Genomic DNA, 81,999 nt, shown 5'->3' on the forward strand with positions numbered 1-81,999 from the left:
AGATCGGAGATTCACCGCGCGTTATTCTTCATGGAAAAGGAAACAAAGCCCGTGTCATCCCCCTGCGCGATGACGTCGTAAAACATCTGGAACAGTATCTCTTAAAATTTCATGCCGATGAATCGCAATTTTCGGAAGATCATTTGTTTTTCACGGTTCGCGGCAACGCAAAGAAGCGTATGACTGAGGCTAATGTTAGAAGCATTGTGCGGAAATATGGGAAAATGGCCCGTGAGGTCTGTAGCGAAGTGCCCGAAAACGTCCATCCACATTTGTTCCGCCATTCATGGGCAATGGCATTATACCAGAACGGGGTGGAACTGACACTCATTTCCCAGTGGCTTGGACATGCACAGTTCGAAACAACACTGATTTACGCACACGCCGACACAGAAATCAAACGAAAGGCAATAGAAAAAGCCATCCCTGAAAGTGATCCGCTGAAAGAATTACTTAACCCGGAGCGCTACACTGTTAATGATGAAACACTGCTGAAGCAACTCTGTGGCTTACGGTAGCAGGCAAGAGTTATCGTAAAAGTTTGTCAGAAAAAAGTCTTTCCATAGACTGTCCATACAGTTCTTTTACGATAACTCTATATTTACGATAACCTCGATAATCTATAATTCAACATTATCAAGGGAAATCCACCCAGCTCCAGATTTCAATCTACCCCATCCAGCATCAGAGCCTTTTCCGCTCTTCACCTCCATAATGGTAAATACTCCAACTCCTGTGCAAATGCCTGTCTTAGCTGTATTAGTTCCGCTACCCTTCCTGATATTCAAATCTGGAATACTCACCTTCACCATAAACGGACAATCCGCATTGCTCATCCCACCTGCAGCACCTTCCACCACCTCAGGATAAACCTGCTTGCCGTTCCAGTCATAAACCTCATATCCCGGATGCTTATCAGCCATAGCCTTTGCATTGGCAAGAATCGTATAAGCACCAAGCTGAGATTTTACATCATCCCAACTCTTCCTTACTCTGTAATACTTCACCACATCAGAAGCCTCACCTACCACATCGTACTGAGTCAGTTTCCATCTCTCAATAATGCTACAGAGCTTGTCCACATAAGTAAGACTCGTAGCATAGCCGCCATTCTTGATGATCTGTGCTGCCTTCTTATAATCGATGCATCCCTTAAGTCCTTCATATCTGAGTTTGCTGCCATTCTTGGCTCCAAGCAGATAAGCACTATGGTCTGCAATGGAATCTTCCACACAGCTGTATCTTCTGAAATCAGCAGTAATAGTCACGTAACTTCCGTCAGCATTCTGCTCCTGAGTCTTCTTGGTATAAACAGAACTGCCATCCCAAGTAGAACCGCCCCAGGTGTTTCCGCTAAGACTCTTCTTCATTCCAAAGCAGTTATTAGCCCCCTGCGCAAGCTCGCTCTTACCATAACCACTCTCCAAGATAAACTGAGCCATAGATACGGATGCAAGGATACCGCTCTTCTTCTGATCAGCCGTAAAAAGTGCACCCACCTTTGCAATCACCTGAGCCTCTGTGAAATTCTGAAACTCTCTTGCCTGCATACCGGAAGGAATCACTTCTGCACTTCCACCACCAAGCTGAGCCGTAACCTTTGCAGCTAGATCTCCAAGTCTTGCATAAAGCCAGTTTCCCGGACAGCTCTTATTGGCAAACCACCTGTGAACCGTGATGAGCATCTCATCCTCCTTCGGTTGATAGTTCAAAGACTTCTTCTTATCTCCAAACCAAAGCAGCTTCTTCTTTCCATTTCTCTGGCAGATATCCACGCACAAATCAATCAGCCTGTCATAGACCACCTCATTCATAACATAAGGCTCTACCTTGCCGGAAGCGCACTCGATCGTGATCGCCCTCTGGTCATTGGCATTGCTGGAAGTACACCAGGAACGATTCTTCTCTTCCACATACATTCCAACCCTGCCATCCTTATCAATGCCATAATTAGAAGAGGCCTGGGTGGATGGTCTGTAAAACCAATCCCCCAAGCCTTCTGCGCTGCACTGTCCTACAACACAGTGCGGTGATATTCTGTCAATCTTGTGGGTACGCTGTCCAGAATGATTCGGACTAAGCTTCGTATAAGCCACAAGTGAACTGTTTTTATATCCCATTCTTACTCACCATCCTTATCCTCTTCACTGCGATCATGCAGCTGCTCCAACACCTTCTTAAGCTTCTCCGGTATCGGCAATCCCAAATGTCCTGCATTCTCAAGCAAAGAAATTCCCTCATTGCTGAGATAAAAAAACATTACTGCCGTTCTCAAAATGGAACCATTTCCGATGACCTGCACATCCAAAACATTTGCAATTCCTACCAGCATAAAAATCAGTACCTTTCTGCAAATCCCCTTGAAACCGACTTCCGAAGAAAGCTTCTTGTCAGCAATCGCACACATAATTCCCGTGATGTAATCCGCCACCACAAATAAAAGCAATGCAATTATCAAACCATCACACCCTCCAAGGAAGTAGCCAAGCCAGCCACCGATTCCCGTAAACACCAACTGCACCATACTCCAAAACTCTTTCATATCCTCTCATCCTCCTTAAAAAATTGTATAGAAAAAGCAGCTGCCCATCTTAGAGCAACTGCCTAATCCCAAAATGCTATCCCTATCAGCTGGCCTCTTCCGTCAGCTCATAAGTAATCTTCATCGTTTTATCCGTAGTCTTCACAACGGCAGTACTTAAGTTATTGATACTTGCCAGATACGGTGTCAGCAGAAAGCACATTCTGTAATCCGAACCATAGTTACCGCCCCAGCCAAAGCAAAACTCCTTGTACTGGAACACAGGAGTACCCAGATTCAGAAGTCTTGTACTTCCCACAGTTTGCACCACTGTATCATCCGGCTTAATCTGATAATCCCATCCGATGATCAGGTCATTCACCATAAACAGATAATTGGCACAGGTTCCGGAACCGGTCTGCGATTTTCCCTCTGACGTAAATCCAAAGGGAATTAAAGTCACATCCGTGGAATTACTGAGATTGATTTTATAAATGCCTGCATCGTCATAAGCCGTCAGATACAGATAGCCATTACGGATAACACCTCTCACAGATCTCTGGGCATAGGTATCCACCTTGAAGCTTCCAATCGCCTTAAGGCAGGCATTGGACAGTGTCCATACACCTTCTGTCATGGTGTAATCATCCTTTTTAATCTTCACCCAGTACATCTTGGCATCTCCAGAAGAATTCGCCTGATTGGCAAACCCATACCAGTACCCGTCATGCCCGTCCAGAAAATCCCCATAAGGCGTATAGCTTCCAAGGAACTTAAAGGTACTGCAGGTAATGACCTTCTCTTCCAGCAAGTCATTCGTCGTATCATTCAGCCTGTCATTCAGCCCCAGTGTAAACACCGGAAGCCTTCTCTTATGGATGATCACGGAACTATCCTGGAATCGAATATTGATCAGGATATTGTTCTCAAAATCCACCTCCACCGCACTGAACAGCTCCGCAAGCTCTTCCACGGTCTGCGTTTCCAGTCTGGTCTCCATGATCTGGTAAAAAGCAGCCTTGGAATTCTCCATACTGCCATAAGCTGCCACACCGCCCTGCTTGGAAGTCAGTGCCACCGCAGCAATGGTTCCATTCCCCTGGCTGGGTGTAAACTCCCAGACAAAACGATACCCATTTTCAAGTGGCTTACTCTCCGTCAGATTCATGCTTCCCCTTGCCACATCCGCAGTAGCATTGACATCGTTGGATGCATATGCCACCGGGAGTTTTGCCGTGGACGGATAAATATTGTCCGCATCCTCTGTCAAAGCTTCCGAATAGAGCAGTATGCCCCCAATCATGTTAGGACAGATAGGAAGCATGTTATCATTCCAGAGAAGATGGGTATCATACTCCCCGGCCACAGAATAAAAAATACCCATAGGATTCAATCCCAGGATATGATTTACCGCATTTGTCACCATATTTTCTTCTTGTACTCTCTCCACCACTTCCCCAGTGGCATCGTCAATCATCTCGATGACCATATTACCTTTCAGCTTCATCCTTACCTACCTTTCCACCGGCATTGCAAATGCGCCGATTCCAAATCTTCCAGGAACCACATCACTGTAGGTTCTCTTCACAAGCTCATCAATCTTCCAGGTGATATTCTCATCAACAGCGGTCATCTGAAGCACACCACCGACTTTTACTTTCATAATGGTTTCCTCTATCTTAATCTCACCATCCCAGGCTTCCCCGGCACCCATAGACTGACCCATAATCGCAGCAAGACAGTCACCGGTATCCACCGTAACCGTTCCCCCCGTTGCCCTGGCATACACATTGAAAATGTTTCTGTAATTGGCAACCAGATTTTCAATCGGATAATACAGCATGATGGAATGCTTTCCGGAATGCCAGGTTTCTTCCGGCTGATGAATCTCAATGATGCTGTCATTGAACTCAAAGGTAAAATGAACCACCACCTGCCCATCTTCCTTCCAGACCACAGGCAGTTCCACAGATAATGTCTGTTCTTTTGTCTTGCCAATCACAACAGGCTCCTCTGCTGCAACAGCACTATCCGAACTTCCACCGGTTTCATCCACAACATCAGTCCCCGCAGCATCGCTATCAGTTGTTCCGCTATCCGTAGTTTCCTCATTACCTGCAGTACCCTCTGCCAAAACTTCTTCCACTTCCACCGAAGGAATCATCACATCCCCTCTTGCAACCACAGACCTTTCCACCTGGTCTGCATTCACTCCCACAATCACAGATCCAAAGAACTGCGCCATAACCGCTTCATTCGGTGCAAATTCGATGGAAATAATCTTCACATCACTCTCGCCAACCGTAAAAGTGCTGGCATTGGTAAAGGTATGAATACCAATCTTGCCCGCCTCTTTATTATCTATAATCTGGTTCAGCAACCCGCTTATGTTCTTATCATTCTTTGACTTTGCATGTGCCAGTCTCGGATTCTTACCAATCCCTTTCAGCGTATGCTTTCCACCAATCTTACACTGCATGGAAGTAATGGCGGATATCCTGTTTTCATCCGCCTGTCCGCCCCTAAACCGGATCACATCTCCTAAATCCAGAGCAGGATTTCCTATGGTATCCGAATCAAAAGGCACATAATCCACAACCGCCAGGTCATTCAGAATATTCATACACAACTGCTCTCTGGTTTCTTTCAGACCAAACTGCAACAGCGGATTCACACCGAGATTCAGTGTCAGCCCATCATCCGGATCCAGATGATAATACTCTGCCGTTTCCGTTTTCATGTTGGTAGAAGAAACCGCCGTGTATCTTGTGACAAAATCGGAAAAGCTGCTGGTAAAACGGTGCTTTGTCTCCAGCTCCATCACCGGTTCATTGGCATACTTCCTTAGTTCCAGCTTCCCCTCTCGGTTGATACAGAAAAACCCACCAAGAACCTGCCCCACATAGTAGAGCACATCCCGATAGGTCTCAATATCATTCTCCGTATAAATGGAAAGCAGCTCCGTACCATTCGGCATCGCCTCATAATCTGCCTGGCTCTGTGCCATCTCCACCTTACAGGCCTTGCAGCACAGATTCACAAAATCATACACCGTACCTATGGTTTCAAAGCCATTGAAGCTCTTATCAAACCGGAGCATGTAATCATAGGCTTTCAGTTCCAGGCACTTCACCGTCCTGTTCGCTTCTGATACCTCAAAGATTCCCATTGGCACAGTTTCATAGGACTCATCAGCCAATCTCAAATGATAAAACAGTTCAACCGTGGCATCTTCTAAAGTATATCTGTCAATATCAGATAAGAGCGTTATCCCCATCTCCGCTGCATACACCGTACCAAATTCAATCTCAGTAGACCCACAGCACTGACTGGAAATATAACCACTTCCTTTTACAATATCATCAGCACCAAACTCATACGTGGCACCTTTCGTTGTCGTTATCCTTCCTGTCCAATAATACCTTCTTGTGTTCTCCTGCACCGCCTGCAGGAATGCTTCACTCACCGGATACAAAAGACCACCTTCCTTCCATAAGAAAAACACCAGCCATAGCTGATGTCCTTCATACCTAAAAACAACAAATTATTATTGTTATAATTTTAAACAATCTAACAATATTAACTTAGCAAAGTCGATAGTGTACCTGTAAATTTACTTAAATCTTCGTAATCAAATATGTCATCGCACAGATACATTACAAAGCGATCTTCATCAATGCCCGATTTATAAAGATTGGAAGACAACACCTTATACAAATTTTTTCCATCATTATCCGTGTTATTTTTTGTCCGAGGATCATTTTTATAATCAAGCAAAATATTCTGCAATGATCTCTGCGTAAAATACTTGTCTCCAATCATTTTAATAAATTTCAAATCAGGTGTATCTATAAGCTTTGCCTTCAAATATTTCTCTATGCTCGGAATTGGCAAAAAGCATTTAGGAAGGCTTTTGTATTCATCTTTTTTTGAAATCTCTTGCTTAACATCTCCGTCATAAATACTAATAATTCTCTTTCCAACACCAAGTGTGTTATAAGTAATCATATCATGATGAAGTTGCAACATCTGATTACAACCGCCTGCTGGCAAGACACAAATAAGCTTACTTTTGCCAAGATTGTTGGTTCTTATTATCTTTTCAACAAGAGCCTTAGCCAATGGATCTTCTACTAGCAACAGAAAATCAAATCCATTTGGAACATATAAGTTTCTTATTGCATAATTAGGGTAGCAGGGATTAGTACAAATAACATTTCCGTCATAATTTTCAAGCAAAAATATATTTTTACTTGAAATACGATGGAGCAATTCAGCGGAATGCGTTGAAAAATAAACAATTAGTTCAGTCGATGATTCTTTTATAAGTCCATTAAGTACTTCAACAAGTCTGTCAATTGCACTTGGATGCAATGCAAGCTCAACTTCGTCAATCAAAAATAGAAGCTTATCTGTTCCCGAATTTCTCACAACAAGATTATTAATGAAATCAATCAGTGAAATCAGCATACTTTCACCACTACTCATTCGATACTGACTAATATACCTGTCTCCTATTTTTCTAAAATATGGCATACCTCTAAAATTGTATTGTTTTGCTAGCGTTCGATTTTTAACCTTCAATAAAGATGAATAATATGATTTATTGTTATGCAAAATATACCCTAATGTCTCTTTGACAAAATCGTCCGCTTCAATGAGTGTTTCATCCAAATCAGCATTTCTCATAAAATTATCGACTAAACTATAATCGTTAAATCTAGTGCCAAAGAAAATACTTCCCTCATAAAATCCCTGAATTGTAATATTCGTTCCCATAACAGAATGCCCTTTATACATTTCAGTTACATCTGTAACTAATCTATTATCCTTAAAACGCCAGAGATCTGATGATTGTTCAATTTCCAAAGAGACCGAGCTATCTCTTGACAAATCATTTTCAGATAATAACTTATTAGATGATTTTTTAATCATCAAAGACAATGCGAGCATAATAGTACTTTTGCCGCATCCATTTTCACCAACTATCGCATACATTCCTTTTTCTGATGGCAGAGATAAATCAGCGTGCTCAATATTCTTAAGCTTATTTATTATTAAATGAATACTCATATGTGATGCCTCCATACATGTATAACTTTAGTCACTAAACCAATGACGGTTCACCAACTTCTGAATGCTTTCAGTAGGCTTTTATTTTATCACGAACGACCATATCAGTCATCTGTTATTTGCATCAATATTCCTTCAAAGTAACGTTCACAATCCATAATCCCTTATAACTTGTATCCTTCTTAAGCTTCGCCTTGAATCCTTCCACATACATTTCCGTCTGCCTCAAACTTGCAGTCTCCGGATCAAAGAATCTCACTCCTATCTTCTCCTGCTGTTTATACCCGGTCAGTAGTCTCAGCCACTTTTGGGTAACAGAAAAGGAAACAGAAATGGTCACCACACCGGTACGAACCACATCCCTCTGTACGGTTCCTGCCTCTGTTTCCCCACCACTGTCTGCTTCCTTATCTGTCATATCTACTTCATAACTATCCGGCAGAGGAAGATCCACGCCGTCAAAATTCAAATACTGAAAAAATGCCATTGTTACCTTCCTCCACTTCTTAGATTAGCTCTTTGCTGTGCATTTACAATTACTTCATCCAGTATCGTACCACCAAGGTACACAGGAATCACAATATCCCCGCTTCCACCATTAACAGAAGTAACCGCATCCTTAATCGCCGACACAAAACTACTCATATCTGCACTTGTCACAGAACCACCGCCAGCCATAGCCATCTGACCTGCATTCACCTGAGGATTCACCACCATATCAGTTGCAAGACCGCTCACTGCATCCTTTACCATTCCCTTGCTCTTCTCAATACCCTTTGCCAATCCGGACATAAAGTCTGGCATCCAGCTCTCGTACTCCGTAAGAGGTCCTTCATCCGGCACAGAGAAATGCAGGAAGGACTTGATGGTGTCAGCTACGCTGCAAACCGCATCCTTCACCTTACCGATGCAGGACTTGATACCATTCACAATTCCATTGATGATATCCGCTCCCCAGCTGAAAGCCGAAGAAGCCAGATTCTTAATGAAATTCACTGCATTGTTAAATCCATTTTTGATGGTATTGTAGATACCGCTGACTGTACTCTTTATGCCATTCCACATGGAACTGAAAGCAGTAGACACCGCCGTCTTAATGGCATTCACAACGGTAGTCACCGTGTTCTTAATGCCGTTCCAAACCGTCGTGATGGTATTCTTGATGCCATTTACCACTGTGGTAACCACATTTTTGATGGAATTCCATACTGTAGAAAATACTGTCTTGATAGCATTCAGCACTGTTGTAATTACTGTCTTAATAGTATTCCAGGCTGTAGTAAGAAAGGTACTGATCGCCGTAACCACCGTGGTCACCACGGTCTTGATTCCATTCCAAATAGTGGTAAAGAAAGTGGAAATTGCATTCCAGATAGTCTCTGCAACGGACTTGATGGTATTCCACATAGTCGATAAAAAAGTGCTGATTGCATTCACAACGGTAGTAAAGGTATTCTTGATTCCTTCCCAAAGTCCGGTAAAGAAAGAAGCCAAAGCATTCCAAACCGTTTCCGCTGTAGTCTTGATAAACTCCCAAGCAGCCACAAAGAATTCCTTCAAGGCTTCCCAAACTGCAACCGCAATCTCCTTGATACTTTCCCACAAATCTATCCAGAACTGCCGGAACTCATCACAGTTATTCCAAAGATAGATAAACGCTGCCACCAAGGCCGCAATGGCTGCAATAATCAGCACAATCGGATTGGCAAGCATAGTCGCATTCAGTGCCAAAAATGCTGTCTTTACTGCCTTAATCACACCCACAACCTTTGGCACAATGGTCATAATCGTACCCACTGCCGTAATGATTTTTCCAATGATAATCAGTACCGGCCCAAGTGCCGCAGCAATCAGTGCAACCGTCACAATGGTTTCTTTTACGCCGTCCGGCAGACTGTTCAGCACATTAATAAATCCCTGCACCCAACCAACAATCTTTTTCACCGCTGGTAACAGAATCTCACCAAAAGAAATGGCCAGCTCCTGTAACTGAGATTTCAGTATGGTGAGCTGACCTTCCAGGTTATTATTCATAGTGTCTGCCATACTCTGCGCAGCACCGTTACAGTTATCTATCGCTCCTGAGAGCTTCGCAATATCTCCTTCTCCTGCATTCATAAGTGCAAGGAACCCTGACATGGCATTCTTTCCTACCAGTGATTCCGCCGCAGCTGCTTTCTCCGATTCTGACAAACCACTAAAGGCAGTTCTACAGTCAGCCAGAATATCTGACAAATCCCTCATGGAACCGTCTGCATTGGTGGTGGCAACTGTCACCTCACCAATGTTTTCCCCACAAATCTTAACCTCTCCGGAAAGATTTGTCATAATGGTTCGAAGGGACGTACCAGCTTGGGTGGACTTTATACCTGCATTCGCCATAAGTCCAATGGCTTCTGCAGTATCTTCGACAGAGAAGCCCAAAGCACCTGCAATCGGTGCACAGTACTTAAAAGTCTCACCCATCATAGATACATTTGTATTCGCATTAGAACTTGCCGCCGCCAGCACATCAGCAAAGTGCCCGGAATCCTGAGCCGACAATCCAAAGGCAGTCAGTGCATCTGTCACGATATCAGATGTGGTCGCCAAATCTTCTCCGGAAGCAGCCGCCAGATTCATAACGCCTTCAATACCGGAAAGCATATCCTCTGTCTTCCAGCCAGCCATTGCCATGTAATTCATAGCCTCAGCCGCCTCGGATGCAGAAAACTTAGTCTTACTTCCCATCTCCCTGGCCTTAGCAGTCAGGTCTTCCAACTCTTTTCCGCTTGCACCGGATACTGCCGCCACCTTACTCATGGCAATTTCAAAATCAGCCGCAGTCTTCACAGAAGCAGTACCAAGAGCAGTCACGGTAGCCGTAACCGGAAGAAGCTTTTTTCCTGCTTCCTCAATGTTACTGCCTACATCCTTTAACTTCTCACCGGTAGCAGAAATTTTCTGTAATGCCGTGGCAGACTGATTCGCCTGCTCTTCCAATCTCTTTAACTCATTCTCAGTTTCAATAATCTCTCTTTGCAGAGCATCATACTGATCCTTGGAAATGGTTCCATCATTTAATGCTTTCTCTGCCTGCTCCGCCGCAGTCTTTAAGGTCTCCAGTTTCTCCTTCGTTTCCTTAACCGCATTTCCAAGCAGCTTATGCTTCTGAGCCAAAAGCTCTGTATTACCAGGATCCAACTTAAGAAGCTTTTCCACATCCTTAAGCTGTGCCTGTGTATTTCTGATTTCGGTATTAACACCCTTTAATGCTGTCTGAAGTTTCGTGGTATCGCCGCCGATTTCAATAGTGATACCTTTAATTCTCGATGCAGCCATACCGAACCTCCCTTCTAAAACCGGTCAAAATCAGCCTGTGTAGCAATCACACTGTACTTCTTGTCCGCATCCTGGTCATTTCCGCTCTCCACATACATGTCATTCACCATTCCGATGGTCAAAAGATCCAAATCCCGAATCGAGATTCCCAGCTGAACGCATCGGAGCAGAAACAGCGGTGTTGTCATCTGGCGGTCTGTTGCACGATGTTTTTTTTAGCCTCAGCATCCGATCTGACATTTAATCCCCAAAGCTCAATAATCTTTGGAAGCACCTGATAAATACTGAACGTATTAAAAGCATCAAGCCACTCTTCCGGTGTATCGGGAATATTCGGATCCGCATGCTTCGCCATAACATAGGCAATGTTTTCAAACATCTCCAGAGAGAACAAATCCAGGTTGCTCACCTCTTCGCTGTTGCTGTCAATCGCCTTCTCCAAAGAAGCCAGATCCTTGTAGATATCTCGTTGGAACTTCATCCTGTATATTCTCGGAATCGCAGCACTTGCTCTGAAAGGCACCTGCTTTCCGTCAATTTCGATATTCTTAATCATGCTCATAAAATAAGCCCTCTCTTTCCACATTAAGCAAAAGAGCCAGGACATTTCTGCCCCAGCTCACCACTTCTTATTCTTCACTTGTGTTCACACCGGTAATGGTCGGCATATAAACCGCATTGTACCAATCGGTATAAACTGTACTGTCTGTCTCATTACCGGTCTTAGCCTTAACCACACCGGAAGGAAGAGGTGTAGCCTTGATAGTAAGAGTTTCCGTCTGAATCTCTCTGCTCTCTTCGTTAGTCTTACCCTCGATACCGGGCCTACTTGCAGAGCAGTTATAAAGCACATGACGGATGTGCTTCACATCTCCATCAAACTCAAAAAGAAGTGCAAATCTGTTCAACTCAGAATTCGCATCCTCGATCAGGACCTTGTTATCATCCAGTGTTTCATTCAAAGCAGACACCCTGAAATCTTCAGGAATCATCGCAAGCTCCAAATCTCCATCATAACCCATGTTGTTATTGATAACATAATATGCAGTACCATCCGCGTAGAAATTCTCCGGTTCTCCATTGGCATCCAGAGAAATCGAAACTGCACCTGGCAATGCCACAGGCTTATCGAAGGAAACCACACCCTCTTCATCCAACTTAAGCATTGCGTAGTGTGCATTCTTAAGATTGTATTTGACCTTATTCTTAGCCATAATCAAAATCCTCCTTAATCTGTAAAAGGAACCTCGAATGAATAAAGCACCTCATAAAGCTTCTCACTCTGGATCCAAACTTCACTCTTGTTATAAAAAATACCGGACTCATCCATTACCATTTCCACTTTTCGCTCCACAGCCAAGTCCTTACTGTCCGTGTAAAGCTCAATCCTCACCTGATTAATCTTGAAATACACCTTCCCATCTGCAGCAAAGTTATTACTGCCCGGCAGGAGATAACAGATAAATGGTGGCTTAGGGCTCTCTCCCTCTGCGAAATGGTCATAGGCAAAAGGGATGCCAGTCTTCTGCAGCATCTCCACTAAGTTTTCTATTGTCATTTCAATGCCGCCTCCACTTCTCTTTCCAAAAGTTCAGCTGCAGCTGCTTCTGCCGGAGCGATATGCGGAAAGGCTCTCGTTCTGCCACCACCACGCTTGGCATGTCCAAATTCAAGCAGGTGAGCCAGCTGATATCTGTTCTTGGAATGCACTGTAACTTCCATCGCATTTGCATTTTCCTTGGTCGTTTTTACAGCCCAACTCTTTTTATACTTACCGGTCTTAACCGGAGCACCTGCCTGTACATCACTTTTGGCTTTATTGCCTGCTTTCTTCACAGCGGCCTTCATATCCTCTGTCGCAAGATCAGCGTATTCCTGCAAACCTTCCATAATGACATGAGCCATTTGGTCAATCCTGCATCTGTCCGTTGCCATGCTTACCGCCTCACTTTCCTGCAGCTGAATTTCAAGCACTTCTTCTTGAAATTCATATGATCCACGTTCGTGATATCATAAATCTCATCCCTGAAAATAAGTCTGTGAGTAGTGGAACCAATCTCGCATGCTTTCTGACAGTACCTGATTGTCACCGTCATTCCGACATCCTCAACAATGGTTCCGGCTTCTTCCTTTTCCTTGGAGCTTGCCATACCCTCACCGCCAATCGTGGCGTGACAGGTATAGAAATCTTCCCAGCCATTCTTATGATTTCCGATAGAATCTGTAATCACAGTATTCTTCTGAAAAGTAACCTTCTCATTTAATAATCCAATGTCCATCGGCTACCTCCCATCAAAATTCAGGCTCTCTGATTCCAAAAAGCAAAGCCCTGAGTCCAACAGTAAGTGCTCTGTGGTCTGCATCCTCACGGTGTTCATACAGATAAGCCACCGCATACATCACCGCAATCTTACTCACAGGCTGTTTCTCAAAATCTTCAAAGTCTGAAAACCTTGCCACATCCATACAAATCTGCTGGCTCTGAACAATGATGCCTTCAAGCAGTGCATCATCGTCATCAAAGTCCACCCGCAGATAATTCTTCATCTCTTCCAATGAAACTACTGCCATCAAACATCACCTCTCTTAAACCTTGCCTTTCTCACACTCTCGCAAAGAGTAAGCTTTCATGGGCATCCGAAGATTTCCAGGGGCTCAGTTATTTTCCGTTCCTTATGATCCGGAACCAGTCTTCTGCTGAAGGACCTTGATTGCTTCAGGAAGGATAAGCTTACCATCGACTCTCTGAGTTCCCATGAATCCGACCTGGCCATTCGCTGCATAAAGCTCGGACAGCTTCTTGAAGGTTCTGCCCTGACGGTCTGCAATCCAGTAATACTTGAAATCACCGAAGGCGATAGTCTTTGCACCGGCAGCCGCAGTAGGCATGAATGCAGAGGTCTTCACAGGTCTTCCAAGGATCGTGTCCGGAGTACCTGCAACCAGAGAAGGCTGCCATAAATACTGACCAGTAGTATCCTTAAGCTTACGGATCTGCTTCACAGTCGCATCATTCAGTAACCAAACCGCATTCTTACGGTAAGGCGCCTTCAGGCTGTAGAAAAGGTCAATCACCTCATCTGCAGTAATGGCAGTTGCAGAAGCAGCTGTCACACCGACTTCAGCACCACCGGCTGCTGCAAGAATACCAAGCGGCTTGCCCTTGCCATCGCCATTGAAGAAGGAATCTTCCTCTCTTGCACCGATACGTCTTGCAAACTCCTTGGAAATATATGCTTCAAGGTCAAACACGCTGTCAGCAAGAAGCTCCTCGGAAACCTTAATCATGGTACCAAGCTTGTAAGCACCGATAGATACCTGGCTGAATGCATCATCAGATTCGGTGTAAGCACCTTCCTCATCAACCCAGCTTGCAGTACCCTTAGAAGCAACAACCGGAATCTTACGGTCACCGCTGGAAGTCTTGATCACATGTGCAAGAGTACGGAATACGTTCTCTTCCTCAAGTGCTTCCACAAGTGTTCTCTCGAATTCATCAGGCACTAAGTAGCCACCCTCTGAATCGGTACCTTCCTGAAGTGCATTAAGCACAGAAGGCATAGGAGCCTTAACTCTCATCGCATTCCAGAAGGAACCCTTATACTCATCAGAAGCACGTCCTGTCTTTTCAACCTCATCTTTTCCCATCTTTGCACCCGGCTTTCCGGTAAGTGGAGTACTTGTAGCCTTAGAAAGCTCCGCATCAATCGCAGCCTGTCTCTCAAGTCTCTCGATTTCCTTACCTAAATTCATAACATCCTGTTCCATCTTGTCGTAGGTTGCAGTGTCTTCCTCGGAGAGCATACCGTCTGCACCTCTCTTGGCATCAAGAAACTGCTTTGCAGCATCCCATGCCTTTGCTCTTTTTTCTCTAAGTTCTAAAATCTTGCTCATCTTGAAAATCCTCCATTTTCTGTACTAAAAAAGCCTGCTATCAATGCGATAACAAGCTAAGTCTCTTCTCCAGCTGATCTACCGGAGTACGCTTCTCCACTGGCTTCTTTGGTGGAATCAGTTTGGAAAGCATGGAATTCATAACCGCCTGTCTTGAAAACATCACAGGAGCACTCATCTCATCGCTGAGCGCAATTCCCTCACCAGCATCATTAGTTACATCACCCTGTCCATCGCTGAACAGGATCTTATCTGCAAAGCCAAGCTCAACCGCCTTTTTCGCATTGAACCAGCTCTCAGCATCCATAAGCTTTGAAATCTTGTCTCTTGCAAGACCAGTCTTGATCTCATAAGCATTCATAATGGATTCCTTCACTTCGTCCAGCATCCTTACCGCCTTCTTCATTTCCTCAGAATCTCCGATTGCGATAGTCGCAGGATTGTGAATCATCATCATTGCAACAGGACTCATTTCCACCGTAGTTCCAGCCATTGCTATAACTGAAGCCGCCGAAGCCGCAAGTCCGTCAATCTTGACCGCCACATCGTAGGGATAATCCATCAGCATGTTGTAAATCTGAGCTGCAGCAAACACATCACCGCCGGGGCTGTTGATCCAGACTGAAATCGGACCCTTACCCATGTTCAGCTCATCTTTGAAAAGCTTTGGAGTAACCTCATCCCCGTACCAGGTTTCATCTGAAATTTCTCCATTCAAAAAGAGCGTCCTCGATTCGAGTTCGCCCTCATCCTGGTTCTGTATCCAGTTCCAAAATTTCCTCTTCATTAACTGTATCCTCTCTTTCTCTGCTCAGGTGGCTTATCCCTGCTTTGAGTCTCTTCTAGCTCTGAAGCAGTAGATTCAGATGCACCTGCAGCAAATATTCCTGCATCCGCAAGCTTCGTCATATTTCCATTGATGAGATACAAATCACCACCGGCCTCTTCCGGAATGCGGTTAAGGTTTTCAAGCTCACGGATATCATTCGCTGACATCCAGCCGTTCTGCCTTGCTGTTGCATAGCCATTCATTCGGCTTTGGTAATCTCCCCTTAACAAACCGTCCACATTAAACTTAAAGAAGTAAGTCTTCTTCTCTTCCTGCGTAAGAAGGGCTCTGACCATAGCCTGCTCCCATCTTGCCACCCAGGGATCCAAAGTGTACTTCACAAATTCAAGCGACTGCTGCTCAATATTAGAAAAGCTCGACTTCTCCAAGTCACCGACCATGTGAGGCGGTACCCTAAAGATTCGAGCTATCTCATCAATCTGAAATTTTCTTGTTTCCAAAAACTGTGCTTCATTCGGGCTGATGGAAATCGGTGTGTATTTCATACCTTCTTCCAATACTGCAACCTTATTGGCATTGGCAGAACCACCAAAGGTTGACTGCCAGCTCTCACGAACCCTTGAAGGATCCTTGATAGTTCCCGGATGCTCCAACACGCCGGACGGAGCTGCACCATTGGCAAAGAACTTTGCTCCATACTCTTCACAGGCAATCGCCATACCAATAGCATTCTTCGCCATCGCAATTGGACTATAACCCACAAGCCCATCAAATCCTAATCCCGGAATATGAAGAACATCATGTGGCTGCAGACTCACCGTAGAACCCTTCAAAGTATGAGCATCATCCGTGCTCATGTTGTACTCGTAATAGATCTGTCCATCCCCGTCACGATTCACTGTCATCCTGTCCGGCATCAGCGGATAAAGTGCAATAATCTCGCCCCTCGCATTTCGAATAATCTGACTGTACGCATTCCCCCAGAGGAGCAAATGCGTCATCAAGGTCTCACGGAATACAAAGCTTGTCATCTCCGGATTTGGCTCATCATGGAGCAAAAAATAAAGTGGATGATCCACCGCCTTTTCCTTGCCTCCTTCTGCTGTATATCTGTAAAACTGTAATGGAAGTCCAGCCACCGCCTCTGACAATATTCTCACACAGGAGTAGACCGCCGTCATCTGCATCGCTGTTCTTTCATTTACTCTTTTTCCAGAAGTACTTCCACCCATAAAAAATGAATACGCACTACCGGAAGTTCTATCAGTGGGAGCATCCCTTCCACGAAACAATTTGCTAAACACGCTCATCATTTACCTCCATACAAAAAGGCACTTACATTTCTGCAAGTGCCCTCTTCAATAAAACTTTATTTAAAAACTTCTTATTTCTTTTGCCAAGCTAAAAGGAATAATCTCTCCCGCATTCGTCTCCTTATATGCCTTTTCTTCATGCATATAATCTACAATATCCTTCGCCTTATAATTTTTGAATTTCTCAATCACCTTATCCAGAATAGCCTTTTCTCTATCATTTAATATAGAATAATCCATTCCAACAGTGGGATAAACATGAAGCATCGTATCATAGTTATAGCTCATCTCTTCTTTAATGTTGAGATTTTCAAGATTCATCAAACTATAATGTCCTATAGGCAAGGCTCCCATTGGTTCATGTCTATATACCATACCAGTCATAGCAAAGCCATTCTCAATGAATGACAGAACATCCGAATACCACAACATTTTCATCAATTTTACCTTAAATAAGTTTGATACTTTCTCCGCAATGTAGGAAATCATTGCCTCTATCTTATCAATATTCAAAACCGTAAAACCATTTGAATCAGACGGTTCTTCAAAATTAGCATACTCACCTTCAAAAGTTTGGCGTGTCAGATATTCCTTTCCATATGAATCAAGCTTTTCAACGATTTTTGACTTTATTTCCATTCTCTTCAGTGGAGTAAATTTATCCGCATTCTTTTTTAAGAATTCTAATGCTTGAAGTGGATTATCCTTAATTAGACGAAGCATGGTATCATAAGCCTCATCTTGAATCGCTTTACTCTCGTAACGAGAAATAGTAGCCTCTCCCCATCCCAGAAGTTTTGCCAAATCAACCTGGGATAGCCCATAGCTTTCTCTTATCTCTACTATCTCATAAGATGTAAGCAAGCCTTTCTTAATACGGTATGCGTTTCTAGCATTTAAGAGATTCTCATTGGTCATAGTTCCCGTTTCAAATTCATTCTCATCTTCGTCCGCATTGGCACAAAAATAAAACCTCTCCTCGTAGGTTACTTCTTCTCCCTTTAATACAATTGATGTAACACGTTTTCTTTCTTCAACTTCATGTGTCTTGTCGCATAAAGGACAATTCATATGAACCTTTCTTAATAATGTGTTGGCCTCCATTTTTCTTACCTCCTTTGCAATTCCATTATGCGTAAGGAAATGTCATTTTCTCCTTCGCGTAGTGGAACGACACGCATAATACATGTCTCTGCTGATCTCCTTTAATCTTTAACTTCACATATACAAGCTTACTATTTATATCCTTCCCAAAAACAAACAATAATGGCGGATTCAAATCGTCTTTATCTATTTTGGTCTCAGAATATTCTGCTACGGTAAGTTCTTTCAGCCGCTCTACTACATCTTCCGTATCGTAATCAAGATCCAATAAAGTATATGGTGTTGAATATTTTTGATCTTGACCCTGTTTCTTTTTGCTAATCAAAGTAAGATCTGTATCTATATCAAAATCTGCATTCTCCAGTATCGACTTTAATTCATCCAGAAATGCAATGACTTCTCTCTTTTTCGATTGTGTACTAAGGAAAATTATAACCACCTCCGAACATTTCTACTATCAATTGATAGTATACTAGTCAATTGATAGTTTGTCAAGTAGATTACAAGATTAACAATCCTCTCTCATCGTAAACACTTCCCTGCGGCTCACCCTGGTTTCTCAGGCATCTGTCCAGAGCCATAATGGAAGCAACAATTCCATCAATCTTCTCTTTTGACTTTGCCTTGGTAACCTTAATATTTTCCGCAGCATCCGTCTCAATCACCACATTTCCAGCCATCCATCGAAGTACCGGATGTCCTGCATGAACAATCTGACCTTCCATCAGAAGTCTGTAGAACTCCTTGGTTGGCGTGCTCATACTTGCGAAGCCCTGTCCAAAGGGCACCATTGTAAATCCGGCATCTTCCAGATTCTGAATCATATGAGTCGCATTCCATCTGTCCACTGCAATTTCCAGGATGTGATATTTCTCACCCAGATCACAAACAAATTTTTCAATAAAATCATAGTGAATCACATTTCCTTCTGTAGCCATCAAATGCCCCTGTTTCTCCCATACATCATACGGAACTGAATTCGCCTTCACCCTTTGTGGAATCGTTTCTTCCGGCACCCAGAAGTACGGCACCAGAATATATTTATCATCTGAATTTCTCGGTGGAAATATAAGTACCAGAGCTGTAATATCTCCAGTACTGGATAAGTCCAGTCCTGCATAACAATCTCTTCCCTCCAGCAATCTCATATCAATAGGCTCATTGCCTTTCATAAAGATTGCATCAGGTATCCAGGATGTTGTGGAGCTAACCCACATATTCATACGAAGCCACTTGAATGTGACTTCATCAGCCGGATTTTGCTTTGCCTCACGGTAAGCATCTCTCAGTCTCTCAATATCAACCGTATATCCAAGAGAAGGATTTACCTTGTACCAGTTTGCTTCATCTTCCCAGTCCTCATCATCCTTCAGTCCATAGACCACCGGATAAAATGTCGGATCCACACGTCTGCCTTCCAAAATATCAATCGCCTTAGTGTGTAACTCAAAAGCAATTGAATGTCTGTCATTACCGGCGGTGGTAATAATAAAATGAAGCGGATTCTGTCTCGCATCGGAACTGTATTTTGTGAGCACATCGTATAACTGGCGATTCGGCTGTGTATGAATTTCATCGAACACAAGTCCCGAAATCGAAAATCCATGCTTACTTCCAACCTCAGCTGAAAGCACCTGGTAAAACCCGGCATTACCATAATTGACGATACGTTTTGTGGCTGACATCAGCTTGCTTCTCTTCATAAGAGCCGGTGACATCTCAACCATCTGACGGGCAACATCAAATACGATTGATGCCTGCTGCCTATCTGCTGCTGCACCATATACTTCAGCACTTGGTTCATTGTCTGCATACAATAAATAAAGAGCGATAGCTGCTGCCAGTTCGCTCTTACCTACCTTCTTACAAATCTCAACAAAGGCTGTTCTAAATTGTCTGTTTCCATCAGCTTTAACAATGCCGAAGATATCTCTGATCAGCTGCTCCTGCCAAGGTAATAACCAGAACCTTGTACCAGCCCACTTGCCTTTTGTGTGACATAGATTTTCAATAAAGGTTACTGCTCTATCCGCTTTCTTCTTATCATAATGAGAAGTCGGAAGCATAAATCTTGTCGGCTTATAATTTTTCAGCTTTGGGTAATCCTTAGGCCTTGTTTCCTTTGCCATTAAGAATCACCCCCAAGTAAAGCCTCCATCTCATCTTCTGGCTCCTGCCCTTTACTATTACCTGCAATAATTCTGCTTCGTGAAGATGGCGTAAGACCAAACTCTGATGCCGCCTGCAGCATCAACTTCTGATTGGTATTTGCAATTCCAACCCAAGGTGTCTGCTGTTGATATCCTTTATCAGTCTCAAAAGTAGAACCACCGGAGGTAATATGCTCCTGCGCTTCCTTCCATCTTGCATAAGACTGACAATATGCAGCAAACGCTGCCATATCCACTTCTGTAAGAACACCCATCTGATTCATCAGTTCAGCCAAACGCTCCCATTCCTTCTTTGCTTCTGGCATTAACCAGTCAGGACAAGCAGGTATTCCCTTTGCCGGAACCGGTTCTTTGCTATTCAGTTTTCTTTTGCCCGGATTGCCTTCCAATTTCTTTACTGCCGTAGGCTTTGGCTTTCTTCCAGCCATCGGAATCCCTCCTTCCTCTTTTTTTGAATAATAAAAGGACCATACATTTCTGCACGATCCCTATTACTAATTTTATGTAATTACATCCAGCTTTTTGTTTCTTTACTCCATGTATGCTCAAAGGAATTATCGTTATGAATTGAATCCACGATGGGCAGCAATAATTCTTTTAGCAGTTGCATAGTTTCTTCAAATTCTACTTTCACCAGTGCTTTCTTCTTTTTGATAAAGGCTCTCCATCTTCTCTGCCTTGTCTCATCCTTGGTAAAATCATCATCAAAAGCTGCAATATCATCAAAACCGGTCCCTCGATGGGTAAAGGTCTCTACAATCGCATTCTTTAATTCCACACCATTAAGATTATATCTGTCAGCCAAAACATAGATATCATAGAAATCCTTATATCTACCATTTGCAAGGCCCAGAGAAACAAAAGCCTCAAACTTTTCTGCTATGACGGAGTAAATAGAATAGGCATATACTTGCGGAACCTCCATATCCAGCAGAACCGGGAACTCCATTTTCACTCTTTCTGGATACACCACATCACCAAAACCAATATCTATTGATACCGGGACCTTGGTTCTATCCAGATATCCCATAATAGATACATTTACTCCGTGATACTCCTTGAATTCGGTTATATTGATAACCTCAAGCGTATTCAAATCAAATCTCAACGCATCATCGCACTCTATAGAAAAAATATCATTAAATACTTTCTTCATTTCTTCAGCATCATTTGGAATACGCTGTGCCAAAAGATCAATATCCATTGTTGCACGAGCATACTCTCCATTAAATAATGCATACAAAAAAATACCGCCCTTTAGTGTAAATCTCTCCACATAATTTGAAACAGATAATCTATATATTGTTCTCTCCAAACCATATGTGACCAGCTTATCCTGCATAGTCTTTCCATCTTCTATCGCCTGTTTCTTTAATCTGTCCTTTACGGATATAGCGTTTGTCATACCAGCACCTCCAGATACATTTTCATTACATCCCCACATTTGAGCATCTCCGCATATCTGATTAGCCTATTCAGATTACGGTCACTCCGATGCAGATAGGTTGTAAGAACTTCTTTCGTTTCTTCAATTCCGATTTTTTCCCTATAGAAAACGATATCAACAACAGTTTTCTCAATATCATATATACGAAATCTGTTATTTCCATCCTCTACGGTCTCGATACCAACATCAAATCGGTCATCTGTAAAATAGCATACATTCAGTTCCGGCCAATCCGGTAGAGTTGATACCTTTGCTTTTCTCGGAATTGCTACATCAATAGCATCCGGTCGATAAGTAGACAGATTATAATACACAGCTGCACTCAGCAGACAAACTACTCCGTCTGGTACAAATGCATAGGCATAGTAGAAATCCGATCCCTCACCATCAAAATTTGCATTTTCATAATACTTTTTATTCAGTTTTATCAGGATCCCCTGGTCAACCATCTGATTGATTTTATAATAGGAAAACCCTTTATCTTTCAGCTCTTGAACTGAAAAAATCATTTGGTCATTGGAAATCTGTGCAGTCTTTGTCATCTTTCTCACCTCAATCCCAGTATATCCAAATTCGTGATAATTATTTAAATATTTTTCGGCATTTTGTTATTTTGCCGAATTTCATTTAAATTATAATAATCATTTAACGATTTGTCAATGGATTTTCAGTGAGCTACCCCCATATTCCATTTCGCGACTGCACACGCAACACCCACCCGCCGTTCTATAGAAGACAGGCCTGTAGAGATTTCGATACCCCCTACCTTAGCCCCATCGATCCCCACGTTTCGCATGAATCTGTGAATGACACGACTTGCACAACGCAATCAGATTACTCCGATCATGTGTGCCACCTTCACTCAACGGCTTCTTGTGGTGAATCTCTTCCACCGGAACTGCAAGTCCACGTTCAAAACACAGCTCACAGAACGGATGCTCAGAAGCATACTTATCACGTATCCTCTTCCACGCACGTCCATAACGGCGTTTGGTCTGCTTATCTCTGCTGAATTTCTCATAGTCACTGTTTACCTTTCTTGCATGCTCCTCACAGTACCGTCCGGTTACTAATGCAGGACAGCCCGGATAAGCACACGGTTTCTTCGGTTTGCTTGGCACTGTTACACCTCCATGCATAGCCAGAGCCCTGAAGAATTTCTTCCCCAAGGCTCTTCTATATTCTGCTTTCCGCATTATAACAATATCATATTTACAGACTCTCATTCTATCACATCAGCTCTCCACTTTCAGAAATCCATCAATTTCTTTCAAAGCCTTTTCATGAAGCCTAAAGGTATGCTGGATACTGTAACCCATATCCACGGATATCTGCTCCCATGTATCAAAACACAAATATCTCTTCTCAAGAATTGTTCTCTCTGCTCTGTTTGCTACCCGCTTTATCATATGTGTAATGTCAGCCTTCAGAGAAATCAGTTCATGAATATCGGAATTAATTTCATCCTCCAGTGCAATGATCTTCACAATGGCATCCTCCATCTTATGGATATTTCTGTTTGGACTTCCGGGCATATCTGACATGGTACTTGTTGCTTTGGTTGCCAAATCACGAAGAGAAGCTACCTGCTCCAGCTTGCTGTTGATATCGTTATCAATCTTGTAAGCCTGACTCAAATATTCTTTTGCTGTCATAAGCACCTCCGAAAAATGTTTTCCCTCGGATTGACTCGGATTGACTCTGATTGCCGTTTATTTACTCTGATTTTCTTCTACCTGCCGAACGCCTGATCTCAGCCTTTACCGCATTGATCAAAGCTGACTGTGTACGATCCTTTGATTCCAAGACCTTCATAACCTGCTCATCAATAGTACCTGCAGTAATGATATGCTGTACCACAACAGTCTCTGCAGACTGTCCCTGTCTCCATAATCTCGCTACCGTCTGCTGATATAGCTCAAGACTCCAGGTAAGCCCGAACCAGATAAGCATATTTCCACCTGCCTGAAGATTAAGCCCATGACCTGCAGATGCAGGATGAATAAGTGCTACAGGAAGCTCTCCCCGATTCCATTTGCGGATACTCTCCTCTGAATCAAGCTTTTCAAAAGGAATCTTCCTCTCAGATAACCTTCTCATAATTCTGGCCAAATCATGTTTGAACCAATACGCAACCATTACCGGTTTCCCATTCGCAGCCTCAATCAAATCCTCCAAAGCATCCAGCTTCTGATCATGTATCTGAATCTCATCTCCATCATCGGAATACACTGCACCATTTGCCATCTGCATCAGCTTACCGGATAGTGCCGCCGCATTTGCCGCTGTCACTTCTCCGCCCTTCAAAGGCAAGAACAAATCCTCTGCCATATTCGAATACAGTTCTTCCTCAGCCTCACTCATATAAACCGGATATTCATTACTGATAAGCTCCGGCATCTTCAAATGATCCAAGGCCTTCATGGAAATCGTAATATCCGATATCTTGTCATAAATCTGTTCCTCTGCACCTTTTCTCAATCTGTAGGAATAAACAATCTGACCATTCATCTGATCCGGCACAAAATAATTCACCCTATACTGACTGATAAATCTTCCAAGCCTCTCTCCCATATCAAGGCATTTGAATTCTGCAAAAAGATCCATCAAACCATTGGAAGAAGGTGTACCGGTCAAACCGATTACTCTCTTCACCTTTGGTCTTACCTTCATGAAAGCCTTAAATCGTTTACTGTTCCAGTTTTTAAAGGATGAAAGCTCATCCAGAACCACCATATCGAAGTCAAAGGGAACTCCACTCTGTTCTACAAGCCATTGCAGATTTTCTCTGTTAATCACATAGATATCTGCATCTGCTACCAGTGCCTTCTTTCTATCTGCCGCTGTCCCAAGAACAATCGAATATCTCAGGTGTTTCAGATGCTCCCATTTATGGATCTCATCACTCCAGGTATTTCTTGCTACTCGAAGTGGAGCCACCACCAGAACCTTACTTACCTCAAATCGGTCATACATAAGCTGCTCGATGGCTGTCAACGTAATACTGGTCTTGCCAAGTCCCATTCCAAGTATTACGGCTGCTATCGGATGTCCCAATATATAATTGATTGCATACTGCTGATAATCATGCGGTTTGTATTGCATCTATAATTCCTCCAATCTGTCCCAGGTCATCTAGGACGAATACTTTATATCCAAGAGCACGAAGCTGATTATGTCTGTGAACCTGAAGCTTTCTTGGTTTCTCTCCGGGAGCCTTCACCTCCACGAACCCGATTTTCCCATCAGGTAATAAAACAATTCGGTCGGGCCAGCCTGAAGAACCGGAATTCCATTTCTCACACAAGCCACCTCGCTTCTTTACCTCTCGAACTAATTTCTGTTCCATATATTTCTCACGCATTGCACGCCTCCATCATTCATAAAAGGTGTGCAGGTCGAGTACCTCGTTCCGTAAAACTCCCTTTAGCAGATTTTTATTAAATTTCTCTCTATAGAGACTTTTATGTAGAGAAGTTAACGACCTACACAAAAAGGATTAAAAGTGTATGTCGTGTAGCCATATTCCAGATTACAAATGCGAATACAGCCACAGCGACCTTCACAATCACCCCAGAAAATCCTGACCTTCCTTAAGCTTAAGTCCCACGACCTGCACTCCGGTATTCTTGCGAATTCGGTTATAGCCAGCCTTGTCCATTGCAGAATAGAAATCTGTGGTGCTGCGGATATATTCGCCGTTTTGCATGCAATGGGCTCGATAAGCCTGGTACAGCTCGCCTGATTTTTCTTTATATGACGGATCAATCTCACAGCATTCCTCTAAGAACTGGCCTAGCCAATCATTATCCTCACGGTATGCCTGAATCGCTGCTTCCACTACATCCGGAAGATCTGTATGGAATTCCTTATCAATAGCCTTCTTCGCGCCTTCGATAATCCAACTCATAATGGCAGGACCAGCATGCTCGAAAAGGTAATCTGCATAATTCTTGATATCGCTCTTACCGGTAATCTTTGCGTTAAATGGAATAACAATCAGCCTGCGCCAGATACCATCATCATTAGCTCCCACCTTCGGAAGATGATTTGTATAAAGCACCAGCGTATGTGACGGAACAAAGGAAAAGGGATCCTTGTACTTCTTTTCAGCCTGGATTTCATCCGTAGAGCAAAGCTGCTTCACCACAGCCGTATTAAGCCTCATACCCTCTTCCATTTCAGAAGAAATAATGAGCCTTTTTCCTTTAAGCTCAGCCATCTCCGGTTTCACATTTCTCTTACAGTTCATGGTGAGTGCTTCCGCTGAAAGCTTACCTGCATAATTACCAAGGACTCTGAAAATGGTATTCCAGAAAGTACTCTTACCATTGGCACCACCGCCGTATGCAATAATCATATGCTCCTGATACACCTTACCGATTGCAGCCATACCAACTGTCTCCTGCACATAATCGATGAGTTTCTGATCCTTACAAAAGAAAAGATTCAAGGCATCCAGCCATATCTGCTTTCCGTCTTCTCCCGGTGAACAGGCTGTAATCTTCGTAATTAAATCCTCAGGATTGTGAGGCTGTTCTCCCGCAAGCCCTTTCCTCAAATCAAAGGTTGCATAAGGTGTATTGATGAGATTCTCATCCTTATCCAGATCACTGACTGAAATCGCAATCATCGGCTTTGCGGTATTGGCAGCGGATACGATGTACTTATAATCACGTCTCTTCTGCACAAACTTCAGATATGTCTGTGCACCCATGAGCATATAAACCAGCAGTAACAGCTGCCCGTCCACTTCCTTAAGAAGCTCCTTCGGACCTGCTTGTATAGAAACCTTTGGAACACCAGCATCCTCTAGTGCCTTCTCTACTCTGGCAACCTCATCCATAGCATCCTGAAGCTGCAGATCTAAGAATTCCTCAACTGCACCAATCGCCAACTGCTTATCCTCTCTCCAGCAGTCCCCGTCAAATCTGAGGAAATCTGTTGCACTTGTGTACTTCAGTTCATCGCCATACTCACGCACAAGAACCTTCGCCTGGCCAATATCTGAATAATCCTCTGGCTTTAAAGTGGCACCTTCGAAATCGGCATTATATTCATCAGGCGGTACATATCCGTCCTGCGTAACAATGCTCTTCCTGAAAAACTTCACTGCACTGTTCCAGATAGTCTTAAGCTCAGCATCCGGAAGCGGTGGATCACATTTTCTCGCGTGCTCCAGAAAAGCTTCATGTGCTTTTTCCGTATCTCCGTACCGCTTCAAAACACGACCGGCAAATCGGCTCATCGTGTTATTGCGGCTTCCTTCTAAAATAGGACCGGAACTCTTCCCATCTGGCATCTCCGAATCAAAGTCTTCCTCTTCGATATCAGAGACCTCCACCTCTTCGTCCACCGTCATCCAGCCTTCGTGGAAAATCACCTCTTCACATTCAGCACCAAATATGAATCTTGCTGCATCCAAAGCATTTCCATCAAAAAAGGCATAAGCACTCTGAATTGCTTTCTTCAAATTGGCGTACCTAGAAGCATCCGTTATTTCCGAAATAGGAAAATACATGTGATACCTTGGTCTCGCCGACTTACCTTCCTTATCTAAAAGATGATGGCGGCTCGGTGCCAGCAAGTACTCCACATTCGGAAACAGCTCTTCCAGCTTTTCAGCAGTAATCCAGTCAGCCGGTACTTCTGTGTGGTCATTATCGATATCCATGACAATCACATCTGATCTGATGAAATTCTCAATGCTTCGATAATTCCCTTTGAACTCTGCGCAAACATGATCCTTCTTCACCGCTTCCTGCAGCTGCTCCGGCGTGACCACCGTCACCTTGTTAGGATAGCTACAGTTCCCGGCTTGACCGACGCAGTTTGCTGTACAAATAGTTACCTGCATATTTCAAACCTCGTTTCTATCAAAGTAAGAACTTACAAGTTCTCCTAACTTCCTAAGCGGGTTTGACCTTCACTTTTCCGGTCAGAGTTAAAAATAATTTGCAAAAAATCAGCCAGAGCAGAATCACTTCCTTTTATAAAGCGAAAAATGCCTGGCTATTTACAAAACTTTTTTCAAAAAAATTCTCCCCCGACCGGAAAAACGATTTCCAGATGCGCTTAGGAAGATAGAAAGGCAACAAAGCCATTCGGAAAGTGAGGTGCTGCAGATGCAGACAGAAACGATTGATAATAGCCGGCAGGCCACATCACAGATTGAGGAAGAGCTCATAGATACTCTCATCGCAATCAGCGTAGTAGCCAAGCGACTGGCAGCCAATCTAAGACAACAGAATAAAGAAAACGGAGGAAGCAAAAATGAGCAAAATGAGTGAATTATCTCAGGTGCTGGATGAAATGATTGCCTGCGGTGAAGGAATGATCAAAGCCGCAAATGCAATAAAAGAAATCTTCTCATCTACAGAAGAAGCCCCGGCAAAGACTGCCCCATCCTATACAAAGGAGGATGTTCGCGGAATCCTTGCTGCAAAATCAGCTGCAGGCTTTAAGAAGGAAGTCAAAGAGCTTCTGGAGAAATTCGGCGCACAGCAGTTAAAGCAGGTTGATCCAAAGGATTACGCCGCCCTTCTTAAGGAAGCAGAGGTGATTGGAAATGCCTAAGCACGCATACCTCTCCGCCTCTGCCAGCCACAGATGGTTAGCCTGCCCGCCAAGCGCAAAGCTCTGTGCCAACATCCCGGATCAAGCATCCGAATATGCACAGCAGGGAACCGATTGCCATGAGCTTTGTGCCTATCTGGTAGAAAAGGCTCTTGGCAGAGAGGTAATCGATCCGACTGAGAATCTTACCTACTACGATGCTGAAATGCAGAACTGCGCTGAGGAATACAGGAACTATGTATTAGAGCAGATTGAAGCAGCGAAGGAATTCTGTAAGGATCCGCAGGTCATGATTGAACAGAGACTGGATTTCTCCCGCTGGGTTGAAAACGGCTTCGGAACCGGTGACTGTGTAATCGTTGCTGATGAAGTACTACAGATTATCGATTACAAGCATGGTCTTGGAGTACTCGTAAGCGCCGGTGATGATGAGCATGGTGGCAACAGCCAAATGATGTGCTACGCCTTAGGTGCTTTGGAAGTATTCGGAGACATCTACGATATCAATCAGATTAAGATAACCATCTTCCAGCCGAGACGCGAAAACATCAGCACCTACACCATCAGCAGAGACAACCTTCTGAAATGGGCCAACGAAGTTCTGGCACCGACTGCCCAGCTTGCATATGTAGGAGAAGGCGAATTCAAAGCCGGTGACCACTGCCAATTTTGCAAGGTAAAGGCAACCTGCCGCAAGCGTGCAGAATACAATCTGGATCTTGCAAAATATGATTTCGAAATGCCTGCCACACTGGATGATACAGAAATCGCTGCGATCCTTGAAAAGGTGGATGAAATGATTTCCTGGGGAAATGACATCAAGGAATATGCCCTTCAGCAGGCACAGTCCGGAGTCCACTTCGAAGGCTGGAAGGTCGTGGAAGGAAGGTCCAACAGAAAATATACCGACGAAGAAGCTGTCGCTTTCAAAGTAAAGGACGCAGGTTTTGATCCGTATGAAAAGAAGCTTCTTGGCGTAACCGCCATGAGTACACTGCTCGGAAAGAAGAAATTCGAAGAACTTTTAGGTGGGCTTATCTACAAGCCACCTGGAAAACCCGCATTGGTACCGGAATCTGATAAGAGGCCGGCAATGAATACAGCAATAGAAGACTTTAATGAGTAAAAGGAGGACCAATATTATGGCAAAAATTCAGAACCCTACAAAGGTAATCACAGGAGTAAACACACGTTGGAGCTATGCGAATGTATGGGATGCCAAGAGCATCAATGGAGGCGCACCAAAATACAGCGTTTCCCTCATCATTCCCAAGTCCGACACCGTAACTGTAAACAAGATTAAGGCGGCTATCGAAGCAGCCTATGAGGAAGGTCAGAGCAAGCTCAAGGGTAATGGCAAGACTGTTCCTGCCCTCTCTGTTCTCAAGACACCTCTTCGTGATGGTGATTTGGAGAGACCTGATGACCCTGCTTATGCAAATGCTTACTTCATCAATGCCAACAGTGCTACCGCACCTGGCATCGTAGATGCAGACCGTCAGCCTATCCTTGAGAGATCCGAAGTGTATTCCGGAGTATATGGAAGAGCCAGCATTAATCTCTATGCCTTCAACAGCAATGGTAATAAGGGCATTGCCTGCGGTCTCAACAATCTCCAGAAGATTCGCGACGGTGAGCCTCTCGGTGGTAAATCTCGTGCTGAGGATGATTTCGACACTGAGGAAGATGATGATTTCCTCTCCTAATAACTACATGACAACTAAGGCGGTAGGACAAGCCTGCCGCCAATTCAAAGGAAGGTATGGTGAAAAATTATGAAAACAGCTATGGAACTAATTCTGGCAATCGCACTTCTTATTATTTGGGGAAGCACAGGAATATCCTTACTCCTCTCTACTATCCAGGGAATAATCTATGAAAAGAAGCGTGAAAAGCGCGACCTGGAATATCATGCGAAACGCATGAAAAGCTTGCCTGACAAGCAGAACGACTAACTTTTGAACATTTCTATCTCACTATTTAAGAAAGGGCCAGGTGACAACCTATGACAAAAGAATTATTGAATGAATTTATGAATGCACTTATTGATGGAACTCTTTTCGGCATCTGCTTTTGCTTCTGGATGATGATCGTAATAGCAGTTTGGCGTTGGTTCCTCGGCGTAGTAAAACGCTTCCTCCACTGGCTCTGTCCAAAGTGGTTCAAGCCAAAAACTGAAGAAACTGACAAGAACTAATCACCAGGCGGCGGTACCTACAAAGTGCCGCTGCCGTTTTTGTAAAGGAAAAAGATTATGATAAAAGAATTGTCAATCGATTTAGAGACCTATAGCGATGTTGATATCTCCAAGTGCGGAGCCTACAAATACGCTGAGTCTGATCATTTTGAGATCCTTCTCTTCGGCCTTTCTGTTGATAATGGGCCAGTAGTAGTCTATGACCTTACTGCAGGTGATGAAATACCAACAGAAATCCTGGAAGCACTATCTGATGAAAATATAACAAAATGGGCTTTTAACGCCTCCTTCGAAAGAGTCTGTTTGTCCAACTGGCTTCGGAAGCATCATCCCGAATATTTCAAATCCTACAATTCAGAGGATGATCCTGTACACAACTATCTGAAGCCATCCTCTTGGAAATGCACCATGATTTGGTCAGCCTATATGGGCCTACCGCTCTCACTGGAAGCTGTTGGTGCAGTCCTGAAGCTTCAGGATCAGAAAATGAAGGAAGGCAAGAATTTAGTCAAATACTTCTGCTGCCCTTGCAAACCTACCAAGGCGAACGGTGGCAGAACCAGAAATCTACCGGAACATGCACCGGATAAATGGGAAATTTTCAAATCCTACAATCGCAGAGATGTTGAGGTAGAACTTTCCATCAAACAGAGATTATCTAAATTCCCGGTTCCGGATTCTATATGGAATGAGTATCACATCGATCAGGAAATCAATGACCGGGGAATTATGCTGGATATGGATGTGGTAAAGAATGCAATCGCATTTGATGAAAAATCCAAATCATCTCTTATGGTAGCAATGCAGAATATCACGAACCTTGACAATCCCAACAGTGTCGTCCAGATAAAACAATGGCTCTCTGACAATGGCGTGGAGACAGAATCCCTTGGTAAGAAGGATGTTTCCGGGCTGATAAAAGAAACCGATGGTAATATTGCAGAAGCCCTAAAACTCAGACTTCAGCTTGCCAAATCCTCCGTTAAAAAATACCAGGCAATGCAGAATGCCGTCTGTAAAGATGGTCGTGCTCACGGTATGTTCCAGTTCTATGGAGCCAACCGCTCAGGCAGATGGGCTGGCCGACTCATACAGCTGCAGAATCTGCCGCAGAACCATATGCCCGATCTAGCGGAAGCTCGTGAACTGGTTCATACCGGTGATTATGATACTATGGAAATGCTTTATGATGATATCCCGGATACTTTATCTCAGCTTATTCGTACTGCCTTCATCGCAAGACCAGGATACAAATTCATCGTAAGCGACTACTCTGCTATTGAAGCCAGAGTACTTGCACACCTTGCCGGTGAAGCCTGGCGTTCCAAAGTATTTGCCGAAGGAAAAGATATCTACTGTGCATCAGCCAGCCAGATGTTTGGAGTTCCGGTTGAAAAGCACGGTGTGAATTCCCACCTCAGACAGAAGGGTAAAATCGCAGAACTTGCACTTGGATATGGCGGTTCTGTAGGTGCTCTGAAATCTATGGGAGCCTTGGAGATGGGATTAACAGAGGAAGAATTACAGCCACTGGTAGATTCCTGGCGTAATTCCAATCCTATGATTACAACCTTCTGGTGGAATGTCGATAATGCAGTAAAAACAGCCATCAAGCAACGCATTCCTACTGATGTAAACGGAATCCATTTTTGTTACAGAAGCGGTACGCTCTTCATCAAGCTTCCTTCCGGTCGAATGCTCAGCTATGTTAAGCCTAAAATTGGCGAAAACAGATTCGGTGGTGAGTCCGTCACCTACGAAGGCATTGGCTCCACCAAGAAATGGGAACGCATCGAATCCTATGGTCCGAAATTTGTGGAAAATATCGTGCAGGCAGTTTCCAGAGACCTTCTCTGCTATGCTATGCACAATCTCTCTGACCAGCAGATATGTGGTCATGTCCATGATGAGCTTATTATCGAATGTCCTGAAAATACTGAAGTTAGTAGCATCACTTCTGTCATGGGGCAATCTCCCGACTGGATGCCAGACATCCTGATCAGAGGCGATGGGTATGAGACCAATTTTTATAAAAAAGACTGACATGAAAATAGCGGCCTACCGGAACTCGCTTCTGGTAAGCCGCTTAACACTATCTTTCACTTATATAATATACATTTAAATTACCGCTATCGAATAATGGCTTAACCCCTATTGGCTCTGACGTCATATCTCCAGGAACATTTTTGCTGACTCTGCGAATTACCTCTTCACCATCTGCATTTCGAAGATAGATTTCATCATATTCTTCACGGCTAATATTCACACTAATGATACAGTCATTAATGTGTTTTCCTCTACTCCGATCAAGATATATTCTGTATCCATTAATAACAACGCTAGCAACCAAGCTATATTCGTCCGATTCATAAACTACGCTTATTATACGAAGCGCTAGATCACAAATTACATGGTTATAAAAGGATTTGTAATTCGCTTGTGTCATTCTGTTTGCTTTGATATTGTCTTTCTTTTCCTCATATTGAAAAGATTCTACATCAGGAATTCTATGCTTGGCAGGCATCTCAATATCAATCGCCAATAGCTTTAATTTTGGATCATAGTGCAAATATTTATCATTCCTAAATCCGATATAATAGCCTTGCAAGTATTCACAGTCCTGTCCTATAACCCATGTGAAGAAATCAACAATTTCTTTTTGATTGCCATCACGCATTAACTGATGTCGATTATCAATTTCTTGATTGAATTCGGCACTCTTCTTGTCATATGCTGCTGCATGTTCTTTATATTCTTTCATCCTCTTTTGAAGGACTTCTTCAGCTTTCTTCTCCGCAGCATTACGTTTATTCTTACGTTCATCTGAAAAGAATTCCCAAATATCAATCTTTTTGGGAACCTTTAATTCCTTAGAAATATCTTTGATTGTAGGTGGTGCTTGGATCTGCGAATAGTTCCTTTTTCTTTTTAATCCCTCATAATACCGATAAGGTGCCCACCGTTTTATGTAGGAAAGCATACGATATTTTAGATTGTTCAGCCTCTCCCAGTTTTCTTGATCAATTTCCTGAACATATTGATACTGATTGTTAACATGCTGCTGATGCTCCCACTCTGCCTGCTCTTTTTCCCAGATCTTAACCTGCTTATCTATTTTATTCTGCAGTGCATTTTCAGTAGTAGCCGTTATCTCTGCTATCTCTCCTGTATACGGATTTCGAAGGGTTTCGGAATAAGTGGTTTTACTTGCCATCAAAACACCTCTCTATTTTCCCTGCAAGAACTCTGACATCTTCCCGTACCCGCTGATATAAGCACCCTTTTGAGCTCTTGTCAGCGCCACATATAGCAGACACTTTTCAGCTGTCATTGTTTCCTGTTCACTGACGGCATCCGTATGATCAATCGCTGAAGCTAATGGAATAATCCTGTTGTTAGCCGCTACAACAAACACATACTGGAATTCCAGTCCCTTAACTCTGTGCATCGTGGCAACACGGATCCCATCCAGACCACGATCATCCGCCTTATTTCCCTTGATTTCATAACAGCGGATCCCACTCGAAGTAAAATGAGCGATATAGTCATCCAGCAATCTGTGCGTCCTGGCGACAACACAGATATTTTTTGCCAACACACCGCCATCGATCAATCCTTTGACTTTTGTCAGTATTGCATCAAATTCCTCATTTGCATTCGTTGTAGCAATTATCTCCGGAACTGATCCATGCGTAAGGGACTGACAACGGTCCCCGGTGTCGAAGGAATCGTCAAGGTCATCAAAGGATATTCCATTCAGTAAAGCAAATGCTGCCTTCCGAATCTCTTCCGTTGTTCTGTAATTGATTCTCAGGACACTGCTTCTTCCTCTGATATTGATTCCACACTTTGACAGAGCGGCTTTGTTTTTATAAATCCTCTGGTGCGCATCGCCGACTATAAAGATATCGTTCTCGTGTTCTTCGCCAGCAATCGACCTGAGCAAACGAAACGCATTAGCGCTGAGATCCTGTCCCTCATCGACAATAACGTGCTTATACCGTGTCTCTGAGGATGTTTTTTCTATTAACAGCCTGCACTCATACATAGCTGTATTGATATCACGTACCTGGTTTTCCTTCATCAGATTCTGGTAAGCTTCAAACACCTTCCATATCTGCATTCTCTTTTTTCTATCGAGTCTGGTACCACGACCGGTTCTACTTGCCTTAACATATTTCTCTAACGAGAAAGCCTCCTGTGCTACAACTACGCGATTATATTCTTCTTCATAGAAGCTCACAGGAAACTCCCCGGAAAAGTCCGTTCCTGTCACAGCTTCTTCCCAGAGGTTGTCCGCCTTTTCATCATAGGCAATCTCAGCCGGATATCCATGCTCACGAAGGAACTGAGATACCCACGCATCCAGATTGATCACGTCAATTCTTCTGATCTCATCCAGCGTACAGATCTTTCGCAGATTATCCTTTATGTCTGAAGCAAGATTTGCTGTATAGGTGGTAAAAAGAATTCTTTCCTTGTCCTTCAGCCCTGCTGCCAGATGCTTGGCTCTGTGCATTGCAACAACGGTTTTTCCGGTTCCTGCTCCGCCAAGAACTCTTGCAGAACCGGAATAGTTTTTATTCACGATTTTTCTCTGCGTTGGATGAAGGAACACTCTCCACTTCTCCAGCGGCTCTGCCATGATACGACGGAGTTCTTCTTCCCCTTCAACCACAACAAAGGACTTCAAAGACAACGGGCTTTCCAGAGCATCTGCCAGATTTTCCGCAGGTTTGCTGCCCTCTTTCTCTTCTTTGAAAAGCTCAATCACCTCGTCAACAGGAATACCTTCTACCACCCAGGACAATGCCTCGAATGTATCACTGGCAAAGCTGGCCTTTTTAGCATAGAACTCCTGTGCATCTCCGATGGATCTCACGAAAGGAATCTGTTCTTCCGGAACTCCAAGCTCAATCAGCCCTTCGTCCGTGAGTCCCGCAAACAGTACAAAGTCCTGTGCTGCAGGCTCCACAACCGGTGTTGTCACGATATCAAATACCTGAATAGCACCGGTCTTAGGATTGATCTCGCATTTTTTATTCCGTGCCCAATCATAAGCCTCATCATGATGGTCAACCCACAGAAGCAGATAAACACCTGTCTCAGGCTGTCTTACAGTAATCCCACGGTAGGTATCATCGATCCGTACAGACCAGATTTTTTTATCCATACCGCCATTGATCTTCTCATAGTTGATTCCCGGAGACTGAGGATTATTACGGAACTTATTGATAAACTCCGTAACTTTCCCCTGGATCTGCCTCGGCAATGCTGCAAATGCAGTCAGGAAATCTGCGGATATAGCTACCTTTGCTGCTGCCTCCATCTATCACACCTCCTTAAACGTATCATCTATTTCATCCGATACGGTAAATATCTTCCAACCTGAAGCTTTGGCCTTTTCAATATCTTCTGCCTGATCTTCGGTCATAAATCCTATCTTCTTCTCAATCCACGCTAGCTCTATTTCAGCAATGACTTCTCCGGATGCATCTGCCAGCTCATAACCAGCTTCTTCAGGAGCAGGAATACCACGTGTTTTACATTCATCGGCAATACTCTTGCTGATATCATCAAACAGCATAGACTTAATCTCATCCCAGGCTTCCACAGATACTTCAGTCGGCGCAACATCCTCTGCTGCGGTCTCCACCTTACCTTTAGGTAATGCTGAATACGTCTGATTGTCCAGTCCTGTGTAGCATACAGCAATGAACTGTTCATCAAACTGCATCAGATTGGAAAACTGCCAGAAACCATTCCATTCCTGTTCATACTTATCTGTTCTGGAATCTTTACGATCATCCAGTACAGCACACACTGAAACAGCTGCATTTCTGTCGGCCTTCATCTTAGCTGCCAGAATCCCGGCATACATGTAAAGATGGGTATTATCACTCCGCGGAATCCATGTTCCGAAGAACGTTCCCGGCTGTACAAAATCATCTTCCGTATAATGAGTCTGCCCGTTCACCTTTCCGGTAACATCGTTCCAATTGATGAAATCTATAGAACTTGCTGCCTTAGTCGGTTCTAGAAGCGACAGCGATATGCCGTGCGCATGCGCTGCAAATAACTTATCAGATCCATCCAGTTCCAGATATCTCATCAGAAGTTCCATAGTGGACATTTTATTCGGTCTTAATGCATCTGCTTTAGCCGCACTGATTGTGGGCTGATACATCTTTGCACCGGACGGCATCTTCTCATAAGTTAATGTCGGGGTGAAATAATCTCCCTGCTGCGTAAACACAGATTGTACGTCTCTCCAGCTGAGGCTCCATACACGAAATCTACCACTTCTCCGGATCGCTTCTCGCTTTAAGGTATCGTCTGCAACTTTATCCTTATGATAGATAAACCCATCTGTGAAGATAGCTACCGGAAGCTTGTCTGATTTTCCGACAGGGCTAATAATAAAGTCCGGCTTGCAGCTTACTTTGACACCCTGAGTCGCATCAAGTAATACCTGGGGTTCAATCTCCCATGTCTGATCATTGATCTTTAATATGTATCCTTCCTTGCCTGAAATAAGCGACTTGGAAATATCCACCTTACGGTTCTCATTCCCCATCTGAGCAAGAGCTTCTACAAACCGTCGCTCCAATTCACTGTCAAACAAGGAATTGACGGGAACGCTGGCCAGTTTTTCTATCTTTGTCAGATTGTCTTTTCCACTCAAAATAGAACGCAGGATTCGGATTGCCGTGCTTCGTGATATATTGCCGATATTCTGGCTCTGCCTGTAAGCATACAGGCAGTGATAGCAGCCATCCTTCTGTGGATCTTCCTTGCAGGAACACTGCTCCAGCTTCTGAAGTGCACGTTCAAAGATGTCGATGAGCGAATTCTTTTCGTTCATCAACTGCTTCAAATATCCCGTACCACCAGGAACGGAATCATATATTACAAGGTACTGCTTCCGATAATCAGCATCAGGAACCGGAACCTCACTGACTGTTGCACGCAAGTGATCCACATTGCCGAAGTATTCCTTCATTCCAAGCATGAAAGCGGCTGTAAATGACTCTGTCCGTACATTGGAAGAATCCATTGTTGTGGCCGGAATCAGAATACGCAGCGCCTCTGTTGCAAACTCGCGATAAAGGAATAAACACTCTTCAAAGGGATCATTGCTGAATGCAGGCATCTTCCTTGTCTTGCAGTAGAACGTATGCACTTCCTTCCCGTGATCTGGCTGGATCTTTCCACAGTATTTACAGATTTTGAAGCCCTTTCTTACATCCTCAACACCGGACACAGAAAGTTTTTCTCCCACCATGTCGCTTTCACCGAAGTTGATCTCCCTGAGAGTAGCCTTCTTTACAAACTCATAACCGAATGCAAACTCTTCATTATCCATCTGGTAAGCGCTTGAAATATCATGGTCTTCGTCTACGTCTACCAGCAGCTGCTTACAGTAGAATACGTTTGACCTGTCATCGCTTTCATCCGATATAAGGCTCTTGGTATAATCCATGTTGGAATAGACCATCTGCACTTTCAACATGTTGCGAACCTGTCCGGAATCCGCCCATGCCGGGCTTCCGCACTGCGGACAGCATGCAGTATTCTTTCCAGCCTCTTCAATCTGCGCATGAGAACAGTTCGGACACAATCTCCACTTTGCGGACTGGGAGCTGGTCAGATCAATCTGATCAATAGTCAGCTTTCTTCCATCAACGTAAAAGCTGTTATTCGGCGCGAATTCACTGATAGCTGCAGATGCGCTGCGGCTGTATTCATAAACAGATTTTCTATATTTTTTCTTTGCTTCACCTTCGCCGGTATCTGCCTCGTCCTTACGATACAGGACGGCTTTCAGAATGATTCCGGCCTCCGGGAAGGCATAGTTCGGAAGCAGGCCTTCATCCGACAGGAAATTGAACACATCCTTCTTGTTCAGTTCCTTTAACACGTTGATGAGAGCTGCCTGCTCTGCCTTCAGTTCCTTTATCTCATCCTCATAGGAAGAATCTTTTGGCTTGCTTTCCAGATCCTTCACCATATCCTTCAGTTGCTTAATACTTGCCGACAAAGAATCCCTCTGCTTTTTCATTGCCTCAAAAGCTTCAAGGATGCTCATATGCATCGGACTCTTTTTGAGACGGTCTCCTTGGGCAAATTCTTTCAGTTCCTGCTTTGCCGTATCATCCAGGTACTGAACAAACAGCTGGATGAAGGAATTCAGCAGATGTGTAAGGTTATTCTGCACATAGCTAAGGAAATTAAACGGGAACATATCCATCGGATGGTTCTCTAATTTTCCAAGAATAATTCCTATGTTTTTAGGAATTGACTGTTCCGGCACCCCGCGCTTCACCCAGGAATCCATGCAGTAAGCAACAAACTGACGCTCCAAAACAGCAGACGCCTTCAGGAAGATCTTAGGTGGCTGTACATTGCCCTCCATCATATCCAACGGATCCGCATAAAAGTAAAGATCATGCGGTCTTGCAGCTGCGACCGCCAGCGTCAATGCATTTCCATCTTTACGCCCTGCACGACCGGTACGCTGCAGGAATTGTGCCTGAGCCGGTGGCATACTGCAAAGAATGACGGTGGAAAGGTCACCGATATCGATACCCATTTCAAGTGTCGGTGTACAGGACAGAACATTCGGATCCCAGACCTTCTGTCCATCCTTACTCCGCTTGAAATCTACCTCCAGAGCCTCTCTGTCATCCCTCTCCAGTAGGCCGGTGTGCTCCTTAGCATTTATCCTGGCGATATCACCGGATGTGAAAAGCTTTCCGTAATAATCCAACTCATCATTCTCTGATGTTTCGAAAGAGCCGTTGCAAACGCTTCTTGTGCAAGGCGCTCCTTCCCATAAATCCTTATTCTCTTCAGAAACAGCATGGCCGATTCCACAAGTATCGCACTTAAGCTGAATCACCTTATCAGTGATATATACACGATCCTTATCCAAGCCATAGACCACATAGTCCGGAGCAATCTGAATCGTTACCACCAGACCGGACTTCACCAATTCCTCCAGAATGATCTGGCTGATCATAGTAAAAGTCGATGGCTCGATCATAAATTCATCGCAGCACGAAGAAATCCAATCCGTATATTTTCTCTCTGCTACAGTATCGAAATTGAAGTTCCGTTTTCCTGTGGGATTATTCTGTTTAAATATAAATCGCGGAGTATTTCTTCCAGACTGCCTTCCGGGCATCCAGCTCACCCGATCGTTGGAAAGCAGATAGGTGTTTCCGTTTTCTTTCAAAAACAGATAGAATGCATCATCATCAAATGCACCATTCTGTCGCAGAATATTTACATAGCCCGCAACCATCTGTTCATATCGCTTCGCAGAGGTGTTCGGCAGCGACCCGATTTCATTGGTCACTCGCTCATGTACATTCCCGGCAACCTCAAGTAGTTCTTCTTCCATGAATGACAGGCAGGAGCAGCTGGACTTCTCCAGTGTTCGTCCGATGCGACTTGTAAGTCCATACTCAAGCATGATCTCATAGGAGATTCTTTTTTCTATATCTGACATCAATTTTTTGGCAAGCGCATCCTTACCCAGCTTACGATTCTGGATCATTTCCTCATAGGCACGCATCCAGGTCATATTCGGAGCAATGAAGAAACTGACAAAGCTTTCATCGTCCATCTGATCATGCCAGTAATCGATGAACCCTTTTGTGAAATCGGCAAGCGACTTTCCTGCACCACCGTTCTCTACATAGCGCTGCAGTGCGCTTCTAAAGCCAAATCTCCATGTTCTTGCATTAAAGAATCCAGCACGATGTGCAGCATCCTGGACATTGTCAGAAAATGCCAGTGTCTTTTTGTCATCATTGAATTTTGATGCAAACAGCTGTGAGATGCTCGTACTGATCTCCGTAGCGCTCCGAAGACCCATCAGGGAGATGCCTCGCCTTGATCCGCAGAACGGGCACACAAACTGCTTATGATTTTTAGAACCTGAGGTCTTAACTGGATTCGGGATCAGGACTTTTACCGTATCAGCTCCACAATTGTCGCATGATGCAGATGCGTCCTCGCCAATCTTTACCTGCAAGCACTCAGGGCATAATTGAGCTTCTATAAATCCCCACGGACGATCGCTTTCCTTATGAGGGAACATCATTACAATCTTCTCATCCGCTTTAAAATACAGGTTATAGAATGCCTCCAGGCTTGTTATGGTAGCATTCATACGCTCGCTTAATATCGATGTCCATCCGGTAGCTCCGCAATCACGGCAGTTTACCACGGGTAGATATTGCTTCGCCTGTTGTGTATTCAAATCATGCGCGATTGAGTATGTGACCATTTTCGGGGACACCTTTGCCACCAGACGACGCAGTTCTCTCATCCAAAGCTGAACCTGAACATTTAGGAAAGGCCGCAGGCTTTCCGTGGATCCTGTTCTGGCATAGGAAATAAGCGCCAGAAGCGCGTTTACAGCCTCTGCCGGGTCTTCCATCTCTTTCAGTGCAGGATAATTGACCTGTAACTCATCAACGATTGATGATACTTGATAATAATTCCCCTTTATGAAGGAAATCATCGCCTGCGTAAAGCTGTGATGCATCAACTGTTTTCCTAAAGCGATCTTTCCCTCTGGTGTCGAAATATCGGTATCCGGAAGATTCATCCAAGCCTTTACCGCCTCAACTATATAAGCCTCCTCATCATCCTGCTGAGTTAAAGTGTTGAGTTTCTTGACTTGCTCATCCGATGGAATAGTAAAGTCCGTGATATCAGAATCTGCAAAAAACTCTGCCGGTGAAAGTCTATCTTCCGTGATAACCGCATTCTCCTCGAATGGTTCTCCAAAGATCTCCGATGCATATTCCAGGATTCCTTTACCGTTATCCTTGGAGCCCATAGTTGCAGATGTTCCGATGCAGCAAAGATAGCCTGCCGGTGTCCACAGACGTGATTTCAGACGTCGAAGCAGGCAGGCAAGATCTGTGCCCTGTGCACCATCAAAAGTATGTAACTCATCGACAGCGATATATTTCAGTGTATCCGGTGCGTTATCTTTCCAGAGTCCGGCATCCTTCGGACGAACAAGCAGGTAATCCAGCATCTTATAGTTCGTCATCAGGATATCCGGTGGCGTATTAAGCAATGTCTCATGGTCTGTAATGACATTGTCTTCGCTCATCATGCGGCTCGGAGTATGCTCCCGGCCACCCACATACATACCAACAGTCACGTTGCCCCTAAGCTCTGGGCTTTTGTGAATAAGGCCTGCGATACGCCTGGCCTGATCCGTCGCCAGTGCATTCATCGGATAAATTATGAGGGCTTTAATGCCATTCTCGCCACGATGCTGATAACAGTATTCAAGAATAGGATACAGGAAACACTCCGTCTTACCGGAACCTGTTCCTGTTGCGATCAAAGTGGATTGTCCATCATCTCCGGTCAGTCTCTGAAAAGCTGTATCCTGGTGCACATACGGGAGGTATGCAGGATGGATTGCCTCGAAGCAGCCCGGCATATTCTCTGCCACCCGGAAAGGAAGGCGCACAGATACATAGGGTTCATGGTAAACTGAATCCTTTGTCTCCAGCATATTTCTTACAGAGCCCCTGAAAGGTTCATTTGTCATCGGGAATGTGGTTTCTATATAGTCCCCGATTCCTTTTTCCAACTGCTTGGCAAGTATGGAAGGTAACATACTGCATAGCCTCCTTTGTTATTCCTTTTGTTACATTAAATCCAGGAATAAGATTCATTAATTATCATTATTTGTCTTGCTTGACTCTTCTCTAAGAATGTCTTTTAGTTTTATTCCATCTTTCGTTTTCCACGCCAGATTTCCATTAGTACTATTTCCTGTTACAAATTGTGCCGCTGTAGAGGGACTTCTAAAAACGCAATCCTTTAACACAACGCCGTTTGAATCAACGTATTGTCTATCTTCGAGATAGCTTTTTGCTTTTTTGCCGCCTCTAATATGATCTGCCAACTTAGTATTTACAAGGGAGCCTTTTTTTACGACCATAACTCCATCTTTAAATACTGCATTAGCTCGATATTCCTTACCACGCGTCTTTAAAAACAATTCCAGTTCCATCATTCCCTCCTTACCCTATGGCATCAATCTTGTTTGTAAATGGATGAAAAATAGTTCCATGCCACTTCATAGTCTAATTCTCGATTTCCCCTTGTAAACGGAGCAACATATTCAATAGTTCTTTCCGTCGGTCCTCCCGGAATTGCATCTTCAACATATGAATATTTGAAGGTTTTACCTTCTGAAGCCCCTTTTATACCGCCTTCCCATTCAGGACGAGACATGCCAACTCCGCTCAAGCCACGGTTATTTGTAAACACAATTCGGCCTTTTGAATCGTACCAGGTATCATCTTCATATTGTTGCAGCACCGGAAACTGAATCCTATAAATTGTTTTCAATTGTTGTAATGTCATTCCTAATGCCATGGCTACTAGCACATCAATTTCAACAAGTGCCTGCCGTCTCTGATAATCAATGCGAAGGGGTGTCTCCCATGACCATTCCTTATCCTGAAATACAGTACTATTAAGTCGTGGATCATTGACGCTCCAATTACCACTCACTTTTATTCGCGGTCTTATCTCGTTCCATAATGGAGCATAATCATCATTCAGGCAATTTAACAACAGCCCCCTTATTGAGATCTCATCGGCTACGTTAGATTCTATTATCGGTAATAATCCCGCTGTATCTTCATAGAAATTCGATTTGCCTAACATCTTGATAAAAAAGTCATATGGAACTGAGGCAAAGGCTCCTGCCATAATCCCCAACAATTCATGATCTCTAAATGCGATACCAAGCAAGCCGTTTGTATGTGCTGTTTTGGGAGGTATGAGCGCACTAATTAGCGTTCTTTCACCAGCAGGATCTATCATCTTCCTTGAAACAAGACGGTATTCTTCATCATAACTGGTATCCCAAAATGTACGTGGTACAAGTTTATTGTATTCTGAAATATCACACTCGATTATATAGTTAGTTCTCTGATAATAGTTATCATCTATCAATTCGAGTGGAACACAATCAAAAGCCCTATGTGTATTACATATTCTCTGTGAGGTTTTATAAAATGCATTTGCAACTCCTATATGAGCTCCAGAATATATAACACTTTTTGCATCTTCTGAAAAATGAACATTTCGCTCAATGACATGATCCTTCTGAGCTCCAGTTTCATTCCACATTTGTGTAATATATCTTTTTTCTTTTAAGGACGATATCGTTGCTGATTGTTGGGCAAAGCAATCAAGCACCTGATGAAATTCTCTAGAGTGCAGCATAGGTAAAGGTATACTTTCATTATTATCAGAAGAGCCCAGCACTAATGCTAGCGTTTTTAGAGATTGCTTCGTAATCTTAATTATTCTATTAGGGTGACCTGATATATCCCAAGAGTCATGAATCTTTATACCAGGAACAGGCTTCCCTTTATTAGTGTCCTCATAGCATTCATCAATAGTTGATGGAACAAATAGATTAGATATCATGTCAAATCCATTTGTATCCTTATTGGCATAAATGTTTAGACTGAAGGTTCTTGTATTACCTATATCAAACAGTTTCATTTGGTTAATAAATGAAAAATGTCTTCTTAACCTTCTATAGGCGATTTCTCTAAGTACTCCACCATTCGGATCATCATATATACCATCCGGATGTACATAGCTAATAATCCCCTGATTCGAAGATATCAACCAGCCTTGAGGCAAAAAGCACTTATATAAATTCGTCTGTTGCCCAACCAATTCAGAATAATTCTGGTGAGCGTTCAAGAATGCTTGTTCGCCTGATAACTTCTCATATTCATCGAAATACAATTCTCTAACCCCAAGCATAGAAAATGCTTGATTCCTATACTTGACAGTGTCGCTAGCACTTAGTTTTTTTATTATAAACAGCGGCTGTTTATCAGATAATACAGCCTGCTCATTCCAAGTCACCTTAACCCATGGCGGATTTCCTATAACCAGATCGAATCCCCCTCGTTCTGCAAAGAGATCCGCAAACTCCAATTCCCAATGCATGAAATGATTCTGCTCTGCAATTTCATATGCTAGATTCAACCTTGGATTTTCCTTACGAAGGCGCGGAATATCTACCACAGAACCTTGTCCATAAGTTGCAACTATATCTAGTGCAATCTGCTCCATCTCCGACGGGAACAGAGATAACTGTCCTCCTTTTGCAGCGTTACTTACATTTACAGAGGCCATAGTACCTTCCAGAATCAGCGACATATCAAATAAGAACTCGCTCCTGCTCGGAAGCAAATCCGCTTTATCAATAGGCCAGAACCAGAGTGCACACCAGTAATCCATAGCAAACTTCAATCTTGCATATGGACCGGCGTTTCTCATGTGTTCGGATTTATAAAGTTCACTCAGGATCTGATCCTTCTGTCTGATGGTTGTGTGGGAATCTGTAGCATCATCCTCATATCCATAAACAGACAGAGAATCCTGTGTTTTAGCCTCCACTTCTTTTCGCAGATTGATCTGTGCTTCCCACAATTCATCAATTGCTGTGGACAGACGAAGCAGTGTTACAAGATCATCTTCACTGTACGGTTCAGTAAACTTCTTACTCCACTTCGCCATAGCCTTAATCTTTTCTGGCTCCAGGGATTTGATGACTTTATCTGAATAGCTGCACATGCCGGGATCTCCCAACAGGAAATGGTATACCTGCTTTCGCGGCATTCGTTTTGTTCCGAGCGGTACTCTGTCAGGTGCATTCTCATACCAACGGAGCCCCTTTGATGTAGTGCTGAGGGCTTCAACACGATACACTTGCCTCCTTGCTCCGATCAGTGAATTTCCGTTGATCAGCTGCGTTCCAAACCACGGCACAAAACCGCCTTCATAAATCGTGTTCAGCCAGAGTGATACTTCGGCCAGTTCTACAGCGACAGGATTCAAGTCAATACCATAAACATTCCTGTCCGCCATATACATCTTGACCTTCTGAAGTTCTTTCAAACGGTCATTTGCAGGGATCATTTCCCCTCGCTCTTTCTGTTTTTTATCCAGATATGCTTCCGCAAGCTGCGTGATGGCTTCATTCAAGAATGCTGCAGATCCCATTGCCGGCTCACAGATGGTCAAATGTAGAATCTCATCTGCGGTCTTCCCTTCCAGCAATTCTTTCAAGGCATACTTAACCAAACATTTCGTCAGAACTTCCGGCGTATAGTAAGAGGCAGACTTCTCCCTTTCTCTGCCGGCCAGACGATAAATAAAAGTCCCCTTCTCATATTTGCGGAGCTGACCCTTCTTATACTTTCCATCCGGGTCATTCTTCTCATAGCGAACACGTTCGTCTTCGGTATACTGATCCAACTCGTCTTCGGTAACGAAGTAACCAACATCCAGCTCATTAAAGCTGTCTCCGGCACGCTTTACTTCAAAGAGTGTTGTCTCAGCGATAAACCCACGGTACGAAAGCAGGGCTTCGTATACGGAGCCCATCTGGTTGATTCCCAGATTTGCATAGGAAATACGTCCGCGCCTGTCATTCCGCCGCCCGGTCTCACGCGTAAGACTCATAAGGTCTATGATCCGAAGCATGCAGGAATTGCGAAGCTTCGACTTTGTGATCATCTTTGTATATTCAGGATCAAAGATATGAGCCTTCAGCGGAGCGATCACGAACATATCGTGCAGGCTCTCTTCCTGTGAATACTTCAGCAGGTCTTCCTCAGACTCCGGATATCCGCTGTAGATCAGATCATACAGTTTGGAAAGAGTCTCATGAAGGAAATACCCACTGCCGACCTCAGTCACGTCATCACGGATATCATCAGCAATATCTCTCAGATTATCCAGGGAGTATCCGGACTTATATGTCAGATTCTGAATCGGTGCATACCCAAGCTCTGGTCTTGCTTCAATAAAGAGCACAAAAAGCATACGGTACATATACCGCAGGCATTCTAATGTCAGGTCACCGGCATCTACCGGATCTGTTTCCAGATTTCTTCCCTGACGGGTAGCCATGTCATAAAGAACTTCGTTTCCAAGAATCTCGATGCTCTCACGAAGCGCATACTTCAGATCTTGTGATACGCCTGCAGCATGCTTCTGAGAATTCGCATCCAATTCGTCCAGGAGTGCTGTTCCATCTTCAGGGCACAAACTATTTCTATGCAGAAGAACTGCCATCGCCTGCAGTGTAGATTCCTCGTGACGGCTGAATATATCCTCAAGTTCGAATTGCAGATATCTCTTTTCATTCCATTTATTACGGTCGATTAGAGCTATCTGGTTCATTCCGATCAGCAAAATGAATCGCGGAGGTTCTGCCTGTCCAAAGAGAATCTTGGTAACAAGATCCTCATTCGGAATATTGGTAAGAACATTGGCCGGTACGGAATACAGCCCTTCTTCCGCTACTTCGTCTGCAGCAAAACAATACTTGTCCAAAATAGCTGCTTCCTTATCATCAGAAGTCGCAAGCAGGATCCATAAGGCCGGTGCTCCATTCGCCTTGGTAAGTTCCAAGTAAACAGGTGCCTTCAGCGTATCATCAATCTCAATCCACTCTGGCTTCGCCTCCGGATAGCCAAGAGCTTTTAAGTACATATCCGCAAGCATGCGAATGTTCACCAAAGTCTGGGTATCAAACTTTGAGCGAAGAAAACGGTCATGAACCGGATAATACTGACGTGCAACATCACGCAGAAGCGCCCAAGGCGTCCTGATCTCTTCGCTTTCCTTTGCTTCCGCTCGCCACGCAGAAATCGTCTCAGAAGCATTCTCTTCAAAGATTGATGAGAAATAATGGTTCGTGTAATATTCGTTTTGGTTGGTAATTCCGGTTAAATCCATGCTCATCTCGTTACCCCCTTCATTACCGCCATAATCCGGATATAGGGATTATTCTGTATCGACATGGTGTCTGTAACCCAAGTCGTAAATTTATCAAACAGTTCATCTACCATACGTTCCTGCTCGCTTTTCTTTCTTTCGCTCTCAAACAAAGACAGCTGATAGTATTTATGACGTGTTTCCAGTTCAGCCAGCTTATCCAATTCTTCATCCAGAAGCGGATTGATATGGCTCTGATAGCTCTGATAGTACCCATCCAGATACTTCTTCGCGTGTTCAACGGCATCGGGCAGTAAGCCCTCAGCTTCAGCCACATCAGCCTCCGTCAAGCTTGCACTGTTCGGGATCTTTGTGCTTCGGAACCCTGTATGCGCAAGCAGCTCATTCATGCTCAGACTCTTTACGAATCTTCCATTCTCATACTGAAGCCCAAACCACTCATCTACCAGCGGAGTGGAACGCTTGTTAGGAATGCTTCCGGTAACGATGAAGATGGTCTCTTCCGGTTTTATCTTATCTGGAATGCCAACAAACGGGGCTTCTCCGCGTCCATACAACAATCCACCTTTATCATTTACCCATGTAAACAAAGGATGCTGTTTCCAGAGATACTGAACCTTGGGCCATGCCGTTTCTGCCATGTTATTCTGCATACTTCTCTTCATTTCTTCCATGCAGAATTCCTTATCATCGGATAGCCGTAAATAATCGCCCTGCGGCATAGCCTCATCAGGGAGTAAAGCAGTAAGGCGCTTTCTCATATCAGGCGTTACTGTCACTTCCATGCCGGATACGGACTGAAGTTTTTCAACGGGATGGCTCTCAGACTGGTTAAGATAACTCATCGCCAGGTACAGATAATCGGCATCCGAAAACAGCGTCTCATCATTTTTGACCTTCGCAGGTTCACTTGTATCAGCAGAAGCTGCCATCAGTGCCTCGAAAGGATCAAACTCTGCTTCACCGCTATCCAATGTCTCTGAAAATGCAGCAGCATCTGATCCGTTCTCTATTGCATCGGATACAACTAACTCTTCATCTTCAATGGAGAATTTACCAAGCAACAATGCCGGATCTCCGATATTCTTCAGTGCCTGCTCTTCCTTGGTAATCAGAATCTCAATAATCCTCATATCACCCTTAATACGTGGATTATTGCTTTCAATCATCATATAGCGGATATCCGGACGCTTCTGCTGCCCATAACGGTCGATACGCCCGTTTCTCTGCTGGAACACCATAAGCGACCACGGGATGTCAAAATGGATCATCCTGTGGCTGAGGTAATGCAGATTAAGTCCTTCTGATGCGACATCCGAAGCAACCAGTACTCTGACCGGAGCTTCCTCTCGCCCAAAGTTCTCAACAATTGTCTGCTGCTCTGCGTCGCTCATAGCGCCTGAAATTTCCTGAATCGCATTGGCCGGCATTTTAAGATCCTCGCGGAGTCTTGCCGCCAGATATTTCATGGTCTCAATGCGCTCTGTAAAGATAACAACACGGTCATCTGTTGCTCCGGTCCATCCGTATTCTTTATCTTTCAACAAAGTCAGGAGCTGTTGATACCTTGAAAAGTCCGAAGGAGTAATATTCTCCAACGCGCTCTTCAGTTCTTCTAGTGCGCGGATATCCTTGATCTCGTTGTCTGAGTACTTCTTACGAAGCTTGTTAAGTCTGGCATCAATGCTCTTGATGCAGGCTGCCGGGCTGGAAAAAAGCGACTTCTCCAGACTGGTCTTAAAGAGCTGTCCTTGAGCTCTTGTTTTACTCAAATCCATCTGCAGCTGCATCTCTGCAAAAATATCAAAAGCGATCTCTTCCTTTGCTGATGCTTTGCAACGCTGTAGCTCAATTCTTCTTTCCAGGAACGATCCGCTGACCTGATCCTTCACATCCTTCTTGAAACGACGCACGCACAGGCCTTTAATATCATCCTTGGTATAATCATCCGGATTCGCGATAGCTGTAGGGTCCAGCATATTCATCAACGATGCAAAACTCTTCGCCCGTCCATCATGCGGTGTCGCTGAAAGCATAATCATAGTATCTGAACGATCTGCAAGCAGCTTAGCCAATCTGGAACGCTGCGCCTGATGATCGCCACGCTCTGCAACATTCTGAGCCTCATCGATTACAATAATGTCCCAGTATGCCTTCTCCAGATGTGTTCTGTATTCAACATCTCTCTTCAGCGTATCAATGGACACAATGGTCTTGTCGTAATAGCTGAATGGGTTATAGTTTGATGGAAGCTTCGCCCTGATATCATGGATCTTCTTTGAATCCAGACGCACCAGCGGTATCGTGAAGCGATTCCACATTTCTTTCTGGAACTGCGTCATCATGCTCTTAACCGTAACAACCAGTATCCTCCTGCCTTTTCCTCTGGCAATCAATTCGCTCATCAGGATACCGGCTTCCAGTGTTTTACCAAGGCCAACTGTATCTGCAATCAGGATGCGCTGACGCGGTCTGCGAAGCGAAATCTGCGCAGGTTCAAGCTGATAAGGCATCAGGTCCATAGCCGCCTTATCTCCGATATGTAGATCTGTGTCTGTCGGAATCTGCTGCCTCCACTGACTTTCCAGATACAACTGTGTCCGTCGGAAGAAAGATGAGCCATCAATGACAAGCTTTACATCCTTCGGGTCCACAACTGCAATCTCTTCCAGATCAGTCAGAAATACAGCCTCTTTGTCCTTAACCAACGGCGATACGCCAACACAGTAAAGGGCATTATTCCCCATGTTGTTCTTTTCGACCTTCTTAACCATCCATTCTTCATCTCGAATGATGGTCCTCATCCCCGGTGCGTAATCTACCATAACAATCTATCCTTTCAATCTTCCGCATGCTGTTCAGAAGATATATCCTTTTCTTCCACAGGAACCATCTCCATGATGTCAGAGAAATCGCATTCCAAAGCATTACAGATTTTCACTAAAACATCTGTCGTGATATTGGCGTTTTTTCCAAGCTTCGCGAGTGAAGCTGTGCTGATTTTGCTTTCATTCTTTAGTTTTGTACGATTCCACTTTTTATCAATCAACAGTTTCCAAAGTTTATCATAACTAATGGTCTTTTTCATGGTCTTTCCCTCTTTATTCTCACATGCAATATGCGTTACTCTTCTTCGGGATTTCTTACACTATGCAGGAATCCATATCGTCCCTGTTCTTCATCCATCGTAAAAATAATTCGATTTGCATTCTGATAATTAACCGTCTCCGGAAGTTCATTTTCAGCCACGATCAGCTGATTATTGCCGCAATTATCGATAATGTATTGGATCAACGACTCCCTCATTCCTGCCGTAGCTTTTTCACTCTCTGTGATACTGTATTTCTTTTCCTTTAATGATAGGATAGGCGAATCCAGCACAAGAAAATGTGATGCAAACTTTCCATTACTTTCAAAATATTTCATCAGGTTGAAAAGCATTATCGTATTCAGGAATGCCCGGTATCCTTTTCCCTGATTCTTCTTGTGTCTTCCCCCAACGACAACATCAGCAGTATTAATATTCAGATACGACTCAGGTTTTCCGGTATAAGCACAATCCTTTATCATTTCATTGACAGAATCACTCAGTTTCTTCCAAATATTCTTATCAAAATTCTTCTTTGCATCAAACTTTGTCGCAGTCTCATCCTCTTCGTTTTCCTTCTCGAAGACGTCTGTTCCCAACTCCGTAGACATGTATGCGATGGACTGTAATTGCTGTCTAACCTGCTGAATTCTACGGAATTCTGCGACAGCAGCCCTAAGCTCTGCAGCATGAGGTCTGAGATTTTGGTTCAGCAGTTTCGTAATATTGCTATTTTGAACATTTAACGCCCTCAGCGTTTCTTCAAGTTCTTTTATCTCTTTTCTGGTATCTGTCTCTGTAGCTTCCAAGTCACCCAATTGCAGTCTGATACGTGCCAGTTCGGATCTTGCAGATTCAACATATGAAGTACGATCCTCTTCTTCAACATCCATCTCATGCCCACAAAACGGGCAATTATCCTTGTGATGAATGGTCTTTCCTTTATCGTCACCATCCACAATAAAGTTCAGCCTCTTAATATCAGACATATACTGTGAGTGGAGCGCTCTGTACCGATTACCCAGGAATCTGGCTTCCTGAAGCTTTGCGTTCACTTCATAGATCTGTGCGAGTAGCTTTCGGCTTTCCTCAGATGCATCAACAATCTGTCTCTCAACTTTTTCTATTTCCGCCACAAACTCATCTATCTTGGCATCTATATCTACGACATCATCAGCAGCCAAGGCTTCTTCAAGCCGATCTTTCTGCTTTGACAAATCCGCAATCTTCTGGTTCAGATAGCTTATAACTCCAGCCTTCCGTGTAGCCCTTTTCTCCAACTCCTCAACACTGATTTTAGGAAGAAAACGATTTAGATCATCGGCAGTGATAAGATATATAAGTGAAGTCAGGCTCTTGGTGATCTTCGAATGATCCGGAGTATCAAATGGTGTCCGTTTTTCAAATATGTATTCCTCACTCAGAAAAAAGAAATGAAAGATTGTGCGGATGGTCATCTCTTCATCCGTTGGTGCCTGTGTTGCAATGATTTTTGGACTTTTATCGATTCCGATCAAACTCAGCAGCAAAGCACTGTACTCCCCGGTACTAATCTTATATTCGTCTTTATCCGCTCCCGGAAAATCAGAATAGACTTTTACGACATTCGATCCCTTGTCGCCGCTGCTTCCATCTTCTATCTTTCTCTCAGCCTTAAATGAGTAACCATCATCAGACTCCATCTCCATCATGACGGTGTCATAACCGGTATCGTCTTTTGAAAAAGGCACTTCTTTCCCGGCAAACATAAAGTCAATACAGCTGATGACATACGATTTACCCGTGTTAGAGGGGCCCACAATAAAATTAACGCCATCTTCAAACGATACTGACGAATACTCAACCTTCTCTCCAGAGGCCGCTATCTTTGTTATACGAAATCTGCTCATTGATGTTCCTCCTGTCGAAACGATTTGCCACCAAGCCGAAATATCTCTGCAATCAGTGCTCTCTCAGACATTCCTTTTGTTTCAGCGATTACTGATTTTGCAACTTTTCTATATGCACAGGCATATTCGCTGGTTAGAGCACAACAGTAATCCTCTCCTTCCGGAGTAATGATGTATGAAAGTCCATCCTTGTAATTGACCGCTTCTGCAGTACCATTCAGAACAAGCTCTTTCAAAGCTTCCTTTACAAGATCTCTTTGTGAAGCAAACTCACTAAATTTCAAATCATTATCGCCGTTAAGATTGTAGTCCGATAAGCCAAATGGCTCACTATATATTGTCATAAAATCTACTGCATAGAGCATATCCAGCGTCTGTGGCATATCATATTCATCCAGCAATATCAGCAGGCGCAAAGAGTTTTCAAACGTTGAATTAAACAATCGGTCCATCGTCGTCTCTCACCCACCCTTCTATAGTGCCATCCTTTACAAGGAAGTGACATATCCCTTTTTTCTGTGGTATTCCTATCCAATCTGTGTCTCTCAAAAGCCAGCATCTATTCGAATTAAAATCCCGTACTCTTCCCAAAACTGCCTTAAGTCGAGCCAAGCCACTTTCAGCAGGCTCCTCATAATCATCCTTGATATATTCATACGTTTCGCTTTTCAATAGATTGAACTGATCCTCTTTATCATAAATATCTCTTGTGCCACGCCTAACAGCCTCTGCTGCAAAATAATACTTACGCTGTTCCGAAAGATGCTTCTCGTATTTCGGATAATCACCGATCTTATCCATAGGAAAGGTTATTATGCTCTCCGCCTGAGCATATGCAGCAGTCAGTGCTGCAGTATATTCATGTTCTTCTTTAATTATCGCCTCCGGTATTTCCGCATCCTCCAGCGGATGTCTCTTATATTCCTCTAACTCCGTATCCAGTTTTGCCTTTGCCTCAGGTGTCAGGACATTATCTCTGGTAAGTGAATACAAATAGACTTGCCCTAGGAATTCATCAAAGGTCTCTTTCTTGCCTAATCGAAGCAGCTCATCTCTTTTGCTGTCAGATATTTTGCCGTCTGCCTTTATGTCTCCTCGAAAATGAAAGATGATTTCTTCCTCCATATTCGGCATAAAGTGGCGCGTCACATTCTTTTTGAAAAATTCTCCAATTGATGACTTAACTTCAGGATCTTGTGAATGTCCTCTGATGACCCTAAGCGGATTACCCTGTGGTGCTCTGTTTACAATCTTGCTAGCAGTACCTTTCTGCACTTTGCTTAATTTGATTCCCAACGGCTCAGCAATGCCTCTATAAAGGAGCTCTATGAGTTCAGGAGCACTGATCTCATCAACGAAAGCATTCTTTATTTCCGTTACAACCGTGGCTAAAACCATCTCCTGCAATCAACTCACCTCCCAAAAAGAAACTTTATGGTAATTTCATAGGAACTGCTCTACCCCCGTCAAATAGTGACTTTCCAAGGTGTTTCAAGTATAATGACAGTGTGGGAAAGGAAGACCTCCGAACAGAGCCAATACTTTGAATTATTATAGCACAGTTTGGGTGATAAGAAAATAAATTGTTTGCTTTCGCAGATATTTGTTTCATTCATTTCCCACGACAATTCCCTGCTCCGGGCAGCAAGGACACAACCAAATAACTATTAATGCGTAATGCAGCCTAACCATCGGTGGAAAGGATGCAAACCGAAACGGAAATCCCGTTCGATTTGTATGCTTTTCACCGATTTTTATTTGCGTACAAAATCATAACGTTATCAACAACATATTTCGGAATTCTCCGTTTCGGCCCCTGGGTCGAAGGAGGGCCCGAATTATGGTAAATCTTAGTAAATCAAACACAAGCAAAGTAAATCAGAGTAAGTATGGGAACAAGATTCCATACAACAACATTCAGCCTTCAGTAGATGAAGAACTTGCACCTATCCTGGTCACTGACGGTATTAGGAAAGACCCTGCTCTTATCAAAGACAACATCGAAACCTGGAATATTCATGGTCATAAAATTCCTGTTGCCTTTGCTTCCATCAAGATTGGTACCCTTGATAATTGGATGAAGTTCTTCTGGTCACAGGTTCGTACGTATATCGCAACTGGTGGTACGGATGAGTTTCTTAAAGAAAACGGTCATAACGAAGATTTGTCCTATGACAAGTTTTTAGATGATGCTGAATCAGATGACACCGCTCATGGATTTGATCCTGGCAAAACAGAAGTCCTTGAGGACTCCACACTTATGTACATGATTATTGATGATTTAATCAAAGAGGTAGCCATTGTAAATCCAAAATACGGACGAATCCTTCAGCTCTTGTATGAAGGAAATACCAAGGGAGAAATTCTCAAACTTCTTGGGCTTGGAAAGAGCCAGGGTTATGCTGATATTAACTCCGCTCAGAAAATGGCCAAAGAATTATACAACAAAAACTAATCATTTCTTTCAATAACAAGTAAAGAGGATCACATGCCCGGATGTGCCCCTTTCTTTTACCCTATACGCATTTTCTAACTTCTAACTGATACTTATCATGTTCCCTGATACTTCGCACCGCCTGATTCAGTGTATTTGCTCTTCCATGCTGGTGGTACGGGCACTTGAAGAAATGTTTATGAAATATAATGAGCGACTGCTCTGTCGGATACTCCGTACAATGCAGATACCAGTAGTGACCGGTGTTCCGGCTCCGAATCGTGATATCTCTATCATCCATCAGAATGATATTGAAGTACTCCGAATCGATTTTCTTAAGGCTACTTTCATCAAACATCGGCACCACCCTTCCCATTATGGAACCAAGCTTCCAATGCCAGTTCTACAATACTGTCCACCTTATTGGGATCCATTCCAACAAAGTATTTTTCCACAATTCTTGCAGGCACCTTATAGCATTTCTTCTTTACCGGCTCCGTACTGAGATACCGTCTTACCATTGCATCCGTCAAAGCTCCAGAATGGCTGCGAAGCTTCATTACCATATCAATCGTAACCTTGGTTTTCTTTTCCTTCATCACATTTAACACCATATTCTGTTCTTCCGCCGGAAGGAATGCCAACTGCAGAGCAACCTTTGTGTACAGCGCACCTCTGTCCACCATATCCTTGAATGGTTTGATGAGGTCATTCAGCTTCAGCAATCTGCCAACTGAGCTACCAGACAATTCATACTCTTTACCGATAGAATCTCTGGTAGTCAACTTCTGGTCACCGTGACCAGAAGTTAAATCCCCTTCCTTTCCTTCAAGACGTGCAATCTCACGCATAATATCATTTCTCTTACCCTGGCAGGAACCCTTATCATATCTCGCCTTCAGCACTGCTGCCTTCTCCGATATCAATAAATCCGAAAAAGATCTCTGCATCAGATTTGTCTCAATCACATAAACATACGCCTCTTCCTCGGACAAATCCGTTTTCACAATAGCCGGCACTTCCTTCAATCCGGCAAGCTTTGCTGCATTCATTCTGTTGTGCCCGGAAAGCATTTCATATCCACCATCAATCTTCTGTACAATTACCGGATTTAGAATTCCATGCTCCTTTACACTTGCAATCATATCCTCCAGACGTTCTCCCTCGTACAAATGAAACGGATGGTCATGGAATGGCTGAATGTTCTTAATCTGAATCATCTGAATCCCTCTTGGTACTTCTCTCTCCTCGATTTCATCCATCAATAAATCCACTGCGTCACCAAATACTTTTCTCTTGTTATTAGCCTTCATAAGCAATCAGCTCCTTTGCAAATTTTCTATAAGCGATTCCTGCTGATGCCTTCTTACTGTAAAGAGCAATAGGCAGTCCATAATAGATGCTCTCTCCAACCTTTACTGTAGAAGGAATCTTGTTTTCAAATATCCTGATCTGTCCCTGAAAGCTCCCCGTCACTTCCTCTGTCAGTACCTTGCAAAGCGTGGTTCTGCTCTCGCACATGGTAAGCAGAATACCTGCAACAGTAAGTGTAGGATTGATACGCTTCTTAATCTTGCTGACTGTTCTCAAGAAATCCTGTAAGCCCATCATTGCCAGAAGCTGAGGATTCACCGTGATAATGACTTCATCAGCCGCCGCCAGTGCGTTGATAGTAAGCATTCCCAGCGAAGGACAAGTATCGATAAGCACATAATCGTATCTGTCCTTAATGGGTTCCAAAACCTCTGCCAGCATCCTCTCCGCGCCCATCTCTGTTCTAAGCTTCGCATCCACCACCGACAGATAGATTGATGAAGGAATGAAATCTACACCATCCTTACTCTGAATAAAAGCTTCCAGACTTTCCGGAGCATCCTCTTCAATCTGAGTCATCATCAGATGACCGATTGTATGCTCCAACTCATTGGTGTCCTCTACGCCGTAGCAGGTGGTGAGATTTGCCTGGCTGTCAAAATCGATTGTAAGCACCTTCTTATCCATACTCTGAAGAGAATGTGCCAGGTTCAGAGTGGTCGTGGTTTTACCCACGCCACCTTTCTGTGATCCGATAACGATAACCTTACCCATAATTACTACACCTCTCTTTCTGCAGCATACTCCGCAGGTCTCTCTGCCACAAACTTTGCATGGAGCATTTCCTTTTCCTTCTGGAACTTCTTCTGAAGCTTCTTCATTTCCTTCTCCATGAATTCTGCTTCTGCCTTTGCTATTTCAGCCTTCTCTGCATCCGGTGTAATAATCAGCTTTCCATCCTCACAGCTGACAGTAATGTAATCCCCAATCTCAAAGCCTAGCTCCTGGAGCCAGTTTCCTTTCAGAATGATGGTAGGTGTTGACTTGTAGTTATATCCGCTCTGTGCATGTACCTTCATGCTTCTGTTTCTCTGATTTTTCATTGATTGTCATCCTTTCAAAAAAATAATTTTTACATAGTCTTATGTACCCATCTGTGCTATACTTTTCACAGGCATGTCTATGTCAATACACTTCCGGAGGACTGCTATGAGTGAAGAAAAAGCCGGTTCTTATAAAGGCCTTACTGAGGCTCGCAAAAGAGCTAATAAGAAATACAATGACCGTTTCGTTGAAATAAAAGTTCGTGTAACCCCTGAGAAGCGTTCCATCATTAAGGATCACGCTGATGCAATGGGCGAAAGCGCAACTGCCTTTATCAATCGAGCCATCGACGAAGCTATGGAACGAGATAAAAAATCGAACCCTGAAACGTAAAAAAAACCGGTGACGTATGGATACATTTCCACACATCACCGGACGATTATTTTCTTCATAAACAATCTCCAATGTGCAATTTTCTACGTTAAATAAATATCAGCAAGGCTCCCATTTGATTATTTTTTGTCTTATTTCTTACACATTTCAAATGGTCTAAACTTGGTCTAAATCTGACCTTCCACTTCCCTCGAACCCTTGAAAATCCTAGTAAAATCAGGCACTCTACGCATATTGGCACAGCTACGTAAGTATATTGCCGTGGCATACAAATAATACTTTTATCAAAATGTAAATCCTCCTAAAATGCACTGTCCTGCCCCGATTTGCTCCGATTTATCGTACCTTGTTTTTGGGTGTAACAACCTTTACTCTGTCACAGTTTTCCCGAAACAGGGCAAAATGGAGCAAGTTAGGGCAGGCTGTAGTAGTAAAATGGTAGTAATAATCAGAGTGTTTTACTACCGTAAAATAAGTTCCTATCAATATCCGCAATCGTGTTATTCCTTTCCTGGTCTGTCTTTATGTACTTCATTTGACGGAACATTTTCTTCTGTTTCGCTGTGCTTCATATTATGCCGTTTTTTCTTTGAGATATGCTTCAAACAGAGGAATAAGCACACCTTCGCCAATCAACCAGGGATAAAAAATATACTCCTCATACGCTCTTGCACAATAACTGACATGTCTCATCATACAGGAAAACAATGCAAGAATCTGAATTTTTGACAATGATTCCGCCACAGCCTGCACCTGTTTATAATCTTTTGGCAAATTCTTAGATTTTTCGCCTAATAATCGGTCAACTGATCCATCCCAGAAAAGGATATCAAATATATTCTTCTCTTCGAAATAGTCACCTAATAGATTTAGTACCGGTGCATGAACACTGTCTTTGTGAACATCATATTTATATTTTAATGCAAATTCTCTAAGTTCATCATCTTTATAAATGGCTTTAAGAAGCAGCAATGTCTCTTTCATAAAACTTTGCATACTTCGATCCAGTTCCTCAAAAGGTTTTTTTCCCGGTTCTGAAGCCATAACAAACCATCTGTCATTCAAAATCTTATCCAGAGCTAATCGTCCGTCTTCCACGATTGAATCCTTCAAAGCTGCAAAAACAATCGTAAAATCGTCCATCAGATTCTCTTTCAGAAAATCAACACATGCATTCAAGGCCTGCTCCCATGCGCCATGAATAGGATAACCAAAAATTCCAGATGAAATCAATGGAAACGCAATGGATTTACAACCATTTTTCTTCGCAAGTTTAAGAGAAGACATATAAGCATTGTAAAGCAATTTTGCTTCCCCATTTTCCCCGCCCTTCCATACGGGACCAACTGCATGAATAATAAATTTACTATTCTTATGATTGAATGCAGGCGTGATCACAGCATCTCCCACATCACAGTGAGCGATTGCATTGCATGCCTTTCTCAGTTTTTCAGATCCTGCTGCATAAAAAATGACTCCACAAACTCCACCGCCTTGGGCAAGTTGATTATTGGCTGCATTTACAATGGCATCCGCTCTGATATTTACAATGCTTTCTTTAATGATTTTAATTGTTCCATCAATCACTTTCGGTTTCCTTGTCATATTCCTTGTCCTCCATTACTGCATTAACCAATGCAACTTTTCAATACATGCATTGTAGTTGTCAATTACCTTATTGATGCACAAATCAATATTGTCTGATCTTTTTCGTCATATCCCCGACTTAAAAACATATCCCGGAAGAATTATAAGCAACATTGGAACCAACACCTTCATGGCTTATTGAGCGTTTGTTCAAGTTTTCCGTTTTGTATCCAAGTTTTTAAATAAATATATCATATCTAAACTCATTTTTCTACAGAAAAAACGCCCTGCATCCGCAGAGCGCCTTTCCCATTCTTTATTGTCACACCACCCGGAACATCTTCTGGGTCACAGGCTTCTCGCCTGTGGTATTGTTCAGTTCCGCTCTCGCAGCGTTCAGTTCTTCCATACGAATCATCTCGTCTTTGGCATCCTCCAGCCCTAGGTGCGTGTAGGTGTTCATGGTCACACCGATGTCCGAATGCCCCATAAGGTACTGGAGGGTTTTCGGATTCATTCCGGCTTTCGCCATATTTGAGCAATAGGTGTGGCGGCACACATGGGGCGTGATATTCGGCATCTGCACCCGGTAGATGTCGTTGTACCTCTGCACAGCATGATTGAAACGGTGCTGCCAGTGCATGGCCACCTCCGGCATTCCGTCCTTGTCTAGGTACAGGAATCCGCTATAGCCGTCCACGAACTTCTCCACCTTCGGCGTGGGTCTGTCCTCGATGATCGCCCGGAAGCAGTATGCCACATCCTCTGTAATCGGAAGTTTACGTGTTCCGGCATTGGTCTTTGTGGACTGGATGATGTACTCCATCTTCGATGTCCGAAGAAGCTGATGGTCGATGGTAACGATGTTGTTCTCCAGGTCAATGTCCTTGATGGTAAGTCCACAGAATTCGGAGATTCTCATTCCCGTGTGGAAAAGGATGTAAAATGCCTCGTAATACTTGTAGTACACATTATCGTCCCTGACGAACTTGAGGAACTTCCGCATCTGGTCTTTCGTGATGGCTTCCCTCGTAACGGTGTCATTCACCACCACCCCGGCAAGTTCAAAGCCGAAAGGGTTCTTGATGAGGACATCATCGTCCACCGCCATCTGGAATGCCGGACGGAGGACACCTCGCACGGTTTTGACGGTACTGTACCTTCTGCTATCCTCCTGCAGTTTGATGAGAAATAGCTTTGCATCGGAGGTCTTGACCATACCGATCTTTTTCTCTCCGAAAGGCTCATTCAGCAGAATGTTCCGAACGAAATTGTAGTTCATCTTCGTACTCGGCTTCACACCAGTCTTAGTGGCAAGGTATCGGTCTACAAGTTCTATGACCGATAGATTCTTTCCTGTGGGGTCAAGCTGGTTGTCGAGGTCGTATCCGATCTGCTTCTCCAGTTCCCGGAGGGAAAGGCAGGGCTTTTTGCCCTGGGGAAGCTTATCAGTCGGTTCAAGCCGCCAACTATATACAAACTTCGGTTTTCCGTTTACATAGTATTTGAACTGATATTTCCCGTCTGCCCGGAGGGATTCTCCTCTGCGGAGAACGCGGTTCTTTGCATCACGCCTCCTGGGCGGTCTTCCTGTACGTGCCATTCTTCAACGCCTCCTTTTCATGTGGATGATTTTTAAGCCACAGTTCCAGTTCCGACCGGATGATGAGCCGTCTGCTCCCATACATCGCAAGGAACGGAATCGTGTCCATTCCATTCATCAGTTTCCAGAACTTTCTCCGGCTGAGTCCGAAGAGGCTGATAGCCTCCTCAACCGTCAAGGTTTCCTTTTCTTCTATTCTTGGTCTTCGCATTCACACACCTCCTCCATGCCTCCGTTGTTCAGGCACTCCATGATATATGCCTCAAACAAATGCCGAACGATAAGGTATCGGTTGCCGAAGTAGAGTGCGAACTTGTTGGTATTGTTTTCTGCCAGCCTTCTCATGTTTTTGATACCGATACCGAAGTAATCGGATGCCTCCCGGATGGAAAGCATATACTTCTCATTGATGGGGATGCTGTTGGTCTTGCCCCATGCATTTTTCTTTTCTTCCATCTGCCAATCCTCCTTTCGTAGCGTGACTTCTTGGGTCATCGTATATTCCCGTACTATTCCCAAGAAGTCAACTACTATTGGCAGATAAAACAGAATTATATCTCAGAAGATTGCTCGATAAAACGCTCGAATTTTGTGCGATTTATGAGATAGCGGTTTCCGCTGAACACAGCAAATCCGCCCAGGTTATCCTCTGCCAGTCTACGCATCTTCTTGATGCCGATGTTGAAATATGCTGCGGATTCACGGATGGACAGCAGATATTTCTCGCTGACAGGCAATCTGACTTCCACTTCGGTTTCAATATTATTCATAATGCCTCCTGTCTGAGGGAATCGGTTGTCCCTCCATGTAATGTTTTTCTACAGAGGGTGGGCAAAAACGCCCACCCCCATCTTCAAATTACTCTGCGACCTTCAGAGTCTTAACCGCATCCTTCAGTACCAGTTTGGAATCCACACGCTCCGAGAGCAGGAATCCTACCTGTCCGAACTTGGCATAGGCTTCGTTCAGCCGCTTAATGTTGCGCTTGCCACGGTCACCGATCCAAAAGTAGCTGAAATCACCAAACAGAACAGGTTTGCTGCCAGGAACGATTTCAGACATATAGTTGGACACAAATACACGATGTCCGAACAGCGTATCGTATCCATCGTCCTTAAACTTCGGATTCCAGATATATCTGCCATCAAAGTATCTGGTTTTACGAAGTTCATGATAGGCATCCTCCGACATTACAAAGACAGCCGAATCCGGGTAGCGGTATGCCTGTTTTACGGAATGCACCAGGTCAATCATATCGTCCATGCTGATTTTTCCGCTCTGCTCAGTAGTCGTGCCGACCTCAGCCTGATGTACCAACCCAAGAGGCTTGCCGATACCGTCACCTACAAGGAAGGCTTCTTCCTCCGAGACGGCAATACGCTCTTTGTATTCCTGGGTAATATATGCTTCCAGATCAATGCCGGAATCCGCCAGAAGTTCTTCGGACAAAAGTGTCATTGTTCCCAACTTGTGTGCTTCGAGAACGATCTCGCCAAATTCAATATCTGCATTGCAATAGCGTTCTGTTTCACCGATCCACTGGGCATCTCCGTTTTTCATCACAACCGGAACATGCAAGTCCTGTGTGGTATTCAACACCGTACCGATGCTGCGAAGGAAGTTTGCTTCCCTCAAGGTTTCCACCAGCTTATCTTCATAAGTGTCCGGCACAAGGAATCCCTTTGCCGTGTCACCGCCATCACGGAGTGTATTCGCAGGAATACCGGAATACATATGCTCCCAGAAGGCACTGTTATAGGCCGCTTTTGCCTTCTTCTGTTCCTCAGTGACATCCACAGCAGGCTTCGCCCCGGTGAGGTTGTGTTTCAGTTCTTCCAGATGCGCCATCAGCTCATTCACAGTCTTGATTTCTTTCATTGTAATTTTCCTCCATAATCCTTAAATTCTGTTACCCGAACGTGCACGGAGCAGACGCTCCATCACATCATCCTGCGGAGTCAGTCCATTGAACTCCACAGTGCAGTTCTCCTTCACCACCTGGTAGATCTGGTACCAGGCGGTGTTGGCCTGTTTCATATACTCCCGCCCCATCGTCACATAGGGCGAGGAGATCACGGTTCCCGTAGGTTTCTTGGCAAGGAAGCCATACTCGGACACAGCCTCCTCACACTGAATCCAACGAGCCACAGACATGGCATACTGCTCAATTTGCTGGGTAGGAATCAGCTGGTCGCATTTGCGCTCATGCAGCCACTCCCAGGTCTCCTTGAAAATATCCTCGGCACATGTGACACTACCGTCCTTCTGCTTTGCTTTCAGATAATCCTTGACATGGGGCATTTCGGCACCCTGCAAGTCTGCGGCATCACTTCCAAAGTCCACCGTGGTCAGCTTTCTGCCTCCGGGATTGCCATTGGCCAGTTTTTCAGTTAATGCTTTCGGCTTTCTGCCTGCACCGGGGCGAGAACCGCCACGGTTCGTTCCGTCTTTAGACATCCTGTTGTCCTCCATTTCTGTTTGATTTCTTGGTTTTTTACCTTTGAATACGCTTTGAATTTCTGTGCGATTGCGGCACCGTTAAGCAGGAAGGCATCCGTAGAGATTTAGACCGCCTCTACGGTCGCTCACATTGTAGTAAGTGGAGAATTGATATTGCTTCTTCACTGCAATATATTTTGCTTCCTATATGCTTGATGCCACATAAGTTTGTGCAATCAAAGGCACCATCTCCTCTCTGTGATTGCGTGATGTGACAGTACTCTGAAATCTATCCCCACAGAGGGATGCTCATCACACCGCCGTGCATCGCATACATACATTTTTTGTTTTCCTGTTTCAAAAGTGAAAAGTACTGTCACACTGTCACAAAACCTCGAAAAGCCTTGAAATATCGAGGTTTTTCGTGTGACAGTACTTGATGGGCATCGTCACGTGACTATCACAGCTGTCACATCAGGTAAGAAAATCCGAAGAATCATAGCCGTATGCCTTGCTGTAATGCTCGCGAGCGTTGTGGGACAGGGTGTAATCCAGATAAAAACTTCCGTTCCTCGTATGAGTAATCAGATCGGTATGCTCCTTACCAAGGTGGTCGGCTATAGCGTTTCGGAACTCCCTGGCTGTTTTGGCATAGCCGTTGTTGTTATCCTGACACCAAGCCCTATAGACATCGTAGATTTTCCCGGTAGTGCAATTATCGGTAATCTTCCGATTTTCGCGCTCCACCACGCACTCGTTCCAGAATGCCAGGGCGGTATTCGTTTCTTCCAGATATGCCTTTCTTGCTGCGATGACTTTTTCCGGCTCGGTAAAGCGGTAGCCGTTTGCGATGACTTTTTTCAGAGCCATAACTGCCTTGAATACGATGCCGTCCCGCTCGGCAATCATCTTTTCGAGTAGTTGTGAATCCTGCTCCTCAAGCGGTATTACGTTGGGGCAGTTCAGAACCATGATGCGGTCGAACACCCATCTGCCGTCATCCCCACCGAATTTCGGTAAGCGGTTCATGCAGAACCACAGAAATCCGTCATAACGGTAGGTGAAGAGCGGCATCCCTTTGAACTCAGCCATAACATGATCACCGCCTGTCAGGCTCTTGAAGGTCTTCAGTTCGCCCACAGACATGAAGCTCATGTCCGCACTTCCGGCAAGCCTTGTTCCGTAGACTGCACCTGTTCCGAACCGGGCTTCGATTTCCCGAAGGTCGATACCGATATAGTTCTTGGCACCAAGGATGCACTCTACCAGGCTCTTTAACTGGGATTTGCCTGTGTTCCCGTCACCCACAAAAAATGCGGATTTCTTCATACGGAAACACTTCACATTGGAAATGACTGCTCCGACGATCTCGATGCAGAGATTTATCATCTCCGAGTCACTATCCATAAGCCTTGCGAGGTACCGGTCAAAAACGGGTGTCGGCATCGGGTCTCCGTGCCATTCACAGGGCAGCTGAATGGTGGAATACACATCCGGGCTATGGGGCAGAAGCTTCATATCCTTCAGCCGGAGTAATCCGTTCTGGAAGTTGATGATCCCTTCATCGGCATTCAGTTCATCCTGCTTGACATAATTGAGATCGGTGGTAATAATGCCCGCCGCACCATACACAGCACTCATCTGAAGCAGAGAGAAGTCATATTCCTCGATGTACCCCTTGATAACGGCATGGAGCATATCCGATGCATAAAGGCGGTAGACTCCGTTCTCATATACATAGAGCCGAACAGATTCTTTGCCGTCATTACGGACGAGGATGTAGTGCAAATGCTCTTTGGTGTACTTGGCAAGAAGCGGAATGCTGATATGCGGTACGCCTTTTCCGTCAAAGACGATAAACTCCGGGGCTGGCATCACGCTGCGGTGGAACACACCGTTACAGACTTCGATACCCTTCTCGATAGTGCTTGTCCGATAATCCTCCCGCTCCCACTTGTCACGGTAGAGAGCAGAACCACGGAACAGCCTGTCGATGGTAACCGGGTCGGGTCCGACACGAAAGGCAATCAAAGCACACAGGGCACAGTCCGCACGAGATTGGTCTACTGTGCCGTCTGTATGGAGATATTCGCTCATGTCACCCTTGTCATATAGGGCAATGAACTTTTCACCGTTCTTGGCTTTGCGGAGGTCTGCAATGATATCGAAATCCGCATCCGCCTCGTGTGTGACCGGGGCAGATGTTCTTTTCTTTGATTTCTGGGTTGGCTTCTTCCTCCGCATATCCTTATCCAGGGTGGTGAGAAGAGCCTCCGTACAATCGCAGAGCGGAACAACCCGGATGGCATTCCCTGTGAATACGGCAAAACGGTTTGTAATGCCGCCGTAGTAGAGTTCCACATCGTTGGGGGCCTTCATATAGAACTCCCGACTGAGCCGTGTCTTTCCCTTGCTATCGATATAGGTCGGTATCCTGGATGTGTCGCATTTGCCGTAGATATGGATACCATTTCCACTCACGGAGTATTCCGCATAGGACGAGAACCGCTCAAGCATCATCTGCACAAACGGGTCATCCCTCGCCCGGTTATCGATATCCAAGAAGAAGTATCCAGGGGGCAAAACAAAACCGATGCCGTCATAGTGTTTTTCTTTGGCGGCTTTCTCAGCCTCCGCTTTTGTCACCCATGTACACCTATAAGATTCGTCCGTGCCTGTAGTGCATCCGCTTGCAGCGATTGGAACCTTGGTGCGTTTGCCTTTACGGGTACTGTAGTACCAACATACCCAGATTTTTTCGTTTTCCAGGGTTTTCATGGTGGCGCACCTCCTGTGGTATTCATTTTTCATCACTCCTTTCTGAAGGGCCTTGTTATCTTCCCTTCATCTCTTTACGGACAGCCTGAATCGTGTTTTTCCGTTTTTTCCAGCAGCTATGTAACCGAGAGATGAAGAAATTCCGATTGCCTTGTCCTTCCACCTGCTATGCAGCCCTAACTTCCCAAATTCCGAATTTCGGAGAAAAAAGTTGTAAATGTTTTATTCAAAGGCAATTGCTTTCGGTTGGTATCCGTTCCCTTCTGTCAGCTATGTATTGGAAATCCTCAAAAGTAAGAATTTTTTGGATTTCTTTACAAATCTATTTGAGGGAACCCCTTCCTTCCAACAACTATGTATTGGAAATGGAAGAAACGGACATTTTTCGGTGCTTTCAGAGAAATTTTTTCCTCCGTCTGATAGCCACGGGAGAAGCCGGAATCTTGCTCTCTTCATATCTTCTCTGGACAACTGCTACCCAGAATCACGGAAGAATTTGCAAGTTTGCTCCCCTTCTGACAGCTATATATTTGAAAGAGGAAAAAATCCCAATTTCGAGTTGCTTTTCTGAAAAAATCTTCAAAATATTCAGAAGCACTTTGCAACTTAAGGAATCCATTTCCTTCTGTCAGCTATGTAGCCAAAAACTCTGATTTTCCGAATTTCGCACAAGTTTTTGTAAAAAGAGCAAAAAAATCCCCTCAACCAAGAAATCCCAGGTGAGGGGTTGTGCTGTGTTCGCTATTTACTTTTTATTACGGAATGCGGAATTGCCGTCGAAGTTCTTCAGCAGCACTCTCCGTGTGTCCTATTCATCCCCGATAAATCCCAATCAGAGCAGTAGTTTACCGCGTCGAGCAAATCAAACATGATTGCGCCCCACCCGGTGGATGATTCCAAGGATTTCTTCCTGCTCGGCTTTCGCTACCCCGATGCTGTTAAGTGCTTCCCGCACACCGCAGTCCGGGCATATCAGGGTTTGGTTGTCGACCCGCGAAAGCACTGGGGGCTCGTGATACTCCCTGCCGCACACCGGGCAGGTTCGGTTCATGATTTCCTCTGTCTTCATATCGTCGCCGCCTCCTTGCTTTTCTTGATGGCTTTGATAAGGTAGGTCTCATCAAAGCCAAAATCCTGGTAGCCGATTCTACATACATCGATGTAGTAGGCGCTTGGAATGCCGAAGGGTCTGTCCTCATGCATGATGTACACAAAGGTCTTCCGGCCTTCGGTAATTGGGATCTCCTTCTTGTAGTAGAATACCGGGAACCCCTCATAGCGGTCCAGGGCCTTTTCGTGCTGTTCGCTCACCTGCCAGATTCCCATCGGGACCTTACCGCCCTTCTTCTTCTCGATAGTGAGGTAGGAGCCTGTCTTGCTCCCCTTGAACAGCAACTCGTAGCCTTTCAGAATCATCTTTCCAACCGGAATCGCACCAGGGCAGCGCATCTGCATCTGCTTGATGCTGAGGTTGCTGCCATACACCAAATAATACTTCATATCCTTTTGTCTCCTTTCTAAGGGCACACTTCCTTACCCTTCTACCACCTAAAGGCTCGAACCCGGGCCAGGTAGGAGGATAAGGCACTATGTCCTTATCTTGCGGTTCTGAAGGCTGCGTCGCCGCGCAGTCTCTTGGTCAGAACCTCTCGTGCGGTCTTGAACTCGTCGCCAATGAATCCCAACCGAAGGAGCCAGGTGCGCATCGCGTACTTGGGGTTCTCGTGCTGCTGGGGCTTGGCGCTTGCGAACTTGACTTCCTTCGCCATCTGGCTGAGGGCCAGGCAAAGCTGAATGTAGCTCTTGAGTTGCCCTGCGTGGAGGCCGTTGAGTTTTCCATCGGCTGGTGCATCAAACTGGAACAATCTGAACTCGACCGTCCCCTTGGTAAAGGTCGCGTGGTAATTCAACATTCTGTACCGAGATGAATTGTAGTGATAGCTTCTGCCGTATTCCGCGTCCTGGGTGGTGTACCAGATGTCCGCGAACCCTGCCACGGTGTCGGGCTTCTTCTTGTTGAGGACCTCCAGGAACTTGGGGTCAACCGTTTTGCAGTACCGGTTCATTCTTCCGTGATCCAAATCCAGGGCTTCGGCAATCAGGCTCTCGTGGCTTGCCATGATGTTGGCCAGGTTTCTGAGGGTCTGCGGGGTGTGGCCCTTTGCTCCGATGTGAATATGCACTCCACAACCCCGTGTGGCATCACTTCGAGCTCCGGCTCTGCGGAGGATTCTGACCAGCTCCTGCAAGGTTTCTATGTCCTCGTAGGTGAGGATGGGAGTGACCATCTCGCATTTCTGGGAATCCGGTCCGGCGATTGACACATCCTTCTGGAATTTAAACTCTCTGCCGTCCGCCATCCAGGCGCTCCAGGTGCAGTAGCCGTTCCGTCTGGCGGTGTCCTCGTATCTGCCGGTTCCGAAGAACTCTGCGGCAAGCTTCGCTGCTTCTCTGCGGGTGAGGTTGTTCATCTCAATTTCTACCCCAAAGGTCTGGGTCTTGGCGTTTTCCATGTTCATCATTTTGATTATCTCCTTCGCTTTTGCGCTGTGTATTCCCTTTCGGTGTGTGTATATTCGCTCTTTTCAGGAGATATATCAAGTCATTTCGGTAACATATACTACACAAGATATTGTGCCTGTTCTTGTGTATATCATGGCGTTTCTACTGCATATAGTTTCTTAAAGCCGTCGGAACCGGTCCACCTCGGGGATCAGGGCCAGGCAGCTTCCAGTCTCCCACTTCATGTGAATCTGTCCAGCGTCATCGATGAAATCGACCTCACCTACCGTTCCCATTGGAACACCATGTGGGTCCTCCATGGAAATCAGCTTCAGTCGGGTTCCCTTCGGGTACCGCTCCACCTGTTTCTGCATTACTCCAAACATGCTGCATCCTCCTCGCTGCGATTCTCGTCCTCCTTTTTCCCTTCCTGCTTTGCCCTGTACTTATCGGCGGCTTCCTGAGTGTGGAAGGCGCTGCTCCCCTCAAAGTTTTTTAGGAGCGTCTTGCAGGTCTGCTTGTACTCCGCACCGATGAATCCCAATCGGAGCAGGAAACACCGGAAGGCGTACTTCTCATTCTCCACCGTCCGCTCCTTCGCGGTAATCCGCTTGCTGTTCTTCGCCATCTCCACAAGGGCGGTAATCAGCTGTGTGTAAGCGGTGACTTCCTCCGGGCTGCTGGAAATGTGGAACCAAAGGAAACGAATCTTACCATCGGTTATCTTGTAGACAATTGTATCCGTCCCCAGTGCCTTCCGCAGTAGATTTCCTTTGCTTTCAATGAGGCGGTCAAGATTCACACGGGCAGCATCCGGCAGGGCTTCATCCGGCAACTCAATGCAAAAACCGTAGGTGTCGGCTTCCGCTTCTCCACATGTGTTTTCTTCGGCAGATGCGTCTGGTTCGGCTTTTACCTCCGGCTGCGTTTCTTCGGTCACAGCAGTATCAATCACGATTGCATAATCCCATCCTCTGGCGGTCAGTGCTCGCAAAAGGACCTCCGCATCATCATCCGCTTCCCAGGTGAGTGTGCCGTCCTTGGCGATGGTGTAACCACCAACTCGGTAGGCGCAGGTCGGCATCCTCATGTATTCTGCCTTTTCGCCCAGGATTTCACTGATGTCCTTCACCAGTTCCTTTCGGCTTCTTTCTGCCAACTCGAAGCTGACTGGCTGATTCTGCGCTAAGGCTTGGCAGAATTCCTCAAATCCCATGTGACTATTCTGCTTCATCATCTCGCTTGCTGCGTTCAGTTCTTCTCTCGTCCAATCTCTGCTCATCTGCAAAATCTCCCATTTTGTTTTGGTAGGTGTATATTCTCTCTGACAGCAGAAAATAGCAAGTTGATTTCAACACATAATTGCCACAAAAATGTGTATCACAGACTGTGCATAATTCTATCGGTTCTCAATGAGAAGCAGTACATCCTTCATGCCCGATTTGTACAGGTAATCCCAGCATAGTACCCATCGCCAGTTTATCGCACTCACATAGCGGTCAATTTGAACCCTCACCGCTTTGGAAAGGTTCAATTTCTGTATTTCCTCTTCGTATTTATTGATCTCGTCCAATGCTTCCCGGTACTGCTGATTCTGTGTCCTCAATTCCTTTTCCAACTCATCGGTTCTTGTTTCCATGAAAAAATCCAGAAGACGGCCTGCTGCTCCTTCTTCTGGATTCATGATTTCTTTCTTCAATTTTGCAAGCATATTTCCGTAGGAAAACATCATGGACTGCCCCATATAGAAATGATATTCTCTCTCTATCATTTCCACTCTATCTTCCAGTTCGAAATATGTGTGTAATATCTCATGTTCTTTTGCTGTCAGCGTAACCCCATCCTCCGTCTCAAACACGGCATGTACATTCGGATACTGCTCCAGCAATTCCATTATTCTCTGTTTTGCGTTACGATACTCTGCGTGGTGTCCTCTCAAATACTCACACACCTTCCGATCTACTGTTTCGTCAAGTGTACATTCCATCCAGTATGAATCCTGTTTATTTACCATAATTAATCCCTCTTTTCTGCCTAATAGCCTTTGTCAGTTATAGAACTATATCACTTTTGGGGAAAATAGCAATTCATCAGATGTACTGAAAAATAGGGGGAGGATATTGGTGACTTTACGCATCAAAAAACTTCACCAGACCGCACAACTATCGTATACACATAACGACAGCCAGTCAGTTCGAGTATGTAATATCACCAAAGTTATGCTCTACTTTTTGCGTGATGTAGGACTATTTCTACGACTCATGCTGACAATAGTCCTATTGTCTCAACAGTGAAAAAAGTAGTTTATTGTCTCAACCCTATCAAAACCCAGACTACAGGACTATCGTCAAAACAAAAAGAAAAGGGATTCCGGGAAACTGCTAATGTCAGCAAATCTCTCGGAATCCCTTATTTTAAGCCTATTTCTGTACTTTATTCCTTGTTTCGTGACAGAAGAACAACCGTCTCAACATGGCACAAGACAATGAGATTTTATCCATAGTACACAGGCATGAATCAACCTGCCTATGTATGAGGAAACATATTAGACTTTATAAGCTCGCGGCCCCTCAGGCTTTTGGAACCTACGCCGCTGCCTTTGCAATTAATATTTCTTTCTATATTCACCTAAACAAGTACCCTCTTTGGTTTTCCATGCAAGGTTTCCATTCACATTTGCCATCATGAGGAAACTGGCTGCTGCAGAAGCTGAATGAAATATTACATTCTCAGTCAATACAGCATTCTGTATTTTATTGGAGTATTCTTCTCTAAGACGAAGGATGTGCTCCGGGCATGTGGAACTGGCGCTTTTTTGTGATACACAGCTTCCTGCCAAAAGCATAAAGCCACTCTTACCACTACGAACACCGATACCATCACAACCGCGGCCTTTCATATAGAAGTGCGTATCCACTGTATCACCAAAGTAGTCCTTCGCGATTCTATATAGCTGTTCTTCAATTCTTGCAAAGTCCCCGCTTAAATCCAGTGTTTTGACACTGATCTTATTGCCGCTCATGGTGTAATCATCCTTCTTAATCTTCACCCAGTACATCTTGGCATCCCCTGAGGAATTTGCTTGATTAACAAACCCATACCAGTATCCGTCATGCCCGTCCAGAAAATCTCCATAAGGTGTATAGCTTCCAATAAACTTAAAAGTACTGCAGGGAATCACCTTCTCTTCCAGCAGGTCATTCGTGGTATCGTTCAGTCTGTCATTCAGCCCCAGTGTAAACACCGGAAGCCTTCTCTTATGGATAATCACAGAGCTGTCCTGGAACCGCATACTGATCAGGATATTGTTCTCAAAATCCACCTCCACCGCACTGAACAGCTCTGCAAGCTCCTCCACGGTCTGTGTTTCCAGTCTGGTCTCCATAATCTGGTAAAATGCAGCCTTGGAATTCTCCATACTGCCATAAGCAGCCACACCGCCCTGCTTGGAAGTCAGTGCCACCGCTGCAATGGTTCCATTCCCCTGGCTTGGTGTAAACTCCCACACAAACCGGTAACCGTTATCAAGTGGCTTACTCTCTGTCAGATTCATACTTCCCCTTGCCACGTCTGCAGTGGCATTGACATCGTTGGAGGCATATGCCACCGGAAGCTTATTTGTGGATGGATAAATATTGTCCGCATCCGCTGTCAAAGCTTCCGAATAAAGCAGTATGCCCCCAATCATGTTAGGGCAGATGGGAATCAGATTATCATTCCAGAGCAAATGCGTATCGTACTCCCCGGCCACAGAATAAAAAATACCCATAGGATTCAATCCCAGGATATGATTTACTGCATTCGTCACCATATTTTCTTCTTGAACTCTTTCCACCACTTCCCCGGTGGCATCATCGATCATCTCGATGACCATATTTCCTTTCAGCTTCATCCTTACCTACCTTTCCACCGGCATCGCAAATGCACCGATTCCAAAATCTTCCATGAACCACATCACTGTAGGTTCTCTTCACAAGCTCATCAATCTTCCAGGTGATATTCTCATCAACAGCAGCCATCTGAAGCACACCACCGAGTTTCACCTTCTTAATGGTTTCCGTAAGTTTGATCTCTCCATCCCAGGATTCACCGGCACCCATTGACTGACCCATAATCGCGGCAAGACAATCTCCGGTATCCACCGTAACCGTTCCACCTGTTGCTCTGGCATATACATTAAAAATGTTTCTGTAATTCGCCACCAGATTCTCAATCGTGTAATACAGCATGATGGAATGCTTCCCGGAATGCCAGGTCTCCTCCGGCTGATGAATCTCGATGATGTTATCATTGAACTCAAAGGTAAAATGAACCACCACCTGACCGTCTTCCTTCCAGACCACAGGCAGCTCCACAGATAATGTCTGTTCTTTTGTATTGCCAATCACAACAGGTTCTTCTGTTGCAACAGCACTATCTGAACCTCCACCGGTTTCATCCACAACATCAGTCCCCGCAGCACCGCTACCAGTTGTTCCGCTACCAGTTGTTCCGCTATCCGTAGTTTCCTCATTACCTGCAGTACCCTCTGCCAAAACTTCTTCCACTTCCACCGAAGGAATCAGCACATCCCCTCTTGCAACCACATACCTTTCCACCTGGTCTGCATTCACTCCCACAATCACAGATCCAAAGAACTGCGCCATAACCGCTTCATTCGGTGCAAACTCGATGGAAATAATCTTCACATCACTCTCGCCTACCGTAAAAGAACTGGCATTGGTAAAGGTATGAATACCAATCTTGCCAGCTTCCTTATTGTCTATGATCTGGTTCAGCAAACCGCTGATGTTCTTATCATTCTTTGACTTAGCATGTGCCAGTCTCGGATTCTTACCAACACCTTTCAGTGTATGCTTCCCGCCTATCTTACACTGCATGGAAGTAATGGCGGATATCCTGTTTTCGTCTGCCTGTCCTCCCTTGAACCGGATCACATCTCCTAAATCCAGGGCAGGATTTCCTGTTGTTTCCGAATCAAAAGGCACATAATCCACAACTGACAAATCATTCAGGATATTCATACACAGCTGCTCTCTGGTTTCCTTAAGACCAAACTGTAACAGAGGATTCACACCAAGATTCATTGTCAGCCCGTCATCCGGATCCAGATGATAATACTCTGCCATTTCCGTTTTCATGTTGGTGGAAGAAACCGCCGTATATCTTGTGATGAAATCAGAAAAGCTGCTGGTAAAGCGGTGCTTCGTTTCCAGTTCCATCACCGGCTCATTGCCATACTTCCTCAGCTCCAGCTTACCCTCTCGGTTGATACAGAAAAACCCACCAAGAACCTGCCCCACATAATAGAGCACATCCCGGTAGGTCTCAATATCATTTTCTGTATAAATGGAAAGCAGCTCGGTTCCATTTGGCATCGCCTCGTATTCTTCCTGACTCTGTGCCATCTCCACCTTACAGGCCTTGCAGCACAGGCTCACAAAATCATACACCGTGCCGATGGTTTCAAAGCCATTGAAGCTCTTATCAAACCGGAGCATGTAATCATAGGCTTTGAGCTCCAAAGTCTTGATATTTCGATTAGCCTCCGACACCTCAAAGATTCCCATTGGTACCTCTTCATAAGAGCCATCCGACAGTCTTAGATGATAGAACAATTCCACCAGAGCATCTTCCAAAGTATATCTGTCAATGTCAGATAAAAGTGTAATCCCCATCTCCGCTGCATACACCGTACCAAGTTCAATCTCAGTAGAACCGCAGCACTGACTGGAAAAATAACCACTTCCCTTTACGATATCATCAGCTCCGAACTCATACGAGGCACCTTTCGTTGTCGTTATCCTTCCTGTCCAATAATATCTTCTTGTGTTCTCCTGCACCGCCTGCAGGAATTCCTCACTCACCGGATACAAAAGATCACCTTCCTTCCCACGAAAAAAGCACCAGCCAACTTAATGACTGATGCCTCATACCTTATTTTCTAAATTTCAATTTTCATTGCTATCTATACTTCTTCCGAATATAGAATACCGAAATTACTAAAACGATAGGAAAACCTATTCCCGCTAGTACTCCTGCCTGCAAATCATTAGCAGCTTTTTGAGACACATTTCCAATAATAGCCGGTCCCATAGCTCCGCCTAAATCTCCTGCAAGTGCAAGAAGTGCAAACATTGCTGTACCTCCAGTTGGAAGGATCTGTGATGAAATACTAATAGAACCAGGCCACATGATACCTACTGAAAAACCACACAAGGCACATCCTATTAATCCTACTATCGGAATACCAGCTAATCCGGCAACCAAATAACACACAAGGCACATCACACCTGATGCCATCATAAAAATCGTCAAATCAACTTTTTCGCCGAATTTTCCATAAAGTAGTCTGCTAATTCCCATGCATACCGCAAAGCCACAAGGTCCTGCTAAATCACCAAATGTCTTGGAAACATGTAATGCTGATTCAGCAAATGCAGATGCCCATTGGCCCATTGCTATTTCAGAAGAACCAGCACAAATCATAAGAACAATAAAAATCCAGAATGCTTTTGTTTTGAAAAGCTCCAGCATTGTCATGCTCTTGCCTTCTTCAACCAATGGTTCTATCTGACAGGTTGCAAAATTATAAATGTTATACAACGGTATAATGGACCAAATCAATGCCATTATTCTCCAGTTCTCTATACCAAAAACAGTAAAGAAAACCGTGGATAATAATACAACTCCAACCCATCCCCAGCAATAAAAGGAATGAAGCAGACTCATCATTGTATCTTTATTCTCAAATGGGCATGCCTCAACAATCGGACTAATCAGTACTTCCGTCAAGCCGCTTCCTATGGCGTATATAATGACGCATACAAGAATTCCATAAAAAGGCTCAGACAATAAATCCGGTAAAACAGCTAGGCCTACAAGTCCAAGTCCTGATGTAATCTCCGCTGCGATAACACATGAGCGGTATCCCAGTTTGTCTACTATCCCAGCACATAAGAAATCAACTATCAACTGAATAACAAAGAAACATGTTGATATTAGTGCAAGCATGCCAAAGGATATATTATAGGCATCATGAAAAGTTATAAACAACAGCGGCACAAAATTCGCACATATAGCCTGCGTTACAAATCCCAAATAACATGCAAGTTGTGTCTTTTTGTAATTCTTCTTTACTTCCATTTTTATTCGCCAGCTCTAATATTTTTTACAGTTTTGCTTTCTATAGAAAGATTCTCATAAATTCTGTCTCCTCCCTGACCTGTAGGAGCCTGAGCAAGTAAACCTACCTTTACTGATTCAGCGTCTCTCATTAAGAAATATCTTGTCATATGGAAGTGTTCTCCGTCTAGCGAATAATGGAACGAGAATGCTCTGCCTACACGACAAACTCTAAGATATGCAAAGTTTTGTCCTTCGATATCGCATCCATTTGCATCATCAGATTCTCCATTCTTGGTTACAACACTTACAGCAGCATGTGTACCAAAGTCCGTAAGTTCAAAACAGCATTTCGCCCAGTTTTCCATATCCTGCATAATCATGACAGAAGCAGAATCGTAAGTTTCCTTAAAATCATGAGATACCTTTACATTAAGAACGAAATCACCCTTAACCTCTGTATAAAAATATGGAGCATTGCAAAGTGACTCAGGAAGAATTCCTTCTTCACTTGTTGTACTTCCTCCGCAGAAGAAATCTGTCAAAGCAGGTGCTTTTATCACAACCTTATTCTCTTCGATTTTTATCTCACCTTCATTAATCCAATTAAAATTATCAAACATCATCCACTTTCTCCTTTGATTTTTATTTATTGCTAATGCAACTATTGTAATTATATCGCAATTATTATATTATGGAAGTAATAAAATCATCATATATTGTAACTATATCACCACAAGGAGTTGTTATGGCACTTTCATCATGTATATCTTTATCAAATCAGACATCACCATTCAATATAAATGAAACCGGAACTCACGGAACACTTGAATTTCCTGTCGCTATTTACAGAGATGATGTTACCGAAAACTTTGTCAACTGGCACTGGCATACAGAAATTGAAATAGGATATATCGAAGAAGGGACTGTTTTATTAGAAAGCGGCAATCGAAAATATACGCTAACTAAAGGAGACTTATTTTTCATAAACACAAATGTTTTGCATGCTATGAGAAATCAGACTCCCACTCATTCCTCAGTGTTTAGATCTATTGCATTTGACAGTTCTGTAATAAGCAGCAATACTGACAGCATCTATTACAAAAGATATTTGCATCCTATCATTCACAGTACAAATTTCAGGGACTTTATCTGGAAATCGGATGCAGATTTCTTTCCCAAATTAGAACATATTATAAGAAATACCTGGGAAATTATACGTCACGAGCCAGAGGATTATGAAATAAGCGTTAGAAATTTATTATCTGACTACTTTGCTGTACTAAGCCATGTCCATCAAGCAGATTCCGTCTCATCCAGTTCAGTAAATCTTCTATTGGAAGATCGAGTTCAAATAATTCTAAATTATATCCATGCCAACTATTCAAAAAACATAACCTTGGATGACTTGGCAATGGTTGCGAATGTTAGTAAAAGTGAAGTGCTTAGGTGTTTTAAGTCAATTGTCAACATTTCACCAATAAAGTATCTTAAAAATTTCAGACTGCAAAACGCAGCATACATGCTTAAGAACAGCTCTTATTCCATTCAAACCATTTATGAACTATGCGGATTTGACAGCAATAGTTATTTCTCTAAATCATTCAAAGAAATATATCTCTGCTCTCCTCGTGAATACCGAAATCGTTAATGAAAAAGATGCGCAAGTTTATAGCCTGTGCATCTTTTAAAATTCATAAAATCGAAATTTCTTCTGTCTATCATTATATCGACACAAGCACATTTAGTCATTATAAACCTACAGTTCTCTCAACGTGAAACTTACAACCCATAGCCCTTTATAAGAAGTATCCTTCTTAAGTTTTGCCTTAAACCCGTCCACATACATTTCCGTCTGCTTCTGGCTCACGGTTTCCGGGTCAAAGAACTTCACCCGAATCTTTTCCTGTTGTTTATACCCGGTAAGGAGCCTCAGCCACTTCTGGGTGACAGAAAAAGAAACAGAAATATTCACAACACCAGCCCTCACCACATCTCTCTGAACAGTTCCAGCTTCGGTCTCACCACCGCTGTCTGCTTCCTTATCCGACATCTCCACTTCATAACTGTCCGGCAGGGGAATATCCACGCCGTCAAAATTCAAATACTGAAAAAATGCCATCGTTTACCTTCCTCCGCTTCTAAGATTTGCCCTCTGCTGGGCATTTACAATTACCTCATCCAGCATCGTACCTCCCAGATAAACCGGGATCACTATATCACCGCTGTTTCCATTCACACCGGAAAGACCTTCCCTGATTGCACTGACAAGAGAACTTAGATCAGCTCCCGATACAGAATTGCCTCCACCAGCCGCAGCCATCTGCTCCATTCGTACCTGGGGATTGATGACCATATCCGCAGCAAGGCCGCTTACTGCATCCTTCACCATGCCCTTACTCTTCTCAATTCCATCTGCCAGCCCTTTCATAAAGTCCGGCATCCAGCTCTCGAAATCCGTCAGAGGTCCCACATCCGGGACCGAGAAATGCAGGTAAGACCGGATTGTAGATGCCACACCGGAAACTGCATTGACCACGTTCCCGATACAAGCCCTGATACCATTCACAATCCCATTGATGATATCCGCGCCCCACTGGAACGCACTGGCAGCCAGCCCTTTGATAAAACTGACCGCATTTCCAAACCCGCTCTGGATCGTGCTGTAAATACCGGAAACCGTCGTTCTGATTCCACTCCACATAGCAGCAAATGCACCACTCACAGCAGATTTTATGGAACTCAGTACAGAATTAATCGTGGACTTGATGCTGTTCCAGGCAGTCGTAACCGTCCCTTTGATCCTACTTGTCACAGACGTAACCACAGTTTTGATACCATTCCAGACAGTGGAAAATGCAGTTCTGATCGCACTCAGCACTGCCATGATCACACCTTTGATTGCATTCCAGGACGAACTCAAAAAAGAACGGATCCCCGTCACCACAGTCGAAATCATAGTCTGTATACCATTCCAGGTAGTCCTGATAAACGAAGAAATGGCACTCCACACAGCCACTGCAGCTGCTTTGATCCCATTCCAGGCTGCATTCAGAAAAGAAGCAATCCCATTCACCACCGTATGGACCGTATTCTGGATCCCACTCCAAATCCCACTGAAGAAAGATGCAATCCCGTTCCAGACAGTCCGAATAACATTCCGGATACCTTCCCACGCACTCTTCAGGAAATCCCCAATCGCTTTTCCGGCAGCTACCGCCACCTGCCTGATATTTTCCCACAGGTCGATCCAAAACTGCCGGAACTTCTCATTCGTATTCCATAGATAAATAAAGGCAGCCGCCAATGCTGCAATCGCAGTGATCACAAGTGCGATCGGGTTTGCCATCAATACAGCACTAAATGCGGAAAAAGCAGTCTTTGCAATGTTGATCGCAGCCGCCATCTTTGGCATCAAAGTCATGATCGTACCAATGGCGGAGATCACTTTTCCAACTATGATCAGTACCGGTCCCAGTGCCGCCGCAGCCAGTGCGATCACCACAATGACCTTCTTCACCCCTTCCGGAAGGGAATTCAGAAACCCGACCAGTCCCTGCAGCCACTGCACGATCTCTTTCAGAGCAGGGATCAGCAGTTCCCCAACCGAAATCGCCAGTTCTTCCAATGCAGATTTCAAAATGGTAAGCTGCCCTTCCAGGTTATCATTCATGGTATCCGCCATCTTCTTTGCGCTGCCGTCGCAATGGTCGATCGCCCCGACAAGTTTCTTCACATCCGCTTCCCCGGTATTCATAAGCGCCAGAAAACCAGACATGGCATTCTTGCCAACCAGCGTCTCTGCCGCTGCCGCTTTCTCTGATTCTGTCAGTCCAGCAAATGCCACACGACAGTCAGACAGAATTTCTGATAAACCTCTCATGGATCCATCCGCATTGGCAGTCGCTATCGTAATCTCTCCAATATTCGCACCACAGATTTTCACATCACCGGACAGATTCGACATGATCGTCCTCAGAGAAGTGCCTGCCTGAGAACCTTTAATACCTGCATTGGCCATAAGTCCAATGGCTTCTGCAGTATCTTCCACAGAAAATCCCAATGCACCGGCAATGGGAGCCGCATACTTAAAGGTCTCCCCCATCATGGAGACATTGGTGTTCGCATTGGAAGAAGCCGCCGCAAGCACATCTGCAAAATGCCCGGAATCTTTTGCAGTCAGACCAAAAGCTGTCAAAGCATCCGTTACAATATCCGAAGTCGTCCCCAGACTCTCCCCGGATGCTGCTGCAAGGTTCATAACACCTTCCAGACCATCCAGCATATCCTCCGTCTTCCAGCCTGCCATAGCCATGTAATTCATAGCTTCCGCAGCTTCAGTCGCAGAAAACTTCGTCTTTGATCCCATTTCCCTTGCCTTAGCCGACAGAGCATCCAGATCCGATCCTGTTGCTCCGGAGACCGCCGCCACCCTGCTCATAGCAGACTCAAAATCAGCCGCAGTCTTTACAGAAGCAGTTCCCAGCGCAGTTACTGTAGCCGTCACCGGAAGCAGCTTCTTACCGGCTGACTCGATATTCCCGCCAACATTTTTCAGGTTCTCACCAGTGGCAGAGATCTTCTGCAATGCCGTAGCCGACTGATTGGCCTGCTCTTCCAGACGTTTTAATTCATTTTCAGTTTCAATGATCTCCCTTTGCAGAGCATCATACTGTCCCTGTGAAATCTCTCCATTGGCCAGAGCTGTATTCGCCTGCTCCGCTGCTGCCTTCAACGTCTCCAGCTTTTCCTTTGTCTCCGAAACCGCCTGCCCCAAAAGCTTATGCTTCTGCGCCAGCAGCTCCGTATTTCCCGGATCCAGCTTCAGGAGCTTTTCCACATCCTTAAGCTCCCTCTGCGTATTCCTGATCTCTGTATTCACACCCTTAAGGGCTGTCTGTAGCTTGGTGGTATCGCCGCCAATTTCTATTGTGATACCCTTAATTCTAACCAACTTTTCTCATGGCCGGGGTTTTGTTCATTTTCCCGGTTTCCTCCTTTCCCACCAGATTCCAGCAGACAAGGCCAAAGAGCAGGTGTGCCCTTTGGCAGTCCTTAATTATGCTGTATTTTTGCTGTCAAGGTCGGATAGTATTTTGCTCTGCAAAATCTCCACCCTCCCCCTGACAGCGGATAATTTTGAACAAAAACCCAAAAGCCGCATAAATATAAGTAAAAACGGCTTGTGTAGTTTTGTTCGCAAAAAACTGGTTATTTGATCTGATTAGCCGCCATACCGCGCCTCCCTCCTCAAAATTGCTAACAAAAAGAGCCGACCTATCGACTCCATGTAAAAATGGCACCGGATATTTCACCGATGCCACTAAAAATCATATCCATTTACCTCGACAAACGAAAGTTTATGCTCTGTTCTTTTCACCCCAAATACATAATTGATCCAAAACCTCCATAAGTGATTTACCACGGTCACTAAGACTATATTCAACTTTTGGAGGAATCTGGGGATATTCTTTTCTAATAATAAGTCTATCCGTTTCCAATTCTTTCAAATTGTTACTAAGTGTTTTATCCGACACATTTTTCAAATAACGCTTTAATTCATTGAACCTCACAACTTCAAATTCCATTAGGCAGTACAATATAACCATCTTGTGTTTGCCGGATATAAGTGAAAGAGTATAACTGAATCCTGTATCTTCAAAATTTGCGTTTTCAATATAATTCTTAATCATTTTACACTTTCCTTAATAATAGTACCTGTATTCAAAGACAGTACTTGTTATTTTTTCTGTACCCACTATAATTATATATACAGATAACCTTTCTGTCAAACCAATAATATAAGCGAGGTATTTTTTATGAGAAAGAAACTTAATATAACAGAAGGCATTTTCCCTATGCCGGTTTTAATGATTGCAACATACAACGAAGATAACAGCGTGAATGTTATGAACGCCGCATGGGGAACTATGCAAGCACGCAACACCGTAGCTTTGCAGCTTACCGAAACTCATAAAACAGTAAAGAATATCAAAGCAAGAAAGGCGTTTACACTCAGTATTGCTGACGCCGCTCATGTTGTTCAAGCTGACTATTTTGGGGTTACATCAGGAAACAAAATATCAAACAAATTTGAAAAAAGTGGTCTCACCGCAAACAAATCCGAAATCGTAGATGCACCTGTTATCAATGAATTCCCTCTTTGCTTGGAATGCGAATTTATTGAATATCAGGACAATGAATATGGCGTTGGTGTCATCGGAAAAGTGGTAAATGTAACAGCAGACGAAAAGGTGATGATTGATGGCAAACTCGATATGTCTTTGGTAAATGCCATCGCTTTTGACCCATATACACACGGTTACTATCTAGTAAGCAAAAGAGTGGGTGAAGCCTTCAAAGACGGTTTACAACTCAAATAATGTTTTTCTAAAATAGAGTTCTCTCGAAAAAGAGAACTCTATTTGTTCTTTACATATCCTTCTATACTAATCAATTTCCTTCAACAAATTGGAAGTGAACAAAATCGCTGCGCGATGGCCTGCCAAGGCTGTGGCGCAGTTTTCTACTTTTTCTAAAATAGGCAGTGACAGGATTGTCCCAAGATA

The 81,999-nt window shown here is 44.2% G+C and carries 75 protein-coding genes; 12 read left to right on the plus strand and 63 right to left on the minus strand.

Features of this window, described 5'->3' with window-relative positions; all coding sequences use genetic code 11:
• Window positions 1-518: tyrosine-type recombinase/integrase (locus tag ACTNC0_RS13920; RefSeq protein ID WP_441087844.1), on the plus strand; the 518-nt coding region annotated here is incomplete at its 5' end.
• A gap of 102 nt (window positions 519-620) precedes the next feature.
• Here ACTNC0_RS13920 and ACTNC0_RS13925 read toward each other — a convergent pair.
• The 28 genes from ACTNC0_RS13925 to ACTNC0_RS14060 all read right to left on the minus strand — a co-directional run bounded on the left by ACTNC0_RS13925 (window position 621) and on the right by ACTNC0_RS14060 (window position 27,491).
• Window positions 621-2,120: a glucosaminidase domain-containing protein gene (locus tag ACTNC0_RS13925; RefSeq protein ID WP_441087845.1), complete on the minus strand. Its 1,500-nt coding sequence runs from the start codon at window positions 2,118-2,120 to the stop codon at window positions 621-623.
• Between the two features lie 2 nt (window positions 2,121-2,122).
• Window positions 2,123-2,542, minus strand: a complete 420-nt coding sequence (locus tag ACTNC0_RS13930; protein WP_441087846.1) for a phage holin family protein — start codon at window positions 2,540-2,542, stop codon at window positions 2,123-2,125.
• Window positions 2,543-2,627: 85 nt separating this feature from the next.
• Window positions 2,628-4,028 carry a hypothetical protein gene (locus tag ACTNC0_RS13935; protein WP_441087847.1) on the minus strand — a complete coding sequence of 467 codons (1,401 nt, stop codon included), beginning with the start codon at window positions 4,026-4,028 and terminating at the stop codon, window positions 2,628-2,630.
• Between the two features lie 6 nt (window positions 4,029-4,034).
• Window positions 4,035-5,996, minus strand: a complete 1,962-nt coding sequence (locus ACTNC0_RS13940) for a hypothetical protein (RefSeq protein ID WP_441087848.1) — start codon at window positions 5,994-5,996, stop codon at window positions 4,035-4,037.
• Between the two features lie 104 nt (window positions 5,997-6,100).
• Window positions 6,101-7,594: an ATP-dependent nuclease gene (locus ACTNC0_RS13945; RefSeq protein WP_441087849.1), complete on the minus strand. Its 1,494-nt coding sequence runs from the start codon at window positions 7,592-7,594 to the stop codon at window positions 6,101-6,103.
• Between the two features lie 124 nt (window positions 7,595-7,718).
• Window positions 7,719-8,081, minus strand: a complete 363-nt coding sequence (locus tag ACTNC0_RS13950; protein ID WP_441087850.1) for a hypothetical protein — start codon at window positions 8,079-8,081, stop codon at window positions 7,719-7,721.
• A gap of 2 nt (window positions 8,082-8,083) precedes the next feature.
• Window positions 8,084-10,915, minus strand: a complete 2,832-nt coding sequence (locus ACTNC0_RS13955; protein WP_441087851.1) for a phage tail tape measure protein — start codon at window positions 10,913-10,915, stop codon at window positions 8,084-8,086.
• A 14-nt stretch (window positions 10,916-10,929) separates the two neighbouring features.
• Window positions 10,930-11,103: a hypothetical protein gene (locus ACTNC0_RS13960; protein WP_441087852.1), complete on the minus strand. Its 174-nt coding sequence runs from the start codon at window positions 11,101-11,103 to the stop codon at window positions 10,930-10,932.
• Entirely contained in the window at window positions 11,100-11,477 is a 378-nt protein-coding gene (locus tag ACTNC0_RS13965; protein WP_441087853.1) for a hypothetical protein, read from the minus strand. The genes ACTNC0_RS13960 and ACTNC0_RS13965 overlap by 4 nt, the downstream gene beginning before the upstream one ends.
• Window positions 11,478-11,544: 67 nt before the next feature.
• Window positions 11,545-12,129, minus strand: a complete 585-nt coding sequence (locus ACTNC0_RS13970) for a major tail protein (RefSeq protein WP_441087854.1) — start codon at window positions 12,127-12,129, stop codon at window positions 11,545-11,547.
• Between the two features lie 14 nt (window positions 12,130-12,143).
• A complete protein-coding gene (locus tag ACTNC0_RS13975; RefSeq protein WP_441087855.1) occupies window positions 12,144-12,473 on the minus strand; it encodes a hypothetical protein in 330 nt (109 codons plus the stop codon).
• Window positions 12,470-12,850: an HK97 gp10 family phage protein gene (locus ACTNC0_RS13980; protein WP_441087857.1), complete on the minus strand. Its 381-nt coding sequence runs from the start codon at window positions 12,848-12,850 to the stop codon at window positions 12,470-12,472. Before ACTNC0_RS13980 ends, ACTNC0_RS13975 begins: the two co-directional genes overlap by 4 nt.
• A 2-nt stretch (window positions 12,851-12,852) precedes the next feature.
• The gene (locus ACTNC0_RS13985; RefSeq protein WP_441087859.1) at window positions 12,853-13,194 is read right to left on the minus strand and encodes a phage head closure protein; all 342 of its coding nucleotides are present in this window, start codon (window positions 13,192-13,194) and stop codon (window positions 12,853-12,855) included.
• A gap of 13 nt (window positions 13,195-13,207) precedes the next feature.
• The gene (locus tag ACTNC0_RS13990) at window positions 13,208-13,486 is read right to left on the minus strand and encodes a head-tail connector protein (RefSeq protein WP_441087860.1); all 279 of its coding nucleotides are present in this window, start codon (window positions 13,484-13,486) and stop codon (window positions 13,208-13,210) included.
• 102 nt (window positions 13,487-13,588) lie between these two features.
• The gene (locus ACTNC0_RS13995; protein ID WP_441087861.1) at window positions 13,589-14,809 is read right to left on the minus strand and encodes a phage major capsid protein; all 1,221 of its coding nucleotides are present in this window, start codon (window positions 14,807-14,809) and stop codon (window positions 13,589-13,591) included.
• Window positions 14,810-14,849: 40 nt separating this feature from the next.
• Entirely contained in the window at window positions 14,850-15,596 is a 747-nt protein-coding gene (locus ACTNC0_RS14000; RefSeq protein WP_441087862.1) for a head maturation protease, ClpP-related, read from the minus strand.
• On the minus strand, window positions 15,596-16,909 hold the full coding sequence (locus ACTNC0_RS14005) for a phage portal protein (protein ID WP_441087863.1): 1,314 nt from the start codon (window positions 16,907-16,909) through the stop codon (window positions 15,596-15,598). The genes ACTNC0_RS14000 and ACTNC0_RS14005 overlap by 1 nt, the downstream gene beginning before the upstream one ends.
• A gap of 63 nt (window positions 16,910-16,972) precedes the next feature.
• Complete coding sequence (locus ACTNC0_RS14010; RefSeq protein ID WP_441087864.1) at window positions 16,973-18,016, minus strand: type II TA system antitoxin MqsA family protein; 1,044 nt, start codon at window positions 18,014-18,016, stop codon at window positions 16,973-16,975.
• A gap of 25 nt (window positions 18,017-18,041) precedes the next feature.
• Window positions 18,042-18,455, minus strand: a complete 414-nt coding sequence (locus ACTNC0_RS14015; RefSeq protein WP_441087865.1) for a hypothetical protein — start codon at window positions 18,453-18,455, stop codon at window positions 18,042-18,044.
• Window positions 18,456-18,516: 61 nt separating this feature from the next.
• Entirely contained in the window at window positions 18,517-20,145 is a 1,629-nt protein-coding gene (locus ACTNC0_RS14020; protein ID WP_441087866.1) for a terminase large subunit, read from the minus strand.
• Window positions 20,145-20,615: a phage terminase small subunit P27 family gene (locus tag ACTNC0_RS14025; RefSeq protein ID WP_441087867.1), complete on the minus strand. Its 471-nt coding sequence runs from the start codon at window positions 20,613-20,615 to the stop codon at window positions 20,145-20,147. Before ACTNC0_RS14025 ends, ACTNC0_RS14020 begins: the two co-directional genes overlap by 1 nt.
• A gap of 80 nt (window positions 20,616-20,695) precedes the next feature.
• Window positions 20,696-21,592 carry a nucleotidyl transferase AbiEii/AbiGii toxin family protein gene (locus ACTNC0_RS14030; protein WP_235249702.1) on the minus strand — a complete coding sequence of 299 codons (897 nt, stop codon included), beginning with the start codon at window positions 21,590-21,592 and terminating at the stop codon, window positions 20,696-20,698.
• Window positions 21,589-22,176 carry a type IV toxin-antitoxin system AbiEi family antitoxin domain-containing protein gene (locus ACTNC0_RS14035; protein WP_178855273.1) on the minus strand — a complete coding sequence of 196 codons (588 nt, stop codon included), beginning with the start codon at window positions 22,174-22,176 and terminating at the stop codon, window positions 21,589-21,591. Before ACTNC0_RS14035 ends, ACTNC0_RS14030 begins: the two co-directional genes overlap by 4 nt.
• Before the next feature lie 225 nt (window positions 22,177-22,401).
• Entirely contained in the window at window positions 22,402-22,755 is a 354-nt protein-coding gene (locus ACTNC0_RS14040) for an HNH endonuclease (RefSeq protein WP_441087914.1), read from the minus strand.
• A gap of 114 nt (window positions 22,756-22,869) precedes the next feature.
• The gene (locus ACTNC0_RS14045) at window positions 22,870-23,289 is read right to left on the minus strand and encodes a DUF1492 domain-containing protein (protein ID WP_441087868.1); all 420 of its coding nucleotides are present in this window, start codon (window positions 23,287-23,289) and stop codon (window positions 22,870-22,872) included.
• Between the two features lie 61 nt (window positions 23,290-23,350).
• On the minus strand, window positions 23,351-24,739 hold the full coding sequence (locus ACTNC0_RS14050; protein ID WP_441087869.1) for an SNF2-related protein: 1,389 nt from the start codon (window positions 24,737-24,739) through the stop codon (window positions 23,351-23,353).
• Window positions 24,720-24,998, minus strand: coding sequence for a VRR-NUC domain-containing protein (locus ACTNC0_RS14055; RefSeq protein ID WP_302600721.1), 279 nt, complete (start codon window positions 24,996-24,998; stop codon window positions 24,720-24,722). The genes ACTNC0_RS14050 and ACTNC0_RS14055 overlap by 20 nt, the downstream gene beginning before the upstream one ends.
• Window positions 24,999-25,202: 204 nt before the next feature.
• Entirely contained in the window at window positions 25,203-27,491 is a 2,289-nt protein-coding gene (locus tag ACTNC0_RS14060; protein ID WP_441087870.1) for a phage/plasmid primase, P4 family, read from the minus strand.
• 268 nt (window positions 27,492-27,759) lie between these two features.
• Between ACTNC0_RS14060 and ACTNC0_RS14065 the strand changes: the two genes are divergently transcribed.
• The 7 genes from ACTNC0_RS14065 (at window position 27,760) to ACTNC0_RS14095 (ending at window position 32,450) form a co-directional block, all read left to right on the plus strand.
• On the plus strand, window positions 27,760-27,924 hold the full coding sequence (locus ACTNC0_RS14065; RefSeq protein WP_441087871.1) for a hypothetical protein: 165 nt from the start codon (window positions 27,760-27,762) through the stop codon (window positions 27,922-27,924).
• The gene (locus ACTNC0_RS14070; protein WP_441087872.1) at window positions 27,908-28,210 is read left to right on the plus strand and encodes a DNA ligase; all 303 of its coding nucleotides are present in this window, start codon (window positions 27,908-27,910) and stop codon (window positions 28,208-28,210) included. Before ACTNC0_RS14065 ends, ACTNC0_RS14070 begins: the two co-directional genes overlap by 17 nt.
• Window positions 28,203-29,336 (plus strand): DUF2800 domain-containing protein, encoded by a 1,134-nt coding sequence (locus ACTNC0_RS14075; RefSeq protein ID WP_441087873.1) that lies wholly within the window; start codon window positions 28,203-28,205, stop codon window positions 29,334-29,336. The genes ACTNC0_RS14070 and ACTNC0_RS14075 overlap by 8 nt, the downstream gene beginning before the upstream one ends.
• 16 nt (window positions 29,337-29,352) lie before the next feature.
• Complete coding sequence (locus tag ACTNC0_RS14080) at window positions 29,353-29,916, plus strand: DUF2815 family protein (protein ID WP_441035320.1); 564 nt, start codon at window positions 29,353-29,355, stop codon at window positions 29,914-29,916.
• A 69-nt stretch (window positions 29,917-29,985) separates the two neighbouring features.
• Complete coding sequence (locus tag ACTNC0_RS14085; RefSeq protein ID WP_283229582.1) at window positions 29,986-30,165, plus strand: hypothetical protein; 180 nt, start codon at window positions 29,986-29,988, stop codon at window positions 30,163-30,165.
• A 50-nt stretch (window positions 30,166-30,215) separates the two neighbouring features.
• On the plus strand, window positions 30,216-30,407 hold the full coding sequence (locus ACTNC0_RS14090; protein ID WP_441087874.1) for a hypothetical protein: 192 nt from the start codon (window positions 30,216-30,218) through the stop codon (window positions 30,405-30,407).
• Between the two features lie 57 nt (window positions 30,408-30,464).
• On the plus strand, window positions 30,465-32,450 hold the full coding sequence (locus tag ACTNC0_RS14095; RefSeq protein WP_441087875.1) for a DNA polymerase: 1,986 nt from the start codon (window positions 30,465-30,467) through the stop codon (window positions 32,448-32,450).
• Window positions 32,451-32,499: 49 nt separating this feature from the next.
• On the opposite strand, the gene ACTNC0_RS14100 is transcribed toward ACTNC0_RS14095, so the two are convergent.
• The 10 genes from ACTNC0_RS14100 to ACTNC0_RS14145 are packed head-to-tail and all read right to left on the minus strand — an operon-like array spanning window position 32,500 to window position 53,609.
• Complete coding sequence (locus ACTNC0_RS14100) at window positions 32,500-33,621, minus strand: hypothetical protein (protein ID WP_441087876.1); 1,122 nt, start codon at window positions 33,619-33,621, stop codon at window positions 32,500-32,502.
• A 12-nt stretch (window positions 33,622-33,633) separates the two neighbouring features.
• A complete protein-coding gene (locus ACTNC0_RS14105) occupies window positions 33,634-35,736 on the minus strand; it encodes a UvrD-helicase domain-containing protein (RefSeq protein ID WP_441087877.1) in 2,103 nt (700 codons plus the stop codon).
• 3 nt (window positions 35,737-35,739) lie between these two features.
• The gene (locus ACTNC0_RS14110) at window positions 35,740-42,063 is read right to left on the minus strand and encodes a DEAD/DEAH box helicase (protein ID WP_441087878.1); all 6,324 of its coding nucleotides are present in this window, start codon (window positions 42,061-42,063) and stop codon (window positions 35,740-35,742) included.
• A gap of 57 nt (window positions 42,064-42,120) precedes the next feature.
• Window positions 42,121-42,465, minus strand: a complete 345-nt coding sequence (locus ACTNC0_RS14115) for a DUF4357 domain-containing protein (RefSeq protein WP_441087879.1) — start codon at window positions 42,463-42,465, stop codon at window positions 42,121-42,123.
• A gap of 20 nt (window positions 42,466-42,485) precedes the next feature.
• Window positions 42,486-47,240 (minus strand): Eco57I restriction-modification methylase domain-containing protein, encoded by a 4,755-nt coding sequence (locus ACTNC0_RS14120; protein WP_441087880.1) that lies wholly within the window; start codon window positions 47,238-47,240, stop codon window positions 42,486-42,488.
• Window positions 47,237-50,059, minus strand: a complete 2,823-nt coding sequence (locus tag ACTNC0_RS14125; RefSeq protein WP_441087881.1) for a DEAD/DEAH box helicase — start codon at window positions 50,057-50,059, stop codon at window positions 47,237-47,239. The genes ACTNC0_RS14120 and ACTNC0_RS14125 overlap by 4 nt, the downstream gene beginning before the upstream one ends.
• Before the next feature lie 14 nt (window positions 50,060-50,073).
• Entirely contained in the window at window positions 50,074-50,322 is a 249-nt protein-coding gene (locus ACTNC0_RS14130) for a helix-turn-helix domain-containing protein (RefSeq protein WP_441087882.1), read from the minus strand.
• Window positions 50,323-50,357: 35 nt separating this feature from the next.
• Window positions 50,358-52,211 (minus strand): AAA family ATPase, encoded by a 1,854-nt coding sequence (locus ACTNC0_RS14135; RefSeq protein WP_441087883.1) that lies wholly within the window; start codon window positions 52,209-52,211, stop codon window positions 50,358-50,360.
• Entirely contained in the window at window positions 52,208-52,663 is a 456-nt protein-coding gene (locus ACTNC0_RS14140) for an ABC-three component system middle component 2 (RefSeq protein ID WP_441087884.1), read from the minus strand. The genes ACTNC0_RS14135 and ACTNC0_RS14140 overlap by 4 nt, the downstream gene beginning before the upstream one ends.
• Window positions 52,647-53,609: an ABC-three component system protein gene (locus ACTNC0_RS14145; RefSeq protein ID WP_441087915.1), complete on the minus strand. Its 963-nt coding sequence runs from the start codon at window positions 53,607-53,609 to the stop codon at window positions 52,647-52,649. The genes ACTNC0_RS14140 and ACTNC0_RS14145 overlap by 17 nt, the downstream gene beginning before the upstream one ends.
• Window positions 53,610-54,051: 442 nt before the next feature.
• On the opposite strand from ACTNC0_RS14145, the gene ACTNC0_RS14150 reads away from it, so the two are divergent.
• Entirely contained in the window at window positions 54,052-54,666 is a 615-nt protein-coding gene (locus ACTNC0_RS14150; protein ID WP_441087885.1) for a hypothetical protein, read from the plus strand.
• A gap of 61 nt (window positions 54,667-54,727) precedes the next feature.
• Here ACTNC0_RS14150 and ACTNC0_RS14155 read toward each other — a convergent pair whose 3' ends face one another.
• Genes ACTNC0_RS14155 through ACTNC0_RS14170 form a run of 4 tightly spaced genes read right to left on the minus strand, consistent with a single transcriptional unit; the run spans window position 54,728 to window position 57,062 of the window.
• Window positions 54,728-55,003, minus strand: a complete 276-nt coding sequence (locus tag ACTNC0_RS14155) for a hypothetical protein (protein ID WP_441087887.1) — start codon at window positions 55,001-55,003, stop codon at window positions 54,728-54,730.
• Window positions 54,996-55,958 (minus strand): ParB N-terminal domain-containing protein, encoded by a 963-nt coding sequence (locus ACTNC0_RS14160; RefSeq protein ID WP_441087888.1) that lies wholly within the window; start codon window positions 55,956-55,958, stop codon window positions 54,996-54,998. The genes ACTNC0_RS14155 and ACTNC0_RS14160 overlap by 8 nt, the downstream gene beginning before the upstream one ends.
• Window positions 55,948-56,733, minus strand: a complete 786-nt coding sequence (locus tag ACTNC0_RS14165) for a ParA family protein (protein WP_441087889.1) — start codon at window positions 56,731-56,733, stop codon at window positions 55,948-55,950. Before ACTNC0_RS14165 ends, ACTNC0_RS14160 begins: the two co-directional genes overlap by 11 nt.
• A gap of 5 nt (window positions 56,734-56,738) precedes the next feature.
• Entirely contained in the window at window positions 56,739-57,062 is a 324-nt protein-coding gene (locus ACTNC0_RS14170) for a SymE family type I addiction module toxin (RefSeq protein ID WP_441035346.1), read from the minus strand.
• Between the two features lie 106 nt (window positions 57,063-57,168).
• Between ACTNC0_RS14170 and ACTNC0_RS14175 the strand changes: the two genes are divergently transcribed.
• Window positions 57,169-57,396, plus strand: a complete 228-nt coding sequence (locus tag ACTNC0_RS14175; RefSeq protein ID WP_300657019.1) for a hypothetical protein — start codon at window positions 57,169-57,171, stop codon at window positions 57,394-57,396.
• Window positions 57,397-57,969: 573 nt separating this feature from the next.
• Here the strand turns inward: ACTNC0_RS14175 and ACTNC0_RS14180 are convergent.
• The 18 genes from ACTNC0_RS14180 to ACTNC0_RS14265 all read right to left on the minus strand — a co-directional run bounded on the left by ACTNC0_RS14180 (window position 57,970) and on the right by ACTNC0_RS14265 (window position 76,056).
• Entirely contained in the window at window positions 57,970-59,001 is a 1,032-nt protein-coding gene (locus ACTNC0_RS14180) for a macro domain-containing protein (protein WP_441087890.1), read from the minus strand.
• 304 nt (window positions 59,002-59,305) lie between these two features.
• Window positions 59,306-60,586 carry a tyrosine-type recombinase/integrase gene (locus tag ACTNC0_RS14185; RefSeq protein WP_441087891.1) on the minus strand — a complete coding sequence of 427 codons (1,281 nt, stop codon included), beginning with the start codon at window positions 60,584-60,586 and terminating at the stop codon, window positions 59,306-59,308.
• Window positions 60,552-60,797 (minus strand): helix-turn-helix domain-containing protein, encoded by a 246-nt coding sequence (locus ACTNC0_RS14190; protein ID WP_441087892.1) that lies wholly within the window; start codon window positions 60,795-60,797, stop codon window positions 60,552-60,554. Before ACTNC0_RS14190 ends, ACTNC0_RS14185 begins: the two co-directional genes overlap by 35 nt.
• Window positions 60,779-61,042: an excisionase gene (locus ACTNC0_RS14195; protein ID WP_441087893.1), complete on the minus strand. Its 264-nt coding sequence runs from the start codon at window positions 61,040-61,042 to the stop codon at window positions 60,779-60,781. The genes ACTNC0_RS14190 and ACTNC0_RS14195 overlap by 19 nt, the downstream gene beginning before the upstream one ends.
• A gap of 95 nt (window positions 61,043-61,137) precedes the next feature.
• Window positions 61,138-61,356, minus strand: coding sequence for an excisionase (locus ACTNC0_RS14200; RefSeq protein ID WP_441087894.1), 219 nt, complete (start codon window positions 61,354-61,356; stop codon window positions 61,138-61,140).
• A gap of 88 nt (window positions 61,357-61,444) precedes the next feature.
• Window positions 61,445-62,464, minus strand: a complete 1,020-nt coding sequence (locus tag ACTNC0_RS14205; protein WP_441087895.1) for a phage major capsid protein — start codon at window positions 62,462-62,464, stop codon at window positions 61,445-61,447.
• A gap of 21 nt (window positions 62,465-62,485) precedes the next feature.
• Window positions 62,486-63,043, minus strand: a complete 558-nt coding sequence (locus ACTNC0_RS14210; RefSeq protein WP_441087896.1) for a P27 family phage terminase small subunit — start codon at window positions 63,041-63,043, stop codon at window positions 62,486-62,488.
• A gap of 456 nt (window positions 63,044-63,499) precedes the next feature.
• The gene (locus tag ACTNC0_RS14215) at window positions 63,500-65,803 is read right to left on the minus strand and encodes a phage/plasmid primase, P4 family (RefSeq protein WP_441087897.1); all 2,304 of its coding nucleotides are present in this window, start codon (window positions 65,801-65,803) and stop codon (window positions 63,500-63,502) included.
• Window positions 65,804-66,665: 862 nt separating this feature from the next.
• Window positions 66,666-66,872 (minus strand): hypothetical protein, encoded by a 207-nt coding sequence (locus ACTNC0_RS14220; protein ID WP_441087898.1) that lies wholly within the window; start codon window positions 66,870-66,872, stop codon window positions 66,666-66,668.
• A complete protein-coding gene (locus ACTNC0_RS14225) occupies window positions 66,869-67,303 on the minus strand; it encodes a gamma-glutamylcyclotransferase family protein (RefSeq protein WP_441087899.1) in 435 nt (144 codons plus the stop codon). The genes ACTNC0_RS14220 and ACTNC0_RS14225 overlap by 4 nt, the downstream gene beginning before the upstream one ends.
• Window positions 67,304-67,398: 95 nt before the next feature.
• Entirely contained in the window at window positions 67,399-68,325 is a 927-nt protein-coding gene (locus ACTNC0_RS14230; protein ID WP_441087900.1) for an amidoligase family protein, read from the minus strand.
• Window positions 68,326-68,484: 159 nt separating this feature from the next.
• On the minus strand, window positions 68,485-68,691 hold the full coding sequence (locus ACTNC0_RS14235; RefSeq protein WP_441087901.1) for a DUF4314 domain-containing protein: 207 nt from the start codon (window positions 68,689-68,691) through the stop codon (window positions 68,485-68,487).
• The gene (locus tag ACTNC0_RS14240) at window positions 68,679-69,587 is read right to left on the minus strand and encodes a virulence protein (RefSeq protein WP_441087902.1); all 909 of its coding nucleotides are present in this window, start codon (window positions 69,585-69,587) and stop codon (window positions 68,679-68,681) included. Before ACTNC0_RS14240 ends, ACTNC0_RS14235 begins: the two co-directional genes overlap by 13 nt.
• A gap of 117 nt (window positions 69,588-69,704) precedes the next feature.
• A complete protein-coding gene (locus tag ACTNC0_RS14245) occupies window positions 69,705-70,319 on the minus strand; it encodes a DUF6664 family protein (RefSeq protein WP_441087903.1) in 615 nt (204 codons plus the stop codon).
• Between the two features lie 591 nt (window positions 70,320-70,910).
• Entirely contained in the window at window positions 70,911-72,197 is a 1,287-nt protein-coding gene (locus ACTNC0_RS14250) for a hypothetical protein (RefSeq protein WP_441087904.1), read from the minus strand.
• The gene (locus ACTNC0_RS14255; protein ID WP_441087905.1) at window positions 72,157-74,181 is read right to left on the minus strand and encodes a hypothetical protein; all 2,025 of its coding nucleotides are present in this window, start codon (window positions 74,179-74,181) and stop codon (window positions 72,157-72,159) included. The genes ACTNC0_RS14250 and ACTNC0_RS14255 overlap by 41 nt, the downstream gene beginning before the upstream one ends.
• 88 nt (window positions 74,182-74,269) lie before the next feature.
• Window positions 74,270-75,451: an MFS transporter gene (locus ACTNC0_RS14260; protein ID WP_441087906.1), complete on the minus strand. Its 1,182-nt coding sequence runs from the start codon at window positions 75,449-75,451 to the stop codon at window positions 74,270-74,272.
• A gap of 2 nt (window positions 75,452-75,453) precedes the next feature.
• Window positions 75,454-76,056: a DUF1349 domain-containing protein gene (locus ACTNC0_RS14265; RefSeq protein ID WP_441087907.1), complete on the minus strand. Its 603-nt coding sequence runs from the start codon at window positions 76,054-76,056 to the stop codon at window positions 75,454-75,456.
• 122 nt (window positions 76,057-76,178) lie between these two features.
• On the opposite strand from ACTNC0_RS14265, the gene ACTNC0_RS14270 reads away from it, so the two are divergent.
• A complete protein-coding gene (locus tag ACTNC0_RS14270) occupies window positions 76,179-77,081 on the plus strand; it encodes an AraC family transcriptional regulator (protein ID WP_441087908.1) in 903 nt (300 codons plus the stop codon).
• A gap of 108 nt (window positions 77,082-77,189) precedes the next feature.
• On the opposite strand, the gene ACTNC0_RS14275 is transcribed toward ACTNC0_RS14270, so the two are convergent.
• From ACTNC0_RS14275 to ACTNC0_RS14285, 3 genes are all read right to left on the minus strand, one after another.
• Window positions 77,190-77,552, minus strand: a complete 363-nt coding sequence (locus ACTNC0_RS14275; RefSeq protein ID WP_441087909.1) for a hypothetical protein — start codon at window positions 77,550-77,552, stop codon at window positions 77,190-77,192.
• 3 nt (window positions 77,553-77,555) lie between these two features.
• Window positions 77,556-80,384 carry a phage tail tape measure protein gene (locus tag ACTNC0_RS14280; protein WP_441087911.1) on the minus strand — a complete coding sequence of 943 codons (2,829 nt, stop codon included), beginning with the start codon at window positions 80,382-80,384 and terminating at the stop codon, window positions 77,556-77,558.
• 406 nt (window positions 80,385-80,790) lie between these two features.
• A complete protein-coding gene (locus tag ACTNC0_RS14285) occupies window positions 80,791-81,123 on the minus strand; it encodes a winged helix-turn-helix transcriptional regulator (RefSeq protein WP_441087912.1) in 333 nt (110 codons plus the stop codon).
• 126 nt (window positions 81,124-81,249) lie between these two features.
• On the opposite strand from ACTNC0_RS14285, the gene ACTNC0_RS14290 reads away from it, so the two are divergent.
• Window positions 81,250-81,813, plus strand: a complete 564-nt coding sequence (locus ACTNC0_RS14290; RefSeq protein ID WP_441087913.1) for a flavin reductase family protein — start codon at window positions 81,250-81,252, stop codon at window positions 81,811-81,813.
• The last annotated feature ends 186 nt before the right edge of the window (window positions 81,814-81,999 follow it).

Source organism: Blautia sp. HCP3S3_B11, assembly GCF_052064435.1.
In the GTDB taxonomy this organism is placed as follows: Bacteria; Bacillota; Clostridia; order Lachnospirales; family Lachnospiraceae; genus Blautia_A.

What these genes read in the sequence shown, in the direction of transcription:
- ACTNC0_RS13925 (WP_441087845.1), bottom strand. Translation starts at nt 2,120, where the DNA reads ATGGGATATAAAAACAGTTCACTTGTGGCTTATACGAAGCTTAGTCCG.
- ACTNC0_RS13930 (WP_441087846.1), bottom strand. Translation starts at nt 2,542, where the DNA reads ATGAAAGAGTTTTGGAGTATGGTGCAGTTGGTGTTTACGGGAATCGGT.
- ACTNC0_RS13935 (WP_441087847.1), bottom strand. Translation starts at nt 4,028, where the DNA reads ATGAAGCTGAAAGGTAATATGGTCATCGAGATGATTGACGATGCCACT.
- ACTNC0_RS13945 (WP_441087849.1), bottom strand. Translation starts at nt 7,594, where the DNA reads ATGAGTATTCATTTAATAATAAATAAGCTTAAGAATATTGAGCACGCT.
- ACTNC0_RS13950 (WP_441087850.1), bottom strand. Translation starts at nt 8,081, where the DNA reads ATGGCATTTTTTCAGTATTTGAATTTTGACGGCGTGGATCTTCCTCTG.
- ACTNC0_RS13955 (WP_441087851.1), bottom strand. Translation starts at nt 10,915, where the DNA reads ATGGCTGCATCGAGAATTAAAGGTATCACTATTGAAATCGGCGGCGAT.
- ACTNC0_RS13960 (WP_441087852.1), bottom strand. Translation starts at nt 11,103, where the DNA reads ATGACAACACCGCTGTTTCTGCTCCGATGCGTTCAGCTGGGAATCTCG.
- ACTNC0_RS13965 (WP_441087853.1), bottom strand. Translation starts at nt 11,477, where the DNA reads ATGAGCATGATTAAGAATATCGAAATTGACGGAAAGCAGGTGCCTTTC.
- ACTNC0_RS13970 (WP_441087854.1), bottom strand. Translation starts at nt 12,129, where the DNA reads ATGGCTAAGAATAAGGTCAAATACAATCTTAAGAATGCACACTACGCA.
- ACTNC0_RS13975 (WP_441087855.1), bottom strand. Translation starts at nt 12,473, where the DNA reads ATGACAATAGAAAACTTAGTGGAGATGCTGCAGAAGACTGGCATCCCT.
- ACTNC0_RS13980 (WP_441087857.1), bottom strand. Translation starts at nt 12,850, where the DNA reads ATGGCAACGGACAGATGCAGGATTGACCAAATGGCTCATGTCATTATG.
- ACTNC0_RS13985 (WP_441087859.1), bottom strand. Translation starts at nt 13,194, where the DNA reads ATGGACATTGGATTATTAAATGAGAAGGTTACTTTTCAGAAGAATACT.
- ACTNC0_RS13990 (WP_441087860.1), bottom strand. Translation starts at nt 13,486, where the DNA reads ATGGCAGTAGTTTCATTGGAAGAGATGAAGAATTATCTGCGGGTGGAC.
- ACTNC0_RS13995 (WP_441087861.1), bottom strand. Translation starts at nt 14,809, where the DNA reads ATGAGCAAGATTTTAGAACTTAGAGAAAAAAGAGCAAAGGCATGGGAT.
- ACTNC0_RS14000 (WP_441087862.1), bottom strand. Translation starts at nt 15,596, where the DNA reads ATGAAGAGGAAATTTTGGAACTGGATACAGAACCAGGATGAGGGCGAA.
- ACTNC0_RS14005 (WP_441087863.1), bottom strand. Translation starts at nt 16,909, where the DNA reads ATGAGCGTGTTTAGCAAATTGTTTCGTGGAAGGGATGCTCCCACTGAT.
- ACTNC0_RS14010 (WP_441087864.1), bottom strand. Translation starts at nt 18,016, where the DNA reads ATGGAGGCCAACACATTATTAAGAAAGGTTCATATGAATTGTCCTTTA.
- ACTNC0_RS14020 (WP_441087866.1), bottom strand. Translation starts at nt 20,145, where the DNA reads ATGGCAAAGGAAACAAGGCCTAAGGATTACCCAAAGCTGAAAAATTAT.
- ACTNC0_RS14025 (WP_441087867.1), bottom strand. Translation starts at nt 20,615, where the DNA reads ATGGCTGGAAGAAAGCCAAAGCCTACGGCAGTAAAGAAATTGGAAGGC.
- ACTNC0_RS14030 (WP_235249702.1), bottom strand. Translation starts at nt 21,592, where the DNA reads ATGACAAACGCTATATCCGTAAAGGACAGATTAAAGAAACAGGCGATA.
- ACTNC0_RS14035 (WP_178855273.1), bottom strand. Translation starts at nt 22,176, where the DNA reads ATGACAAAGACTGCACAGATTTCCAATGACCAAATGATTTTTTCAGTT.
- ACTNC0_RS14045 (WP_441087868.1), bottom strand. Translation starts at nt 23,289, where the DNA reads ATGACAGCAAAAGAATATTTGAGTCAGGCTTACAAGATTGATAACGAT.
- ACTNC0_RS14050 (WP_441087869.1), bottom strand. Translation starts at nt 24,739, where the DNA reads ATGCAATACAAACCGCATGATTATCAGCAGTATGCAATCAATTATATA.
- ACTNC0_RS14055 (WP_302600721.1), bottom strand. Translation starts at nt 24,998, where the DNA reads ATGCGTGAGAAATATATGGAACAGAAATTAGTTCGAGAGGTAAAGAAG.
- ACTNC0_RS14060 (WP_441087870.1), bottom strand. Translation starts at nt 27,491, where the DNA reads ATGCAGGTAACTATTTGTACAGCAAACTGCGTCGGTCAAGCCGGGAAC.
- ACTNC0_RS14065 (WP_441087871.1), top strand. Translation starts at nt 27,760, where the DNA reads ATGCAGACAGAAACGATTGATAATAGCCGGCAGGCCACATCACAGATT.
- ACTNC0_RS14070 (WP_441087872.1), top strand. Translation starts at nt 27,908, where the DNA reads ATGAGCAAAATGAGTGAATTATCTCAGGTGCTGGATGAAATGATTGCC.
- ACTNC0_RS14075 (WP_441087873.1), top strand. Translation starts at nt 28,203, where the DNA reads ATGCCTAAGCACGCATACCTCTCCGCCTCTGCCAGCCACAGATGGTTA.
- ACTNC0_RS14080 (WP_441035320.1), top strand. Translation starts at nt 29,353, where the DNA reads ATGGCAAAAATTCAGAACCCTACAAAGGTAATCACAGGAGTAAACACA.
- ACTNC0_RS14085 (WP_283229582.1), top strand. Translation starts at nt 29,986, where the DNA reads ATGAAAACAGCTATGGAACTAATTCTGGCAATCGCACTTCTTATTATT.
- ACTNC0_RS14090 (WP_441087874.1), top strand. Translation starts at nt 30,216, where the DNA reads ATGACAAAAGAATTATTGAATGAATTTATGAATGCACTTATTGATGGA.
- ACTNC0_RS14095 (WP_441087875.1), top strand. Translation starts at nt 30,465, where the DNA reads ATGATAAAAGAATTGTCAATCGATTTAGAGACCTATAGCGATGTTGAT.
- ACTNC0_RS14100 (WP_441087876.1), bottom strand. Translation starts at nt 33,621, where the DNA reads ATGGCAAGTAAAACCACTTATTCCGAAACCCTTCGAAATCCGTATACA.
- ACTNC0_RS14105 (WP_441087877.1), bottom strand. Translation starts at nt 35,736, where the DNA reads ATGGAGGCAGCAGCAAAGGTAGCTATATCCGCAGATTTCCTGACTGCA.
- ACTNC0_RS14110 (WP_441087878.1), bottom strand. Translation starts at nt 42,063, where the DNA reads ATGTTACCTTCCATACTTGCCAAGCAGTTGGAAAAAGGAATCGGGGAC.
- ACTNC0_RS14115 (WP_441087879.1), bottom strand. Translation starts at nt 42,465, where the DNA reads ATGATGGAACTGGAATTGTTTTTAAAGACGCGTGGTAAGGAATATCGA.
- ACTNC0_RS14120 (WP_441087880.1), bottom strand. Translation starts at nt 47,240, where the DNA reads ATGAGCATGGATTTAACCGGAATTACCAACCAAAACGAATATTACACG.
- ACTNC0_RS14125 (WP_441087881.1), bottom strand. Translation starts at nt 50,059, where the DNA reads ATGGTAGATTACGCACCGGGGATGAGGACCATCATTCGAGATGAAGAA.
- ACTNC0_RS14130 (WP_441087882.1), bottom strand. Translation starts at nt 50,322, where the DNA reads ATGAAAAAGACCATTAGTTATGATAAACTTTGGAAACTGTTGATTGAT.
- ACTNC0_RS14135 (WP_441087883.1), bottom strand. Translation starts at nt 52,211, where the DNA reads ATGAGCAGATTTCGTATAACAAAGATAGCGGCCTCTGGAGAGAAGGTT.
- ACTNC0_RS14140 (WP_441087884.1), bottom strand. Translation starts at nt 52,663, where the DNA reads ATGGACCGATTGTTTAATTCAACGTTTGAAAACTCTTTGCGCCTGCTG.
- ACTNC0_RS14145 (WP_441087915.1), bottom strand. Translation starts at nt 53,609, where the DNA reads ATGGTTTTAGCCACGGTTGTAACGGAAATAAAGAATGCTTTCGTTGAT.
- ACTNC0_RS14150 (WP_441087885.1), top strand. Translation starts at nt 54,052, where the DNA reads ATGGTAAATCTTAGTAAATCAAACACAAGCAAAGTAAATCAGAGTAAG.
- ACTNC0_RS14155 (WP_441087887.1), bottom strand. Translation starts at nt 55,003, where the DNA reads ATGTTTGATGAAAGTAGCCTTAAGAAAATCGATTCGGAGTACTTCAAT.
- ACTNC0_RS14160 (WP_441087888.1), bottom strand. Translation starts at nt 55,958, where the DNA reads ATGAAGGCTAATAACAAGAGAAAAGTATTTGGTGACGCAGTGGATTTA.
- ACTNC0_RS14165 (WP_441087889.1), bottom strand. Translation starts at nt 56,733, where the DNA reads ATGGGTAAGGTTATCGTTATCGGATCACAGAAAGGTGGCGTGGGTAAA.
- ACTNC0_RS14170 (WP_441035346.1), bottom strand. Translation starts at nt 57,062, where the DNA reads ATGAAAAATCAGAGAAACAGAAGCATGAAGGTACATGCACAGAGCGGA.
- ACTNC0_RS14175 (WP_300657019.1), top strand. Translation starts at nt 57,169, where the DNA reads ATGAGTGAAGAAAAAGCCGGTTCTTATAAAGGCCTTACTGAGGCTCGC.
- ACTNC0_RS14180 (WP_441087890.1), bottom strand. Translation starts at nt 59,001, where the DNA reads ATGACAAGGAAACCGAAAGTGATTGATGGAACAATTAAAATCATTAAA.
- ACTNC0_RS14185 (WP_441087891.1), bottom strand. Translation starts at nt 60,586, where the DNA reads ATGGCACGTACAGGAAGACCGCCCAGGAGGCGTGATGCAAAGAACCGC.
- ACTNC0_RS14190 (WP_441087892.1), bottom strand. Translation starts at nt 60,797, where the DNA reads ATGCGAAGACCAAGAATAGAAGAAAAGGAAACCTTGACGGTTGAGGAG.
- ACTNC0_RS14195 (WP_441087893.1), bottom strand. Translation starts at nt 61,042, where the DNA reads ATGGAAGAAAAGAAAAATGCATGGGGCAAGACCAACAGCATCCCCATC.
- ACTNC0_RS14200 (WP_441087894.1), bottom strand. Translation starts at nt 61,356, where the DNA reads ATGAATAATATTGAAACCGAAGTGGAAGTCAGATTGCCTGTCAGCGAG.
- ACTNC0_RS14205 (WP_441087895.1), bottom strand. Translation starts at nt 62,464, where the DNA reads ATGAAAGAAATCAAGACTGTGAATGAGCTGATGGCGCATCTGGAAGAA.
- ACTNC0_RS14210 (WP_441087896.1), bottom strand. Translation starts at nt 63,043, where the DNA reads ATGTCTAAAGACGGAACGAACCGTGGCGGTTCTCGCCCCGGTGCAGGC.
- ACTNC0_RS14215 (WP_441087897.1), bottom strand. Translation starts at nt 65,803, where the DNA reads ATGAAAACCCTGGAAAACGAAAAAATCTGGGTATGTTGGTACTACAGT.
- ACTNC0_RS14220 (WP_441087898.1), bottom strand. Translation starts at nt 66,872, where the DNA reads ATGAAGACAGAGGAAATCATGAACCGAACCTGCCCGGTGTGCGGCAGG.
- ACTNC0_RS14225 (WP_441087899.1), bottom strand. Translation starts at nt 67,303, where the DNA reads ATGAAGTATTATTTGGTGTATGGCAGCAACCTCAGCATCAAGCAGATG.
- ACTNC0_RS14230 (WP_441087900.1), bottom strand. Translation starts at nt 68,325, where the DNA reads ATGATGAACATGGAAAACGCCAAGACCCAGACCTTTGGGGTAGAAATT.
- ACTNC0_RS14235 (WP_441087901.1), bottom strand. Translation starts at nt 68,691, where the DNA reads ATGTTTGGAGTAATGCAGAAACAGGTGGAGCGGTACCCGAAGGGAACC.
- ACTNC0_RS14240 (WP_441087902.1), bottom strand. Translation starts at nt 69,587, where the DNA reads ATGAGCAGAGATTGGACGAGAGAAGAACTGAACGCAGCAAGCGAGATG.
- ACTNC0_RS14245 (WP_441087903.1), bottom strand. Translation starts at nt 70,319, where the DNA reads ATGGTAAATAAACAGGATTCATACTGGATGGAATGTACACTTGACGAA.
- ACTNC0_RS14250 (WP_441087904.1), bottom strand. Translation starts at nt 72,197, where the DNA reads ATGAAGCTGAAAGGAAATATGGTCATCGAGATGATCGATGATGCCACC.
- ACTNC0_RS14260 (WP_441087906.1), bottom strand. Translation starts at nt 75,451, where the DNA reads ATGGAAGTAAAGAAGAATTACAAAAAGACACAACTTGCATGTTATTTG.
- ACTNC0_RS14265 (WP_441087907.1), bottom strand. Translation starts at nt 76,056, where the DNA reads ATGATGTTTGATAATTTTAATTGGATTAATGAAGGTGAGATAAAAATC.
- ACTNC0_RS14270 (WP_441087908.1), top strand. Translation starts at nt 76,179, where the DNA reads ATGGCACTTTCATCATGTATATCTTTATCAAATCAGACATCACCATTC.
- ACTNC0_RS14275 (WP_441087909.1), bottom strand. Translation starts at nt 77,552, where the DNA reads ATGGCATTTTTTCAGTATTTGAATTTTGACGGCGTGGATATTCCCCTG.
- ACTNC0_RS14285 (WP_441087912.1), bottom strand. Translation starts at nt 81,123, where the DNA reads ATGATTAAGAATTATATTGAAAACGCAAATTTTGAAGATACAGGATTC.
- ACTNC0_RS14290 (WP_441087913.1), top strand. Translation starts at nt 81,250, where the DNA reads ATGAGAAAGAAACTTAATATAACAGAAGGCATTTTCCCTATGCCGGTT.